General features: G+C 68.9%; 82 protein-coding genes and 1 pseudogene. 39 read left to right on the top strand and 44 right to left on the bottom strand.

Annotated features, from left to right (window positions below; genetic code table 11):
* The 6 genes from ACF8LI_RS03840 to ACF8LI_RS03815 form a co-directional block, all read right to left on the bottom strand.
* Window positions 1-1,400, bottom strand: a 1,400-nt coding sequence (locus ACF8LI_RS03840; protein ID WP_392412107.1) for a PAS domain-containing protein, incomplete at its 3' end; no start/stop codon positions are given.
* A 24-nt stretch (window positions 1,401-1,424) separates the two neighbouring features.
* Window positions 1,425-2,264 carry an ABC transporter substrate-binding protein gene (locus ACF8LI_RS03835; RefSeq protein WP_016450588.1) on the bottom strand — a complete coding sequence of 280 codons (840 nt, stop codon included), beginning with the start codon at window positions 2,262-2,264 and terminating at the stop codon, window positions 1,425-1,427.
* Between the two features lie 9 nt (window positions 2,265-2,273).
* The gene (locus tag ACF8LI_RS03830) at window positions 2,274-3,038 is read right to left on the bottom strand and encodes an HD-GYP domain-containing protein (RefSeq protein ID WP_016450587.1); all 765 of its coding nucleotides are present in this window, start codon (window positions 3,036-3,038) and stop codon (window positions 2,274-2,276) included.
* The gene (locus ACF8LI_RS03825; protein ID WP_034348076.1) at window positions 3,038-3,409 is read right to left on the bottom strand and encodes a response regulator transcription factor; all 372 of its coding nucleotides are present in this window, start codon (window positions 3,407-3,409) and stop codon (window positions 3,038-3,040) included. Before ACF8LI_RS03825 ends, ACF8LI_RS03830 begins: the two co-directional genes overlap by 1 nt.
* Window positions 3,410-3,620: 211 nt before the next feature.
* Window positions 3,621-4,871 carry an HD-GYP domain-containing protein gene (locus ACF8LI_RS03820; RefSeq protein ID WP_392412105.1) on the bottom strand — a complete coding sequence of 417 codons (1,251 nt, stop codon included), beginning with the start codon at window positions 4,869-4,871 and terminating at the stop codon, window positions 3,621-3,623.
* Window positions 4,872-4,945: 74 nt separating this feature from the next.
* Entirely contained in the window at window positions 4,946-6,643 is a 1,698-nt protein-coding gene (locus tag ACF8LI_RS03815) for a methyl-accepting chemotaxis protein (protein WP_392412103.1), read from the bottom strand.
* A gap of 333 nt (window positions 6,644-6,976) precedes the next feature.
* On the opposite strand from ACF8LI_RS03815, the gene ACF8LI_RS03810 reads away from it, so the two are divergent.
* The 8 genes from ACF8LI_RS03810 (at window position 6,977) to ACF8LI_RS03775 (ending at window position 15,205) form a co-directional block, all read left to right on the top strand.
* Complete coding sequence (locus ACF8LI_RS03810) at window positions 6,977-7,453, top strand: chemotaxis protein CheW (RefSeq protein WP_392412101.1); 477 nt, start codon at window positions 6,977-6,979, stop codon at window positions 7,451-7,453.
* Window positions 7,454-7,522: 69 nt separating this feature from the next.
* On the top strand, window positions 7,523-9,277 hold the full coding sequence (locus ACF8LI_RS03805) for a methyl-accepting chemotaxis protein (RefSeq protein WP_392412099.1): 1,755 nt from the start codon (window positions 7,523-7,525) through the stop codon (window positions 9,275-9,277).
* 152 nt (window positions 9,278-9,429) lie between these two features.
* Window positions 9,430-10,107, top strand: a complete 678-nt coding sequence (locus tag ACF8LI_RS03800) for a phosphoglycolate phosphatase (protein WP_034348084.1) — start codon at window positions 9,430-9,432, stop codon at window positions 10,105-10,107.
* Window positions 10,108-10,253: 146 nt separating this feature from the next.
* Window positions 10,254-11,549, top strand: a complete 1,296-nt coding sequence (speE, locus tag ACF8LI_RS03795) for a polyamine aminopropyltransferase (RefSeq protein WP_267178995.1) — start codon at window positions 10,254-10,256, stop codon at window positions 11,547-11,549.
* A 244-nt stretch (window positions 11,550-11,793) separates the two neighbouring features.
* Window positions 11,794-12,486, top strand: a complete 693-nt coding sequence (locus ACF8LI_RS03790; protein WP_016450790.1) for a hypothetical protein — start codon at window positions 11,794-11,796, stop codon at window positions 12,484-12,486.
* Window positions 12,487-12,656: 170 nt separating this feature from the next.
* Window positions 12,657-13,157: a hypothetical protein gene (locus tag ACF8LI_RS03785; RefSeq protein ID WP_126311078.1), complete on the top strand. Its 501-nt coding sequence runs from the start codon at window positions 12,657-12,659 to the stop codon at window positions 13,155-13,157.
* Window positions 13,135-13,821, top strand: a complete 687-nt coding sequence (locus ACF8LI_RS03780) for a response regulator transcription factor (RefSeq protein ID WP_013804692.1) — start codon at window positions 13,135-13,137, stop codon at window positions 13,819-13,821. The genes ACF8LI_RS03785 and ACF8LI_RS03780 overlap by 23 nt, the downstream gene beginning before the upstream one ends.
* Window positions 13,790-15,205, top strand: coding sequence for a HAMP domain-containing sensor histidine kinase (locus ACF8LI_RS03775; protein WP_016450792.1), 1,416 nt, complete (start codon window positions 13,790-13,792; stop codon window positions 15,203-15,205). The genes ACF8LI_RS03780 and ACF8LI_RS03775 overlap by 32 nt, the downstream gene beginning before the upstream one ends.
* Here ACF8LI_RS03775 and ACF8LI_RS03770 read toward each other — a convergent pair.
* Window positions 15,180-15,776: a chalcone isomerase family protein gene (locus ACF8LI_RS03770; protein ID WP_013804690.1), complete on the bottom strand. Its 597-nt coding sequence runs from the start codon at window positions 15,774-15,776 to the stop codon at window positions 15,180-15,182. The two genes, ACF8LI_RS03775 and ACF8LI_RS03770, sit on opposite strands and share 26 nt — an antisense overlap.
* Before the next feature lie 983 nt (window positions 15,777-16,759).
* On the opposite strand from ACF8LI_RS03770, the gene ACF8LI_RS03765 reads away from it, so the two are divergent.
* Entirely contained in the window at window positions 16,760-17,074 is a 315-nt protein-coding gene (locus tag ACF8LI_RS03765; RefSeq protein WP_047219032.1) for a hypothetical protein, read from the top strand.
* Window positions 17,075-17,122: 48 nt separating this feature from the next.
* Here the strand turns inward: ACF8LI_RS03765 and ACF8LI_RS03760 are convergent, their stop codons facing one another.
* From ACF8LI_RS03760 to ACF8LI_RS03750, 3 genes are read right to left on the bottom strand one after another with little or no spacing between them, the layout of a single operon-like run.
* Complete coding sequence (locus ACF8LI_RS03760) at window positions 17,123-18,103, bottom strand: CBASS cGAMP-activated phospholipase (RefSeq protein ID WP_392412096.1); 981 nt, start codon at window positions 18,101-18,103, stop codon at window positions 17,123-17,125.
* Window positions 18,103-18,552 carry a hypothetical protein gene (locus ACF8LI_RS03755; protein WP_392412093.1) on the bottom strand — a complete coding sequence of 150 codons (450 nt, stop codon included), beginning with the start codon at window positions 18,550-18,552 and terminating at the stop codon, window positions 18,103-18,105. The genes ACF8LI_RS03760 and ACF8LI_RS03755 overlap by 1 nt, the downstream gene beginning before the upstream one ends.
* A complete protein-coding gene (locus ACF8LI_RS03750) occupies window positions 18,549-18,944 on the bottom strand; it encodes a hypothetical protein (RefSeq protein WP_063327577.1) in 396 nt (131 codons plus the stop codon). The genes ACF8LI_RS03755 and ACF8LI_RS03750 overlap by 4 nt, the downstream gene beginning before the upstream one ends.
* Before the next feature lie 356 nt (window positions 18,945-19,300).
* On the opposite strand from ACF8LI_RS03750, the gene trpE reads away from it, so the two are divergent.
* Entirely contained in the window at window positions 19,301-20,800 is a 1,500-nt protein-coding gene (trpE, locus tag ACF8LI_RS03745) for an anthranilate synthase component I (RefSeq protein WP_392412090.1), read from the top strand.
* Window positions 20,797-21,147: a chorismate mutase gene (locus tag ACF8LI_RS03740; protein ID WP_016449526.1), complete on the top strand. Its 351-nt coding sequence runs from the start codon at window positions 20,797-20,799 to the stop codon at window positions 21,145-21,147. The genes trpE and ACF8LI_RS03740 overlap by 4 nt, the downstream gene beginning before the upstream one ends.
* A gap of 13 nt (window positions 21,148-21,160) precedes the next feature.
* On the opposite strand, the gene ACF8LI_RS03735 is transcribed toward ACF8LI_RS03740, so the two are convergent.
* The 10 genes from ACF8LI_RS03735 to ACF8LI_RS03690 all read right to left on the bottom strand — a co-directional run bounded on the left by ACF8LI_RS03735 (window position 21,161) and on the right by ACF8LI_RS03690 (window position 34,325).
* Window positions 21,161-22,408 (bottom strand): acetate/propionate family kinase, encoded by a 1,248-nt coding sequence (locus tag ACF8LI_RS03735; RefSeq protein WP_392412088.1) that lies wholly within the window; start codon window positions 22,406-22,408, stop codon window positions 21,161-21,163.
* Entirely contained in the window at window positions 22,405-23,865 is a 1,461-nt protein-coding gene (locus tag ACF8LI_RS03730) for a bifunctional enoyl-CoA hydratase/phosphate acetyltransferase (RefSeq protein ID WP_392412086.1), read from the bottom strand. Before ACF8LI_RS03730 ends, ACF8LI_RS03735 begins: the two co-directional genes overlap by 4 nt.
* Window positions 23,862-26,171 (bottom strand): DUF3141 domain-containing protein, encoded by a 2,310-nt coding sequence (locus tag ACF8LI_RS03725; protein ID WP_047472286.1) that lies wholly within the window; start codon window positions 26,169-26,171, stop codon window positions 23,862-23,864. Before ACF8LI_RS03725 ends, ACF8LI_RS03730 begins: the two co-directional genes overlap by 4 nt.
* A 116-nt stretch (window positions 26,172-26,287) precedes the next feature.
* On the bottom strand, window positions 26,288-26,821 hold the full coding sequence (locus ACF8LI_RS03720) for a hypothetical protein (RefSeq protein ID WP_016453976.1): 534 nt from the start codon (window positions 26,819-26,821) through the stop codon (window positions 26,288-26,290).
* 53 nt (window positions 26,822-26,874) lie between these two features.
* The gene (locus ACF8LI_RS03715) at window positions 26,875-28,005 is read right to left on the bottom strand and encodes an ABC transporter permease (RefSeq protein ID WP_017405871.1); all 1,131 of its coding nucleotides are present in this window, start codon (window positions 28,003-28,005) and stop codon (window positions 26,875-26,877) included.
* A gap of 1 nt (window position 28,006) precedes the next feature.
* Window positions 28,007-30,763 carry a ribosome-associated ATPase/putative transporter RbbA gene (gene rbbA / locus ACF8LI_RS03710; RefSeq protein WP_392412084.1) on the bottom strand — a complete coding sequence of 919 codons (2,757 nt, stop codon included), beginning with the start codon at window positions 30,761-30,763 and terminating at the stop codon, window positions 28,007-28,009.
* Entirely contained in the window at window positions 30,760-31,851 is a 1,092-nt protein-coding gene (locus tag ACF8LI_RS03705) for an HlyD family secretion protein (protein WP_012202692.1), read from the bottom strand. Before ACF8LI_RS03705 ends, rbbA begins: the two co-directional genes overlap by 4 nt.
* Before the next feature lie 17 nt (window positions 31,852-31,868).
* Complete coding sequence (locus ACF8LI_RS03700; protein ID WP_392412082.1) at window positions 31,869-33,344, bottom strand: efflux transporter outer membrane subunit; 1,476 nt, start codon at window positions 33,342-33,344, stop codon at window positions 31,869-31,871.
* Window positions 33,345-33,377: 33 nt separating this feature from the next.
* On the bottom strand, window positions 33,378-34,145 hold the full coding sequence (gene fabI, locus ACF8LI_RS03695) for an enoyl-ACP reductase FabI (protein WP_016449534.1): 768 nt from the start codon (window positions 34,143-34,145) through the stop codon (window positions 33,378-33,380).
* A 15-nt stretch (window positions 34,146-34,160) separates the two neighbouring features.
* A complete protein-coding gene (locus ACF8LI_RS03690; protein WP_155294163.1) occupies window positions 34,161-34,325 on the bottom strand; it encodes a hypothetical protein in 165 nt (54 codons plus the stop codon).
* A 380-nt stretch (window positions 34,326-34,705) separates the two neighbouring features.
* Here ACF8LI_RS03690 and ACF8LI_RS03685 point away from each other — a divergent pair, with 380 nt between their 5' ends.
* From ACF8LI_RS03685 to ACF8LI_RS03635, 11 genes are all read left to right on the top strand, one after another.
* The gene (locus ACF8LI_RS03685; RefSeq protein ID WP_392412080.1) at window positions 34,706-36,202 is read left to right on the top strand and encodes a hypothetical protein; all 1,497 of its coding nucleotides are present in this window, start codon (window positions 34,706-34,708) and stop codon (window positions 36,200-36,202) included.
* 153 nt (window positions 36,203-36,355) lie between these two features.
* Window positions 36,356-37,468: a hypothetical protein gene (locus ACF8LI_RS03680; RefSeq protein ID WP_016453982.1), complete on the top strand. Its 1,113-nt coding sequence runs from the start codon at window positions 36,356-36,358 to the stop codon at window positions 37,466-37,468.
* A gap of 22 nt (window positions 37,469-37,490) precedes the next feature.
* Window positions 37,491-38,723 carry a toxic anion resistance protein gene (locus tag ACF8LI_RS03675; protein ID WP_016453983.1) on the top strand — a complete coding sequence of 411 codons (1,233 nt, stop codon included), beginning with the start codon at window positions 37,491-37,493 and terminating at the stop codon, window positions 38,721-38,723.
* A 2-nt stretch (window positions 38,724-38,725) separates the two neighbouring features.
* A complete protein-coding gene (locus ACF8LI_RS03670) occupies window positions 38,726-40,336 on the top strand; it encodes a substrate-binding domain-containing protein (protein WP_392412078.1) in 1,611 nt (536 codons plus the stop codon).
* A 28-nt stretch (window positions 40,337-40,364) separates the two neighbouring features.
* Window positions 40,365-40,988: a hypothetical protein gene (locus ACF8LI_RS03665; protein WP_034366387.1), complete on the top strand. Its 624-nt coding sequence runs from the start codon at window positions 40,365-40,367 to the stop codon at window positions 40,986-40,988.
* A gap of 398 nt (window positions 40,989-41,386) precedes the next feature.
* The gene (locus ACF8LI_RS03660; RefSeq protein WP_012202700.1) at window positions 41,387-41,974 is read left to right on the top strand and encodes an aminodeoxychorismate/anthranilate synthase component II; all 588 of its coding nucleotides are present in this window, start codon (window positions 41,387-41,389) and stop codon (window positions 41,972-41,974) included.
* A 29-nt stretch (window positions 41,975-42,003) separates the two neighbouring features.
* A complete protein-coding gene (gene trpD / locus ACF8LI_RS03655) occupies window positions 42,004-43,038 on the top strand; it encodes an anthranilate phosphoribosyltransferase (RefSeq protein WP_013804671.1) in 1,035 nt (344 codons plus the stop codon).
* A gap of 50 nt (window positions 43,039-43,088) precedes the next feature.
* Window positions 43,089-43,892: an indole-3-glycerol phosphate synthase TrpC gene (trpC, locus tag ACF8LI_RS03650; protein ID WP_012202702.1), complete on the top strand. Its 804-nt coding sequence runs from the start codon at window positions 43,089-43,091 to the stop codon at window positions 43,890-43,892.
* A 184-nt stretch (window positions 43,893-44,076) separates the two neighbouring features.
* Complete coding sequence (locus ACF8LI_RS03645; protein WP_392429732.1) at window positions 44,077-44,823, top strand: hypothetical protein; 747 nt, start codon at window positions 44,077-44,079, stop codon at window positions 44,821-44,823.
* 18 nt (window positions 44,824-44,841) lie between these two features.
* On the top strand, window positions 44,842-46,335 hold the full coding sequence (locus ACF8LI_RS03640; protein ID WP_392412075.1) for a fibronectin type III domain-containing protein: 1,494 nt from the start codon (window positions 44,842-44,844) through the stop codon (window positions 46,333-46,335).
* A 155-nt stretch (window positions 46,336-46,490) separates the two neighbouring features.
* Window positions 46,491-47,222 carry a uracil-DNA glycosylase gene (locus ACF8LI_RS03635; RefSeq protein WP_017405881.1) on the top strand — a complete coding sequence of 244 codons (732 nt, stop codon included), beginning with the start codon at window positions 46,491-46,493 and terminating at the stop codon, window positions 47,220-47,222.
* Here ACF8LI_RS03635 and ACF8LI_RS03630 read toward each other — a convergent pair.
* Entirely contained in the window at window positions 47,216-49,246 is a 2,031-nt protein-coding gene (locus tag ACF8LI_RS03630) for an alkyl/aryl-sulfatase (protein ID WP_392412073.1), read from the bottom strand. The two genes, ACF8LI_RS03635 and ACF8LI_RS03630, sit on opposite strands and share 7 nt — an antisense overlap.
* An 89-nt stretch (window positions 49,247-49,335) precedes the next feature.
* Between ACF8LI_RS03630 and ACF8LI_RS03625 the strand changes: the two genes are divergently transcribed.
* Window positions 49,336-50,049: a Crp/Fnr family transcriptional regulator gene (locus tag ACF8LI_RS03625; protein WP_392412071.1), complete on the top strand. Its 714-nt coding sequence runs from the start codon at window positions 49,336-49,338 to the stop codon at window positions 50,047-50,049.
* 27 nt (window positions 50,050-50,076) lie between these two features.
* On the opposite strand, the gene ACF8LI_RS03620 is transcribed toward ACF8LI_RS03625, so the two are convergent.
* The 5 genes from ACF8LI_RS03620 to ACF8LI_RS03600 all read right to left on the bottom strand — a co-directional run bounded on the left by ACF8LI_RS03620 (window position 50,077) and on the right by ACF8LI_RS03600 (window position 53,477).
* Window positions 50,077-50,436, bottom strand: a complete 360-nt coding sequence (locus tag ACF8LI_RS03620) for a hypothetical protein (RefSeq protein WP_016449546.1) — start codon at window positions 50,434-50,436, stop codon at window positions 50,077-50,079.
* Window positions 50,437-50,531: 95 nt separating this feature from the next.
* Window positions 50,532-50,915, bottom strand: coding sequence for a roadblock/LC7 domain-containing protein (locus ACF8LI_RS03615; protein ID WP_016449547.1), 384 nt, complete (start codon window positions 50,913-50,915; stop codon window positions 50,532-50,534).
* Complete coding sequence (locus ACF8LI_RS03610; RefSeq protein WP_047328009.1) at window positions 50,905-51,453, bottom strand: ATP/GTP-binding protein; 549 nt, start codon at window positions 51,451-51,453, stop codon at window positions 50,905-50,907. The genes ACF8LI_RS03615 and ACF8LI_RS03610 overlap by 11 nt, the downstream gene beginning before the upstream one ends.
* Window positions 51,450-52,118, bottom strand: coding sequence for a hypothetical protein (locus ACF8LI_RS03605; RefSeq protein ID WP_016449549.1), 669 nt, complete (start codon window positions 52,116-52,118; stop codon window positions 51,450-51,452). Before ACF8LI_RS03605 ends, ACF8LI_RS03610 begins: the two co-directional genes overlap by 4 nt.
* Before the next feature lie 438 nt (window positions 52,119-52,556).
* Entirely contained in the window at window positions 52,557-53,477 is a 921-nt protein-coding gene (locus tag ACF8LI_RS03600; protein ID WP_016449550.1) for a LysR family transcriptional regulator, read from the bottom strand.
* A 153-nt stretch (window positions 53,478-53,630) separates the two neighbouring features.
* Between ACF8LI_RS03600 and ACF8LI_RS03595 the strand changes: the two genes are divergently transcribed.
* Window positions 53,631-54,638, top strand: a complete 1,008-nt coding sequence (locus tag ACF8LI_RS03595; protein WP_392412067.1) for a Bug family tripartite tricarboxylate transporter substrate binding protein — start codon at window positions 53,631-53,633, stop codon at window positions 54,636-54,638.
* Between the two features lie 172 nt (window positions 54,639-54,810).
* Entirely contained in the window at window positions 54,811-56,412 is a 1,602-nt protein-coding gene (locus tag ACF8LI_RS03590; protein ID WP_392412064.1) for a gamma-glutamyltransferase family protein, read from the top strand.
* 22 nt (window positions 56,413-56,434) lie between these two features.
* Here the strand turns inward: ACF8LI_RS03590 and ACF8LI_RS03585 are convergent, their stop codons facing one another.
* From ACF8LI_RS03585 to ACF8LI_RS03560, 6 genes are read right to left on the bottom strand one after another with little or no spacing between them, the layout of a single operon-like run.
* Window positions 56,435-57,076, bottom strand: coding sequence for a nucleoside/nucleotide kinase family protein (locus ACF8LI_RS03585; protein ID WP_392412062.1), 642 nt, complete (start codon window positions 57,074-57,076; stop codon window positions 56,435-56,437).
* Window positions 57,073-57,942: a sugar phosphate isomerase/epimerase gene (locus ACF8LI_RS03580; protein WP_207444144.1), complete on the bottom strand. Its 870-nt coding sequence runs from the start codon at window positions 57,940-57,942 to the stop codon at window positions 57,073-57,075. Before ACF8LI_RS03580 ends, ACF8LI_RS03585 begins: the two co-directional genes overlap by 4 nt.
* Window positions 57,939-58,976, bottom strand: a complete 1,038-nt coding sequence (locus ACF8LI_RS03575; protein ID WP_207444145.1) for an ABC transporter permease — start codon at window positions 58,974-58,976, stop codon at window positions 57,939-57,941. Before ACF8LI_RS03575 ends, ACF8LI_RS03580 begins: the two co-directional genes overlap by 4 nt.
* Window positions 58,973-60,007, bottom strand: a complete 1,035-nt coding sequence (locus ACF8LI_RS03570) for an ABC transporter permease (protein WP_392412060.1) — start codon at window positions 60,005-60,007, stop codon at window positions 58,973-58,975. Before ACF8LI_RS03570 ends, ACF8LI_RS03575 begins: the two co-directional genes overlap by 4 nt.
* Window positions 60,000-61,499 (bottom strand): sugar ABC transporter ATP-binding protein, encoded by a 1,500-nt coding sequence (locus ACF8LI_RS03565; protein ID WP_313284237.1) that lies wholly within the window; start codon window positions 61,497-61,499, stop codon window positions 60,000-60,002. The genes ACF8LI_RS03570 and ACF8LI_RS03565 overlap by 8 nt, the downstream gene beginning before the upstream one ends.
* A 13-nt stretch (window positions 61,500-61,512) precedes the next feature.
* Entirely contained in the window at window positions 61,513-62,502 is a 990-nt protein-coding gene (locus ACF8LI_RS03560) for a substrate-binding domain-containing protein (RefSeq protein ID WP_313284236.1), read from the bottom strand.
* Window positions 62,503-62,679: 177 nt separating this feature from the next.
* On the opposite strand from ACF8LI_RS03560, the gene ACF8LI_RS03555 reads away from it, so the two are divergent.
* The gene (locus ACF8LI_RS03555) at window positions 62,680-63,711 is read left to right on the top strand and encodes a LacI family DNA-binding transcriptional regulator (protein ID WP_392412057.1); all 1,032 of its coding nucleotides are present in this window, start codon (window positions 62,680-62,682) and stop codon (window positions 63,709-63,711) included.
* A gap of 19 nt (window positions 63,712-63,730) precedes the next feature.
* On the opposite strand, the gene ACF8LI_RS03550 is transcribed toward ACF8LI_RS03555, so the two are convergent.
* From ACF8LI_RS03550 to ACF8LI_RS03540, 3 genes are all read right to left on the bottom strand, one after another.
* A complete protein-coding gene (locus tag ACF8LI_RS03550; protein WP_034366420.1) occupies window positions 63,731-64,492 on the bottom strand; it encodes a DUF1828 domain-containing protein in 762 nt (253 codons plus the stop codon).
* On the bottom strand, window positions 64,489-64,953 hold the full coding sequence (locus ACF8LI_RS03545) for a hypothetical protein (protein WP_016454004.1): 465 nt from the start codon (window positions 64,951-64,953) through the stop codon (window positions 64,489-64,491). The genes ACF8LI_RS03550 and ACF8LI_RS03545 overlap by 4 nt, the downstream gene beginning before the upstream one ends.
* A 178-nt stretch (window positions 64,954-65,131) precedes the next feature.
* Window positions 65,132-66,049, bottom strand: a complete 918-nt coding sequence (locus tag ACF8LI_RS03540; protein WP_013804650.1) for a LysR family transcriptional regulator — start codon at window positions 66,047-66,049, stop codon at window positions 65,132-65,134.
* A gap of 111 nt (window positions 66,050-66,160) precedes the next feature.
* Here ACF8LI_RS03540 and ACF8LI_RS03535 point away from each other — a divergent pair, with 111 nt between their 5' ends.
* From ACF8LI_RS03535 to ACF8LI_RS03525, 3 genes are all read left to right on the top strand, one after another.
* Window positions 66,161-67,396, top strand: coding sequence for an alpha-hydroxy acid oxidase (locus ACF8LI_RS03535; protein WP_016454005.1), 1,236 nt, complete (start codon window positions 66,161-66,163; stop codon window positions 67,394-67,396).
* A gap of 51 nt (window positions 67,397-67,447) precedes the next feature.
* The gene (locus ACF8LI_RS03530; RefSeq protein ID WP_047328022.1) at window positions 67,448-68,434 is read left to right on the top strand and encodes a tripartite tricarboxylate transporter substrate binding protein BugE; all 987 of its coding nucleotides are present in this window, start codon (window positions 67,448-67,450) and stop codon (window positions 68,432-68,434) included.
* A 138-nt stretch (window positions 68,435-68,572) separates the two neighbouring features.
* Window positions 68,573-69,076: a carboxymuconolactone decarboxylase family protein gene (locus tag ACF8LI_RS03525; protein ID WP_026062516.1), complete on the top strand. Its 504-nt coding sequence runs from the start codon at window positions 68,573-68,575 to the stop codon at window positions 69,074-69,076.
* A 15-nt stretch (window positions 69,077-69,091) separates the two neighbouring features.
* Here the strand turns inward: ACF8LI_RS03525 and ACF8LI_RS03520 are convergent, their stop codons facing one another.
* From ACF8LI_RS03520 to ACF8LI_RS03500, 5 genes are all read right to left on the bottom strand, one after another.
* Window positions 69,092-70,072, bottom strand: coding sequence for a tripartite tricarboxylate transporter substrate binding protein (locus tag ACF8LI_RS03520; protein WP_193726181.1), 981 nt, complete (start codon window positions 70,070-70,072; stop codon window positions 69,092-69,094).
* 42 nt (window positions 70,073-70,114) lie between these two features.
* Window positions 70,115-71,320 carry a tricarballylate utilization 4Fe-4S protein TcuB gene (tcuB, locus tag ACF8LI_RS03515; RefSeq protein ID WP_392412054.1) on the bottom strand — a complete coding sequence of 402 codons (1,206 nt, stop codon included), beginning with the start codon at window positions 71,318-71,320 and terminating at the stop codon, window positions 70,115-70,117.
* A gap of 141 nt (window positions 71,321-71,461) precedes the next feature.
* Entirely contained in the window at window positions 71,462-72,877 is a 1,416-nt protein-coding gene (gene tcuA / locus ACF8LI_RS03510) for an FAD-dependent tricarballylate dehydrogenase TcuA (RefSeq protein WP_016449567.1), read from the bottom strand.
* A gap of 87 nt (window positions 72,878-72,964) precedes the next feature.
* A complete protein-coding gene (locus ACF8LI_RS03505) occupies window positions 72,965-73,927 on the bottom strand; it encodes a LysR substrate-binding domain-containing protein (RefSeq protein WP_012202727.1) in 963 nt (320 codons plus the stop codon).
* Between the two features lie 56 nt (window positions 73,928-73,983).
* Window positions 73,984-74,790, bottom strand: coding sequence for an IclR family transcriptional regulator (locus ACF8LI_RS03500; protein WP_013804645.1), 807 nt, complete (start codon window positions 74,788-74,790; stop codon window positions 73,984-73,986).
* A 153-nt stretch (window positions 74,791-74,943) separates the two neighbouring features.
* Here ACF8LI_RS03500 and ACF8LI_RS03495 point away from each other — a divergent pair, with 153 nt between their 5' ends.
* Genes ACF8LI_RS03495 through ACF8LI_RS03470 form a run of 6 tightly spaced genes read left to right on the top strand, consistent with a single transcriptional unit; the run spans window position 74,944 to window position 81,401 of the window.
* Window positions 74,944-75,981: a tripartite tricarboxylate transporter substrate binding protein gene (locus tag ACF8LI_RS03495; RefSeq protein WP_016449569.1), complete on the top strand. Its 1,038-nt coding sequence runs from the start codon at window positions 74,944-74,946 to the stop codon at window positions 75,979-75,981.
* A 56-nt stretch (window positions 75,982-76,037) separates the two neighbouring features.
* Window positions 76,038-77,537 carry a class I adenylate-forming enzyme family protein gene (locus ACF8LI_RS03490; protein ID WP_392412050.1) on the top strand — a complete coding sequence of 500 codons (1,500 nt, stop codon included), beginning with the start codon at window positions 76,038-76,040 and terminating at the stop codon, window positions 77,535-77,537.
* Between the two features lie 31 nt (window positions 77,538-77,568).
* Window positions 77,569-78,354 (top strand): citryl-CoA lyase, encoded by a 786-nt coding sequence (locus ACF8LI_RS03485; RefSeq protein ID WP_016449571.1) that lies wholly within the window; start codon window positions 77,569-77,571, stop codon window positions 78,352-78,354.
* Window positions 78,355-78,402: 48 nt separating this feature from the next.
* Window positions 78,403-79,569 (top strand): CaiB/BaiF CoA transferase family protein, encoded by a 1,167-nt coding sequence (locus tag ACF8LI_RS03480; RefSeq protein ID WP_392412048.1) that lies wholly within the window; start codon window positions 78,403-78,405, stop codon window positions 79,567-79,569.
* Window positions 79,570-79,605: 36 nt separating this feature from the next.
* Window positions 79,606-80,619, top strand: coding sequence for a Bug family tripartite tricarboxylate transporter substrate binding protein (locus tag ACF8LI_RS03475; protein ID WP_392412045.1), 1,014 nt, complete (start codon window positions 79,606-79,608; stop codon window positions 80,617-80,619).
* A gap of 11 nt (window positions 80,620-80,630) precedes the next feature.
* On the top strand, window positions 80,631-81,401 hold the full coding sequence (locus tag ACF8LI_RS03470) for an enoyl-CoA hydratase (RefSeq protein WP_392412043.1): 771 nt from the start codon (window positions 80,631-80,633) through the stop codon (window positions 81,399-81,401).
* Window positions 81,402-81,418: 17 nt separating this feature from the next.
* Here the strand turns inward: ACF8LI_RS03470 and ACF8LI_RS03465 are convergent, their stop codons facing one another.
* Window positions 81,419-82,345, bottom strand: coding sequence for a LysR substrate-binding domain-containing protein (locus ACF8LI_RS03465; protein ID WP_392412041.1), 927 nt, complete (start codon window positions 82,343-82,345; stop codon window positions 81,419-81,421).
* Between the two features lie 102 nt (window positions 82,346-82,447).
* Here ACF8LI_RS03465 and mnmA point away from each other — a divergent pair, with 102 nt between their 5' ends.
* Both mnmA and ACF8LI_RS03455 read left to right on the top strand, forming a co-directional pair.
* Window positions 82,448-83,566 (top strand): tRNA 2-thiouridine(34) synthase MnmA, encoded by a 1,119-nt coding sequence (mnmA, locus tag ACF8LI_RS03460; RefSeq protein ID WP_026062033.1) that lies wholly within the window; start codon window positions 82,448-82,450, stop codon window positions 83,564-83,566.
* Between the two features lie 142 nt (window positions 83,567-83,708).
* Window positions 83,709-85,268: a serine hydrolase gene (locus ACF8LI_RS03455; RefSeq protein WP_016449576.1), complete on the top strand. Its 1,560-nt coding sequence runs from the start codon at window positions 83,709-83,711 to the stop codon at window positions 85,266-85,268.
* Here ACF8LI_RS03455 and ACF8LI_RS03450 read toward each other — a convergent pair.
* Together ACF8LI_RS03450 and ACF8LI_RS03445 are read right to left on the bottom strand one after the other, a co-directional pair.
* Entirely contained in the window at window positions 85,237-87,195 is a 1,959-nt protein-coding gene (locus ACF8LI_RS03450; RefSeq protein ID WP_392412038.1) for a 7TM diverse intracellular signaling domain-containing protein, read from the bottom strand. The genes ACF8LI_RS03455 and ACF8LI_RS03450 overlap by 32 nt on opposite strands.
* A gap of 5 nt (window positions 87,196-87,200) precedes the next feature.
* Window positions 87,201-87,884 carry a response regulator transcription factor gene (locus ACF8LI_RS03445; RefSeq protein ID WP_013804635.1) on the bottom strand — a complete coding sequence of 228 codons (684 nt, stop codon included), beginning with the start codon at window positions 87,882-87,884 and terminating at the stop codon, window positions 87,201-87,203.
* A 191-nt stretch (window positions 87,885-88,075) separates the two neighbouring features.
* Between ACF8LI_RS03445 and ACF8LI_RS03440 the strand changes: the two genes are divergently transcribed.
* Window positions 88,076-88,711 carry a TetR/AcrR family transcriptional regulator gene (locus ACF8LI_RS03440; RefSeq protein WP_034389704.1) on the top strand — a complete coding sequence of 212 codons (636 nt, stop codon included), beginning with the start codon at window positions 88,076-88,078 and terminating at the stop codon, window positions 88,709-88,711.
* 15 nt (window positions 88,712-88,726) lie between these two features.
* Here the strand turns inward: ACF8LI_RS03440 and paaN are convergent, their stop codons facing one another.
* On the bottom strand, window positions 88,727-90,385 hold the full coding sequence (paaN, locus tag ACF8LI_RS03435) for a phenylacetic acid degradation protein PaaN (RefSeq protein ID WP_392412035.1): 1,659 nt from the start codon (window positions 90,383-90,385) through the stop codon (window positions 88,727-88,729).
* Between the two features lie 148 nt (window positions 90,386-90,533).
* Here paaN and ACF8LI_RS03430 point away from each other — a divergent pair.
* Window positions 90,534-91,021 (top strand): annotated as a pseudogene (locus tag ACF8LI_RS03430) (phenylacetate--CoA ligase); the annotation flags it as partial.

Raw genomic sequence — 91,021 nt, 5'->3', positions numbered from 1 at the left:
TCCTGCTGCGCCTTCCAGCGGGCCGTCACGTCCACGGCGCTGCCCGCGAAGCCCACGAGCCGGCCGTCGCGCAGCAGGGGGACGACGGCGATGTCGCAGAGTATTTCCCGGTGGCCCGGCAGCTGGAACATGGCCTGGCAGTTGCGCAGGGCCAGCTTGGCCTGGGGGTCGAGCAGGGCATGGATCTGCGGCCTGCAGGCTTCGCGCGCGATGCCTTCCAGCGGCTGCCCCAGCGCCTCGACGCTGGGCTGCCCGGTCCATTGCTCCCAGCGTGCGTTCACGAAGGTCAGCCGGCCCTGGATGTCGGTGCGAAAGATCAGCTCCTGCACGCTGCGCATGAGCACGGCCATCTCATGCTCGCTGCGGGCCAGGCGCGCCTGGGCCTTTTCCATGGACTGCTGGGACGACTTCTGGACCCTGCGGGTCTTGAGCACCGACCCGCTCAGGCCCAGCACCAGGGCAAGAAGCGCAAGGCCGGCAACGAAGAAGGCGAATGCCTTGTCGCGCCAGCGCGCGACCACCTCCGAGTAGGGCTCCTCCACCACCAGCAGCAGAGGCCAGTTGCGCACGGTGCGAAAGGACACGACCTCATGGGAGCCGAGCATGCCCGCGCCGACGTAGGAGCCGAATTCGCTGTGCGGCAGCCATTGCCGGAACAGCGGTGTCTGCAGCACGGCGGTCGCCTGCACGCCGGTGCCCGCATTCGTGCTGGCCAGCGTCTGGCCGTCGTAGCTCAGCAGCATGGCCTCGTAGCTGAGGGACTCCAGCGTGGACTGGTAGAAGTTGGCCAAGGCATCAGGATTGATCAGGGCCACCAGCACGGCTGGTGCGCCGTTGTCGCGCTTGAATGCGAGGATCTGGGGCAGGTAGCGGACGCCCCGCGGTGTCGCATGCGGGACCGCTGCCAGGGAGGAGAGGCTGCGGCCGGTGACCAGGCGTCCCAGCTGGACCTTGCCCGGGACCGGAGCCGATGCCCTGTCAGGCAGCAGCTTGTGCAGCTCGATCTGCAGGCCGGCCTCGCCCGCTTGCGTGCTCGCCAGGATGCGTCCTTTGCCATCGAGCAGCGCCATGCTGCGCAGAACCGGCAACTGGCCGACCACTTGCGCCAAGGCCGCCTCGCGCGCTGCGCCGGGGCTGTCGGCGGACAGGATGACCGGGTTGTTGGCCAGGCTTGCCAGGGCGACCTCGCCGGTCTCGAAGGTCTTGTTCGTCTGATCCTGCAGCACACGGGCCAGCAACGCCGCCTGGGCCTTGCTCTGCTCGGCCTCGGCATGCAGCTGGCTCCAGACGAACAGCACCAGCCCGGCAAGCACGCACAGGGCAAAGGTCAGCACCAATGCCTTGAGGTGGGCGCTGCGCCTGGCCCCCAGAAAATGATGCGTGCCGGCTCGGCCAGACATGATGAAGGCGCTCCATCGGAGGGTTCAAGGCGCGACGATGGCGCTCAGCCCGTGGTTGCGCGCTGCCCGGGCCAGGCGGCCGTCTCGCCGGATGTCGGAGACGAACTGGTCCAGGCGCGCCAGCCACTGGGCGTCGGCAGGACTGGTTGCATAGCCGTAGGGAAGCACGTGGAACGGCTTGGGCGGTGCGATCAACCGGGCCCAGTCGGAGCTGTCGAGCAGCCGGCGGCTGTAGGGGTAGTCGGTCATGAACACATCCACGCGCCCTGCCATGAGCTCCTTCTCGCGGGTCTGGGGCGGCTCGATGGACACGATCTGCGCATGCTTGAGCGTCTCGCGCATCACGGGCTCCATGAAGGTGCCGCGCTGCACGGCGACCTGCACGCCGGGCTGGTCGATGTCCGCCCAGGACTGCACGGCCTGATTGCTCTTGGTGGTGACGCCGTAGATGTCGCTGTTCAGATAGGGCTGCGTGAAGCGCAGCTGCTTTTGCCGCTGGGGGAGTATGCCCACGGCGAACATGGCGACATCGCAGCGCGACTCCAGCAGGTCAGGTATCAGCCTGGGAAAGGAGGAATCCACATACTGCAGCCGTACGCCCAGCTCCCTGGCCAGCTCCGCCGACAGCTCTGCATCCACGCCCGTCAGCCGGCCCGTGCGTGGGTCGCGGAAGGTGATGCCGTAGTAGTCGGGCCATATGCACACACGCAGGGCGCCCGTGGATGCAATCCGCTCCAGCACCTCGCCAGCTGCGGCAGAGCCGGACCATGGCACCAGACACAGCAGCAATCCGGCAACGGCTGCCAGGCGTGCCAGCACGCGCCTTGGGGACGGTGCGCCGAAACATGTCGATGATGGATGCATGGCGGGCTTTCAGGGTGTGTCGATCAGATCGGTGAAGGACGGGGACTGCCGGGTCAGCGCCAGGCGCAGCGCATCCAGCTCTTCGATGTTGTCCATGAACGCGTCGACGATGCCGGGATCCAGGGCCTTGCCCCGTTCCGCCGCGATCATCTCCAGGGCCCGTGCTCGCCCGAACGCCGGCCGGTACACCCGGTCCATGGTGAGCGCGTCGAAGATATCGACGATGGAGGTGATGCGCGCCGACAGCGGGATGTCCTCGCCTGCCAATCCCTGCGGGTAGCCCTTGCCGTCGAAGCGTTCGTGGTGGCTGGCGGCGATTTCGGCCGCCATCTGGAACACCGGGATGCGCGACTGGCCCAGCAGATGCGCGCCGATCTCGGCATGCCGGTTCATGACCAGGCGCTCCTGCGCATCCAGCGGGCCCTGCTTCTTGAGGATGGTGTCCGGAATGCCGACCTTGCCGATGTCATGCATCGGGGCCGCCTTGCGCAGCAGGCTGGCGAATTCGATGCGGCAGCCCAGGCGCAGGGCCAAGGCCTCCGACAGGTAGCCGATGCGGATGATGTGCGAGCCGGTGTCGTCGTCCTTGAACTCGGCGGCCATGGCCAGGCGCAGCAGGGTCTCGTGGTGCGCGCGTGTCACTTCCTTGAGCAGATCGTTGCGCTCGCGGTACATGCGGCCGAAGTCCTGGATGAGCTGCTCCATCTGCTCCACGGCCGCAGGATCGAAACGTCGCGATGGCTCCCGGGGGGAGGCGGTCTGGTACTGGGCCATCAGTCGATCCTCTCGAGCTTTTCGATCGTCTCCAGCAGCTTCAGGGTGCTGAAGGGCTTGACCAGGTATTCGTCGGCTCCGGCCTGCAGGCCCGCCTTGCGGTCCTCGGCGCTGCCCCGGGCCGTCAGCAGGATGACCTGCGTATGCAGCAGCTCGTAGGAGCGCTTGATGCGGCTGCACACCTCCAGGCCGTCGAGCGTGCCCGGCATCATGATGTCGAGCAGGACGATGTCGGGCCTGAGCCTCTCGGCCATCGCCCAGGCCTCGTCGCCATCGCAAGCCTCTATGACGTCAAAGTCGCTGAATTCCAGTGTCATGCGCAGCAGCTTGCGGATGTCGGCATGGTCCTCGGCGATCAGTATCTTTTGCATGGGGAGATCTTTCATGCCGCAACAAAGGTGTGGGCCGGCATGTGAATCATAAATATCAATTCAATCAAATTTTATTGAATTTATCTATCAAATCTGTTGCCAGGCCTGCACGCCCGTGGGCGCCGGATGCTGCCGCCCGCAGCGGGGCGGGTTCCTGCCCCAGGCCGGGAACAGGTCTTTTCCCCCTGTGCGGGAGCCGGCAGCCCCGCCTTTATGTGGCCCGTTCCCAGGCCGGGTCTTTCCACAGGGCATCGAGGTCGGTGAAGCCCCATTTCGCGGGGTCTTCCCGGCTGGCTATCTTCTCCTGGCACCCGGGCCGGGCCAGGTCAACGGTCTCCGGTGCCATCCGCATGCCGCTGGCCGTGGAATAGAACACCTTGACCTGCGGACAGGTCAGGGACTGGCGGCCAGGGTCCACGACCACCCCCAGCCTGCCCGTTGTCAGCCGCACCAAAGAGCCCACCGGGTAGATGCCTATGCTTTTGACGAAGGCCTGGAATACGGTCTTGTCGAAGTGCCCGGCGCTCCATTCGGCCATCTTGTGCACCGCCTCGGCAGGTTCCCAGCCACGCTTGTAGGGGCGGTCCGAGGTGATGGCGTCGTAGACATCGCAGACCGCGCCCATCTTCGCGAACAGGCTGATGTCCTCGCCGCGCAGCCCGTGGGGGTAGCCTGTGCCATCCACCTTCTCATGATGGTGAAGGCAGACGTCCAGCACCACCGGATCATCGACGCCGCCGGCCAGGAGCAGCTCCAGGCCTCGCGCCGGATGCTCGCGGACCTCGGCAAACTCCCTGTCGGTCAGGCGCCCCGGCTTGTTCAGGATGGGGGCGGGGATCGCCATCTTTCCAATATCGTGCAGCAGCCCCGCATAGCCCGCCTGGCGCACCTGCTGCGGTGGCAGGTCGAGCTGGCGTGCCAGCACGATCATCAGGGCGCAGACCGCCACCGAGTGCATGTAGGTGTAGTCGTCGCTGCTCTTGAGCCGGGCGATGCTGACCAAGGCGCACGGATTGCGGATGATCGACTCGGACACCTCGGCGACCACGGAGCGGGCCTCGTCCTGGTTGATCTCCCTGCCCATGCGCGCCTCGCGGAACATGGCGGTGATCGCCTGCCTGGACTGGCGGCAGATCCGGGCGGCCCGCTTCACCTCCTCATCGAAGGCAACGGGCCGCAGCTCGCACTCCAACTCGGCCAGTTGCGAGATCTCGGACAGTTGGGCGTCGATCACGGTGTCCACCTGCTCGCGCGAGCAAGACGGCTCGTCTTGCGCGACATCCAGGCCCTTGGCGGTATCGATCCACACTTCCTGGATGGGGGCGTGCAGGATCCTCGCCAGGTCGGCAGGGTCTTCCAGCCTGAAGCGGCTGCGCCAGAACGGATGCTCCATCCAGCTGCCGCAAAAGCTCTCCAGAAACATGCCCAGCCGCAGCTGCCGCACACTGATGCGCTTGATCATGAACAAGGGCCCCGCAACGGTTCACATGAATACGTCATCTTGCCGCCATTTCCTTGCTTCTGTACGGATCCAGGTCAGAAGGCCGCCCATTCCTCCTCCTTGACCTGCGGTTGCCCACGGGCTGGCGATACGCGGGCCTGGATGGCCGGCAGCGCTTGCCTGGGGCCCATGGCCTGGACGGTGGCGGCACGCGGCGCGGCGGGGTGGCTTGCCCCATGCTCGGGATGCATCCTGAATGTGGAGACGATCTGCGCCAGAGAAGCGGCCTGCTGCTCCAGGCTGCCCGCAGCGGCCGAGCTTTGCTCGACCAGCGCCGCGTTCTGCTGCGTCATCTGGTCCAGCTGGCTCACCGCCTCGCCGACCTGCCGGATGCCTACCGCCTGCTCGGCCGATGCGCTGGAGATCTCGCCGATCATGGTGTCCACGCTGCGCACCTGCTCCACGATGCGGCCCATCTGCTCGCCAGCCCGGGTGGCCACCTGGGTGCCTTGCTCGACCTTTTCCAGGTTGGCACCGATCAGCTCCTTGATCTCGCGGGCCGCCGTGCCCGAGCGCTGGGCCAGCGCGCGCACCTCGCTGGCGACCACCGCGAAGCCCCGGCCCTGTTCGCCGGCCCGCGCGGCCTCCACGGCAGCGTTGAGCGCCAGGATATTGGTCTGGAAGGCAATGGCGTCGATGACGTTCGTGATCTCGGCGATCTTGCGCGAGGCCTGCGAGATGTCCTGCATGGTATGCACCACCAGGGCCACGGACTGGCCTCCCTCGGCAGCCGAGGCCGACGCGGCCGAAGCCACCTTGCTGGCCTGCTGGGCCGTGTCCGCATTCGTGCGCACCGTGGCCGTGAGCTCCTCCATCGATGCGGCCGTCTCCTCGAGGTTGCTGGCCTGCTGCTCGGTGCGCTGGCTCAGGTCCAGGCTGCCGGAGGCGATCTCGCTCGACCCCGTCGCAATGCTGTCGCTGCTGAGGCGAATGCTTGCCATGATCTCGCGAAGCTTGCCGTTCATGTCGCGCATCGCGCCCAGCAGCCGGGCGGGCTCATCCCGGCCCTGCACCACGATGCTGGCCGTGAGGTCGCCCCGCGCCACGGTGTCCGCCACCGAGACCGCCATGTGCAGGGGCTCGGTGATCGAGCGCGTGATGGCCCAGGCCAGCACGGCGCCCAGGGACACCGCCAGCGTGGCCAGCCCGCCGAGCAGGTACAGCGCCAGGTGGTAGTCCTTCTCGGCCTGCTCGGTGGCCTTGCGCCCGCCCTCCTGGTTCAGCGCGATGTCCTGGCCCACGACGTCCATGAGCTGGGCGAAGGCCTGAGCGGTCGCACCCGTGGCCAGTGCGCGCGCCTGGGCCACCTGTTCGGGGCCCCCGCTGGACAGCTCGACCATCTTTCGGTCAGCGGCTCGGGCCGCGTCCCACAGCACCAGCATCCTTTCATACAGCTGCCGCTCCTCTGGCGAGGACACCAGCTTTTCATAGACGGCCAGGTCCGACTGCAGTGACTTCTGGGCCTGCAGCAGCAGGTCCTCCTGGGCGCGCTTCCTTTGCGCGTCCTCCTCGATCACGTGGCGCAGCCCGGCGCGGCGTGCCGCGTTGGCCGTGGCGCGGATCGAGGCCAGCACATTGGTGGAAGGCAGCCAGTTGGTGCCCAGGTCGTTGGCATGGAACTGGACCCGGGCGATCTGCAGTGAGCCGATGGCCGCGACCGTGCTCAGCAGCAGCAGGAGCAGGGTGAATGCAGCGATGAGCCGTGTGCGGATGGACAGAAGGCGAAGGAACATGGTGGTGGGGCTCCCTAGAAGTGGCTAGGAATTTTGATCAATATGATTCAATTGATAATTTACCAAGCTTGAGTTCATCTCGGGGGATTGAATTTATCAATTCAGTCTCGCCAAGCCATTGCTCCGGGATCTGCTGCGCCGAGCCGCCACGCAGTCCTCTACCTCCTTGGACAAGCCGTCGCCACAGCCCGGCAGCGCTTGGCGACGCGTTCCGCCTGGCTCACGTGTCGAAGCATCAACACCCCAAAAAATGTAACAACCGGTTGTGCTGTTCTTTTCTCTCTGTTAAATTTTTATCAAATTCATCAAATAAATTTGATTGGAGTGATGAAGATGCCACCTACACTGACAACCGACACCGCCAGGCAATGGCTTTCCTTCCTTGTGGACGATGAGGAGTTCGGCATCGACCTGCTGCAAGTGCAGGAGATCCGGTCCTACGAGTCGCCCATGCGCATTGCCAATGGCCCCGCCTACTTCAACGGCGTGCTGGAACTGCGCGGGGAGGTCATTCCCGTCATCGATCTGCGGCTTAGGCTGGGGCTTGCGGCCAAGCCGTACGACGCCTGCACCGTGACCATCATGCTGCGCCTGCCTGGCGGAGTGACGGGCATGGTGGTGGAGGGTGTCACCGACGTGGTGACGCTCATGCCGCAGGACCTGCGCGCCGTGCCCGCCATGGGCGGGGGCCTGGTCAATGACTGCCTGCTGGCCATGGGCGTGCTCGAGGAGCGTTCGCTGCTGCTCATCGATGCCGACAAGCTCCTGGCGGCGGCCACGGCAGCCCTGCCGGACTGCGCTGTGAGCTGAGCCATTTGCTCCGGCACACCTCTTTCCCGCCTCTACGCCGCAATTTGCCAACCCAACTGGAGACGCGCCATGAATCCCCGCTTCTGGACGGTCAAGACCAAACTTTCCGTGGCTTTCACCTGCCTGGCACTTCTCACCGTAGTGGTGTCCCTGCTGGCATTGCAGGCGCTGCGCGAGGCGAACCTGAATCTCGTGCACTTCGTCGAAGGCATCAACGCCCGTGCACACCTGGCAGAGAGGGTTCGCACAGCCGTGGACCGCAGGGCGATCGCGGCGCGCAACCTGGTGCTGGTGACCTCGCCTGCAGACCTGGCGGCGGAGAAGGATGCCGTGACCTCCGCGCACACCGACGTCAACACCTCGCTGGCCGAACTCCAGGCCAAGATGGCTTTGAAGGATGTTGCGGCCGATGCACGCGATCTGGTTGCCAAGATTGTGGGCGTGGAGCAGCGCTATGGACCGGTTGCGACCGATATCGTGGCCCTGGCTCTGCAAAACCAGAAGGAGGCAGCGATCCGCAAGATGAACGAAGAGTGCCGGCCCTTGCTGGCGCAGCTGATCGAGGCCACCCGCCAGTACAGTGAACTGACCCGCATCCGTTCACAGCAGATGATCGAGGAGGCCGCGCAGGCCTACGCGCACCGCAGAAACATGCTGATCGCCGCCAGCGTCACGGCCTTTGTCCTGGCCGTGCTGATGGGGCAGCTGATAGCACGCGGCCTGACGCGCTCCCTGGGCGCAGAGCCGGCGCAACTGGGCGATGTCGCCCGGCAGATCGCCCAAGGCAATCTCAGCCCTGAACTGCTGCGCCACCAGGCCCCCGAAGGCAGCGTCCAGGCATCGCTCAATGCCATGCTCCAGAGCCTGGCCTCGGTCGTGCAGGACGTGCGCAGCAATGCCGACGGGGTGGCGGGCGGCAGCACGGAGATCGCCAACGGCAATGCCGACTTGAGCCAGCGCACGGAACAGCAGGCCAGCGCCTTGCAGGAGACTGCAGCGTCGATGGAGCAGCTGTCGACCACCGTCAAGCAAAACGCGGACAACGCCAGGCAGGTCAATCAACTCGCCCTGGGCGCAAGCCAGGTGGCCACCAAGGGCGGCGGCTCCGTGCAGGAGGTCGTCAACGCGATGCAGGACATCAGCGAAAGCTCGCGCCAGATCGGCGAAATCGTGGGCGTGATCGACGGCATCGCGTTCCAGACCAACATCCTGGCGCTCAATGCCGCAGTCGAGGCTGCGCGCGCAGGCGAGCAGGGCAAGGGCTTTGCCGTGGTGGCCGGTGAGGTGCGCAACCTGGCGCAGCGCAGCGCGCAGGCCGCCCGGGAAATCAAGCAGCTCATCGCCACCAGCACCACACGGGTCAAGCAGGGCACCGAGCTGGCCGACCAGGCTGGCGCCACCATGGCGCAGGTGCTGCAGTCCATCCAGCGCGTGACCGACCTCATGGGGGAGATCAGCAGTGCCAGCGATGAGCAAAGCGCGGGGGTGGCGCAGGTCGGCAAGGCCGTCAGCCAGATGGACCAGGTCACGCAGCAGAATGCGGCGCTGGTGGAGGAAAGCGCGGCAGCGGCGGCCAGCCTCAGAACGCAGGCACAGCAGCTGGTTCAGGCCGTGTCGATCTTCCAGCTGGGCGGCCAGGCGGCACAGCCTGCCTCGACACCGCCGCTGTCGCAGCCGACGGTGCAGGCGCGCAATCCGGCACCCGCGAAAGCGGCGCTCCCCGCCCGCCAGGCTGCCCGGCCCGTGCTGCGCTCCGTGAGCCCGGTGAGCCCTGCGCACAAGCAGGCGCAAGCGCAGGAGCAGGACGACTGGGTGTCGTTCTGATCAACGGCCCCTTGCGAGTGCCAGGGTGCGGGGCCGCCGCCATGCCGGGTCTGCCAGGAGCCGCAGGGCCCAAGTCCAGGGCCCGTGCAAGTTCTGATATTTTCAGCGCTGTTCCTGCGCAGGCAGCCCCCGGTTATCGATACTCCATGGCCATGATTGCAAACCTTATTCCGTTGAACCCCACGCACCTGGATGCCGCCATCGTCGATCTCGACGGCACCATGGTCAACACCCTGGGCGACTTCGCCGAAGCCCTCAACCGCATGCTGGCGGACCTGCAACTGCCGGCCATCGCCCCGCAGGCCATCGAGAACATGGTGGGCAAGGGCTCGGAGCACCTGATCCGATCGGTGCTGGCCCATGTGGGCGCGGCCGACGTGGACGCCGCCTATGACCAGGCCTGGACACGCTACGAACACCATTACCTGCAGCTCAACGGCCAGTTCGCCGATGTCTACCCGGGCGTGCTCGAAGGCCTGCAGGCATTGCGCGCACGCGGCCTGCGGCTGGCCTGCCTGACCAACAAGCCGCTGTCCTTCGCCCGGCCGCTGCTGGAGCAAAAAGGCCTGGCACCGCTGTTCGAACAGGTCTTCGGCGGCGATTCCTTCGAGCGCAAGAAGCCCGACCCGCTGCCCCTGCTCAAGACCTGCGAGGCCCTGGGCACCTCCCCCGCGCGCACACTGATGCTGGGCGACTCCAGCAACGACGCCCAGGCCGCGCGCGCCGCGGGCTGCCCCGTGGTGCTGGTCAGCTACGGCTACAACCACGGCCAGCCCGTGCGCCAGGTCGATGCCGATGGCTTCGTCGATGCGCTGACCGAACTGGCCTGATTTGCACAGTTCCAGGTTTTTTGGAAAAAGAATGGGATTTGGCGATGGTTAACGCACTTTGACGGTGCGATTTATGTTTTTGCTAGAGTCGTCTGCTTTGCCATCCTGGCCGCGATCCGGCCACAGACAAGGAGGAAGCACGCGACATGCACGGACTGCACCTGACCGCCGATCTCTACCAATGCCAGGGCGACGAGCGCCATATGCTCGACGCCGATGCCATCGCCGCCCTGTGCCGCGCACAGACCGCGCAGGCCGGCCTGACCCTGGTGGAGGACCGCTGGGTCAAGTTCCCTGACTACCAGGGGCAGCCCGGCGGCGTCACCGGCACCGTGCTGCTGGCCGAATCGCACCTGGCCATACACACCTGGCCCGAGACCGGATGCGTCACCGTCGATGTCTATGTCTGCAACTTCTCCGCCGACAACTCGGGCAAGGCCCGCGCGCTGATGGAGGGCGTGATCGCCGCCTACGCGCCGGGCCGCGTGGTGCGCCAGCATCTGATGCGCGGCGACATCGGTCCCGGCGCCCAGGCCACGGCGGCGGCCGATGAGGGCGATTGGGCGCTGGAGGCGCTCACGCCCCATGCGCGCTTTGGCTGGCGCGCCACGCGGCGCGAAACCGTGCAGACGCCCCATCAGGAGCTGGAGCTGCTGCACACGCCGCAGTTCGGCAAGGTGCTGCGACTGGATGGCCGCTTCATGACCTCCGAAGGCGAGGAATTCTTCTACCACGAGGCCCTGGTCCACCCCGCTGCCCTGGCCCACCCGGCGCCGCGCAAGGCGCTGATCCTGGGCGGCGGCGATGGCGGCGCAGCCGAGGAACTGCTCAAGCACCCGTCCATGGAGCAGGTGGTGGTGGCCGAGCTGGACGAGGCCGTGGTCCAGGCCGCGCGCACGCACCTGCTGCAGGTGCATCGGGGCGTGTTCGATGACCCGCGCCTGCAGCTGCGCATAGGCGACGGCATGGCCATGGTGGAGCGCACCGAGGAGCGTTTCGACCTCGCCCTCATGGACCTCACCGACCCCGACACGCCTGCTAGCGCGCTGTACTCCGACCAGGCCCTGGCGCGCATGAAGCGCGTGCTGGCGCCGGGCGGCGCCCTGGTGCTGCACCTGGGCAGCCCCGTCTTCCATGGCGAGCAGGTGGCGCGGCTGGTGGCCAGCCTGCGCGAGCGCTTTGCCATCGTGCGCTGCTACGGCCTCTACATCCCCCTGTACGGCGCCTACTGGGGCCTGGCCGTGGCCTCCGACACGCTGGATGCGGCGGCGCTGCCCCCCGCCCAGCTGCGCCAGCGCCTGGCCGAGCGCCGCCTGCCCGACCTGCGCTACTACAACGCCGAAGTGCACCCCGCACTGTTCGCGCTGCCCAACTATTACCGCGACCTGGTGCAGCCCGCGCCCCTGGCGGCGCTGCCCCCGCGCGCGGTCCGCGTCGCCTGAGCCCAGCCCGTTCTGGCAACGGGCCGAGCCCGGCCCGCCCTGGCCGGGCTGCGGTGGCAACTGCGCGCCCGGCAGGGCAAATTTGACACAGTGCTGCAATCTGGTGGCAAGTCTGCTGTAATGAAAAACGGCGGGAAGGCCCGTGCGCCCGCCATTTTTCCGGCTTCCTGGTAAGTATTTCCGGGATATTGCGTGCTTGCAAAAACCATATCAACAGATAAAGCGCCAGACGCCCTGTATCAAAATGACTGCTTCCCTTTCAAAAACAAGAATATCCGCGTCCAAATACCATGATGATTCCTTGCTGCGGCTTTGGAATTGGGCTTTGTTGGCGGGACTGGTATTGAGCTTTCCCCTGAGCTTTGTATTGCCGCAAAGCCTGAGCTGGGAAAATGGATTCCTGGAGAATATCCAGGCCGTGACCCTGCTGCTGGGCATGGTGGCGGCCCTGGTTGCGGCGCGGCGGCAAAAAGGCTCCTTTGCAGCGCCACTGTGGTGGATAGCCTCCCTGTTCTGGCTGGCTTTTCTGGGGCGTGAACTGGCCTGGGGCGCAGCTTTCCTGCCCAGCCTGGAGGCTGGCAAGTGGGGGCCGGTGATCAGCTCCCAGGTGCTGTGGTACCGGCCCGCCGTCAAATGGGTGGTGGGCGCCATGCTGCTGCTGTGCTGCTATTGGTTTGTGCGCCACGGTGTCTGGAACAAGGTCATCAAGCGCCTGGTGCGCGAGAAGGCGCTGCCGATATTCAGCCTGGCGACATTTGTCGCGGCCATGGTGATATCCACCAATGCGGAAGGTCATGGCTTCATTGTCCTGCAGCAATGGTTTGATTATCAGGTGATCGTGCTGGAGGAGCTGGTGGAGACATTTGGATATATGGCACTGTGGCTGGCACAGTGGGCGCTGGTCAGGTATGTTGCTGGCTGGCAGGAAGATATTTGAGCCAATATTGATCAAACCGGCCGCCTGCATATTCCCGGTGTAATGGGGCGGATTCAGGGGCCGGTAAGTCGCCAGTAAGACGCAATCGGGGAGCATGGCCGTTTTCCCCGCAGGTTTGCCGCTCTCGCGGCGGACCGACGGAGCCTGAAACGACAGAACGTGCCATCGCAATGCAAGCCTCCATCTACCAGGACGTGATAGGTATCCAGGCGGCGGGCCAGGCGTATTCCCTGGGTTCGCGCTTCCAAGAATGCAGCCAGCACCGTGCCGTGCGGCTGGAGACGATCTTCGAGTTGCTTATCCTCAAGTTCCGCGAGGACCTGCTGCAGGCGCTGGCCGAGGAGCCTCCAGGCCCCGCACGCCACCTGCGCGCCTATATCCGCTGCGTCTGCGACCATGCCCTGTCCCGCCAGCGCGGCCAGAAGACAGCCGCACAGTTGCTGACCCGCGCAAGATTCCAGAACATATGGTTTGATTTCGTGGACGCGGCCTGCGCCGACGATCTGGTGTCCGAGGACATTGCCCTGCAATGCCGCGCCATGGTCGAGGACCTGTGGGTCATCCATGTGCTGGTCGAGCCCATGGCGCCGCAGCGCATCACCGGGATCAGGGAGCATTTGCTGTCCCTGTGCGGCAACGACGGAAACCATGAATCGCATCGCATTAATTGAGGACCATGCCAGGCTGGCCACGCTGGTCAGCCGCTCGCTGGCCAACTCCGGCATAGAGACCGATGTCTTCCACCAGATCTCCACGGCCTGGCTGGCCCTGCAGGACATCGACTACGGCGTCATCGTCATCGACCGCGGCCTGCCCGATGGCGACGGCCTGCAACTGGTGCAGCGCCTGCGCGCCGCGGGCCGCTCCACGCCCTGCCTGATGCTCACGGCCCGTGACGCGCTCAGCGACCGCGTGGGCGGCCTGGAAGCCGGTGCCGACGACTACCTGACCAAGCCCTTTCCCATGGAAGAGCTGATTGCCCGCGTGCGCGCCCTGCTGCGCCGGCCCGCGCTGGTGCAGGAGCTGGCGCCGCAGCTGGGCGACATCAGCATCAGCCCGCAGCAGGCCTGCATGCACTGCGCGGGCTCGGCCATCGCGCTGCCGCCGGCGGAGCTGCAGATCATGCTCAGCCTGGTGCGCAAGGCCGGCGCCACGGTGCGCCGCTCCACGCTGGAGGCGGCGGCCTGGGGCATGAGCAGCGTGGTCACGCCCAACGCCCTCGATGTGGCCCTGCACCGGCTGCGCCGCAAGCTGGCCGCGGCCGGCTCGTGCATGGAAATCGTCAACATCCGGGGTCAGGGCTATGCGCTTCGCGAACCTTTGCTGGCCCGGTAGCCTGCGCTCGCGGCTGCTGGCCGTCTATGGGTTGAGCATGGTGTTCAGCGCGCTGCTGGTCGGCGCGCTGGTGATTCTCGTCGCCAAGCCTTTCGACAGCTATGCGCTGCAGCGCGGCATGGGGCATGCGGCCGAGAAGCTGGCCGAGTGGGTGAGCTTCGATGCCAAGGGCGTGCCCCAGGGTTTCAGCGAGCGTGAACTCAAGGCCTGGATGCTGACCAGCCTGGGCGAGGAAATGCAGCTGCGCATCACCGACGCCCGCGGCCGCGTGGTCTTCGCCCCCAACGGCGAAATGCAGCCGCTGACGCAGACCGGCCGGGGCTTCGACCCCGAGCTCAAGGCCTTTGCCTACGAGCGCGGCGGCGTGGTCATGCGCGCGGGCACGGCCACGCTGGTCCACGACGGCACGACGTGGCACGTGCAGATAGCCGTCAGCGACCGCATGGTGGACTGGCTGCGCGAATCGGTGGGCCTGCCCGCGCTGTGGCGCGGCATGGTGGCCATCGGCGTGGTTTTCCTGGTCGTGTTCCTGTTCTCCACGCACCGCACGCTGCAGCGCATGCTCAGGCCGCTGGGCGTGGCCGCGCAGGATGCGCAGCGCATCACCCCGCAGACGCTGGGCACGCGCCTGCAGCCCAAGGACCTGCCGCGCGAGTTCGCGCCCCTGGTCGAGGCCTTCAACCACGTGCTGGACCGGCTGCAGGCCGGCTTCAGGAACCAGCAGGAATTCCTGTCCATGGCCGCGCATGAGCTCAAGACGCCGCTGGCCCTGATGCGCGTGCAGATCGAGCTGGAGCCCGAGGACCGGCGCAGCCCCGAGCTGCTCAAGGACGTGGACCACATGGCGCGCCAGGTCCAGCAGCTGCTGCACCTGGCCGAGGTTTGCGAACACCAGCGCTACCGCATGGAAGACATTGCGCCGGCCGACATCATTGGCGAGGTCTGCGACTTCATGGCCCGCGCCTCCGAAAAATGCGGCGTGCACATCCACTGCGAAGTCAAGGACGGCTCGCCTGCCTGGCGTGCCGACCGGGGCGCGCTCTTCGTGCTGCTCAAGAACCTGATCGAGAACGCCGTGCAGCACAGCCCGCAGGGCGCCACCGTCACCGTGAAGGCCTGCGGCCTGGGCTTTTCGGTGCTGGACCAGGGCCGTGGCGTGCCGCCCGAGGACCTGCCGCGCATCTTCGAGCGCTTTTGGCGCAGCAGCGAGCGGCGCGACCTGGGTGCGGGCCTGGGCCTGCCCATCTGCCTGGAGATTGCGCGCGCCCACGGCTGGACGCTCACGGCCCTGCCCGGTGCCACGGGGCTGGAGATCCAGGCGCGCTTTGCCGGGCCCGTGCAGGAGCCCGCGCAGCCGTTCAACCGCCCAGCAATGCCTTCTTGAGCTGATCGTCGGCCGGGTGCGGGCCCAGCCAGATGCCCAGCAGCGCCTGGAAGAACTCGGGCTCCTGGAAGGGCGCGCCCTGGGCCTGGCCCTTGACGAAGACCTGGGCGCCCTGGCCCGGCACCCAGTCCACCGAGAAGTTCTCGCCCGGCAGCAGCTTCTTGTGCTGCGTGAAGATGTCGCTCATGCGCAGCACGCCAGGCACCAGGCGCGAGAAGCGGGCGCGCTCCATGTTGTCCTCGATGCCGCGCGCGAACAGCTTGCCCAGCTCGGCCGAATCGATCTCGCGCAGCATGGTCACGCTCACGCGCTTGGGGCCGGGCAGGGCCGCGATCTCCTGCAGGCTGGCGGCCGGCTTTTCCAGGTACAGGCCGGCCGTGTAGACCTTGAAGATGGCCTTGTAGCGAATGCCCGCGCCATTGAGCTGCAGCGTCTGGCCGCCCACCCCCGCCTGGGCGGGATAGGCCACGCCCGCGACGGTGCGCGGCGGCTCCTGGGCAGTGGCGGCCAGCGGCATCGCCAGCGCCATGGCCAGGGCGGCTGTCTTCATCCAGCGGGGCAAGGCGGTCATGGTGTCTCCTGCGCGGGGGCTGTGGCCCGGTTGCGGTTTGTTACGTCCGGGCGACATGTTGTGGGGATCGGGTGGGGGTGGCAACAGGGTTTTCGCGGGCCGATGGAGGGTGGCTATCATCCTGCTCGGTCCGCTTTCTTGTCGTGGGTGTATGCCCACGTTCCTGCGGTTATGGACGGGATGGGGCTACCCGCGAGGGCGTCCGCACGGCTTTGCACGTGTTCTTAACATCCCGTCCACCTTGTCTGTGCGTTGCACCGCTGGCTCTCTTTGCAAGCCCCTGTCGGGGCGTTTCTTTTCGAGGCCGGGTTTCGGCCCGGCGGCCGACTCACTTTCTTGTCTCGCTACAAGAAAGTGAGCAAAGAAAAGCGCCCGGATGTCCGCGACCCCTTCGCTTCGCTGCGGGGCAACCTGCGCCGTGGCGGTTGCGGGGTTCGCCGTGAAACTCACTTCGCGCTGCGCGCTACGTTCAAACAATCACGGCGAGTCAGATGACGAAGCAGTCCTGTCCTTCGGCAGGACTGCAACCCCGCAACCACCACGGCGCAGGCGCTGACATACGGGGAGTTTGCCCGGGCCTTCGCTGCGCTCGGCTTGGGGCTTCGGGGCGCTTGCCGTCTTGAAAGCCTCTATCATTGCGGCGGCCCCCTGTTCAGGGGCTGGTGCGTAAGAACACTTGACTGTTGAGCGGTGCGGCCTCGCCGTTAAGGAGGCCTTGTCACGTCTGAATTGTCGGATCGTGGGTGCATGCCCACGTCCCTGCGGTTACGGGCGGGATGGGGCTACCCGCAAGGGCGTCCGCACGGCTCAGCACGTGTTCTTAACATCCCGTCCACCTGTTTGTGCGTAAGAACACAGACGGGTGGTTCCCGTCTCGCTGAGGAGTAAATCATGTACGTCATGTACGGCACTTCTTTTTCTGCCTTCCCCTCCACCCATCAAGCGCCCCACGCTGGCGCGTCTGCCGTGGGAGGGGTTGCGCCATGAGTACCGCTTCCCCAACCCTGACCCAGCCCACGCCGCAGCAGTTGAGCCATGCCGTGACCGAGATCGGCCGGCTGACGCTGCAAGGCAGCAGCGAGGTGTACTCGCTGGGCCAGCTGGCGCTGGCCTGGCTGGAGCGGCCCGAGGGCCATCGCAATCTGGAGGTGGTGGCCAATGCGCTGCAGGCCATTTGCGGGTCTGCGCAGCGGATGGAGGAGCTGGTGGAGGACGAGGTGAGCTACGTGCATTGCCTGCAGGAGGATCCGGCGTATCTGCGGCGGATGGCTGCGGCTTCGGCGGCGTTTGAGCGCTGATTCTCTTTGCAAGCCCTGTCGGGCCTTCGCTTCGCTTGGCCTGGGGCTTCAGCTCAGGACGTTCTTCAGCAGCGTCTTTTCCTGGTCCGTGAGGGCGGCGATGCACTCGTCGCCCAGGGCCTGCAGCAGCCGGGTGCTGTCGGCGTTGGCGATGTCCAGGCCCAGGCGCTTTTGCTGGGCTGGGGGCTGCGTGAAGTTCAGGCGCAGGTAGCTGCTGGTGCCTAGTTCCTGGCGGGCCGCCTTGACGGCCTGGACCTCCTGGGCGGCCATGACCAGGTCCAGCAGGGGCTTGACCAGGGTCAGCCCGCGCCGGGGCATGGCCACGGGGTCCTGGCCCTGCTGGGGGTTGGCGGTGCCTAGGCTGATCATCACGATGTCGGCGGCCGGCCCCCAGAGCTGGCGGGCGGCCTGCAGGGCCAGCAGGTCGGGCGCGTTGGCGGCGAGTCCGCCGTCCACGAAGACATGGCCTGCTGCGGCGTGCGCGGGAAAGTAGGTGGGGGCGGCCGATGAGGCCAGCATGGCGTCCATCAGCGTCAGGCCCAGCCGGTCCCTGTCGGGCAGGGCGCCGCTGGCCAGCAGGTGCAGCTGCGATGAATTCCAGTTCACGGCGGGCAGCAGCAGCGGCACCTGCAGTTGCCCCAGGGCGGACTGCTCCGCTTGCGGCATGGCCTCCTTGATCGCTGCGCGCAGCGGGGCGCTGTCATAGAGCGCCTTGCCCATGGCCTGGCGCAGGCCGGGCAGCCATTTGGAGGGAAAGATGGCGGGGCCGTGGTCCAGCAGCAGTTGCTTGATGCGCGCGGGCTGGCAGCCGCTGGCCAGGGCGGTGGCGATGATTGCGCCGATGGAGGTGCCGGCGAACAGGTCCACTTTCTCCAGCAGGTCGCCGTTGCCGAATTCGCGGTGGATGCGCTCCAGCACATGGGCGCTGAACAGGCCGCGATAGCCGCCGCCCGACAGGCTCAGGACGACCCGGCGCCGGCGCAGGCCCTGGCGCACCGCGCTGGACAGGGGCGGTACGTCGAAGTCCATCACAGCGCGTGCACGGTGACGCCCCGGGCGGAGGCCTGCGCCAGGTAGAGGTTGGCGGGCTCGGTGTAGCAGACCTTGAGCAGGTCGGCCGTGGCGATGAGCAGCCGCAGGTCCTGCGCCAGCGGCGCCGTGCCCCGCGGGCCCTGGCTGTCCAGCGGCGCGAAGTTGCGCCATTCGATGAAGCGCTCCAGCACCTTGTTGTCCACGCTGGTCAGCATGGAGGCGCCTTCGGCGCGCAGGTTGGCATACAGCGCATCGAGCAGGGAGAACCACTCGTTGCGGTCGCGCAGGTCGTGGAATGCCTCGGCCACGGCCGCCTTGGCGATGGCCATGGACAGGTCGCTGACGATGCAGTCCAGAGGCCGGATGGTGGAGAACCACTGCAGGGTCGCGGGCTCCTGGTTCGCCATCCACAGCAGGCAGCGGGGGCCCAGCAGGTAGCGGCTCATGGCGCGCGCCGGGCGGGTACGTCGATATCGCCGCGCGCCCCGGACATCTGTGCAGCGGACAGATCCATGGCTTGGCGCGGCAGTGGCAGCGATCTGCAGATGTCAGCCACCGTGCGGGGGGCGCGCTCGTTGGCGGACAGGGCCACCATGTGCTCCTCGCTGACGATCACGTAGCGCTTGCGGCCCTGGGAGATGAGGGCCACCCCGTCGTGATCGGCCTGTTTGAGCACCGCGCCGTACTGCGCCTTGAAGACCGAGATCGGCATGGGCGTGGTGTTGCGCGGCATGGCCGATCCGACCTGATGGCTCAGGTCCCGCAGGGCGCGGTTCAGCGGGTCGCGTTCGCCCTCGGGCAAGGCAGCGTCGGTGCGGGCGGAGAAATGGGACGGCATGGTCGACCTTTCTGGTCAGGTTGTGCTGCCATTGTTGGTCAGGCTGACCAGGGTGTCAATTGTGGCGCTGGCAGGCCCCTGCGGCGCCCCCGCAAGGCGCCGGTCCGCACTTGTACCCAGCCGCGTCTGCGCTACACTTGCCCGCTATGTTCATTCATCGCATGTTCATTGCAGGTTGTGGAGACCGGGGAGCCTGGCCCTGGCGCAAGCCTGTCCAACTGAACAGCTGAAGCACCCGGGGCGCGACCCGGCGTGCACCCGAGGCCCTACGGGCCAATCGAATGAATCGGCGCAATCCATGCGCAGCCCGCACCCACACCAGGTCTGCCAGCGCCACGCAATCCGGAGTCTTTCCCGTGATCACCGAACTCGAATTCAAGAGCCTTGCTGCGCAGGGCTACAACCGCATCCCTCTGATGGTCGAGGCGTTTGCGGATCTCGAAACCCCCCTGTCTCTCTACCTCAAGCTGGCCCATGCGGGCGGTGACGGCAAGCACAGCTTTTTGCTGGAGTCCGTGGTGGGCGGCGAGCGCTTCGGGCGCTACAGCTTCATCGGCCTGCCTGCACGCACGCTGCTGCGCGCCAGCGGCTTCGGCGAGGCGGCATGCACCGAGGTGGTGACCGATGGCCAGGTGGTGGAGACGGCCAAGGGCAATCCGCTGGATTTCATCGCTGCCTACCAAAAGCGCTTCAAGGTGGCGCTGCGCCCGGGGCTGCCGCGTTTTTGCGGCGGGCTGGCCGGCTACTTCGGCTACGACGCCGTGCGCTACATCGAGAAGAAGCTGGAAGATTCCTGCCCGCCCGATACGCTCAACTGCCCCGACATCCTGCTGCTGCAGTGCGAGGAAGTGGCGGTGATCGACAACCTGTCGGGCAAGCTGTACCTGATCGTCTATGCCAACCCCGGCGAGAGCGAGGCCTATACGCGCGGCAAGAAGCGGCTGCGCCAGCTGAAGGATTTGCTGCGCTACTCGGTCAGCGCGCCGCAGATCAAGGCCGGCGAGAGCCACCCGGCCCAGCGCAGCTTTGCCAAGGAAGACTACCTGGCGGCCGTGGAGAAGGCCAAGGAGCTGATCGCCGCGGGCGACTTCATGCAGGTGCAGGTGGGCCAGCGCATCCACAAGCGCTTCACGGCCAGCCCCTTGAGCCTGTACCGCGCGCTGCGATCGCTCAATCCCAGCCCCTACATGTACTACTACCACCTGGGCGATTTCCATGTGGTGGGCGCCAGCCCCGAGATCCTGGTGCGCCAGGAGAACACGGACGAGGGCCAGAAGGTCACCATCCGCCCGCTGGCCGGCACGCGCCCGCGCGGCGCCACGCCCGAGGCCGACAAGGCCACCGAAAAGGAGCTGGTGGCCGACCCCAAGGAACGCGCCGAGCACGTGATGCTGATCGACCTGGCGCGCAACGACATCGGCCGCATCGCCAAGACGGGCAGCGTGAAGGTGACCGAGGCCTTTGCCGTGGAACGCTACAGCCACGTGATGCACATCGTCAGCAACGTGGAGGGCATTCTGCGCGACGGCATGGACAACATGGATGTGTTCAAGGCCACCTTCCCGGCCGGCACGCTGACGGGCGCGCCCAAGGTGCATGCCATGGAGATCATCGATCAGCTGGAGCCGACCAAGCGCGGCATCTACGGCGGCGCCTGCGGCTACCTGAGCTTTGCGGGCGACATGGACCTGGCCATTGCCATCCGCACGGGCGTGATCAAGGACGGCACGCTCTACGTGCAGGCCGCCGCCGGCGTGGTGGCCGATTCCGTGCCCGAGATGGAATGGAAAGAGACCGAGCACAAGGCGCGCGCACTGATGCGCGCGGCCGAGCTGGTGGAGGAAGGACTGGAATGAGCACGGACCGCGCCAAGCAGGCCATCGACCTGGTGCAGCACTGCACCGACATGCTGGATGTGCGCCGCAATGTGGATGCGCTGGACGATGTGCTGGTGCCGCTGCTGGTCACGCGCATGGGCTACATGCAGCAGGCCGCGCGCATCAAGGCCGATGCGGCCCAGGTGCGCGACGAGGGCCGCATCGAGGCCATCGTGCGCCGCGTGCGCGAGCGCACGGCCGCCGAGGGCGGCCAGCCCGACATGATGGAGGCGGTGTACCGCCACCTCATGGAGGAATGCATTGCCTACGAGCACCGCGAGTTCGCGCGGCTGCGCGAAGGCGGTGCGCAGGACGATCGTTCCTAGGGCCTGTTCACACTCATGCGGGGATCGCGTTGCCCGGCAGCCAGCGCAGCGCATGGCGCGCTGCCACCCATTCCTCGTTCGTGGGCTCCACGCCCACGGTGACGGCGCTGCCGGTGGCCGAGATCACGGCCGCATCGCGCGCATTGGCCTCGGCGTCCAGCCGCAGGCCCAGAAAGCCCAGGCCCTCGCACACGCGCCGCCGTATCTCGGCGCTGTGCTCGCCCACGCCTGCGGTGAACACCAGCAGATCCAGGCCGCCCAGCACGGCGACCAGGGCGCCGATCTCGCGCACGATGCGCCGCACGTACAGGGCCAGCGCATCGCGGGCGAGCTCGGCCTGGGCATCGATGCCTGACTCCAGCGGCAGCAGCACGCGCGGCTCGGACGAGGTGCCCGAGACGCCCAGCAGGCCGGACTCGTGGTACAGGATGCGGCCCACTTCCTGCAGGCTGAGCTTTTCGATTTCCATCAGGTAGATCACGGCGCCGGGGTCCAGCGCGCCGGTGCGCGTGCCCATCATCAGGCCGTCCAGCGCAGAGAAGCCCATGGTGGTCGCCACGCTTTGCAGGCCCTGCATGGCGCACAGGCTGGCGCCGCTGCCCAGGTGGGCCACCAGGGTGCGCCCGCGCGCCAGGTCGCCATGGCGCTCGGGCAGGGCGGTGGCCATGTATTCGTAGGACAGGCCGTGGAAGCCGTAGCGGCGCAGCCCGCGTTCCCAGGCCGCATGCGGCAGGGGCAGCAGTTGCTCGACCTTGGGCAGCGTGTGGTGGAAGGCGGTGTCGAAGCAGGCCACCTGCACCAGTTCGGGCCGCTCGCGCAGCAGGATGTCCATGGCCTCCAGCGCAAAGGGCTGGTGCAGCGGCGCCAGCGGGATGAAGGCCTTGAGGTCGGCCAGCACGCCGGCATCGACGCGCACGGGCTCGAAGTAGCGGCTGCCGCCGTGCACCACGCGGTGGGCGATGGCGGCCACGCGTGCGCCGTCCAGCTGCGCCAGGCGTGCGGTGATGCGCTCGCGGATCAGCTGCAGCGCGGCGCGGTAGGGGTGGGCTGTGTCCAGGGTGATGGCAAAGGGCGGCACGCCGCTCTCGCCGAAGTCGGGCGCGGGCCCGCCGATGCCCTGGACCTTGCCGTTCCACAGCGGCTTGCGCGGCAGCGGGCGCTGTGCACCGTCGAAGACGGCGAACTTGATGCTGGACGAGCCGCAGTTGAGCACCACGACCAGTTCGCGGGCGGGGGAGGATGCGGTGTGGGCAGGGATCATGGCGGCGAGTTCCGGTAGCGGTGGGCCAGCAGCAGGGCGATGGCGCAGGAGGCGATGCGCGAGGCGCGGCTGTCGGCGCGGCTGGTCAGGATCACGGGCACCTTGGCGCCCATGACGATGCCGGCGCTGGCCGCCTCGCCCATGTACATGAGCTGCTTGGCCAGCATGTTGCCGCTTTCCAGGTCGGGCACGACCAGGATGTCGGCCTGGCCCGCCACGGGCGAATCGATGCCCTTGGTGCGCGCTGCGGCCATGGACACGGCGTTGTCGAAGGCCAGCGGCCCGTCGAGCACGCCGCCCGCGATCTGGCCCCGGTCGGCCATCTTGCACAGCGCGGCGGCGTCCAGCGTGGCCGGCATGTGCGGGCTCACGGTCTCCACGGCGGCCAGGATGGCGACCTTGGGCTCGGGCACGCCGATGGCATGGGCCAGGGCGATGGCGTTGCGCACGATGTCGGCCTTTTGCTGCAGGTCGGGTGCCAGGTTGATGGCCGCGTCGGTGACGATGAAGGGGCGCGGGTAGTGCGGCGTCTGCAGCACGAAGCAGTGGCTGACGCGGCGCTTGGTGCGCAGGCCGGCGGCGGCGGCCACGACCTCGGCCATGAGTTCGTCCGTGTGCAGGCTGCCTTTCATGATGGCCTCGACCTCGCCGCAGGCGGCCAGCTCGGCGCCACGCGTGGCGGCGGCGTGGCTGTGCGGCACGTCCTCGATGCGCAGGCCGCCCAGGTCCAGCCCGTGCTCGGCCGCCACGGCCTCCAGCCGTGCGCGCGGGGCCACCAGCACGGGGTCGATCAGGCCTTCGCGGCGCGCGTCCAGCGCGGCCGAGAGGCTGGTCTCGTCGCAGGGATGGACCACGGCCACGCGGATGGGCGGCAGGCCGGCCACATGGGCCAGCAGGCGCTGCAGGCCGTCGCGTCCACCGGCCTCCAGCCGGATCTCGGGCAGGCTGGTGCGCTGGCGCTCGATGTGGCGGGCCGGCGCATGCACGGTGGCCTGGCCCTCGATCACGGCGGCGCCATGCTGGTTGGTGCAGGCCACGGCCAGCGTGACCTGGCGCTGCTCGGCCTGCTTGGCCAGCACCTCCACGCGCACGGTCAGCCGGTCGCCTGCGGCCAGCGGCGCCAGAAAGCGCAGCGTCTGGCCGACCAGGGTGGTGCCGGGGCCGGGCAGGCGCGTGCCCAGCACCGAGGCCAGCAGCATGCCGCCCCACATGCCGTGGGCGATCAGGGCCGTGTCGTCATCGTCGGCGCCGGCAACCGTGCCAGCACCGGCACCGGCACCAGCGCCGTCGGCCACGGCCGCGCCCGACAGGGCGGCGAACAGGCGCAGGTCCTGGGTGCTCAGCGTGCGTTCCAGGCTGGCGCTGTCGCCCACGTCCAGCTCGTCGAAGCTGTGGTTGCGCAGCAGGGCCAGGTCTTCGGGCGGCAGGGCCGCATCGGAGGCAGTGGAGAGGTTCATCGCTTCTTTCGGGTACCTGTGTGCGCGCGGCTGGCCGGTGCGCGCGGGGTGGGCCTGGCGGCCGGGGCTTCGGGTGGGGCCGCTTCCTGGGGGGCCTCCCTGGCCTGCGCCACCTCCAGCGCCTGCACGAAATGCGCCATGGCCTGCAGCAGGCGCTGGTGCTCGGCATCGCTGAGGTTGCCTCCCTGGTTGGCCAGCTCGTCCACCGTGGTCATGCCCCAGCGGATGTCGGCCGCCGGCGAGGCGGCCAGCAACTGGGTGATGGCGGCCATGGCGGCGTCGGGCTCGCGCTGCATCAGCAGGGCCTGGCGGCGCACGATGCGGCGGAACTGCGCCATGTCGGGCGGCACGCCGCCCAGGTGATCCTGCAGCAGCCGCCAGGCGTGGCGGAAGTGGCGCTCATCGGCCTCGCCGCGTGCACGCAGCACATGGAACAGGGCGCGGATGACGGCCTCGTACAGCCCGCCCTGGGCCACGCTTTCGTGCAGCCGTGCCAGTTCCTGGCACATGTACTGGCAGTGCTCGGGCGATTCGCCCGGGTGCGGGCGCGGCGGGCCGTCGTCCTGGCGGCTTTGACCGGCCAGGGCCTGCACCAGGGGCGAGCCATAGATGGCGTGGAACAGCCGCGCCTGCATGGCGTCGCGCTGGTCGCGGTAGGTGTCCAGCATATGCACCACGGCCTGCGACATGGCCTGCTGCGCCTTCAGGAAAGGGTTGTCGGGCTCGACGGGGTGGCGGTCCTCGCGCGCCTGCTCGGCGGCCTGGGCCACGGCAGGGGCCAGCGGGTGGGAGTCCGACCAGTATTCGTAGCCCACGCGCAGCGGATGCATGGCCTGCAGCCAGCGCGCCGACAACGGCGTGGACAGGGCCTGCACCCAGGGCTGCACGGTGTTGCGGTACAGGGCGAGGTTGATTTCGGAGACGCGGGCGGCGGCGGCAAAGTGGCGCTCGCTTTCGGGGTCGGGCCGGACGATGTCGCGCACCTCGGCCAGGTCGCTGCGGCGGATCTTCATCAGGTAGGCCGCGTCGGTCAGTTCCTGCGGCGGCACGCCGGCCGGGCGGTCGGCGATCTCGGCGCGGTAGATGCCGGCGGGCAGCAGGTCGATGATGTCGATGTGCGCCGCGAACTCGCGGTGCTCCTTGCGGCCCACGGCGCCCGAGACAAAGATGCCCAGGTGGCCGATGCTGTCGTGCGTGGCGAAGACGATGGTCTGGTCGTGGGCGGCGATGTCCTCGTCATCACGGTACAGGTCGGTGATCCAGCCCAGGGCCTGGCCCGGCGGCGTGATGTTGTCGCCATGCGAGCAGAACACCACGATGGGCGAGCGGATGTTGCGCAGGTCGATGCGCACGCCGTCCGAGGTGGTCAGCTCGGCCGTGGCCAGCCGGTTGCCGATGAACAGGTTGTCCACGATGTACTGCATCTCGCGGCCTTCCAGGAAGACATGGCCGCCCCAGTACTTCTCGAAGCCCAGGTAGCGCGGCCCCTCGGTGTCCACGTCGGCATAGACCTGGTACTGCTTTTCCCACAGCGTGTTGGCGGGGTTGAGGTTCTCGAAGTTCTGCACCAGCCAGGCGCCGTCGAAGCGGCCCGCACCCAGGTCGCTGGTCAGTGCCGTCACCCAGCTGCCGCCCATGAGGCCGCCGCCGTAGCGCATGGGGTTGTCTCCGGCCCAGTACGACAGCGGCGCACCGGCCACGATGATGGGCCCGAACAGCTCGGGCCAGACGGCGGCCGTCATGAGGATCTGCCAGCCGGCCTGGCAGTTGCCGATGACGGCGGGCTTGCCCCGGCTCTCGGGGTGAAGCTCGGCGACCTTGCGCACGAATTCGGCCTCGGCGCGCATCACGTCCTCGACGGTCTGGCCGGGCACGGGATCGGGCAGGAAGCCCACGAAGTAGCAGGGATGGCCGGCCTTGAGGGCGGCGCCGATCTCGCTGTCGGGCTTGAAGCCGCCGATGCCAGGGCCGTGGCCCGCGCGCGGATCGACGACGATGAAGGGGCGCTTGGCCGGGTCGATGACCGTGCCCTCCATGGGCGCGATGCGTGCCAGCCCGTAGTTGACGGGACGCGGCAGCTCCAGGCCGGACATCACGATCTCGGCCTGGAAGCTCAGCACATTGGGCACTTCCTCGGCCAGGTGGGCGCGGTACTGGTTGCCGCGCTGGCGCCGGATGTCGGCATACAGCAGCGTGCGCTGCCAGGCATCGGTGGCGTACTGTGCAGCTGCCTGGGGCAGCTTCAGCGGATCGCCCCACAGTGCCCCCACGTCCACGGTGCCGTGGCTATCGAGGTGCTCGTTCATCTGGCCCACTCCTTTAACGGGCATGTCCTGCCCCCTGCTTGCAGATTGCGTGTGAATGGCCGCCAAACGGCCCCGCGCCTGCGGGACCGTGCGGCTTGTGTCAGCCCCTGGGCTCTTCAGCCGTGGGCGGCAGCGTCCCGGGCCGTTTCGGCGGCAGCCGCTGCAATGGGCTGCTGCGCCGCATGGTCGGGCGGGGTGACGGATGGGGTCACGGACTGGGCCATGGACTGCACGGCCGAGGTCCAGCGCGCCAGCAGGTCGCTCCAGGGCACGGCCGTGTCGGCCGCGCCCTGGGCGCCGCCGCTCAGCGTGGCTGCCACCTGCTGCTGCCAGTCGTGCACGGCCTGCTGCACGCCCTGGGCCAGGGTCATCTGGCTGGCCATGGCGGTCTGGGCCAGGGCCTGGGCATGGCCCATGCGCAGGTGGGCGTGGCGCCAGAAGGCCTGGGCGGGCAGGGTGGCCAGCTCCTGCCAGCTGCTGGTCTGCTGCACGCCCTCGATCTCGTTGCCGGTCTCGGCGATGCGCTCGGGGCCGTTGCGTGCGGCATGCTCCAGCCATTGCTGGCCGCTTTCCTGCAGCAGCCGGCTCAGGTGCAGCTGCAGTTCGAGCTGGGCCTTGAGCAGATGGAGGGGAATGGTCTGTGCGCTCATATGGAACTCCTTGCTGGTTGACGTGGAAAGATGCCTTGGCGGCGGAACGAAACTCAGGCCATCTGGCCGATGGTCTTGCGAAAGCGGGCGAGCGTGAGGGCGAACAGCACGGAGCCGATGGCGGCCAGTGCGAGAAAGGGCTTCCAGACCACGTCCAGCCCCGCTCCGCGGTAGAGGATGGCCTGCGACAGCTCGACAAAGTGGGTGGTCGGCGCGGCCAGCATGATGGTCTGCACCAGCTGCGGCATGCTTTCGCGCGGCGTCATGGCGCCCGACAGCAGCTGCAGCGGCAGCAGCACGAGCACCAGCAGCATGCCGAACTGTGGCATGTTGCGCGCCAGCGTGGCAAGGAAGATCCCCAGCGACGTTGTGGCGAACAGGCACAGCGCGGCCCCTGCCAGGAACAGCGGCTGAGAGCCTTCGATGGGAACGCCCAGGGCGCCGCGCACCACGAGGTTGAGCGAGGCAAATGCGGTGACCAGCACGACCAGTCCCATGGACCATATCTTGGCCAGCATGATCTCGGTCGGTGTCACCGGCATGACCAGCAGGTGCTCCACCGTGCCGTGCTCGCGCTCGCGGATCAGCGCCGCGCCCGTGAGGATGATGGACAGCATGGTCACGTTGTTGATGATCTGCATCAGCCCGCCGAACCAGACCTTGTCAAGCGCGGGATTGAAGCGCGCGCGCACCACCAGGTCCACGGGCAGGGCGGTGGCGCCCCGAAAGCGCCGCACGAACTCGCTGACCTCGGCCGAGACGATCTGCTGCACGTAGCTGTTGCCCGTGAAGGCCTGGCTCATGCGCGTGGCGTCCACGTTCAGCTGCAGCTCGGGCGCGCGGCCCGCCAGCACGTCGCGCTGGAAGTTGGGCGGGATGTTGAGCACGAAGGTGTAGGTGCCCGAGTCCATGCCCGGGTCCATCTGCGTGCGGTCGATCATGGCCGGCGGCGCGAACTGCGGCGGATAGAAGGCGCCCGCGATGCGCTGCGACAGCGGCGAGCCGTCCTCGTCCACGATGGCGATGGGCGCGTTGTGCAGGCTCTCGGGCATGGCCGTGGCCGCCGTGTAGATGGAGACCGTGAACACATAGGCGATGAGCACCAGCAGCACGGGGTCGCGCCACAGGCTCCACAGCTCCTTGACGCCCAGCCGGTAGATGTTGGAGAAAAGGCGGGTGCGCATGTCAGCTCTCCTGCTTTCTGGTCAGCGCAATGGCCAGGCCCAGGATCGCCGGCACGGACAGCAGCAGCGGCCCGAACGAGCCGGCCAGCTCCCGAAATCCCAGCGCCTTGCTGAACACGCCGCGGCTGATGGCGATCATGTGGCTGGCCGGATAGACCTCGCCGATGGCGCGGCCCACGCCCTCCAGCGAGGACACGGGGTCGACCAGGCCTGCGAACTGCGTGGTGGGGATCAGCGTGCCGATCAGCACCAGGAACATCGAGGCGATCTGGCTGCGCGTCAGCGTGGAGGCCAGCAGGCCGAAGCCCGTGGAGGCGCCGCTGAAGATCAGCGCCGCCAGGGCCAGCGTGGCAAAGCTGCCCGTCACGGGCACGCCGAACAGGGTGACGGCCATCAGGCACATCAGCAGGAAGTTCAGCATGGCCAGCACCACATAGGGCAGTTGCTTGCCCAGCAGGAATTCGGTGCGCGTGACCGGCGTGACGTAGAGGTTGGTGATGGAGCCGCTTTCCTTCTCGCGCACCACGGCCAGCGCCGTCAGCATGGCCGGCAAAAGCAGCAGCAGCAGGGGCATGACGGCCGGCACCATGGCCGGCAGGCTGCGCACGTCGGGGTTGTAGCGAAAGCGCGTCTGGATGTCGATGAGGCCGGCCGGCGCCACGCCCAGGCGCTCGCGCGCCTGCTCGGTCAGCCAGTGCTGGTGGATGCCCTGCAGGTAGCCGCGCACGGTCTCGGCGCGCGTGGGCATGGCGCCGTCGAACCAGGCGCCCACCTGCACGGAGCCGCCGCGCAGCACATCGCGCGCAAAGCCCGGGGGGATCTCGATGGCCAGGGTCAGCTCGCCGCTGCGCATGCGGCGGTCCAGTGCGTCGTAGTCGGTCAGCGGCGGCTGCTCGATGAAGTAGCGCGAGCCCGACAGGCTCATCGCATAGCTGCGGCTGATGGTGGTCTGGTCGCGGTCCAGCACGGCAAAGCGCAGGTCCTCCACGTCCAGGCTGATGCCGTAGCCCATCACGAACATCAGGATCAGCGAGCCCACCAGGGCCAGCGTGGCGCGCACCGGGTCGCGCTGCAGCTCCAGCGCTTCGCGCCAGACATAGCTGAGCATGCGCTGGGCGCTGAAATGGCGGCGGCGCGCAGTGTGCGTTTCCACGGCAGCGGGGGCGGCAGGCGCGGCCGGTTCCTCGGCGGCCGGGGCCTCGCCGCCACCGGCCTCGACCAGGTAGCCGATGAAGGCTTCCTCCAGCGTGGCCGCGCCGCGCTTGGCCACCAGGCGCGCGGGCGTGTCGCTGTCCAGCACCTTGCCCGCATGCATCATGGACATGCGGTCGCAGCGCTCGGCCTCGTTCATGAAGTGGGTGGAGATGAAGATGGTCACGCGGTCGCGCCGCGACAGCTCCACCAGCAGGCGCCAGAAGCCGTCGCGCGCCACGGGGTCCACGCCCGAGGTGGGCTCGTCCAGGATGAGCAGCTCGGGCTTGTGCACCATGGCCACGGCCAGCGACAGGCGCTGGCGCATGCCCAGCGGCAGGGCGGCCGGCAGGCTGTGCTGCGCGGCCTGCAGGTCAAAGCGCTGCAGCATCTCGGCCACGCGCGCGGGAATGTCCGCCTCGGGCACGCCGAACAGGCGCGCGTGCAGCACCAGGTTCTGGTGCACGGTCAGCTCGCCGTACAGCGAGAACGCCTGGGTCATGTAGCCCACGCGGCGGCGCGTGTCGATGTCGCGCGGGTCCACGGGCTGGCCGAACAGCCAGGCCTGGCCCTCGCTGGCCGGCAGCAGGCCGGTCAGCATCTTCATGGTGGTGCTCTTGCCGCAGCCGTTGGAGCCCAGGAAGCCGAAGATCTCGCCGCGGCGGATGCGGAAGGACACATGGTCCACGGCGACGAAGTCGCCAAATCGCATGGTCAGGTCCCTGGCCTCGATGGCGATGTCGTCCTCGCCGCCCTCGGGCAGGGGGGCGATGGTTACGGGCGCATGGCCGCGCTTTTTCTCTTCGGGCAGCAGGGCGATGAAGGCCTCTTCCAGCGAGCGGCTGGCCGTGCGCTGCAGCAGCTCGGCCGGCGTGCCCGTGGCCAGCACGCGGCCCTCGTCCATGGCCACCAGCCAGTCGAAGCGCTGGGCCTCGTCCATGTAGGCCGTGGCCACCAGCACGCTCATGCCGGGGCGCTGGCGGCGGATGCGCGCGATCAGGTCCCAGAACTGGGCGCGCGCCAGCGGGTCCACGCCCGTGGTGGGCTCATCAAGAATGAGCAGGTCGGGGTCGTGGATCAGCGCGCAGCACAGGCCCAGCTTCTGCTTCATGCCGCCCGACAGCTTGCCGGCCGGCCGCTCCAGGAATTTGCGCAGGCCCGTGGCCTGGGTGAGATCGTCGATGCGCCGGCGCCGCTCGGCCGCGTCATGGCCGAACAGGCGCGCGAAGAACTGCAGGTTCTCCTCCACCGACAGCGTGGGATAGAGGTTGCGCCCCAGGCCCTGCGGCATGTAGGCCACGCGCGGGCAGACGGCCTCGCGGTGCCGGCGCTGGGCCATGTCGCCGCCCAGCACCTCGACGCTGCCTTCCTGGATCTGGCGCGCCCCGGAGATCAGCGCCATGAGGCTGGACTTGCCCACGCCGTCCGGCCCGATCAGGCCGACCATGCGGCCTTCGGGAATGTCCAGGTCGATGCCCGCCAGCGCCTCGACCTGGCCATAGCGCTGGTGCACGCCCTTCAGGCGCACGACCCAGCCGCTGGCGTGGGGCGTCGTGCTCTCGCTCATTGCGCGGGCTGGGCTGGCAGCTTGATGGCCAGGTTGGCGGGCCACTCATGGCTGGCATCGGTACGCAGCCAGGCCATGCCGGGCACGCCGGTCTTGACCTGTTCCAGATGGCGGCGCAGCAGCTCCGGCGGGATCTGGGCGCGCACGCGGAACATCAGCTTCTGGCGCTCGCTGGCGGTCTCCACGGTCTTGGGCGTGAACTGGGCCTGGCTGGCGACGAAGGAGACGCGGGCCGGAATCACGTACTCGGGCGCGGCGTCCAGCACCAGACGCACCTCGCTGCCCAGGGCAATGCGCCCGGCGGCGGTCTCGGGCACGAAAAAGGTCATGTAGACATCGGACAGGTCCAGCAGGTTGAGCACGCGCCCGCCTGCGCCCAGTACCTCGCCGGGCTGGGCCACGCGCAGCTGCACGCGGCCGTCGCGCGGGGCCTTGAGCACGCCGTCGTCGATGTCGGCCTGCACGCGCGCCACCGTGGCCGTGGCCGCCTGCACCTGGGAGCGCACGCCGACCACCTGGGCCTCGGCCGCCTTCACGGCGGCCTGGGCAGCGGCGGCCTGGGCACGCGTGGCGGCCAGCGCCGCCTCGCTGCCGCGCACGCGGGCGCGGTCGTCATCGAGCTCCTGCACCGAGGAGGCACCCTCGCGCGCCAGCGTTTCCGAGCGCTTGAAGCGGCGTTGCGCGGCGTCCACCTCGGTCTCGCGCTGCACGATCAGGGCCTGGGCGGCGGCCAGGTCGCTGCGGCGCAGGGTGACCTGGGCCTCGGCCGCGGCCACGCTGTGCTCGGCCTGCTGGCGCATGGCGTCGGCTTCCTGGCGCTGGGCGCGCAGGGTGTCGATCTGCATGCGCGCCACGGGCTGGCCGGCCTGCACGAAGTCGCCCTCGCGCACCAGGATTTCCTCCACGCGGCCGGGCAGCTTGGTGGAGATGTCGATCTCGGTGGCCTCGACCCGGCCATTGCTGCCGACGAAGCCCTCGCCCGGGCCCTTGGGCGTGAAGGTCTTCCAGGCCCACCAGGCCACGAGGGCCAGGACCGCCACGGCGGCGATCGGCACGATCTTGTTCTTCAGAGAGGTGTTCTTGTCCATGGGCGGGTCCGGATGCTTCAGGAATTCGGGGGATCGGCAGGCGTGGCCGGCACGGTGGCGGGCAGCGCGGCAGGTTCCGCCCCGCTGCCGCCGCCCAGGGCGGCATACAGGCCCACCTGGCTGGACAGCAGGGCGCGCCGCGCCTGCACCAGCTGCTGGCGTGCGGCCAGCAGGTCGCGCTGGGCGTCCAGCACCTCCAGGTAGGCGGCCGAGCCGTTGTCGTAGCGCAGCTGCGCCAGCCGCGCGCGCTCGGCCTGGGCCTGCACGGCGGTGCGCTGCACGGTGATCTGTTCGGACAGCCAGCGGCGCGCGGCCAGGCCATCGGCCACCTCGCGGAAGGCGGTCTGTATGGCTTTCTCGTACTGGGCCACGGCCATGTCGCTGCGGATCTCGCCCAGCTCCAGGTTGGCGCGGCGCCGGCCGCCGTCGAAGATGGGCAGGGACACCGTGGGCACGAAGGCCCAGGCGCGGCTGCCGCCGTCGAACAGGCCGTCGAGTTCGGCGCTGGCCGTGCCCCAGCGGGCGGTGAGCGCAATGCGCGGGAAGAAGGCGGCGCGCGCCGCGCCGATCTGTGCCCGGGCCGCGCGCAGCTGGTGCTCGGCCGCGGCAATGTCGGGCCGCGCCGTGAGCAGTTCCGAGGGCAGGCCCGGCCGCAGCTCGGCCAGCACCAGGGCGTCGTCAAAGGGTGCGGCGGCGGGCAGCGGGCCCGGGTGGGCGCCGACCAGCTGCGCCAGTGCGTGCAGCTGCTGCGCGCGTGCCAGCTCCAGCTGGGCCAGCAGGGCCTGCGCCTGGGTCAGCAGGGTCTGGACCTGGGCCAGCTGCAGGCGCGAGCTGGCGCCCACGGCCTCGCGGCGCGTGAAGATGCGAAAGGATTCCTGGCGCGTGGCCAGCGTCTCGCGCGCAATGGCCACGCGCTCGTCCAGCTCGCGCAGGCCCAGGTAGCCGTCGGCCAACTGGGCGATCAGCGCGGTCTGCACGGCGTGGCGGCCCGCATCGCTGGCCAGCCAGGTCTGCAGGGCCGCGTCCTTGAGGCTGCGCACGCGGCCCCACAGGTCCAGCTCCCAGCTGCTGAAGCCGACCTCGGCGCGGTACTCGCCGCTGACCACGGAGCGGCCCGAGAGGTTGAGGTCGCCCGGCACGCGCGCCCGTGCGGCCTGGCCGCCCACGCCAATGGCCGGGAACAGCTCGGAGCGCTGGATCTGGAAGGCCGCGCGCGCCTCTTCGGCGCGCAGCGCGGCCACGCGCAGGTCGCGGTTGTGCTCCAGCGCGGTGGCGATCAGCTGGCGCAGCACGGGGTCGGTGAAGTACTCGCGCCAGGGCAGGCCGGCGGCGGCGACACCCTGGGCGCCCGCCTGCAGATGGGCAGGCCAGGCCTCGGGCGTGGGCAGGGGCGGCGGCTCGTGCGGCGGCGCCAGGGAGGCACATCCTGCCAGGGCTGCGGCCAGTGCGGCTGCCAGCGCGGCGGCGGCGGTTCGGGGGAGTGGGAGGGTCATCTGCAGTGCTGCGGGGCGCCGGTGCGGCAGCCGCTAGTTGAGGATGTGGTGGCCGCCATCGACATACAGCGTGCAGCCCGTGATGGCGCGCGCCCCGTCCGAGGCCAGGAAGGCGCACAGCGGCCCCACGTCGTCGGGCTGCAGTTCGCCGGCAATGGGCGAGCGGCGCACGCTGTCGGCCACGAGTTCATCGAACGCGGCAATGCCCGAGGCCGCGCGCGTGGCGATGGGCCCGGGCGAGACGGCATTGACGCGGATGCGCGAGGGGCCGAGCTCGGCCGCCAGGTAGCGCGTGGTGGACTCCAGCGCGGCCTTGACCGGGCCCATGATTCCGTAGTGCGGCATGACCTCGCTGGCGCCCAGGTAGCTCAGCGTCATGAGGCTGCCGCCGCTGGCCGCCATCAGCGGCTCGGCCAGGTGGGCCATGCGGATGAAGGAGTGGCAGGAGATGTCCATGGCCAGCGCAAAGCCCTCGCGGGAGCTGTCCACCACGCGGCCCTGCAGGTCCTTGCGCGGGGCGTAGGCCACGGCGTGCAGCACGAAGTCCAGCCGGCCCCAGCGCACGGCGGCGGCATCGAACAGCGCGCGCATCTGCTCGTCGTCGCCCACGTCCAGCGGCATGCGCAGCTCGGCACCGATCTCGTCGAGCAGGGGCTCCACATGCGCCCGGGCCTTGTCGTTCTGCCAGGTCGCGCCGATCTCGGCGCCCGCCGCATGCATGGCCCGGGCACAGGCCCAGGCAATGCTGTCGCGGTTGGCGATGCCGACGATCAGGCCTTTTTTGCCAGCCAATAGCGTCATCTCGAATGCTCCAGATCAGAAGGTCTGCCGGGAAACAGGCCGCCTTGGGGCGGCTTCGTCAGGAATCACGGGGCATGGCGCGGCATTGCCGACATATGCGCCACGGCGAATGTTTGTATTTCCTGTGACTACGAAGCTTTTGATAGCTTGTTTTGATGCATGCAAATCAAAGGTTTGCATGCCAATATCGTCTCCTGGTCTTTTTCATTCTATCTATGTTGCACTGCAGCGACCGATTTTGGCGATGCCGTTTCGTTATATCGATGCAGTTCACTCCATAGTCTTGACTCAGGTCAAAGAGGGCTGCCTCACGGGGAGAATGCCGCTTGCCGCCGGTTGCTGTGCCCAGTAGAGCAATGGTGTCTTTTTGCGCCAACAGCCGAGCATTCCCTGTATTGGCCGGATTTCAATGAATACAAGGTATTCACACCATATTGGTGCATGGGAGGTAAAGAAAACCGGAAATCTGCCGATGGTCCGTGGACAGAGAAAATCCCCGGCCTGCAAAGGCCTGGGGCCGCCATTCAGTCAAGACAAGACCGAAGGAAGACGATCAATCCATGACCAGCATTTCATCCACCGGCGCCAGCTTTGCCGCCAGCGCAGCGGGCATGCGGCCCACGGTGTCCGTGAGGTCGTCAGCGACCACGGCAGCTGCTGCACCCGCCGACCCGGGCACGCAGGTCACGCTGGGCCAGTCCGCAGGGTCCAGCGTCATCTATGCCAAACCGCAGCCCGTGGAACTGGGCCAGTTCAGGCTGACCCGGGCCTGGGCCTCGCAAGACAGGGACGACATCAGCACCCTGATGGCGCGCAACCTGGGCCTGGGCCCGTCGGCCAGCCTGGCCGACCGCTGGCGCGGCCTGGGCGGCGCCCTGCTGTCGCGCTTTGCGGCCACGCCGTCGGACTACCAGCAGACGGTTGCGGAGTACCAGGCGCCCACGGCGGCCGACTCCGTCGCAGGCAGCGCGGATGCGCAGGCCCTGGACAAGTCCGCACTGAGCGATGTGTCCGTGGGCGCTGCCACCGTGAGCCTGAAGATCCGCACGCAATCGGGCCAGACCGTGGAGCTGCGGATTGCCACGAACGACGGCAGCGAAGCGGGCAGCAGCAGCGGGCTGCGGGTCGAGGTCAAGAGTTCCGGCACCTTGAGCCAGGCCGAGAGCGCGGCCATTGCCCAGCTGGCCGACGGGCTGGACGAAGCGCTGGAAGGCCTGGGAAAGCCGGGCAAGCCCCAGCTGGAACTGGGCAAGCTGATGGACTTCGACCGCAGCGTGCTGTCCGGCCTGGACCTGGACATCAAGAACCCCAAGCCTTCGCAGCCCCTGTCCTCGTTCAGCCTGCATGTGGGCGCCGATGGCCGATCGGTGGCGATGAAGGGCGCGGCGGGCGAGCTGGCCGTCAACCTGCAGTCCGATGCCCCCGTGGGCGCCAGCGCTTCGCAGCGCCAGTCCGCGCTGGACCAGCATCTGAAGCGCTTCGATGTGGCCGCGCAGCGCGGGCGCGCGGACGCGAACCTGGTGGACCTGTTCAAGAGCGCCTTCACCCAACTGCACAGCGCGCAGCCCCCTGCGGCGCCGGCCCGGCTGGCTGCGCTGTCCGGGCTGGAGCGGGCCGTGCAGGCCACGCAAAGCGGCCTGGCCGATTTCCAGGCCAGCTTCAGCGGCGACTACGAAAAGACCAATGAGTTCGGCGCCGTGACCGAGGACGGCCGGGCCGCCTACCAGGTCGGCCAGAAGACCACCCGGCAGTCCAGGGGCTCGGCGGGCGAGTCCATCGCCCAGGTGGTGACCGAGTCCCTGAACGCCGAGTCCAAAAAGGCGCGCAACCGCAGCATGCTGGATTTGCAGTCGGGCAACTATGACCTGACCAAGGTGCAGGACAGCCGCACCATCACCACGCTGATCGAGACAGCCGGCAAGCAGGTCACCGGCGCGCTGCGCAAGACGCAAGAGCGCCAGATGCAGACGTGGGACCAGCTGGTGGAGCACCGCACCCAGCAGCACCGCGAAACGCCCGGTGGGCGCAGCTTCACTGAGCAACTCGCGCTGAGGTAGTCGCGCTGAGATAGTCGCGGCGCGGGCCGGGCCGCGTGTCGTCGTTGTGTCACAAAACTTCCGTATAAGAAGTTTTTTTGAACAGAACATGACAACGGCCCGCGCGTTCATGACCGAATTTCATCTTGCCGTCATCCAGGGCGGAGCCACTCAATGAACGCGCGCCGTGCTTTGGCGGCGGGGCTGGCGGCGCTGCTGCTGGCGGCCGTGGGCGGCGGCGTCTGGTACTCGCGCACGGCCCTGGTGCAGGACCGCCAGGCGCAGCGGGCGCAGCAGCAGTCCGTGACGGCACGCGGCCTGATCGGCTCCGAGAAGGAAGCCTTCTTCCAGGACGAGCGCGTGCGCGACGTGCTGGCGCGCCACGGCGTGACGGTGACCGTGCAAAAGGCCGGCTCGCGCAGCATTGCCAACAGCTACGACCCCAAGCAGTACGACTTCGGCTTTCCCTCGGGGGCGCCGGCTGCGGCCCAGCTCAAGGCGGCGGCCAGGGCCGGCACGGTCTACACGCCGTTCTACACGCCCATCGTGTTCGCCAGCTGGCGGCCCATTGCCGAGATCCTGATCGCCAACGGCGTTGCGCAAAAGCAGGGCGACTTCTTTTACGTGACCGATCTTCCCGCCCTGCTGGCCATGGCCGGCAAGGGCACGCGCTGGCGTGACCTGAAGGCCTCCGGCGCCTTTGCCACCGGCAAGGCCGTGCTGCCCGCCAGCACCGATGTGCGCAGCTCCAACAGCGCGGCCATGTACCTGGCGCTGGCCAGCTATGTGCTCAACGGCCAGCAGGTGGTGCAAAGCCCGGCCGACCTGGAGCGCGTGATGCCGCAGGTGGCGCCGCTGTTCCTGCGCCAGGGCTTCCAGGAAAGCTCGTCGGCCGGGCCGTTCGAGGACTACCTGGCCCTGGGCATGGGCAAGGCGCCGCTGCTGGTGGCCTATGAGTCGCAGCTGGTGGAGTTCCTGCTGCGTCACCCGCAGCGCAGGAGCGGCGAGATGGTGATGCTCTACCCGCAGCCCACGCTGTATTCCAAGCATGTGCTCGTGCCCTACACGCCGGCTGGCGAGCGCGTGGGCCAGCTGCTCGAATCCGACCCGCAGCTGCGCGCATTGGCGCAGGAATACGGCTTTCGCACCGGCGGCGACACGCACGGCCCCGAGCGCTGGGCCGGGCAGGGCGTGCAGGCGCCCGCGCAGCTGGTGGATGTGATCGAACCGCCCAGCCAGGAGTGGCTGGAGCGAATGATCGTGGACATGGAGCAGCGCTTCAAATGACTCAAGGACCCAGGAGCAACCGATGAGCAACACCCCCCAGGCCACCACTGCCGCCGTGCCTGCGCAGGAGCAGGATTTCGTGCTGGAGCCGCCCGCGCCCGCCCTGCCCGTGCCCATCGAGTCGGCCAGCGGCAAGGTCCGCCTCAAGGCCGAGGAAGTGCAGCAGCTGGACGCGCAGGTGGCGCAGTTCATCGACGACGTCACCGCCAACGACAGCCAGTCGCCCGCGTTCAAGGGCGCGGTCGAGCGCATCCACGGCATGGGCAACAAGGAGGTGCAGGCCGCTGCGGCCGTCTCCAACCGCATGCTGGAGCGCCCCGTCAAGACGCTGAACAACGGCCTGTTCGACCAGGGCAGCCAGATCGGCCAGGGCCTGATCGACCTGCGCCGCCAGGTGGAGGCGCTGGACCCCTCGCGCCAGGACGACCTGTTCAAGCCGCGCAAGCTGCTGGGCCTGATCCCCATGGGCAACAGGCTGGTGGACTACTTCGACAAGTTCCAGTCCAGCCAGAGCCACCTGAACGCCATCATCGACAGCCTCAAGCGCGGCAAGGACGAGCTGCTGCGCGACAACGCCGCCATTGAGCAGGAAAAGGCCAACCTGTGGGGCCTGATGGAGCGGCTGGAAAAATACATCCACATCGGCAAGAAGCTGGACGCGGCGCTGGAGGCCAAGGCGGCGCAGCTGGACGCCAGCGACCCTGAAAAGGCGCGCGTGGTGCGCGAGGACATGCTGTTCTACGCACGCCAGAAGGTCACCGACCTGCTCACCCAGATGGCGGTGAACGTGCAGGGCTACCTGGCGCTGGACCTGGTGCGCAAGAACAACCTCGAACTAGCCAAGGGCGTGGACCGCGCGACCACCACCACGGTCTCCGCCCTGCGCACGGCCGTCATCGTGGCGCAGGCGCTGGCCAACCAGAAGCTGGTGCTGGACCAGATCACGGCGCTGAACACCACCACGGGCAACCTGATCGCCGGCACCAGCGAGCTGCTGCGCGAGCAAAGCGGGAAGATCCACGAGCAGGCGGCCGGCAGCACCATCGACATCGCCAGGCTGCAGCAGGCCTTCGGCAACATCTACCAGACCATGGACGCCATGGCCGACTTCAAGGTCAAGGCCCTGGCCTCCATGCAAACCACGGTGGACACGCTGTCGCAGGAGGTGGACAAGTCCCGCGCCTATCTGGAAAAGAGCCGCCGCGAGGACGTGCGCGAGGCGCTGCAGGCGCCTGCCGGCGAGGTGGTGCTGTGAGCATGTTCCAGCGCCTGGCGGCCTGGTGGCTGCTGGGCCTTGCGCTGGTCCTGGCCGGCTGCGGCAAGTCGCCCGAACCCGCGCCGCAGGCCGCCGCCAAGGCCGATGCGCCCGCCGGTCCCCAGGGTGCATTCACCGTGCTGGCCGGCTCCGAACTCAAGGACGTGGCGCCCGCGCTGGAGCAGGCCGCCACGGCGGCGGGCGTGCCGCTCAAGCTCAGCTATGCGGGCACGCTGGAGATGGTCGAGCGCATCAATGCGGGCGAGCAGTACGACGCCATCCTGCCGCCCAATGGCGCCTATCCCGCGCTGGCGCTGGCGAACAAGCCGCTGGCGCGCGAAAAGCTTTTCTACTCGCGCGTGGCCCTGGGCGTGAAGGTCCCCGTGCTGCACAAGCTGGGCTGGGACAAGGCCCCGCCCACCTGGGCCGACATCGCACGCGCTGCCGCCCAGGGCCGGCTGCGCTACGGCATGACCAATCCGGCCAGTTCCAACACCGGCATGAGCGCACTGTTCGCCGTGGCCTCGGCCGTGGCCGGCAAGACCGAGGACCTGGACGCCAGGGAGGTCAATGCGAAGTTGCTCAAGGACTTCCTGTCGGGCCAGAAGCTCACCGCCGGCAGCTCCGGCTGGCTGGCCGAGGCCTTCGAGCGTGAGCCCGGCGCCGTCGATGCGCTGGTCAACTACGAGGCCGTGATCCTGCGCCTGAACGAGAAGCTGCCCGCCGCCGACCGGCTCACCCTGGTCTACCCGCGCGACGGCGTGATCTCGGCCGACTATCCGCTGATGCTGCTCAACGCTGCGCGGCGCGCAGACTATGACAAGCTGGTCGCCCAGTTCAAGGCCCCCGCCTTCCAGGGCCAGCCGCTGCGCCAGGCCCAGCTGCGCCCCGCCAGCCCCGAGGCGCAGGCCAGCCCGGCCCTGCCCACGGCGCCCGTGGTAGAGCTGAGCTTTCCGAACCGGCTGGAGGTGATCGATGCCGTGCTCTCGGCCTACCAGAGCGATCTGCGCCGCCCGGCCACCAGCATCTTCGTGCTGGACGTGAGCGGCTCCATGAAGGGTGCGCGGCTGGCGCAGATGAAGGAGGCGCTCAAGCTGCTGTCCGGCGCCGAGGCCTCGGCCGCCAGCCAGCGCTATGCCGCCTTCCAGGCGCGCGAGCGCGTGCTGCTGATTCCGTTCTCGGGCCTGGTCGGCCAGCCCGCGCGCGTGCAGTTCGCGGCGGGCGACCTGCAGGCCGCAAGCGCCCAGGTGCTGGCCTATGCCGACAGCCTGGTGGCCGACGGCGGCACGGCCATCTACGACGCGCTCACGCTGGCCCAGCAGCAGGCACGCCAGGAACTGCGGGCCGATCCCGAGCGCTTCGTCAGCATCGTGCTGCTGACCGATGGCGCCAACACGGCCGGCCGCGACTGGGCCGCATTCGAGCGCGAGCAGCGCATGGCGCGCGACGGCGGCGCGCCGCTGGTGCGCGTCTTTCCCATCATCTTTGGCGAGGCGCAGTCCGGCGAAATGCAGGCCCTGGCCGCGCTGACGGGCGGGCGCGCCTTCGATGCGCGCAACACCGGCAAGAGCGGACTGCCGCTGGTGTTCAAGGAAATCCGGGGCTACCAGTGACAGCGCCGCCAGCGATGGGACCTGCCTGATGCGCCGCCTGCAGCTTTTCTTCTACGGCAACGGCAACCTCGCCGGCCTGGCGCTGGCCCTGCTGGGGCCGGTGCTGCTGTTTGCCGGCGTGATCGGCGCCGGCTGGGGCTGGATCACGCTGGGACTGTACGTCGCGGGCCTGCTGCTGGGCTGGGCCCTGCAGCCCGCGGGCGCCAGCTTCGAGCGGGCGCTGCAGCAGCACTGGAGCGCCGAGGACATCCGCGAACGCATCGACGAACTGGTGCAAAAGGCCCGCCCGATGCTCACGCCCGAGATGCAAAAGCACCTGGACAGCGTGCGCGGCTCGGTGCACGAGGTGCTGCCCTCGCTGGCCGAGGCCGGCCCGGTCTTCAACGACGGCCTGTTCACCGTGCGCGAGACGGTGCTGCAGTACCTGCCCGCCACGCTGTCGCACTATGCGGCGCTGCCGCCGCTGTTCCGTGTCACCCAGCCCGTGCAGGACGGCAAGACGCCCAGGCAGCTGTTGACCGAGCAGCTGGCGCTGCTTGCCGGGCAGATGCAGCAGGTGGTGGCCCATGTGGCGGCCAGCGACGCGCAGGCGCTGCTGGCCAATGGCCGCTTCTTGAAGCAGAAGTTCGACCAGCCGGATTTCCTGAAGTGAGGCGCCTGCAGGGTCGTCCCGCCACGCTGCGCGGGCCCTGTGTTAGCATGCTCCGCCATGCAGCCTGCTGCATTCCCGTCTTCCAGACACCTGAACTCTCGATCCAAGACAGCCATGAACGGTACGCCCGTTTCGATCATCGTTGCACAGTGGTGGCGCTTCCAATAAGGAAGCGGCACGTCGTCGCGGTTGCGTACCGCACCTTGCCGCCGTGACGGCAGCAAGGCTCACTCAGCAGATGGCTCCCCGGCACGGCGGCTCCCAGAACCCAGGAGATTGCCCAGATGCCCTCAGATTCCCCCTTCCAGACCCAGGCAGCATTGCGCGCATTCCCGCGCCAGCCTTCGCTGCGGCATGCCCGCGCCACCCGTTTTTCCCTTTGAGACCCAGGAGCCGGTATGACCAGACTGCTGATGATCGACAACTACGACAGCTTCACCTACAACATCGTCCAGTACTTCGGCGAGCTGGGTGCCGATGTCACCGTGGTGCGCAATGACGAGGCCACGCTGGACGAGGTGATCGCCCTGGTCGAGCGCGAGAAGATCGACCGCCTGGTGATCTCGCCCGGCCCCTGCTCGCCGGCCGAGGCCGGCATTTCCGTGGCGGCCATACAGCACTTTGCAGGCCGCCTGCCCATCCTGGGCGTGTGTCTGGGCCACCAGAGCATTGGCGCGGCCTTCGGCGGCGACATCGTGCGCGCGGGCCAGCAGATGCATGGCAAGACCAGCGTCATCACCACCGACCGCAAGGGCGTGTTCGCCGACCTGCCCGAGCAGTTCACGGTCAACCGCTACCACTCGCTGGCCATCGCGCGCTCCAGCCTGCCCGAATGCCTGGAGATCACGGCCACCAGCGAGGACGGCGAGATCCAGGGCGTGCGCCACACCAGCCTGGCCATCGAGGGCGTGCAATTCCACCCCGAGAGCATCCTCACCGAGCATGGCCATGCCATGCTCAAGAATTTCCTGGAACAGAAGGCCTGAGCAGGCCGGCACCCAACCGAGACACCGCAATGACCCAGATCACCCCCCAGGAAGCGCTGCAGCGCACCATCGAGCACCGCGAAATCTTCCACGACGAGATGCTGCACCTGATGCGCCTGATCATGCGCGGCGAGCTGTCGCCCGTGATGACGGCGGCCATCGTCACCGGCCTGCGCGTGAAGAAGGAGACCATCGGCGAGATCACGGCCGCGGCCGAGGTCATGCGCGAGTTCTCCAACAAGGTCCATGTGGAGGACAAGCGCCACCTGGTGGACATCGTGGGCACGGGCGGCGATGGCGCCAACACCTTCAACATCTCCACCTGCTCCATCTTCGTGATCGCGGCGGCGGGCGGCAAGGTCAGCAAGCACGGCGGGCGCAGCGTCAGCAGCAAGAGCGGCAGCGCCGACGCCATGGAGGCGCTGGGCGTCAACATCCAGCTCAGCCCCGAGCAGATCGCGCGCAGCATCGCCGACGTGGGCATCGGCTTCATGTTCGCGCCCAACCACCACCCGGCCATGAAGAACGTGGCGCCCGTGCGCAAGGAGCTGGGCGTGCGCACCATCTTCAACATCCTGGGCCCGCTGACCAATCCGGCCAGCGCGCCCAACATCCTCATGGGCGTGTTCCACGAGGACCTGGTCGGCATCCAGGTGCGCGCGCTGCAGCGCCTGGGCGCCGAGCACGCCATCGTGGTCTATGGCCGCGACGGCCTGGACGAGATCAGCCTGGGCGCGGGCACCCTGGTGGGCGAGCTCAAGGACGGCGTGGTGCGCGAGTACGAGATCCATCCCGAGGACTTCGGCCTGCGCATGGTGGGCACGCGCGCCTTCAAGGTGGACAATCCCGAGGAATCCAAGGCCATGCTGCTGGGCGTGCTCCATGGCGAAAAGAGTGCCGCGCGCGACATCGTCTGCCTGAACGCGGGTGCTGCCCTGTATGCGGCCAACGTGGCCTCCAGCATCGAGGACGGCATGGCCCGCGCCCAGGCGGCGCTGGACAGCGGCGCGGCCCTGGCCAAGCTCAACGAACTCGTGGCCTACACGGCCCGGCTGACGGCCTGAGCCGCGCAGCCCCCATCGACCACCGAATACAAGAAACCAAGGAAAGCAACGTGTCCGACATCCTCAAGCAAATCTGCGACGTGAAAGTGCAGGAAGTGGCCGCCGCCCAGAAGCGCATGCCCTTCGCGGACATGCGCCGCGACGCCGAAAGCCGCGTGCTCACGCGCGACTTCGTGGGCGCGCTGCGCGCCAAGATCGCCGCCGGCCAGGCCGGCGTGATCGCCGAGATCAAGAAGGCCAGCCCCAGCAAGGGCGTGATCCGCGAGGACTTCATCCCCGCCGACATCGCGCAAAGCTATGCCGATGGCGACGGCAAGGGCGTCAGCGCCGCCTGCCTCTCGGTGCTGACCGACAAGCAGTTCTTCCAGGGCAGCGTGGACTATCTCAAGCAGGCGCGCGCCAGCTGCCACCTGCCCGTGCTGCGCAAGGACTTCATGGTCGATCCCTACCAGATCTACGAATCGCGGGCCATGGGCGCCGACTGCGTGCTGCTGATCGCCGCCTGCCTGGACGACGCGCAGATGGCCGAGATGGAACAGATCGCCCACAGCCTGGACATGGCCGTGCTGGTCGAGGTGCACGACGGCGCCGAGCTGGACCGCGCCCTGCGGCTCAAGACGCCGCTGGTGGGCATCAACAACCGCAACCTGCGCAGCTTCGAGGTCAGCATCCAGACCACGCTGGACCTGCAAAAGAACGTGCCCGCCGACCGCCTGCTGGTCACCGAGTCGGGCATCGGCAGCCGCGAGGACGTCAAGGCCATGCGCGATGCCGGCATCCACAGCTTCCTGGTGGGCGAGGCCTTCATGCGCGCCAAGGAGCCGGGAGAGGCGCTGGCCAAGCTGTTTGCCTGAAGCCAAGACCGGATCGGTCCCTCGGTGGTGCGCCACCGAAGCAGCCCGCCGCAGCCATGCGTGCGGGCTTTTTTTGTGCAAATAGTGTTTCTAAAAGTTTTTCGTTTGCATGATAATTATTGACAATGCGCATGAAATGCCGATCCGGCAACATGGCCGCAGCCCATCGCCTACGGAGACTTCGATGTCGTTCATGCCCCGTGCCCCTTTCCTGTCCAGCCGCGGCTGGGCTGCCCTCATCGTTTGCGCATCTGCCGCGCTGGCATCGTCCGGCGCCTGGGCACAGGCCACGCGCACCTGGGTCTCGGGCGTGGGCGATGACGTCAACCCCTGCAGCCGCACGGCTCCCTGCAAGACGTTTGCGGGGGCCATCTCCAAGACGGCCGCCAAGGGTGAGATCAATGTGCTGGACCCGGGCGGATTCGGTGCGATCACCATCACCAAGTCCATCACCATTGACGGCAGCGGCGGTGCCATCGCCGGCGTGCTGGTGTCTGGCACGAACGGCATCACTGTCTCTGCAAACCCTTCGGATACCGTGGTGCTCAGGAGCCTGGACATCAACGGCGTTGACCAGGGCCTGTCCGGAGTGAACATCCTGCAGGCCGGCAAGGTGGTGGTGGAGAACGTCAAGATCCAGGGCTTCGCGCAGGCGGCGGTCAGGGTGGACGCTGCAGCCACCAACACCTCTGTGCTCGTGCAAGGCTCGCAACTGCTGGGCAATGTGCAGCCCGTCCAGGGCGATGCAGCCCGCGCCGCCATCAGTGTCCAGAGCACGACCGCCCAGGTCTACCTGTCCAACACCACGGTGTTCGGCAATGACAAGGCGTTCAACGCTGTGGCTGGCGGGAAGATCACCTCGTTCAACAACAACCGGGTCATGGGCAACACCCAGGACAGCGCGCCCACCGAAACCGTCTACGAACGCTGATCGGCGCAAGGCAGCATCATGCACAGCGTAAAAGGCGTTGCCCGCAAGTCCTGTCTGGGGCTTGCGGTGTTTGCGGCCCTGGGCCCGGCGCAAGCCGCCGAACTGCTGGCCAACGGCAGTTTCGAGCAGAACTCCGGTCCGGGTTCCCTGGTTTTCACGGGCTGGCAATCCGTGTCCCAGGCCGGCTCCAAGGGCGGCTTCGCCGCCCAGCAAGGCGCCAGGGGCGCCATCACGCCCGTGGCCGTGCCTGCACCTCCCGACGGGGCATTTGCCCTCATGAGCGACCAGCCCGGCCCCGGCAGCCATGTGCTCTACCAGGACGTTGCCATTCCGGCGGGCAGCCCGGCCACGCTGAGCGCCCGCGTCTATGTCCAGAATGCGGCCAAGGTCGCTGCGGCGCCGGCCACGCTTGACTACACGGTGGCTGCGCCCAACCAGCAGGTGCGCATCGACGTCATGAACCCCGCCGCCGCGCCCGACAGCCTGGGCGCCGGTGTGCTGGCCAACGTCTTCCAGTGGCCGCCGGCCACGGCGCCCGGTCCTTCGGCCAGCGGCAGCGGCTACCAGTCGCTGCAGTTCGACCTGTCGGCCTACGCGGGCCAGACCGTGCGGCTGCGCATTGCCGAGGTGGACAACCGGCAAAGCCTGTTCTTCGGCGTGGATGCGATGAGCGTCTGGTCCGGCAGCGTTCCGGGCGCACTGCAGCCACCTGCCGATACGGGCTTTTTCGCGCAGGGCACGGCCGTGCAGCTGACCTTCGATCCGGTGGCCTCCATCCCCGGCCAGACGGTCACGGGCTATGTGGCGCAATGCGTCCCGCAAGGCGGCGGCGCGGTGCTGACGGGCACGTCCAGCACTCCGACGGTGGCGGTCAACGGCCTGACGCCCGGCGTGGCCTACAACTGCAGCGTGGCGGCACAGTCCAGCAGCGGCGCGGGGCCCGCCTCGCAGCCCCTGACGGTCAACGCCCCTGTCGCTGGCGCCACCACCATCTCGACCCTGCAAGGCGGCAGCGCGACGCTGACCGTCAGCAATCCGGCCAGCGGCTGCAGCCTGCAATCGGCATCGCTGGTGCGCGCGCAAAGCCTGCCTGCTGCACCACCCCAGGGTGCAGCGGCCTATCCGCTGGGTGTGCTGGACCTGCGCTCGTCGGGCTGCAACTCAGGCGCGACGCTGAAGCTCAGCGTCACCATGCCGCAGGCACTGCCTGCGGGGGCCCAGTACTGGAAGTACGGCCCCACGGCGGCCAACCCGGCACCGCACTGGTATGCCTTCAACGATGGCTTCAAGGTGACCTCGGCCAATACCTACACCCTGGAAGTCCAGGACGGCGGCCTGGGCGACGATGACCTGCAGGCCAATGGCGTGGTGGTCGATCCGGGCGGTCTGATGGTGATGGCGGCGACCTCTCCTGCCGCCATTCCCGTGTGGAACCTTGCAGGCCTTGCCGCCACATCGGCCAGCGTGCTGCTGGCCATGGCCGCGCTGCGCCGGCGCCGCCGGCCGCGCTGAAACCTTCAGGCACAACGCACACGCCGGGCGGCTGTGCGACTGCGGGTATCCTCAGGACATCAATGCACCGGCCGCGCGCCGGTGCATTCCCGTTTCTTTCGTACCTTCGAGGAACCACCATCGCGCGCCATGCGTGTGCTGGTGCCCCATCCGCCATGGCCCTTCAAGACGACGCAATCGCCCCGGCGCAAGCCGACCAACTCCAATCCGCCGATCCCGCCGACTGGCCCGTTGCGCCCGACTGGCAGCCCCTGGTCGAGGACTTCTTCGCGGGTGCCACGGGCCAGCAGCTGCTGACCTTTCTGCACCAGCGCCTGGAAGCCGGCGCCGTGATCTTTCCGCCCCAGCCGCTGCGCGCGCTGGAGCTGACACCGCCCGATGAGGTGCGCGTGGTCATCCTGGGGCAGGACCCCTACCACGGCCGGGGGCAGGCCGAAGGCCTGTCGTTCTCGGTGGCGCCGGGCGTGCGCATGCCGCCCTCGCTGCAGAACATCTTCAAGGAGATGCAGCGTGACCTGGGCGTGCCCTTCCCGCCGTTCCCCAACCCGGGCGGCAGCCTGGTCAAGTGGGCCAGGAACGGCGTGCTGCTGCTCAACACCTGTCTCACGGTGGAGGAAGGCCAGGCGGCCAGCCACTCGGGCAAGGGCTGGGAGCTGCTGACCGATGCGGTGATCCGACACATCGCCCAGGGCACGCGCCCCGTGGTCTTCATGCTCTGGGGCAGCCATGCGCAGTCCAAGCGCGCCTTCATTCCGGCCGACCGGGGCCATCTGGTGCTGACCAGCAACCATCCCTCGCCTCTGTCGGCGCTGCGCCCGCCCGTGCCCTTCATCGGCAACGGGCACTTCGGCAAGGCGCGCGACTTCCGCGCCCAGCACGGCTACTGAGCGGCCCGCTCGGGGCGTGGCTCCACGATGGGGAACACGCTGTCGAAGCGGTCCAGCATGGACATGAGCGCCGCTACCTTGGAGGCGTCGCCCTCGATGCGCAGCTGGCCGCTCTTGATGGCCTCGGCCATCGTGGTCTCCTGGCCTGCAATGGCGTCCAGCGTGGCGCGCGTCAGGCGCAGGCTCGCGTGGGCGGCGGGCGCAAGGCCCGGGCTCTGGGTGAGGGCGCTGTTCTCCAGGTTCAGGCTGCGCTGCTCGCCGGTGTCGGTGAAGGTCCAGTTGAGCACGATGCGCTGGCCTGCGGCCTTGCCGGCGTCCAGCCGCACGCCCAGGTAGTCGAAGAACATCTCCAGCGGCAGGCTGCGCACCAGGTCGCGCGCGGCGCTGCCGGGCCTGGGCAGTTGGGGCACGCCCTGGCGCAGCTCCGCCGCGCCCTGCAGGAAGGCGTTGCGGGCCGTGGCCGATTCCATCTGGTAGCCCAGCTGTTCATAGGCATTGGCGGCCAGGCGGCGCGCGGCCTGGTTGGCCGGGTCGGCAAAGACCAGCTGCGAGGCGATCTGCGCCACCCAGCGGTATTCGCCGCGCTCGTAGTCGGCATGCGCACGGCGCAGCACGGCGTCGGCGCCACCCATGTATTCCACGGTCTTGCGCGCCGCGGGCACGGGCGGCAGCGCCTCCAGTTGGGCCGGGTTGCCTTCGTAGTAGCCCAGGTAGTGCTGGTAGATGGCGCGTATGTTGTGGCGCAGGTGGCCGTAGAAGGCATGTGTGGCGCCGTCGCGGGCCAGGGATTCGGGCATCTTCAGCATCTCGGCGATCTCCGAGCCCACGTAGCCGTGGTTCATGAGGCGCACGGTCTGGTCGTGCAGGTATTTGTAGGTGTCGCGCTGGCCGGCCAGCATGCGCTGCAGCCGGGGCTGGCCCCAGACCGGCCAGTGGTGCTGGGCGATCAGGATCTGTGCCTGGCCGCCATAGGCGTGCAGGGCGTCGTTCAGGTGGCGGGACCAGCCCAGCGCATCGCGCACCTGGGCGCCGCGCAGCGGCAGCAGGTTGTGCTGGGTGTGCACGGCGATCTCGGCCATGTTCAGCACCTTGAGCTGGGGGTAGTACATGATCATCTCGGCCGGCGCCTCGGCCCCGGGCGTGAGCGTGAATTCGATGTCCACGCCGTCGATGCGCAGGGTCTCGCGCGGCTTGTCGATCACACGCGTGGGCGCGATCAGCCCCATGGTGCCGGGCGCACCCGCCTTGCCCAGCCCTGCGTCCACCTGTCCCCTGGCATCGCGCGGCAGCAGCATGCCGAACTGGTAGAGCGCGCGCCGGCCCATGGCATGGCCGGCGATCACGTTCTCGCCCACGGCCTCGGCCATGAAGCCCGCCGGGGCGATGACCTGCACGCGGCCAGCATCCACCTCTTCCTGGCGCACCACGCCGCGCACGCCGCCGAAATGGTCCACATGGCTGTGCGAGTAGATGACGGCCACCACGGGCTTGCGCGGTCGGTGCTGGTAGTACAGGTCCATGGCGGCCTGGGCGGTCTCGGTGTACATCAGCGGATCGACCACGATCAGGCCGGTCTCGCCCTCGATGATGCTCATGTTCGACAGGTCCAGGCCGCGCACCTGGTAGAGCCTGTCCGTCACATGGAACAGGCCGCTGACGCGGTTGCGCTGTGCCTGGCGCCACAGCGCGGGGTGCACGGTGTCGGGCGCCTGGTCCTGCTGCAGGAATGCATAGGCCTGCATGCCCCAGATGGGCCGGCCCTGGGCATTGCGCACCACCAGCGCATCCGCCGAGGCGATCAGGCCGCGTTGCGCGTCCTCCATGGCCTGGGCGTCGTCCTGAGGCTGCTGCGCCAGCGCAGCCTGCTGGGCCGCGCGCGTGGCCGCGCTGGCTGCCTGTGGCCGGGCCATGTCGGAGACCGGCAGGCTGCTGCCTGCGCAGGCGCTCAGCAGGGCGGCGGCCAGGCAGGCCAGCAGGCGGCAAGGGCGCGCCAGCGCGCGGGGCAGGGGGTGTGAGGCTTGCATGGGAAGGTCTCCTGGCATGTGTTCGATGTCAGCGGCGAAAATACGCAGGCCCGCCGGCTGTGTCTGTCAGCCACCCGACATCCCTTTCCATGCAAGCTTCCCTCGCCTCTTCCTACCTGCCCACGCTGCGCGCCGGCCGCTGGTTCAGCGCATTGGCGCCGCAGTTTGCCGATTTGCTGCTGGCGCTGGCGCAGCAGCGCAGCCTGGAGACGGGCGAGGCCCTGTTCCTGCGCGGCGATGCGCTGGAGGGCGGGCTGTTCGCCGTGGTCCGGGGCAGCATCGGTTTTTCCGGGGTGGGTGGGCAGAGCGAGCATGCGCGCGAGGCGCTGCTCACGCGCATGGGACCAGCCACCTGGTTTGGCGAGATCGCGCTGTTCGACGGTTCGCCGCGCACCCATGATGCCCACGCCATGGAGCCCAGCGAGGTGCTGCAGGTGCCGCGCCAGCCGCTGCTGGACTGGCTGCAGCAGCATCCCGCGCACTGGCATGACCTGGGCGTGCTGATGTCGGGGCGCATGCGCGCGGCCTTCGCGGCGCTGGAGGACCTGGCCCTGATGCCCGCACCCCAGCGGCTGGCGCGCCGCCTGGTGGCCATGGCGCGCGGCTACGGCGAGCGGCTGGACGATGTGCCGGCCCGGCCGCGCCTGGATATCACGCAGGAGCAGCTGGCGCGCATGCTGTCGATCTCGCGCCAGACCACCAACGTGCTGCTGCAGGGCCTGCAGGCGCGGGGCCTCATCCGTGTGCAGCGCGGCGAGATCGAGATCCTGCAATGGCAGGCGCTGTGCGCCGAGCGGTTCTGAGCGGCGCAGCCAGTCAAGGGCTGTTGTTCAGACCACCAGCGCATTCTCCACGTCCTGCACCTTGCGGCGCGCCAGCGCGAGATTGGCCTTGGCCTTGTCGAGCACCAGGTACAGGAACAGGCCCTCGTGGTGGGTGGAGGGGCGCAGGATGTGGTACTGCCTGCTCAGCGTGATGAGGATGTCCTCGATGGTGTCTTCCAGGCCCAGCGAGCGCATGGTTTTGAGTTTGGCGCGCACCAGTTCGGTGTTGCCGGCGGCAGCCAGCTCCAGGTCCACGCCCGAGCCGTCCTGCCCCAGGATCATGCCGCTGTTGTAGTCCACCAGTGCAGCGCACATGGCGCCGTCGCAGCGCATCAGTTCATCCATGGTTTGCTTGATATTGGCCATTGTTTTCCTAACTCCCTTGTGTTGCGAAAATGTCCTGCACCTTCGCGGTGCCTTCTTGCCGGATGCATAGGAGCAGCCCTTGCCTGCCTTTGCCATCACGCTTGTTCCAGCGTCCGCACGGCCTCGCGCGAGACATAGAGAACCTGGCCCAGAACGGCCTCGCGCGAGGCCACCACGCTGATGACCAGCGTCAGGCCCGGGCGCTGTGCCTGCAGCATGACGATGAAGCCCTCGGCCGCCTCGACCACCACGTTGGCGCAATGCCCGAGCTGGTTCTCCTCGCCGGCGATCATGCCCAGCGCCGCCATCGAGCTGGCCATGGCCGACAGCCGCGCCGTGCTGCCCTGGCCTTGCGCACGGGCGGCCACCTCGAAGCCGTCCTCGGTGCTGACCACGCAGCCACGCACGCCGTGCAACCTGCTCATCAGCGACTGCACCGCCGCCTGGGCTGCAGCCTTCAAGGCAGCGTCATTCTTCATGGGACTTCTCCTGGGCAAGGGCTTCGATCTGCAGCAGCAACAGCTCGATCAGGGCCACCACCTGCTGGGGGTTGCGCACATCGGCCGGCACCACGGGGCACAGCAGGCCGCGCGATTGCAGGTGCACGGCAAAGCTGTCCAGATCAGGCGCTGTGTACTCCTGCATGCGGCATACCGCCACCACGCATGCCGTGCTGCGCAAGACATCGGACAGGCCCTGGACATAGGTATCCAGGTCGGCCAGCGGATCGGAGCGGCTGTTGTCGATCAGCAAGATCACGCCCAGCGCGCCGCGCGAGAGGATGCGCCACATGAAGTCAAAGCGCTCCTGCCCGGGCGTGCCGTAGAGGTACAGCTTCTCGCCGTTGTCCAGGGTCAGCTCGCCATAGTCCATGCCGGCCGTCGTCAGCGCCTTGTCCAGGGTGTCATCGGTGTTGCGCACGTCGGTGCTCACGGGGGCGATCTCGCTGACGCAGCGGATGGCCGTGGTCTTGCCTGCGCCTGGAGGGCCGGAAATCAGGATCTTGAGTTCGCTCATGGGCGCGCTCCTGCAAACCGGGCCAGGCGAAGGCGTATGCGTTCGAGCACACCCCTGTCCGGCGCAGGGTTGCCGGGGTGCGGTGCAGCGGGCGGGCGGGCCGAGGCCCAGCGCAGCAGGCCGGCGGCGTCCAGCTCGTTCAGAAAACCGGCGCAGATCTCGGGCGGCAGGCCCGAACGCTGGCACAGGGTCTGCATCGTCGTGGGCTGGCCTGTCAGCAAGGTGGCCAGGCGGATATGGTGGGATCTCGTCAGCAGTTGCGGCGACGGCCAGCGCCGCAGCTGCAGCAGCATCAGCTGATGCTGCGTGTGCAGGCCGCTGGCGTGTGCCTTGGCGCTGGCCGGTTTGCCGTGCACCGACAGGATGCGTGCGCCCATGGTGTTGAGGCATTCCTCCAGCGCCTCGGCGCGCAGGGGCATGCCCAGGTGGCCACCCGCAGGGAAGGCTCCCCTGGGTGGCCCTCCCACGCGCAGCGTCAGCGCGGGCGGGGCGGCAGGCGCTTGGGCCAGTTCGCCATGCACCACCGTCATGTCCGCCTGGGATTCACGCCACGTCCAGCGGTGCCGTGTGCGGTGATTCACCATCAGCACATAGGAGCGGAACAGCTTGGCGTCGCGGTCCGGCAGGCCATGCAGCATGAAGGTCAGTTCGGTTCGCTCATCCATGCTGTGCCTCCCGCTGCAATTGCCGCCTGCGCCCTCCGGTCTGGTTCGTGTACATGCCTTGCCTCTTCTTTGTAGGTCCGGCGATGGCCGGGTTGTCCATGAATCCATTCAGGAACGGGAGTCCAGGAATCCCGCAAGGGGAAGCCCGACGACAGAGCTGCGGATGATAGGAATGGCGCCGGCGGCTGGCTGTCCGGTCGCGCTGGAGAATCAGAATCGGCTGGGTCAGAATCAGAGTTGTCCTATCCGATTCGTGCCCAATCCGCTCCCAGCCTGAGCGGATCGAGCAAGGGCGATGGATGAATCGCGGGTCTGCAGGGCCGTAAAAATCGGAGCTTTCCGAGTTTTGTCCCTGCATCCCTGGTCGGACTGTGGTCTCTTTTCTGGCCGGCCTTGTGTGGGTGGTGCCTGGCGGGTGCTGCCCGCCGTGTCCTCTGGTTACCAGGGACCGGGCAACCGCAGCTGCAGCATCTCCAGGAAGGACTGCGCCGCATGCGGCAGCGTGCGGCCGGCCAGGGTCTGCACCTCGATGTCGCGCAGGTCCATGCCCCGGTCGCTGAGCGCCACGGCCACCAGCGCGCCCGTGGCCACCATGTGGCGCGCGGCGATCTCGCTGGCCACGGCCACGGCGGCGCCCTGGGCTGCAAAGTTCAGCAGGGTCTTGCCGTGGTTGCTCTCCATCACCGGCATCAGCATCAGGCCCTGGCGGCTGCAGGCGGCGTCCAGCAGCTGGCGCACGGCCGTGTCGGCCGGCGTGAGCGCCAGCGGATGGCGCACCAGCTGGGCCAGCGACAGGCGCCGCGCCTGCGCCAGCGCATGGCCGGGGGCGACCAGGGCCACCAGCGGCGCGGCCACGCGGCAGGCCACGGCAATGCCTTTTTCGGGCGCGCGGCTGAAGCACAGGCCGATGTCGGCCGTGCCGCTGCGCACGGCCTCGGGCACGGCGGGCGTGGGCAGCACCATGACCTCGAAGACGATGCCGGCGTGCTCGCGCTGGAAGGCCGCGCACAGGCGCGGCAGGAACTCGTTGGCAAAGGCGTCGGAGCTTGCGATGCGCACGCGGCCGCTGCGCAGCCCCTGCAGGGCCTCGATCTCGCCCAGCGCGCGCTCGGCATCCAGGCCGGCGCGGCGCACATGGTCGGCCAGGATCTCGCCGGCCGCATTGAGCACCATGCCGCGCGGGTGGCGTTCGAACAGCGGCGTGCCCAGCAGCCCCTCCAGCGCCGCGATCTGGCGGCTGATGGCCGAGGCCGCCACATGCAGCCGCGCCGATGCCTCGGTCAGCGATCCGCATTGCGCCACTTCATGGAAGTAGCGCAGCGCGGTGTCCTGCAGGAGAAGGTGGCGGGCGTCGGGCATGTCGCCCCGATTGTCATCAATTTGCCGCAGAGGCAACGCAGGTTTGCAAATTTGCTGATGGCGGCAAAGGGGCGAGGGTTCTACGATGGCCTGTTGCGGCGTTGCAGGGAGCAGCGGCTGCAGCTGTCCAACCCTCTGACCAGGAGTGTGCCCATGAAGGCATTGCCCAGCGTTTTACTTCCACGCCGCGCCCTCGTGGCTGCGGCCTGTGCCCTGGCTGGCGCCATGGCCCTGCCCGCCGTGGCACAGGGCCAGGCGTCCTGGCCCTCGCACCCGGTGCGCCTGGTCGTGCCCTTTCCGGCCAGCGGCGCCACCGACCTCGTGGCGCGCGTGGTGGCGCAGCGCATGTCCCAGGACCTGGGCCAGCAGCTGGTCATCGACAACCGCCCCGGCGCGGGCGGCACCATCGGCACGGGCGAGGCCGCCAAGGCCTCGCCGGACGGCTACACGCTGCTGTTCACCACCAGCAGCACGCATGCCATCTCGCCGCACCTGATGACCCGTCTGGCCTACAAGGCCGACAAGGATTTCACGCCCATTGCCGAGATCGGCGGCGCGGCCAGCATCCTGCTGGTCACGCCCTCGCTGCCCGTGCGCAACGTGCAGGAGCTGATCGCCTATGCCAAGGCCCATCCGGGCGCCCTCAACTACGCCAGCAGCGGCAACGGCACCATCGTCCACCTGAACGCTGCGGCCTTCGCGGCGCGCGCGGGCCTGCAGCTGACCCATGTGCCCTACAAGGGCACGGCGCAGTCCATCACCGACCTGTCCGCAGGCCAGGTGCACCTGCTGTTCGACTCCATTCCCACCGGCATGCCCCATGTGGCCAGCGGCCGCCTGCGTGCCCTGGCCGTGACCGGCGACAAGCGCAGCGCGCTGGCGCCCGACCTGCCCACGGTGGCCGAGTCCGGCCTGCCCGGCTATTCTTCGGTCACCTGGTTCGGCGTCTATGGCCCGGCCGGCATGAAGCCCGAACTGGTGGCGCGGATCAATCAGGCCTTCAACAAGGCCATCCAGAATCCCGAGGTGGTGGCCAGCCTGGCCAGGCAGGGCGTGGAAGCCGCATCGCCCCGCACGCCCGCGCAGTTCGCTGCCATGGTGCAAGCCGACAGCGCGCGCTGGGCGCAGGTCATCAAAGACAACAAAATCACATTGGATTGAGTGAAGCACCCCCTGAGCGGCTTTGCCGCTTCCCCCTCTCCTGCGGGAGGGGGACGACGCCCTTGCTGCGGGGTGGCGCGGCCGGCGTAGGCCCTTGCTTGGCGTCCCTGAGCTGGGCCGTGCCTGCGGTTCCTCAAGCTATCGGTGGCGCGTTGGCGCTATGGAAATTGATATGACAAGCACTGTTACGGACTGGACACTTCCCTACGCCTCGCACCGCTCTTCGGTGCTGGGCCGCAACATGGTCTCCACCTCGCAGCCGCTGGCCGCGCAGGCCGGCCTGTCCATGCTGCTGGCCGGCGGCAATGCGGTGGATGCGGCCATTGCCACGGCCATGGCGCTGACCGTGGTCGAGCCCACGGGCTGCGGCCTGGGCAGCGATGCCTTCTGCATCCTGTGGGATGGCAAGGAATTGCACGGCCTCAATGCCTCGGGCCGCTCGCCCGAAGCCTGGACGCCCGAGTACTTCGCCGCGCTGGGCGGCATTCCCGAGAAGGGCTGGAACGCTGTCACGGTGCCCGGCGCCGTCTCGGCCTGGGTGGAGCTGTCGCGCCGCTTCGGCAAGCTGCCGTTCGAGCAACTGGCCCAGCCCGCCATCCGCTATGCGCGCGACGGCTTTGCGGTCTCGCCCACCATCGCCACGCTGTGGGCGCTGGGCGGCGCCAAGCTCGGCGACCAGCCCGGTTTTGCCGAGTGCTTCCTGCCCGATGGCAAGGCCCCCAAGGCGGGCGAGGTCTTCCGCAGCGAAGCCCATGCGCGCACGCTGGAGGAGATCGCCGCCACCCGGGGCGAGTCCTTCTACAGAGGCGCACTGGCGCGCTCGATGGCCGAGCACGCCAAGGCCTGCGGCGGCGCCATGACCGAGGCCGACCTGGCCGCCCACCAGGCCGACTGGGTCGGCACGGTGTCGCAGACCTTTGGCGATTCGGTGATCCACGAGATCCCGCCCAACGGCCAGGGCATTGCCGCGCTGATGGCGCTGGGCATGCTGGACGCGCTGGGCGTGGGCGCCGAGCCGCTGGACGGCGTGGAGTCCGTGCACCTGCAGGTCGAGGCCATGAAGCTGGCCCTGGCCGACCTGCACGAATACAACGCCGACGGCGACCACATGCGCGTCGAATCCGCCCATCTGCTGGACGCCGGCTACCTGCGCGAACGCGCGGCGCTCATTGACCGCGAGCGCGCCAGCGCGCCCACCTACGGCGCACCGCGCCCGGGCGGCACGGTCTACCTGGCGGCGGCCGATGCCAGCGGCATGATGGTCTCGTTCATCCAGTCCAACTACATGGGCTTCGGCTCGGGCGTGGTCGTGCCGGGCACCGGCATCAGCCTGCAAAACCGCGGCCACGGCTTCACCACGCAAGCCGGCCATGCCAACGAGGTCGCGCCACGCAAGCGCCCCTCGCACACCATCATCCCGGCCTTTGCGATGAACGCCGACGGCACGCCCCAGATGGCCTTCGGCGTGATGGGCGGCCCCATGCAGAGCCAGGGCCACCTGCAGATGGCCCTGCGCGTGCTGCGCTACGGCCAGAACCCCCAGGCCGCCGCCGACGCACCGCGCTGGCGCGTGACGGGCGGCAAGGGCGTGGCCGTGGAACCCGCCTTCGACGCCGAGGTCGTCGCCGCCCTGCGCGCACGCGGCCATGAGGTCACGGTGGAGGAAGGCCATGGCGTCTTCGCCTTCGGCGGCGCGCAGCTGGTGCTGCGCGACGGCGACCACTACATCGGCGGATCGGACCCGCGCAAGGACGGGGGCGTGGTGGCGTTCTGAGCGGGGGCTGTGTTCTGCAGCCTCACCCCCAGCGCAACACCCAATCCGCCCGCCCCCGCGTTGCCGCAATGCGGCGCGCATTGGGCTCGTCCACCTGCGCCACCCAGTCGCGTGCGGCCTGGGGGCTGCGGCCGTGGAGTTCGTGGCGGCGGGTCAGGCGGCCGATGCGAAGGCGGTCGTCCATGTCCACGTACCAGACCTCGTCCAGCAGCGCGCGCACGGCATGCCAGTGTGTGCCTGGCGCATCCTGTTCCTCCATCAGCAGGTAGTTGCCTTCGGTGATGACCAGGGGCACGCCGGGCGCGATGGCGATGGCGCCTGCAATGGGCTCCTCGATGGCGCGCCGGAATTCGGGGGCGTAGACCGTTTCACCGGCCACGGGCGCGCGCAGGCGGCGCAGCAGGGCCACGTAGCCGGCCGAGTCGAAGGTGTCGGGCGCGCCCTTGCGCTGCGCGCGGCCCAGGCGCTGCAGCGCGGACTGCGCCAGGTGGAAGCCGTCCATGGGCACGGCCGCCGCCAGCGGGCCCAGCGCCTGCAGCAGGGCGGCGCAGACCGTGCTCTTGCCTGCGCCGGGCGGGCCCGCCAGGCCCAGCAGGCGGCGGGGGCCGGAGCGTGCCAGCGCAAATGCACGCGCCAGGGCTTCGGGCGGCAGGATGGCCGTCATGCGCGTGCCTGCTGCGCGCTGGCCAGCCCGTCGGCCATGAAGCCGCGTGCGTGCAGGGCCAGGTCCATGCCGTCTTCCCACATCGGGCGCCAGATGGCCAGCGCGTTCGACAGCTGCTCGTTGACGATGGCCGACGAGAAGCTCTCGAAGGTGACGGTGCCCTGGTAGCCGATCTGCGCGAGTGCGCCGAAGAACTGCGCGAAGTCGATGTGGCCCGCGCCCAGGTAGCCACGATGGTTCTCGCCGATGTGCACATAGCCCAGCCGCTGTCCGCAGGCCAGCACGGGCGCGGCGAGGTCGGCTTCCTCGATGTTCATGTGGTAGGTGTCCAGGTGCACGCAGACATGGGGCTGGCCGACTTCGTCGATGAACTCCAGCGCCTGCGTGGCCGTGTTCAGCAGATTGCTTTCGTAGCGGTTGACCACCTCCAGGCCCAGCGTGACGCCGCGCTCGCCCGCGAAGTCTGCAATGCGCCGCACGGCCTCGATCGCGTTGCGCCGGCCCTGCGGCGTGCAGGGGTGGCCGTATTTCGCCATGGCGCCGTAGAGGATGCCGCCAAAGTAGCGCCCGCCCAGGCGCGCCGTGATGTCCACGCCCTCTTGCAGCAGCGCCAGGCCGCGCGCGACCACGGCGGGGTCTTCGCTGGAGACATCGGCCTCGAAGGTCAGCCCGCGCGAGCAGCCTACGCCCAGGCCATGCTCCTGCAGCAGATCTCGCGTGAGCGCCAGGTCCATGAGCCGGGGGCCGTGCAGGGACAGCTCGACCAGGTCGTAACCGGCCTGGCGCGTCTGCTCGATCACATGGCGGGTGGAGGCCGGCGACAGGTCGCCGGCCCAGACAAGGGCGTGGATGCCGAGGGGGTTCATAGGGGCTCCGGGTGGACTCTGCGAGAGAGTGAAGGGGAGGGTTCGGCGGGTGCCCGGGCACGGCCCCGCCAGCGCGCGAGCAGGTGGCGCGCGGCCACGGCGGCGATCATGGTGGCGCCCCACAGGGCCTGCGTGAGCTGGGCATTGGCGCCCAGCAGGTTCACTCCGCTGGACAGCACCTGCAGGATGAGCAGGGCGACGAACAGCCCCGACACCCGGCCGAAGCCGCCCATGGGATCGGTGCCGCCCAGGATGGCCGCAAGCACCGTGACCAGCAGGTAGGACTGGGCGTAGCCCGCACTGGCCGAGTTGAAGCGCGCCATCATCAGCACGGCCGCGATCCAGCACAGCAGCGTGGACAGGGTGTAGACGCCGATCAGCACGCGGCGCGTGTCGATGCCCGCATGGCGCGTGGCCTCGGCATTGGAGCCGACCATGCAGATGGCCAGCCCGTGGCGTGTGCTGCCCAGGTACAGGCCCACCAGCAGGCACACGGCCGCGAAGATCCAGAACGGCAGCGGCAGGCCCAGCCACTGGGCGGAGCCCAGGGCCAGAAAGGTCTCGGGAAAGCCTGCAATGGGCTTGCCGCGCGTGAGCCAGACGCACAGGCCGTTGATCAGCGACATGGTGCCCAGCGTGACGAGGATGGGATGGGCATGGACGCGCGCCACCAGCCAGCCGCTGGCCAGCCCCACCAGCAGGCTGGCGAGGGCGCCCACGGTCAGTGCCGCGGCGATGAGCAGGCCCTCATGGCCCGACAGATCCAGGCCCAGCGCCGACAGGCCTCCCACCAGCACCCAGGCCATGGCCAGGCCCGCCATGTTGGCGCTGGCGACCACGGCCAGGTTGATGCCGCCACTGACCAGCGGCAGCATCTGCGCCAGTGCCAGCAGGCCCAGCTCGGGGATCTGAAGCAGCACCGATTGCAGCGTGCCCAGGGTGGCGAAGCTGCCGGGCAGCAGCAGCGTGAACACGGCGCACAGCAGTGCCAGCAGCGCGATCAGGCCCAGCGGCGCGCCAGGGCTGCGGTTCATGGCGCAGCCCCCGCCAAAGGCGCTGCAGGAGTGGCGTCAGCGCTGCGCTGCTGGTTGCGCCGCTGCGTGCGCCGCAGTCCCGTTGCGGCGGCGCAGGCCAGCACCACGGCGCCCAGCAGCACCTGGAAGAAATACGGCGACACGCCCAGCAGGTTCAGCCCGTTGCGCAGCACGGCCAGCAGCAGCACGCCCATCAGCACGCCGCCCACGCTGCCCGTGCCGCCGAACAGGCTGGCGCCGCCCAGCACGGCGGCCGCGAGCACGAACAGCTCCGTGCCGACCAGGGCGTTGGGCACCGACTCGCCCACGCGGTGCGCCTGCACCAGGCCTGCGATGGCCGCCATCATGCCGAGCCAGCCATAGGCCACGCCCTGGATGGCGCCCAGCCAGATGCCCATGCGGTGGGCGGCCTCGGGGTTGCCGCCGAAGGCGTACAGGCGCCGCCCCAGCGCGCTGTGGCCCAGCAGCAGCGCGGTCAGCAGGGCGGCCGCAGCGGCCACGGCGATGGGCAGGGTCAGGCGCACGGGGTCTGCGCCGTCGGCGCTTGCGAAGCGGGCCAGCACCACGGAATCGCTCCACCACGACGGCAGGTCGTAGATGGACCGGCCGCCCGTGCCATGCATCAGCAGCGCGAAGTACAGGTTCAGCGTGGAGATGGTGATGATGATGGAGGTGGCGCGCAGGCGGTGGATGAGCAGGGCGTTGAATGCGCCCAGCGCCAGTCCCGTGGCCAGGCCCAGCGCGATGCTGGCCGCCGGTGGCCAGCCCAGGCGTGTGGTCGCGAGGGCCGCAAGGTACTGCGCCACCGTGGCCGTGGCGGCAAAGGAGATGTCGATGCCGCCCGCGACCAGTACCACCAGCAGGCCCACGGCCATGATGGCGGTGACCGATGCGCCCTCGGCCACGTCCATCCAGTTGCCCAGCGTCCAGAAGCCCGGCGCCAGGGCGCCGAACAGCAGGGCCATGGCGGCAATGGCCAGGCCCAGCCGGGCCACGGGGTGGTGCAGCAGCGCGTGTGCGTGTTCAGGCATGGACGGCCTCCTCGATCTGGCTTTCGGAATGCACCCCCGGCACGAACTCGCCGGCCATGCGCCCGCCGCGCATGTGCAGCACGCGGTCGCAGTGGGCATGGACCTCGGCCACTTCGTCCGAGATGACGATCACCGCCATGCCCTGTGCGGCGAGCCCGTGCACGATCTCGAAGATGCCCTGGCGGTTGCCGATGTCCACGCCCACGGTGGGCGAGTCGAGGATCAACAGGCGTGGCGCGGTCGCCAGCCAGCGGGCCAGCACCACGCGCTGGGCATTGCCGCCGGACAGCTGGTGCACGGGCGCGTCCAGCGCGGGCAGGCGCATGTGCAGGCGGTCGCGCCACTGGGCCGCAGTGGCGGCGCGGCGGCTGGCGGGCAGCCAGCCCAGCGGGCCGGACAGGCGCGGCAGCATGGCCAGCACCAGGTTGTCCTGCACGGACTGGCGCAGGTTCAGGCCGAGGGACTGGCGGTCCTCCGGCACATAGGCAATGCCCGCCGCCATGGCGTCGCGGTTGCTGCGCAGCACCAACGTGCGGCCGCCCAGGCGGATGCTGCCGCGGTCGGGCCTGCGCATGCCGAACAGGCCCAGGGCCAGCTCGGTGCGGCCCGCGCCCAGCAGCCCGGTCAGGCCCAGGATCTCGCCCTCGCGCACATCGAAGCTCACGTCCTCGTAGTCGCCGTCGCGGCCCAGGCCGCGCACTTCCAGCAGCGCGGGCGCGGCGGACATGTCGCGCGCATGCAGTCGCTCATCCACTTCCTGCCCGCTCATCAGCGTGGCCAGTTGCCTGCCCGACAGTTGCGCGGCGGGCCAAGTGCCCAGCTTGCGCCCGTCGCGCAGCACGGTGACGCGGTCGGCGATCTCCATGACCTCGTCCAGCTTGTGGCTCACGAAGACGATGGCCATGCCACCGGCCTGGAGCCGGCGCACCACGGCCAGCAGCGCATCGACCTCGGCGCGCGTGAGCGAGGCCGTGGGCTCGTCCATGAACAGCAGCCTGGCCCGGGCCGCCATGCCCCGGCAGATGGCCACGAGCTGGCGGCCCGCAATGGGCAGGTCGCCCACCCGCGCATCCAGCGGCAGCGCAATGCCCAGGCGCCGCATCACGGCCTGGGCCGCCTCGCGCTGGCGCCTGCGGCGCACGGGCGCCCACCAGCGGCCCATGGCCTGGTCGAAGGCAATGTTCTCGGCCACGCTCAGGTTGGGAAACAGCGACAGGTCCTGGTAGATCACCTGGATGCCCAGGGACTTGGCCAGCGCCGGGTCCAGCCGCTGCACGGGTTGTCCGCCGATGTCGATGCGCGCGCCCGGCTGCGGCGCGTGCACGCCGCTGAGCACCTTGATCGCCGTGCTCTTGCCGCTGCCGTTGCTGCCCATCAGGCAGTGCACCTCGCCGGGCATCACGTCCCAGTCCAGCGCATGCAGCGCAGTGGCTTCGCCAAAGCGCACGGTGACCGCCTGCATGCGGACCAGCGCCGTTGTGGTGGCATCCATGGCAGCGCGCGGCTCACAGGCCCAGGCCGACCAGCCGGTCTATGGTCTGCCGGTTGATCGGCTCCAGCCTCTGGCCCTGGATGTTGCGGCGCTCGCGGTCCACCTGCACCTTGCCCAGGCCCGGTATCTGCATGCCGTCCGTGGGCTCGCGGCCGTCGATCAGCATCTTGCCCACATGCACGATCACCTCGCCGGCCAGCGCAGGGTTCCAGATGAAGCCCTCGCGGATCACGCCGTCGCGCACCAGCTTTGCGCCCTGGCCCGGCGAGAACGAGCCCACTACGGCAATGCGGTCGGCTTTGCGCGCATCGGCCACCGCGCGGCCCGCGCCAATGGGGCCCTGGCTGCCGAAGGCCAGAAAGCCCTTGAGGTCGGGATGGGCGCGCATCAGGTCCTGGGCGCTGCGGTAGGAGTCGTCCAGGCTCTCGGCCACGCCGAAGCGCTCGGACACCAGCTGCATCTTCGGCCACTGCTTTTTCTGGTGGGCGATGGCCGCATCGGCCCAGGCGTTGTGCAGCGGCACGGTCAGCGAGCCCACGAAGACCACGTACTTGCCCTCGCCACCCATGGCCTTGCCCAGGCTGTCCATGTGGCGCTCGCCAAATCCCGCGACGCTGCTCAGCTCGATGTTCCAGTCGGCGCCTTTCTGGTCGGGCGACTCGTGCGTGAGCACCTTGATGCCTGCGCTGCGTGCGCGCCGGAACACGGGCTCCAGCGCCCTGGCATCGTTGGGCACCACGGCGATGACCTTGCTGCGGCGCGCGATCAGGTCCTCGACCGCGCGCACCTGCTGGGCCGCATCGGCCTCGGTGGGGCCGACCATGCCGCTGGAGATGCCCAGCTCGCGGCCTGCCTTGCGGATGCCGGTCTCCATGGCGTTGAACCACGGAATGCCCCCGACCTTGGCCACCACCGACACATCCTCGGCACCGGCCGCGCCTGCCAGCACCGTCAGGGTGCAGGCCAACAGTGCCCTCGAGAACCGGCTGAATCCATGGAACATGGCGCTCCTCCCTCTGTTTTGCACAATCGATTGTGCAAACTATAGACAGATGGACTTCCATTGCCGATGCGGGATTTCCCGGGCCGCTGCTGCGTGCCGGCTCCGGTCCGCCCGAATCGCTGCCGCAGCGGCTACGATGGCCGCCGAGCGCTCCCGTCCCAACCCCTGCAGAGCACCGTGAACCGCCCCCGAACCTCCACCATCTACGACCTGGCCGAACTGGCCGGCACCTCGGCCTCGACGGTCAGCGCCATCCTCAACGGCAGCTGGCAGTCGCGGCGCATCAGCGAGGAGACCGCGCGCCGCGTGCAGCAGCTCGCCCAGGAACACAGCTTTGCCGTGAACCGCCAGGCCAGCGGCCTGCGCCGCCAGCGCTCGGGGCTGATCGGCATGGTGATTCCCACGCACGAGGACCGCTTCTTCGGCGCGCTGTCCCAGGCCTTCGAGCGCATGGCCCACGCGCGCGGCCTGTGCCCGCTGGTGGTCAGCACGCTGCGCGACGGCGCGCTGGAGGTGGAGACCGTGCGCTCGCTGATCGCCTTTCGCGTGGAGCACCTCATCGTCACGGGCGCCACCCGGCCCGACGCCATCAGCGCCGAATGCCGCCAGGCCGGCGTGCGCCATGTCAACGTGGATCTGCCCGGGAAAAAGGCGCCCTCCGTCACCAGCGACAACCGCTGGGGTGCGGCCGAACTCACGCGCCTGCTGCTGGCGCGCTCCAGGCCCCCGGCAGGTGCGCCGCAGGACGCCGTCTGCTTTCTGGGCGGCGTCCGCAAGGAGTACGCCACCGAGCAGCGCCTGGCCGGCTTTCGCGAAGCCCTGGCGCCCCACACGCCGGTGGCGGACGAGCACATCGTCTGCTGCGGCTACGACCCCGAAGCGGCCCGCCTTGCCATGGCAGCGCTCTACCAGCGCCTGGGCGGCCTGCCGCGCGCCCTGCTGTTCTCATCGGGCATCACGCTGCAAGGCGCCATCCGTTTCCTGCGTGGACTGCCCGATGCGGAACTGGCGCAATGCAGCTTTGGCAGCTACGACTGGGATCCCTATGCCGAATGCCTGCGCTTTCCGGTGCACATGGTGCGCCAGAACGTCGAAGGCCTGATGGCCGAGGCCTTCCGCGCCATCGACGGCGAAGGCCTGCGCGCGGGTCAGGTGGTGCAGGTGCGGCCGCAGTTGGTGGAGTGGGGGATTTTGAGTCCCCCGCCATAGGTTCAGGGCTTTTGCCTGCTCAGTGCACGATCGCAGCGCTTGCAGGGTCTGCAGGGACAAGCTTGCTGAAGTGGATCACGTCGCTGACGATGCTTCTGAAGACTTGCTGGGTGTTTTTGGCGGCCTGTTTGTCGAATCTGTCATCGATCACGACCACGATGTTTTCGCCGTCATTGGTTTGCCGGTTGGTGATGTCCACCAGCTTGTAGAGGGCGGGAGCCGCAGACTGCTGCGTTGGCTTGACGGCCAGATACCCAGAGCCTTCCATCTTGAAGTCCAACTCATGCCGCTTGCCCGAGCTTCCAAGGTATTCGGGCCTAAGTTGCAGCTCCTTGCCGGGGTACCTTTGGAGCAGGGCTTGTGCTACCTCCGTGGCAAAGGCCGATCCATCGGCGTCCACGCCCTGGTGCTCCATCTCCCAATGGGTGATGGCTACAAGGCAGGAGATGTACCGTGCAAAGGCGTCGGCGGACGACGAGTCCGTTGACAGGATCTCTATGACGCCCTTGGCATTGAGTGAGGCCCCGTGTTTGCTCGCCAGGTTGCTGAGGAACCTCAGCTTGTGCCCTGACGAGAAATTCATCCCTCTGCCAATGAAGTGCAGGACGGTCTGGCCATCGTCGAAAAACCGATGTACGTCGTTATCGAAACTCTGCACATACACAGGCACGGGGTCGCCATCGGCAAAACAGAAGGGCGTGTTGATCCTTGCAAGCGTGCCTTGCTCGTTGATGGGCTGGCACGCAAACCCGGTCAGGTTGAGAAGGTTCTGGCAGATCATGGTTGGAGCCTCAGCTGTTCTGGATCCTCAAGTGCGGGCCTGAATTCGATGTTGGTGCGTTGACAGAAAAATGCGAAAACATCATGGAAAGTCCGCCATGACTTCCACTCTGGAACAGGGTTTCGTGCATCTCCCAGATGCTCATGCGCCTGATCGTGCCAATTGTCGGGGTTGTAGCTTTTCGTCGTGATCTGCAATTGGTAAACCCTTGCCTTGGGCTGCTTCTTCATGTGACGGAACACACTCATCTTCAGGGTGATGAGCCCAGTATCCGAAGAGCGATAGAAGTTCAACTGGACCACAAGGCCTGTCCCCTTGCCGCTGTCCGTTACCAAGCCCTGTTCAAAGTTGAACGCTCCCTGTGGCTTATCCAGTAACTTCCAATCGTCGGCCTCGGCGTCGTCGCAATAGTGACGTTCTGACAGTATCTGGCGAGCCTCCGCCTCGTCAAGACTATCCACCCTCTCCTCCTTTCATGTTGTTTGTGCAGGAGTTGCCGACAGCCAGCGCAGTGGCGCTGCTCACCCCCTGCCCTTGGTCACAACCGCGCTCGCCCTTTGATTCTGGAGTGCGCCGACCTTGACGCATGTTGTATCGCATCAACGCGATCAAGGGTATTGCGTCTGGATCCATTGGCCTTCATCGCCCTGCACCCACCAACCCCGGCATCACCGTGAAATCGACCTGCGCCTGCGCCAGTTGCTGCATGGCCGGGATCAGGGCGCGGGCGTCGCCGCGCCGCCATTGGAAGGCGTAGTGGAGGGGAGCGAGGGCAGCCTTGGGATGGGCGCCCCCGACGGCGCGCAGGCCCAGGGCGGCGATCCAGCCGGTGGGCAGGAAGCCCACGCCCAGGCCGGCGCGCAGCATGCCGGCCACGGCGCCCCAGCTGTTGCACAGGATGCGCTCGCGCACGCTGGCGCCCTGGGCCAGCAGCCAGTCGTCCAGCAGGCGCGTGGTGCCGGCCTGCGGGGGCAGGGTGACCAGCGCATGGCGCTGCAGCAGGGCCGTGGCGCCCAGGCGGCCCGCGCCTGCCAGGCCGGGGGCCACGGCCCAGGCAAAGCGCGCGGCGCCCACGGGGCGGGACAGCAGGCTGCTGCGCGAGGAGCGGCCCGCGATGACGGCAAAGTCCAGCTCGCCGTCGTCCAGGCGCTGCTCCAGCACGCCGCCCACGTCCACATGGGGCTCCAGCACCAGTTGCGGATGGGCCTGGCGCGCGGCGGCCACGAAGGCCGGCAGCCAGGTCAGCGCCGACAGGTCGCCCACGCCGAAGCGGCAATGGCCGGCCAGCGCCTCGCGCGTGTCCAGGGCCTGGCCCAGCGCGGCCATGGCGTTGAGCACCTCCAGCGCGGCGGGCAGCAGGCGCTGGCCGGCATCGGTGAGCACGGCGCGGTGGCCGCTGCGGTCGAACAGCGGCTGGCCCAGCGCGGACTCCAGTTCCGTGATGCGCTTGGACAGCGAGGACACGGACAGGTGCACGCGCTGCGCGGCCGTGGCGAAGTTGCTGCAGGTGGCGGCCCACCAGAAGGCTTCGAGCTGCTTGACCGAGGGTGTGGACATGGGCTTGTCATTGGCAAAAAGCGAACAAGTGCATTCTAAATAATCCACTTTCATTCAATGGATGCGCGGCCTACAGTGGCGCCGGTTCCTGAACATTCCGAGGTCCGCACCATGGCCGCCATCGCTTCCTCCTCTGCCTCTGCCTCCACGCCTTCGGCACCCGCCCTGCCAGCGCCGCGCGCCCCGGCCGTGCTGCGCCGCATGCTGTCGCTGCATGATTTCGAGGAGGCCGCGCGCCGCAGGCTGCCCCGGCCCATCTTCGGCTACATCGCCGGGGCGGCAGAGGACAACGCCTCGCTGCGCGACAACCGCGAGGTGTTCGGCGAATGGGGCCTGACCACGCGCGTGCTGGCCGATGTGTCGCAGCGCTCGCAGGCCGTGGAGCTGTTCGGCGAGCGCTATGCCAGCCCCTTCGGCATTGCGCCCATGGGCATCAATGCGCTGTCCACCTACCGGGGCGACCTGGTGCTGGCCCGCGCGGCCCAGCGCGCGGGCATTGTGTCGGTGATGAGCGGCACTTCGCTGATCCCCATGGAGGAGGTGGCGCGCGAGAGCCCGGCCACCTGGTTCCAGGCCTATATCCCCGGGGACCAGGCCCGCATCGACGCGCTGATCGACCGCGTGGAGCGCGCAGGCTTTCGCACCCTGGTGGTGACGGTGGACATACCGATCTCCGCCAACCGCGAGAACAACATCCGCACCGGGTTTTCCACGCCGCTCAAGCCCAGCCTGCGCCTGGCCTGGGACGGCATGGTGCGCCCGGGCTGGGTGGCGGGCACCTTCCTGCGCACGCTGCTGCGCCACGGCATGCCGCATTTCGAGAACTCGTTTGCCACGCGCGGTGCGCCCATCATGTCGTCCAGCGTGATGCGCGATTTTTCGGCACGCGACCACCTGAGCTGGCACCACATCGAGGCCATCCGCCGCCGCTGGAAGGGGCCGCTGGTCATCAAGGGCGTGCTCAGCGTGGAGGACGCGCTGCAGGCCCGGCGCGTGGGGGCCGACGGCATCGTGCTGTCCAACCATGGCGGGCGGCAGCTCGACGGCGCGGTGTCGGCCATGCGCATTCTTGAGGACGTGGTGGCGGCCCTGGGGCCGGACTATCCCGTGCTGATCGACGGGGGCTTCAGGCGCGGCTCCGATGTGCTCAAGGCCGTTGCGCTGGGCGCGCGCATGGTGCTGGTGGGCCGGCCCTTCAACTATGCCGCCGCCGTGGGCGGCGAGGCCGGCGTGCTGCACGCCATCGGCCTGCTGCGCGACGAGGTGGACCGCAACCTGGCCATGCTGGGCGCCTCCTCCTGCGGCGCGCTGGACCGCTCGCACATCGTGCGCCGCGCATCGGCCTGACAGAAACCTCCACCGTCCATTCAAAACACAGCCATTCCCAGGAGACATCCCATGAACCACTTCACTTCACGCCGCAGCCTGTGCGCCCTGCTGCTGGCCGCAGGCGCCGCACCGGGCGCCATGGCGGCCGATGCCGGCGCCTATCCCACGCGCCCGGTGCGCCTGATCGTGCCGTTTGCGGCCGGCGGCACCACCGACATCGTGGCGCGCGCGATCGCGCCGCGCATGGCCGAGGCCCTGGGCCAGCCGCTGGTGGTGGACAACAAGGGCGGCGGCGGAGGCGCCATCGGCGCGCACGAGGCCGCGCGTGCCCAGCCCGACGGCTACACGCTGGGCGTGGCCACCGTGTCCACCACGGCCACCAATGCGGCCATCAACCCGCGCCTGCCCTACAACCCGCTCACCGATTTCACGCCCATCACCAACATTGCGGCCACGCCCAATGTGCTGGCCGTGCATCCGGGCTTCAAGGCGCAGAGCTTTGCGGCCTTCGTGGAGGAGGTGAAGAAGAACCCCGGCAAGCATGCCTACGGCACGGCGGGCACGGGCTCCATAGGCCACATGCTGATGGAGCTGATGTCCAGCCGCTCGGGGCTGTCGCTCACGCATGTGCCCTACCGGGGCTCGGGCCCGGCGCTCAACGATGCGGTGGCGGGCCAGGTGCCCATCGTCTTCGACAACTTGCCCTCGGCCCTGCCCTTCATCAAGGCGGGCCGGCTCACCGCGCTGGCGGTGGCCGCGCCCGAGCGCCTGGCCCAGCTGCCCCAGGTGCCCACCTTCAAGGAGCTGGGGCTGGAGCCGGTCAACCGCAGCGCCTTCTATGGCATCTACGGCCCCAAGGGGCTGTCGCCCGAGATCGTGGCGCGCCTGCATGCGGCCGCCCAGCGCGCGCTGGCCAGCCCCGAGGTGCGCCGCCAGATCGAGGACACGGGCTCGCGCGTGATCGGCAACCGCCCCGAGGAGTTCGCACGCGAGATCGCGGCCGAGAACGCCCTGTACCGCAAGATCGCCACGGAGCGGCGCATCGTGGCGGATTGAGGGGCAGCCGGCGAAAGGGAGGATAGGGGCTGCGAAAGAATTTTCACCCACGCTGTCACAACGCGCACGCCCCGCGCGTCTTGAAGGTATGGGCCAGCCATTCCGGCCGGCTGCTACATCCCTTAAGGAGTGTTTTCCATGACCGCTTCGTCTTCCGCTGCCACCGGCGCCCGTCCTCTTGCCGCCCCCACGCCGCGCCTGAACTTCCAGGCCGTCGCCCCCGAGCTGTACAAGGCCCAGGCCGGCATCAACGCGCTGCTGCACGAGTCCAGCCTGGGCATCCAGCTGCTGGAGCTGGTGTTCCTGCGCGTCTCGCAGATCAACGGCTGCGCCTTCTGCGTGGACATGCACACGCGCGAACTGCTGTCCCGGGGCGAGGACCTGCAGCGCATCAACAGCATCGTCACCTGGCCCGAGGTGGATTTCTACGACGGGCGCGAGCGCGCCGCCCTGAACTGGGCCGAGCGCTGCACGCGACTGAGCCAGGCCCATCCCGAGCAGCAGGACTTCGAGGCGCTGCGCGCGCATTTCAGCGAGCGCGAGATGGTGGAGCTGACCTATGCCATCGGCAGCATCAATGTCTGGAACCGCCTGTGCGCGGGCTTTGCAGCGCCCGTGGCACGCAAGCCGATCAAGCTCTGAACGCCTGCAAGCCACTCACTCCGCCGAGAGCTTTCGCTCCTTCACCAGCCTGCCCCACTGCTCGTACTCCTTCTTCATGAAGGCCGCGAACTCGGCGCGCGTGGTGGGCTGGGGGGTGAGGCCGTGCTTGTTCAGCGCGTCCTTGACGCCGGGGTCATTGAGTACCTTGACGATCTCGGTGTTCCAGCGGTCCAGCATCGGCTTGGGCGTCTTGCCCGGTGCCACGAAGGCATACCAGTTCAGTGCCTCGAAGCCGGGATAGCCGGCTTCGGCCACCGTGGGGATGTCGGGCATGTACGCCGGGCGCGTGAGGCCCGTGGTGGCCAGCGGGATCAGCTTGCCGGCCTCGATGTGGGGCAGGGCCGTGGGCGGCGCTGCGAAGTAGCTGGTCACGCGCTCGCCCAGCAGGTCCTGCAGCGCGGGCGCGCCGCCCTTGTAGGGCACGTGCACCATGTCGATGCCCGCGCGCTGGTTGAACAGCTCGCCTGCCAGGTGGGAGGCCGAGCCCGCGCCCGTCGAGGCGTAGTCCACCGTGCCCGGGTTCTTCCTGGCCTTGGCCACGAACTCGGCCAGGGTCTTCACGCCCGCGCCCTTGTGCACCACCAGCACGTTGGGAAAGTTCACGCCGCCCGAGATGGGCGCCAGGTCCTTGAAGGGGTCGTAGGGCAGCTTCATCAGGTGCGGCGCAATGGTCAGCGGCCCCACCGAGCCGAACAGCAGCACCGAGCCGTCGGCCGCCGCATTGGCCACCTGCTGGTGGGCGATGTTGCCGCCCGCGCCGCCCTTGTTCTCCACCACCACGCTCTGGCCGATGTTCTCGCCCAGCTTCTTGGCGATCAGGCGCGCGGCCGCATCGGCGGCGCCGCCGGCGGCGAAGCCCACGACCAGGGACACGGGCTTTTTGGGAGGAAAGTCCTGGGCCTGCGCACTGGCGGCCAGTGCGAGCAGGGAGGCGGCCAGGGCGCTGGCGTGCAGGAAGTTGCGCTTGTTCATCATGGGGTTGTCTCCGTCATTGGCTGGGAATCGGGGCGGATGCGGCTAGTCGGCACCCAGCCCGATGGGGCTGGGCTGGCGCTTTTCGGTGTTGTGGCGCAGCAGGGATGCCGTGCGGAACACGCCGTGCGCGAACTTGCCGTAGGGCAGGGTGGCGAACAGGGCGATCACCGCGCCCAGGTGCAGGCACAGCAGCAGGGCCAGGGCCGGCGTGCCGCGGCCCAGCCACAGCGCCATGCCGCTGGCCGCGACCAGGAACAGCAGGGCGATGAAGCCCAGGTCCATGGGTTTCTGGCGCGCGTCGCCATGCAGCGGGTGGCGCCTGCGGTTCAGGCGCCACAGGCCTGCGGTGCCCAGCATGAGGCTGGTGCCGCCCACGGCGCCCAGCAGCTTGGGCAGGCTGGGGAATTCGTAGGGCGCCGCCCAGCCGAACACGTAGTGGTAGACCGTGGCCAGCGCCGTGGCCGCAAAGCACAGCATGAATCCGTAGAAGGTCAGGTGGTGAAAACGCCTGCGGCTCAGGGTGTAGGCATCGTCCTCGTTGTGGCAGCCCTCGCCGTGGCCGCCGTCCAAGTATTTGAGGCTCAGCACGTCCTGCGCGGCCTCGGCCGCCGCCGGCGTGCCCACGTCCACGCCGCCGGTGGCGGGCTTGACGTCCTTCCAGAAGCGGCGCACGCCCATGGCCAGCGCCAGCACCACGAACAGGAATACGGGCGCGAAGATGCCCACCAGCAGGTTGTGCGGGAACAGGTTGTAGAAGTTGGCGCCCAGGTCGGCGCCCCACAGCCGGCCCGGGCCGCCCTGCAGGGCCACGGCCAGCACCAGGAACAGCGACAGGCCTGCGGCCAGGGCCAGCGACAGCGTGAGCCCGTTCCTCTGGTACAGGCGCCCCAGGGCGGGCGGCCAGGCGTAGTCGGCATAGGTCTGGCCGCGCACCTCGGCCATGGCCTTGGGGATGTTGATGGCGAATTCATGCGGCGGCGCGTACTGGCAGGCATGCAGGCAGGCGCCGCAGTTGTGGCACAGGTTGGCCAGGTAGTGCACATCGGCCTTGCCGAACTCCAGGCGCCGCGTCATGGCCGGGAAGACCGCGCAAAAGCCTTCGCAGTAGCGGCAGGCGTTGCAGATCTGCAGGGCACGCGCCACCTCGCCTTCGGCGGCCGTTTCGGTGGAGACCGGCAGGATGGGAATGACCCGGCCGGCGGCCAGGTCCTGGGCTTCTTGGGCCAGGGCGCTAATTGTGTTTTGCATATGTGTCGTCCATGGGGTTGGCTTGCCGCCCGCAGCGCTTGAAGTAGGCCTGCTCCTGACCAGGGACAGCGAGCAAGGGCCGCCCCGCAGCGAGGCTGTCGTCCCCCTTGGGGGATGGCGCGCAGCGACTCAGGGGGGTCTTCATCTCACTGCGCCGCGCACGGCGGGTTGTCCGGCGGCGGCAAGGGCCGCGTTGCGGCCCGCGATGCGGCCGAAGGCCGTGCCGATGGACATGCCCACGCCGGCCGTATAGCCCTTGCCCAGCACGTTGCCGGCCATCATTTCGCCGGCCACGAACAGGTTGGTGCTGGGCTGGCCGGCAAAGCGCACGGCCGCCGTGTCGTCGGTCTCCAGGCCCAGGTAGGTGAAGGTCACGCCGGGGCGCAGCTGGTAGCCGTAGAAGGGCGCCGTGTCGATGGGGCGGGCCCAGTGGGTCTTGGCGGGGGCCAGGCCCTCGGTATGGCAGTCGTCCAGCGCCGTGTGGTCGAAGTGGCCGACGCGGCAGGCGCCGTTGTAGGCATCCAGGGTCTGCATGAAGCGGTTTTCGTCCAGGCCCAGCTTGCGTGCCAGCTCGGGCAGGGAGTCGGCGCGCACGCCCGGGAAGACCGGCGGCATGAAGCGGCCTATGGCCTTGGCGTCGATGACGGACCAGGCGGTCTGGCCCGGCTGCTGGGCCACCAGGCGGCCCCAGATGGCATAGCGCTTGGGCCAGAAGTCCTCGCCCTCGTCATAGAAGCGCTCGGCCTCGCGGTTGACCACCACGCCCAGCGAGACGCAGTCGATGCGCGTGCAGATGCCGCCGTCGTACAGCGGCGCGCGCGCATCGATGGCCACCATGTGGGCCTGGGTGGGGTCGCCGATGCGGTCGGCGCCATGGTCTTCGAGCAGGTGGCGCAGCAGCACGCCGCGGTTGAAGGCCGTGCCGCGGATCAGGAAGTTGTCGGACGGCCATTCGCCGCGCGCGTTCTGCCCCCAGGCCTCGCGCAGCCACTCGCGGTTGGACTCGAAGCCGCCCGCCGCCAGCACGCAGGTCTTTGCGGTGATGCGCTGCGCGCCCACCCAGGCGGCCTTGAACTCGCCGCCCTCGATCTCAAGCCGGTCCACGGGCGACGCGTAGCGCACCTGCACGCCCAGCCGTTCGGCGCTGCGGTAGTAGGCATTGACCAGGGCCTTGCCGCCGCCCATGAAGAAGGCATTGGTGCGCGCCACGTGCAAAGCGCCCGACAGCGGCGGCTGGAAATGCACGCCGTGGCGGCGCATCCAGTCGCGGCAGGTGGAGGAGGCGCGGATCACCATGCGCGCCAGGTGCTCGTTGGTGATGCCGCCCGTGACCTTGAGCAGGTCCTGCCAGAACTCCTCCTCGGGGTAGGCCTCGACCAGCACGTCCTGGGGCGCGTCGTGCATGCAGCGCAGGTTGCGCGTGTGGCCGGAATTGCCGCCGCGCCAGTCGCGCGGCGCCGCCTCCAGCAGCAGCACGCTGCGGCCTGCCTCGCGCGCCATCAGGGCCGCGCACAGGGCGGCATTGCCGCCGCCTATGACCAGGACATCGGGGTCCATGGAGTTCTCCTTGCATTCGCCATCGTGGGGATTGCGAATGTAGGGAGAACGCAGCGCGGCGGGCAGGGGCCCGCCGGCATGGGGGTATCAGTCTTCGTGATGGATGAGGGCCGTGCCGGCCCAGGCGCCGCCGCGCAGCAGCTGGCGCACGCAGTCGATCAGCACCACGCGCGCGGCCAGGGCGGCGGGCGACAGCTCATCCTCGGACAGGCTGCACAGCAGGTTGGTGCGCAGGGCATCTTTGTCCGTGATACGCGACCACTCGAAGCGCTGCGCGGCATCGGCATAGCGGCCCATGGAGGCCCAGGGCTGCACCGTGCTGCCCAGGCCCGCATCCACGGCCGCCATGACCATGGACAGCGAATCCACCTCCAGCACCAGATGCGGCGTGAAGCGCGCCTGCGAGAAGGCCGTGTCCAGCGTGCTGCGCAGGCCGTGCAGGCCCGTGGGCAGGATCAGCGATTCGCCGGCCAGGTCGGCCAGCGCCATCTGCGGCGGCAGCGGCTCGGGGTGGTGGCCGCGCGCGCGGATCAGGAACAGCTCCTCCTCGATCAGCGGGTGCACCTGCCAGCGCCGCCCGCCTGCGCGGGCCTGACCGCCGTGCAGGCGGGCGTCGAACAGCACGGCCATGTCCAGCGCGCGCGCATTGAGCATGTCGGTCAGGTGGCCGGACATGCCCTCCACCATGTGCAGGCGCACATCGGGGTAGCGCGCGCGCATGGCCTGCATCATGGGCAGGCCCAGCATGGCCGAGGTGGTGGGCGCCAGGCCCACGCTGACCGAGCCCGACAGCCGCGCCTGCTGCGCGCTGCGCACGGCCTGCTCGGCATGGCGCAGCGTGAGCTGGGCCTCGCGGAAGAAGGCCACGCCCGCCTCGGTGGGCACCACGCCGCGCGGCGTGCGCTGCAGCAGCCGGGTGGACAGCTCGCTTTCCAGGCGGCTGACCTGCTGGCTCAGCGCGGACTGGACCATGTCCAGGTCCAGGGCGGCGCGGCTCATGGAGCCCAGTTCGACGATGCGGACGAAGTAGCGGAGTTGTCTCAGTTCCATGGGGGCGGCGCTTGTGGATGGCAGCGGCGATTGTCGGTGCAGACCGGGGCTTGGCCTCAGATGCCGCGCGGCAGCAGGGCCGCCAGGGCCTCGCCTATCGAGCGCGCAATCAGCTTCTGGCGCTCGCCGGGCATGCGCTCCAGCGTGGAGGCCACGCTGACGGCGGCCACAGGCTCGCCTTCGGCATTGCGCACCGCCATGCCCACGGCCAGCACGCCGCGCGTGGCATGGTTGCCGATGACGGACCAGCCGCGCTGGCGCGTGGCCTTCACCAGCAGGGCCATGCGCTCGGGCGTCATGCCGCCGTACTGCTCCAGCACGGGCGCGTTGGCCGCCATCGCGGCCTGCACCTCGGCATCGGGCAGGGCGGCCAGCAGGGCCAGTCCCGCCGCTCCCACGCCCAGCGGCTGGCGCGTACCCACCTGGATCACCAGGATCTGCACCGGATGCGTGCCCACATGGCGGGCGATGCAGTGCGATGCCGCACCTTCGCGCACGATGGCAAAGGCCGCGTCCGCGCAGCCCGCGCTCACGCGCTCCAGCACGGGCTGCAGCCGCACGGCCATGTTGGGCTGGCCTGCGCTGGCGGCCGTGGCCGCCAGCCGGTGGCCGGCCGCATAGCCGAAGCGCCCCCTGTGCGCCACATAGCCGCTGTCCACCAGGGTGGACAGCAGGCGGTACACCGTGGCGCGCTCCAGCCCCGTGGCGCGGCACAGGTCGGCGACGCGCAGGCCCTCGCGGCCAGCGGCCAGCACGGCGTCCAGCACCTGCAGGCCACGGCGCAGGGTGCGGCTGCCGGCATCGTCGGCGGAGACTGGAATGTCCGCTGGCCGGACGTTTGGATTGGTGCTGCGCGAAGGCATGGAAAAGAATTTCCCGGTGATTGCAGGCAGGGCAGAAAAGGGCCTGCGTGCAGCGCGCAGTGTGCCGCAGGCCGTCGAAAGCCCACACAGGCAGACATGAGCAGACATCAGCGGACATCAGCGGACATCAGAACGATCACCTGGAGACAAGACATGACAACCCCTGCCCGTTTCAATCCGTGGGCGCGCCGGCGCCTGCTGGCCTGTTCCTTCACCTGCGCACTGGCCGGCATGGCCGCCGCGACCGTCGCGACCGTGGCGTTGGCGCCCGCGCCCGTGCTGGCGCAGCCGGCGGCCTGGCCGGCCCGGCCCGTGCGGCTGGTGGTGGGCTATGCGGCCGGTGGCGCCACCGACGTGATCGCACGCCTGGTGGCCGCCAGGATGGGCGAGCAGCTGGGCCAGAGTGTGGTGGTGGACAACCGCACGGGCGCCAACAGCAATGTGGGCGCCGAAGCCGTGGCGCGGGCGCCTGCGGACGGCTACACGCTGTATGTCTACACCATTGCCAACACCATCAATGCCTCGCTCTACCCCCGGCTCGGCTATGACCCGGTCAAGGACTTCGAGCCCATCGGCCTGATCGCCAAGATTCCCAACATCCTCGTGGTCAACCCGCGCCTGCCCATACAGAACGTGGCCGACTATGTGCGCCATGCCCGGCAGAGTGCGCAGGGCATCAGCTTCGCCTCGTCGGGCAGCGGCTCGTCGATCCACCTGTCGGGCGAGATGTTCCGTCAGCTGTCGGGCCTGCGCATGCTGCACGTGCCCTACCGGGGCAGCGCACCGGCCATCACCGACCTGCTGGGTGGGCAGGTGGATTCCATGTTCGACAACGCGCCCTCGGCCCTGCCCCATGTGCAGGCCGGCAAGCTGCGCGCGATCGCCATCACCAGCGCCCGGCGCTCGGCGCTGCTGCCCGATGTGCCCACGCTGGCGGAGTCGGGCTATGCGGGCTTCGACGTGCAGTCGTGGTTCGGCCTGGCCGCCCCTGCGGGCACGCCGCCCGCCGTGATCGAGCGCCTGAACCATGCCCTGAACACCGCCCTGGCCGCACCCGAGCTGCGCCAGCGCCTGGGCGAGATGGCCGCCACGCCCGAGCCCGGCACCCCGGCGCAGATGCGCAGCTTTGCGGCGTCGGAGATCAAGCGCTGGCGCGAGGTGGTCAAGGCCTCGGGCGCCACCGCCCAGTAGTTCGGCACACGTTCGGCAAAAGCTCAACACAACCGCCCCACAAGGAGACGACCCCCATGCAACCCATTGATTTTTTCTGGCGCGCGGCCGAACGCTGGCCGCAGCGCATCGCCATCGACGCACCGGGCGGCTGCATCCGCTATGACGCGCTGGCCCGCAAGGTGGCCGCGCTGGCGGCCGGCCTGCAGGCGCTGGAGCCCGCCGTGCAAAGCCGCGTGGGCATCTGCGCGGGCAACAGCGCAGACCATATCGCCGCCCTGCTGGCGGTGATGGCCAGCGGCAAGGTCTGGGTGCCGCTCAATCCCAAGAGCACGCAGTCCGAGGTGCGCCGCATCATCGATGCCACCGAGCCTTCCATCGTGCTGTGCGATGTGGGCGGCGCTGCACTGGTGCAAGGGGCGCCGGGCATCCACCTGGTGCTGGGCGAGGGCACGGCGGCGCTGGAGCAGGCGCAAAGTGGCGCCGTTCCCGTGGTGCCCGACCTGCCCGCCGATGCCATCCAGGCCATCAAGTTCACGGGCGGCACCACGGGCCTGCCCAAGGGCGTGATGCAGCCCTGCCGCGCCTGGATGGCCGGCATTGCCAACCAGATCCAGGCCTGGGGGTTCGATGAGCATGACCGCTACGTCATGGCCGCGCCCATCACGCATGGCACGTCCACCTACCTGCTGCCCATCCTGGCGCAGGGCGGCTGCCATGTGCTGCTCGACGGTGCGGGTGCCGAGGCCGTGCGCAGCGCCTTTGCCCTGCGCGGCGGCACCGTGTGCTTCATGCCGCCCACCCTGATCTACATGCTGATGGCGCTGCCGGGCGCCAGCCGTGCGGACTTCCCCGCCCTGCGCCGCCTCATCTACGGCGGCGCCGCCATGCCGCCCGAGAAAATCCGCCAGGTGCGCGCATTCTTCGGCCCCGTGCTGGCCACCACCTATGGCCAGACCGAGGCGCCGCAGATCCTCACGGCCATGCGGCCCGAGGACTTCGAGGACGAAGGCCTGTGGACCTCCGTGGGCCGGACCACCTGGTTCAGCGACCTGGCCATCATGGCGCCCGACGGCCGCCTGCTGCCCCGGGGCGAGGTGGGCGAGGTCGTGGCGCGCGGCGATCTGCTGATGAGCGGCTACTGGCGCCTGCCCGGCAAGACGGCCGAGACCCTGGTGAACGGCTGGCTGCACACGGGGGACCGGGGCCTGATCGATGCGCAGGGCTACCTGCACCTCAAGGACCGCCTGAAGGACCTGGTCATCACGGGCGGCTTCAACGTCTATCCCGTGGATGTGGAAAACGCCCTGGGCCAGCACCCGGCCGTGCATGAGTGCGTGGTCTTCGGCATCCCCGACGACCATTGGGGCGAGGCCGTGCAGGCCGCCGTGCAATTGCGCGCCGAACTGCGCCCCGACCAGCGGCCGGACGAGGCCGAGCTGATCGCCTTCGTGCGCCAGCGCCTGGGCCCCGTGCAGACACCCAAGCGCATCCACTTTCACGCCAGCCTGCCGCGCTCGCCCGTGGGCAAGCTGCTCAAGACGGCCGTGCGCGAGCTTGCGCTAGCACCCCGCTGATCCCGAACACCATCACAAGGAGACCCTGGCCATGGCCACGCACCAACCCCCCGTCACCCGCCTGTGCACCCACACCCTCACCAGCCTGCATTACCGCGATGCCGACCTGGTCGAGGACCTGATGGGCAAGAAGACCTTCACCGAGGTGATGCTGATGCAGATCCTGGGCCGCACGCCGCGCCCCGTGGACCTGCGCATCGCCGATGTGGTGCTCATCGTGCTCATGGAGCATGGCCTCACGCCCAGCGCCATCGCCACGCGCCTCATCTACATGAGCGCGCCCGAGAACCTGCAGGGCGCCGTCTCGGCCGGCCTGCTGGCCGTGGGCAGCTCCTTCGTGGGCACCATGGAGAACTGCGCCGCGCTGCTCGACCGCATCGCCGCCGCCGCCGACCCCGAGGCCGAGGCCCGCGCCATCGCCCGGCACCACAAGGCGTTGAAAAGCCCCGTGCCCGGCTTTGGCCACCACCTGCACAAGCCCGTGGACCCGCGCGCCTACAAGCTGCTGGACATGGGCCGCGCCGAACCCGAACTGGCGGGCAGCAGAATCCGCGCGCTCGAAACCCTGTCCGCCGCCGTGGACGCCGCGGCGGGCCGGCCCATCACCATCAATGCCACGGGGGCCGTGGCCGCCCTGCTGGGCGAGATCGGCGTGCCCACGGCCGTGATGCGCGGCTTTGCCGTCATCTCGCGGGCGGCCGGGCTGGTGGCGCATGTGGTGGAGGAGCAGCAAAGCCCGTCGGGCCGGTTCATCTGGGAAACGGTGGAGGAGGCCATCCCCTACGCGGGGCATGCAGTTTCCGCGAACGCTGCGTGAAGCAATGACCGATGGACCACCGCGCGCCATGCCGCGAGCATGGAGTCCATGCAACAAACCCATGGATTGTCCGGCGCCCTCGACGGCCTGCGCGTGGTGGACCTGTCCCGCATCCTGGCGGGACCCTGGTGCACCCAGAACCTTGCCGACCTGGGCGCATCGGTACTCAAGATCGAGCGTCCCGGCACGGGCGACGACACGCGCGCCTGGGGCCCGCCCTTCGTGCAGGCGCCCGGTGGCGAGGCCGTGTCGGCCTACTTCCTGTCCTGCAACCGCGGCAAGCATTCGGTGGCGCTGGACTTCACCGAGCCGGCCTCGCATGCCTGGCTGCTGCGCCAGATCCGCGATGCCGACGTGCTGGTGGAAAACTACAAGGCCGGCGCGCTGGCGCGCCACGGGCTGGACTACGCGGCGCTGGCCGCCATCAACCCCGGGCTGATCTACCTGTCGATCACGGGCTTCGGCCAGAGCGGCCCGTTTGCGCACAAGCCCGGCTACGACTATGTGTTCCAGGGGCTGGGCGGCCTCATGGGCTACACGGGCGTGGCCGATGGCGAGGAGGGCGCGGGCCCGCTGCGCACGGGCGTGGCCGTGGTGGACCTGATGACGGGCATGTATGCCACCAGCGCCGTGCTGGCGGCCGTGGTGCAGCGCCAGCGCACGGGGCGCGGCCAGCACATCGACCTGGCCCTGCTGGACGTGGCCGTGGCCATGAATGCCAACCAGGCGGCCAACTACCTGGTCAGCGGCGAGAACCCGCGCCGCACGGGCAACGCCCATCCCAATTGCGCGCCCTACGAGGTGTTTGCCTGCGCAGACGGGCATTTCATCCTGGCCATCGGCAATGACGGGCAGTTCGCCGCCCTGTGCTCCGTGCTGGGCACGGACTGGCACCTGGACGCGCGCTTTGCCACCAATGCCGCGCGCCTGACCGGCATGGCGCAGCTGCGCCCGCTGCTGCGCGCGGCGCTGGGCCGCTGGCCGCTGCAGGCCCTGACCGATGCGCTGGACACCGCCCAGGTGCCCTGGGGCTGCATCAACACCATGGAGCAGGTCTTCGCCCATCCGCAGGTCCGGCACCGCCAGATGCTGCAGACGGTGGAGCACCCGCAGCTGGGCACGCTGAAGCTGGTGCGCAACCCCATGGTGCCGGCCGGCGGCGGCGCCCAGGTGCCGCCGCCGCCCGTGCTCGGTGCGGCGCCGCAGGACCTCTGAATCCCTAGACATCGACAAGCCAAGAAGGAGACAAGGATGACGAAACGCATGAAAGCACTGAAGGCCGCCGTGGCAGCCGCCGCGTTGGCGGGGATGCCGCTGGCGTATGCAGCGGGGGCGGCAGGGGCGGCCGGGGCGGCAGGGGCAGGAAGCTATCCCGACCGGCCCGTACGCCTGGTAGTGCCCTATGCGGTGGGCGGCGCCACCGATGTGATCGCGCGCGTGGCGGCCCGCTATCTGGGCGAGACGCTGGGCCAGCCCGTGGTGGTGGAAAACCGCCCCGGCGCGGGCGGCAGCACGGGCTCGGCCTATGCGGCCAAGCAGCCGGCCGACGGCTACACCCTGGTGATGATGGTGGAGAGCTCGCATGCGGTGAACCCCAACGTCTACGCCAAGCCCGCGTATGACCCGGTGAAGGACTTCACCCCCATCACCAACATCGCCAATGTGCCGGGCGTGATGGTGGTCAGCGCAGGCTCGGCCTACAAGAGCGCCAGGGATGTGAGCGACGCGGCGCGCGCCGCGCCGGGCCGGCTTAACTACGGCTCCTCGGGCAATGGCGGGCTCAGCCACCTGAGCGGTGCGCTGTTCGGCAGCACCACGGGCACCACCCTCACCCATGTGCCCTACAAGGGCCTGGGGCCGGCGCTCAACGACCTGATGGCGGGGCAGCTCGATGTGGTGTTCGACAACATGCCGTCCTCTGGCGCGCTGATCGCAGGCGGCCAGCTGCGTGCGCTGGCCGTGTCCAGCCCCGTGCGCCTGCCGGCCCTGCCCGGCGTGCCCACCTATGCCGAGGCCGGGCTCAAGCCCATGAACGACATGTCCTGGTACGGCCTGGGCGCGCCTGCCAGGCTCGATCCCGCCATTCTTGCCAGGCTCAGCGAAGCCATGCGCAAGACCTTGCAAAAGCCCGAGCTGATCAAGACCATCGAGCAGCAGGGCGCCGTCGTGGACTTCCAGGAGCCTGCGCAGTTCAGGCAGACGGTGGAGCGCTCCAACCGCGCCTGGTCCCAGCTGATCCGCGACATCGGATTCGAGAAACTTTGAGGAGATCTGCCGTGCATGCACAAGTGACCTTTCCCACCCCGCAGACCGCCGTGCTCACCATCACCGGCGGCGGGCCGCTGAACATCCTGGGCACGCCCGTGATCCGCGCGCTGACCGCGCAATTGGCCGAGCTGGCCGAGCACCCCGATCTGCACTGCCTGGTGCTGCGCGGATCGGGCACGCGCGCCTTCGTGGCGGGGGCCGACATCCGCGAGATGGCGTCGCTCAACGCCGCCTCGGCACGCGCCTTCATCAGCGGGCTGCGCGACCTGTGCAACGCGGTGCGGCATTTCCCCGTGCCCGTGATCGCCCGGCTGCAGGGCCATACGCTGGGCGGCGGGCTGGAGCTGGCCATGGCGGCCGACCTGCGCATCGCGGCCGATGATGCCGTGGTGGGCATGCCCGAGGTCAAGGTCGGCATTCCCTCGGTGATCCACGCGGCCATGATGCCCGCGCAGATCGGCGGCACGCGCGCCAGCTGGCTGCTGCTCACGGGCGAGAACATCGGCGCCCTGCAGGCCGAGCGCTGGGGCCTGCTCAACGAATGCGTGCCCGGCGACCAGCTCGATGCGCGCATCGCGCAGATTGCCGAGGGGCTGGGCGGGATCGGCATCGAGGCGCTGCGCCAGCAAAAGCGCCTGCTGCGCCGCTGGGAAGGCATGGGCGTGGACTCGGCCATCACCGACAGCGTGGCCGAGTTCGGCGCGGCCTTCAACACGGGCGAGCCGCAGCACCACATGAATGCCTTCCTGGAGCGCAAGCAGGCCAAGGCCCAGCACTGAACCCAGGCCGGGCCGGGCTAGGCCTTGTCGGCCAGCCCTTTCAGAAAGCTGCGCAGCCGCTGCGCGGTGGGCGTCAGCGGCCGTTCGCTGGAGCGCACCAGCTGCAGCGGGCGCCGTGCCCAGGTTTCCTCCAGCGGCAGGCAGGCCACCGCATGCGCGGTGCCGAGCCTGCGGTAGATGCTGTGCGGAATGATGGCCAGGCCCACGCCCTGCGAGACCAGCCGCACGATGGAGGTGAAATCGTCCACGTGGATGCGGCAGCGCAGCGGCCGGCCATGGCGCTTGGCCAGCTCGCGCAGAAAGGCGTAGTTGCTGCTGGTCAGCGCCATGCCCACGAAGGCATGGGCCAGGGTGTCGAAGAAGCGGCAGGAAGGGCCTTCGCCGTCCTCTGGCCTCTCGCCCGGCTGGGGCACCAGCGGATGGCCGGGCGGGGCGATCACCACCAGGCGGTCCTGTGCAAAGGTCTCGCAGGCCACGGCGCCCGCCATGGGCTCGCCCGCGTAGACGCCCAGGTCGGCCTCGCCCTCGGCCACTCTGGCGGCAATCGTCTCGCTGGTCTGCTCCACCAGGGTGAGGTTCACCTCGGGAAAGGCGGTCAGGAACTCGCCGATGTGCGGGCCGATGAAGCCGTGCAGCGAGGAGCTGTTGGCCGCCAGCGTTGCCTTGCCCTGCAGGCTGCTGCCCAGCAGGGCGGCCTCGGCCTCCATGCCGTCGATGGCGGCGAACACGCCGCGCGCATGCTCGAGCATGGCGTGGCCTTCCTCGGTCAGCCGCATGCCCTTGTGCTCGCGCGTGAACAGCTGGCAGCCCAGGGCCTGCTCCAGATTGCGCAGACGCTGGCTGGCGGCCGAGGGCGTCAGGTGCCGCGCCTGGCTGGCACGCGAGAGATTGCCGGCCTGGGCGATGGCCATGAACAGCTTGAGATCGGTCAGGTCGTAGCGCATGCGGGCGTTTCCTAGGGGGCAGGAGGGCCATTATTCCTGCTGGCGCAGGGCTGCAAAGCCCGTGGCGCGCAGCCTTTGAAGGGCGCTGGGATAATCGCTGCCATGACTAAACACCGCGTCGTGGTGGGCCTGTCGGGCGGTGTGGACTCCGCTGTCACGGCCCATCTCCTCAAGCAACAGGGCCATGAAGTGGTCGGCATCTTCATGAAGAACTGGGAAGATGACGACGACAGCGAATACTGCTCGTCCAATGTCGATTTCGTCGATGCCGCCGCCGTGGCCGACGTGGTCGGCATCGAGATCGAGCATGTGAACTTCGCCTCCGAGTACAAGGACCGCGTCTTCGCCGAGTTCCTGCGCGAGTACCAGGCCGGCCGCACGCCCAACCCCGATGTGCTGTGCAATGCCGAGATCAAGTTCAAGGCCTTCCTGGACCACGCCATGCGCCTGGGCGCCGAGAAGATCGCCACGGGCCACTACGCCCGCGTGCGCCAGAACCCCGACACGCAGCTGTTCGAGCTGCTCAAGGGGCTGGACCCGGCCAAGGACCAGAGCTACTTCCTGCACCGCCTCAACCAGGCCCAGCTGTCCAGGTCCATGTTCCCCGTGGGCGAGCTGAAGAAGACCGAGGTGCGCCGCATTGCCGAGGAGATCGGCCTGCCCAACGCGAAGAAGAAGGACTCCACGGGCATCTGCTTCATCGGAGAGCGGCCGTTCCGCGACTTCCTGAACCGCTACATCAGCAAGGAGCCCGGCAACATCCTCGACGACCGCAACCGCAAGCTGGGCAAGCATGTGGGCCTGTCGTTCTACACGCTGGGCCAGCGCTCGGGCCTGGGCATCGGCGGCGTCAAGGAAAAGGGCGCGCCGCGCGGCGGCGGCGACCATGAGCCCTGGTTCGTGGCGCGCAAGGAGCTGGACACCAACACGCTGCGCGTGGTGCAGGGCCATGACCATCCCTGGCTGCTGTCGCAGTCGCTGCTGGCCGACCAGGTCAGCTGGGTGGCCGGCCACGCGCCCGCCGAGGGCAAGGCCTACGGCTCCAAGACGCGCTACCGCCAGCCCGACTCGCCGGCCCTGATCTCGGGCGCCACGCCCGAGGGCTTCCGGCTGGATTTTCCCGAGCCGCAATGGGCCGTCACGCCCGGCCAGTCGGCCGTGCTCTACGACGGCGACGTGTGCCTGGGCGGCGGCATCATCGCGGCGGTGGATCCGCAGTGATGCAGCACTGACGCGGCACTGATGCGGCATTGATGCCGGGCAGGATTCGGCCCGTCGCGTTTTGCTATCGTCACGGGGGGCGGCACAACCGCCCCTTTTTCTTTTTCCTTTTGTTCTTCACGACAGCACCACAGGAGACCCCATGGCTTCATCGATTCTTGCGCGCCGGCATTTTCTGGGAGCGGCCCTGGGCGCCGTGGCCACGGCCGGATGCAACGGCGAGGTGTCCTGGGGCGATCCCATCGATCCGCCCGTGACGGACCGCGTCAAGCGTGCGCTCGATCAACTCGACGGCCAGGTGCGCGCGCAGATGCGGCGCACGGGCGTGCCCGGCGTGGCCGTGGCGGTGGTGCATGAAGGGCGCCTGGTCTATGCCCAGGGCATGGGCGTGCGCCGTCTGGGCTCGTCGCTGGCCGTGGATGCGGACACGGTGTTCCAGCTCGCCTCCGTCTCCAAGTCCGTGGGCGCCACCGTGGTGGCGCAGCAGGTGGGCCAGCGCCGCGTGTCCTGGGACACGCGCGTGCAGCAGGGCCTGCCCTGGTGGACGCTGGAGGATGCCGATGCCGCCCAGCGCATCACCGTGGGCGACATGTATGCCCACCGCTCGGGCCTGCCCGGCCAGGCCGGCGATGCGCTGGAGGAGCTGGGCTACAGCCAGCGCCAGATCCTGGAGCGCCTGCGCTACCTGCCGCTGCGGCCCGTGGGCACCCAGTACGCCTACAGCAACTTCGGCCTGACCACGGGTGCCGAGGCGGTGGCCGCCATCGCAGGCCAGTCCTGGGCGGCGCTATCGCAGCAGGCCGTCTACGGCCCGCTGGGCATGACGCAGACCAGCTCGCTGTTTGCCGATTTCGAGGCGCGCGCCAACCGCGCGGCCGGCCACCTGCGCGTCAATGGCGTGTGGCAGACGGGGCCGGTGCGCCGGCCCGATGCGCAGTCGGCCGCCGGCGGCGTCAGCTCCACGGTGCGCGACATGGCGCGCTGGATGACCATGCTGCTGGACGAGGGCCGCTTCGAGGGCCGCCAGGTGGTCGATGCGCAGGCGCTGCGCACGGCGCTGTCGCCGCAGATGCTGCAGTCGCCGGCCGGCAACGGCGAGCCCGCCCGCTACTACGGCTTCGGCTTCAACGTGGGCGTGTCCGAGGCGGGGCGCACCACCTACAGCCACTCGGGTGCCTTCGGCACGGGCAGCGCGACCAGCTTCACCGTCATGCCCGAGCTCAAGCTGGGCATCGTGGTGCTGACCAACGGCATGCCCATCGGCGTGCCCGAGATCGTGGTCTCGCAGTTCCTGGACCAGGTCGAATGGGGCCGCCAGCGCCAGGACTGGGAGAGCATCTGGACCAAGCGGCTGGCGCCCATCATGCAGCCGCATGGCGAGCTGGCAGGCAAGACCCGGCCCCCTTTCCCCCGACCGCCCCGGCCGCTGGGCGCCTATGTGGGCAGCTACGCCAACCGCTTCTACGGGCCGGCCCAGGTCAGCCTGCAGACGGGTGGCGGTGGACTGCAGGTCAGCCTGGGTTCGCAGCGCATGCTGCTCAGCCACTGGGATGGCGAGGTCTTCAGCTTCGTGCCCGAGGGCGATTCGCCGGGCAGCCTGTCCAAGGCCACGTTCGACGGCAACCAGCTCACGCTGGAGTATTTCGACGATGTGCTGACCCCGGCCGGCGTCAGTGCGGGGATAGGGCGCTTTTCCCGCTGAGGGTGTCCTGCTCCGTGCCGTTGTGCAGGTGATCGCCGGGCACGGGCAGCCAGGCGGCCAGCACGGTGGCGCTGGGCTCTGAATCCATGTCCAGATGGCCGCCCAGGCGCTGCAGGCGCGCCTGCATGCTGCGCAGGCCCACGCCCATGCCGGCCTGCTGCACGGCGGCCACGTCAAAGCCTGCGCCGTCGTCGGTGATGCGCAGCATCAGCCAATGCGGCTCGGGCCACTGCAACTGCACCTGCACGCACTGGGCGCGGCTGTGCTTGATCACATTGGCCAGCGCTTCCTCCAGCACGCGCGTCAGCGCCAGGCACTGCAGCGCACCGGGCGGCTGCGGCCAGGCGGCCGGCACCTGCCAGTCGGACTGCATGTCCAGCGCGTCGAACAGGCTGGCAAAGCGGTGGCGCAGCGGCGCGATCCAGGCCTGGGGCGTGTCCGGCACGGTGACGGAGACGCTGGTGCCGCTGTCGATCATCTGGCGCAGGTCGTCGCGCAGCAGCTTGAGCACGGACAGGAACTGGCGGTTGTGCATGGGGCCGCCCGCCTGCTCCACCATGGCGATGGAGCGCACCAGGGAGCCGCCCAGGCTGTCGTGCAGGTCGTGCGCCAGCTGCATCCGTTCCTGCAGCCGCGAGTGGCTGAGCGCCAGCGCATGCTCGCGCGCCAGCGTGCCGCCGAGCTCGTCGCAGGCACGCGCCACGCTGTCGGTCAGCTCCTGGTTGAACTGCTCGATGCGGCGCATGCTGAGCACGAACCGCCGGCCCAGCACCATGGACAGGGCCAGCATGGTCAGCGGCGCGGTATAGGGCATCCAGGGCGTGGCGGGGCCAATCACCTTCTTGAGCGCCAGCATGTCGTGCAGGCCCGCGCACAGGAAGACCAGCAGGCAGGCCGCGTAGACCAGGTGGCCCGGCTCGCGCGTGCGCCAGGCGTGCAGCGGAAAGTGCAGCGACACGGCCACGCAGATGCCGAAGTACACCAGGCCGATGTGCAGCACGCCGTCCACCAGCCACCAGGGCGCGAAGATGGCGGCGGCCATGCCGGCCAGCGTCAGCGCCCACAGCAGCTTTTCCAGCCGGGGCAGATGCAGTTTTCCGAAGCGCCAGGTGAACAGGCAAAAGCTCTGGCTGAACAGCAAAAAGACCAGCAAATTGCCGCGTGCCACGGCCAGGGTGTCGGGGAAGGGCCAGGCCTCGGTGGCCAGGATATTGGCCAGGAACAGCGCCCAGCAGAAGGCATTGAGCGCGTACCAGCCAAAGGCCTTGCTGGCGCGCCGCTGCAGCCAGGCAAAGGCGAACAGCACGCCCAGCACCAGCGAGACCACGATGTTCATGGCAAACAGCGTGCGCTGGTTCCACCAGGTCTGCTCGTGCCACTGGCGCAGCGCCTCGGGCTCGCCCAGGCGCACCTCGCCCAGGCCCGGCGTCTGCTCGGCCAGGCCGTGCACGCGTATCCACACGCTGTTGGTGCCCGCATGCAGGGCGGATTCGGGCAGCAGCCAAAAGCGCGGCATGTTCCAGCTGCGCGACAGGGGCTCGACCAGGTGCCGGTCGCGCCACAGCAGGTCGCCGTTCACGAAGACCTCGCCGGCCATGACCATGGAGTGCAGGGCCAGCGCCACGGGATCGGCGGCAGCGGGGTGAGCGCAGCCGCGTTGCCAGTCGATGCGGTACCAGACGGCGCCGCTGTAGCCGGGCCAGCGGTCCAGCCAGTGGTCGGGCAGGGTCACGTTGTGCCAGTCGCGTACCGCGCTGGCGATGGGCGGCGGTCCCTGGCCTGCGGCCTTGGCGGACTGGATGGACAGGATCTGCGGCAGGCAGGCCTGGGCCAAGGCGCAGGTACTGCACAGGAGAAACGCAAGGCTCAGGGCGAGGCCCAGGGCGAAGTGCCGCACCGGGCCGAACCACCGGCGCCACCCGCCCATGGCCGTCAGCCCAGCAATCCGCGCACGCGTGCCGTGTTGACGGCGCGCGTGCGCGAGGACACGGCCAGCTTGCGGTAGATGTGCTTGATGTGGCATTCCACCGTGTAGCGCGACAGGTGCAGCTGCTCGGCGATCTCGCGGTTGGTCAGGCCATCGGCCACCAGGCGCAGGATCTGGCTTTCGCGCGCGCTCAGCGTGGACTCGGTGCCGCTGCTCTCCGGCGTGGCCGGTGCCGCGCCCTGCAGCTCGGCGATCACGCGGCGCGCGATGAAGGGGTCGATGGGCGCGCCGCCGCGCAGCACGCTGCGGATGGACAGCGACACTTCCAGGTCGTCGCGCTCCTTGAGCACATAGCCGGTGGCGCCTGCGCGCAGCGCCGCGAGGATGGCATCCTCCGTGCTCCAGGCCGAGATCACCAGGATGCCCACGGCCGGGTCTGCGCTGCGCATCTCGGCGATCAGGTCGATGCCGCTGCCGTCGGGCAGGCCCAGGTCCACCAGGGCCAGGGCCACGGGCTCGGCCAGGCAGGCGCGGGCCTGGGCCAGGGAGCCTGCGAACAGCAGGGCATCGGGCGTGTAGCCCAGCTGGCCCAGCACGGACTGCAGCCGCTGGCGGATCAGCGGCTCGTCCTCCACCACCAGCACCGGGGCCGGAAGCGTGGACTCTGGGACAAGCAGGTGGGCGGGCATGGAAAAGGCGTGCGCAGCGGCGGGCGTAAAAAGGGGCAGGATGGCCGCCCGACTGTGGGCGAAGCCCGCATCTTTGCATATCCCTGAAAACTGGTAATCGTGGGGGCGCGCGCCGCTGCGCCGTCCATAATTCCGGCCCGGGCCGCACGGGCGGACCCTGGCAACGACACCTACCGAAAGGACGCCGCCGCATGGCACGCGTACGTGACCCTGCTGGCTACGATGGCCAGCGTGAAATGATCCTCTCCCACGCCGCCCAGCTGTTCGCGCAGCGCGGCTATGCGGGCACCTCCATGAACGAGGTGGCTGCGGCCTGCGGCGTCTCCAAGGCCACGCTCTACCACTATGTGATCGACAAGCACGACCTGGCCGTGCGCATTGCCGAAGAGCATGTGCTGCGCCTCGAAGCCCTGGTCAACGACACCCTGCAGGCCCATGCCGATCCCGAGCAGCGCCTGCATGCGCTGATCCGCGGCTTCGGCCAGGAGTACGCCCAGGCCCAGAATGCCCACCGCGTGCTGACCGAGGACGTGCGCTTCCTGCGCGAGGAAGACCAGCAGCGCATCCTGGACGTGGAGCGCCGCGTGGTCGCGGCCTTTGCGCAGACCATTGCCCAGGTGCGCGGCGAGCCCGCCGACAGCGCCCTGGGCAAGCCCCTGGCCATGCTGCTGTTCGGCATGATCAACTGGACCTTCACCTGGCTCAAGCCGGGCGGCACGCTGGACCATGACGCCATTGGCACCATGGTGTCCCAGCTGTTCTTCGGCGGCGTGCGCGCGGTCAGCGTGCCGGATGGCAAGAAGCCGCGCAAGGCCCGCCAGGCCTAGGCTCGGCCCGGTCCCTTACCACCGGCGCTGCACGACCACGAAGCGGTCGGCCACGAAGGCCAGCGTGGTGTAGCTGGCATTGGCCGCGGGATTGCCGCCCGTGGCATGGAAGTCCGAGAAGCCTGCCGACTGGTTGACCATCACGCCCTGCGTGAGATTGATGGACAGGGCCACGCGCGAGCGCAGCGCCGAGGCCGCCACGGCATCGACAAAGGCCGCATCCGTGGAGTACAGGCCCAGGGTCATCGCGCCATGCGCGCGCACGCTGCGCTCGGCCAGCTCGCGCGCGGCCTGGGCCGAGGGCACGGCCACCAGGTAGGAGACCGGGCCGAAGCATTCGCGCTCGTAGATGGCGGCGTCCGCCACGTCCAGCGCGCGCAGCGCGGGCGTGCGCACCTCGGCCTGCGGGTACTCGGGATGGGTGAGCTTTTGCGAGGCGCGCACGGCGCGGCCCACGGTGGCCGCCTGTTCCACGCGCTCCACGGTCTGCGCAGAGCCTATGGCGCCCAGCACGGTGAAGGCCACCTTGGGATCGGCCAGCAACTGGTCGATGGCGGCGGCCAGATCGGCGCCGACCTGCTCGAAGCTCTTGTGGCCCTGGTCAGTCTCTATGCCGCCGGCCGGAACCAGCAGGTTCTGCGTGGTGGTGCACATCTGGCCGCTGTACAGCGACAGTGACAGGGCCAGATTGCGCAGCATGCCTGCGTAGGCATCGGTGGACTCGATCACCACCAGGTTCACGCCGGCCATCTCGGCATACAGGCGTGCCTGCGGCGCGTTGGACTGCAGCCACTGGCCGAAGGCATTGCCGCCGGTGAAGTCGATGGAGGCCACGGCGGCGTGCGTGGCCAGGGCCTGGGTCAATTCGGGCTTGTCGCTCACGGCCAGGGTCACGAGGTTGGGGTCCAGGCCCTGCTCGGTCAGCACATCGCGCAGCACGCTCACGGTGAGCGCGGCCGGCAGCACGGCGTTGGGGTGGGGCTTGACGATCACGGGGTTGCCCGTGGCCAGCGCGGCGAACAGGCCCGGGTAGGTGTTCCAGGTCGGGAAGGTGGCGCAGCCGATGACCAGGGCCACGCCACGCCCCACGATCTCGAAGCGCTTGTGCAGCACGGCGGGCGCATGCTTGCCCTGGGGCTTTTCCCAGACGGCCTCGGCAGGCACGTCGGCCATGGCCTTCCAGGCCACGGCAATGGCTTCCAGGGCGCGGTCCTGGGCATGGGGGCCGCCGGCCTGGAAGGCCATCATCGCGCCCTGGCCCGTGGTCAGCATCACCGCATGCGCGATCTCGAAGCTGCGCTGGTGGATGCGCGTCAGCGCCTCCAGCAGCACGCCGGTGCGGCCCTGGGGTCCGAGCGCCTGCCATGCGGGCTCGGCCGCCTGGGCGGCATCCACCAGCGCCTGGGCATCGCACTCGGGGTAGCGGATGTCCAGGGCCACGCCATAGGGCGATTGCTCGGTGGCCACGCGGGCGCGTTCACCGGGCTGGCGCAGCGGATAGTCCTTGCCGAACAGCGCCTGCACGGCGGCGTGGCCCTGGGCCTGCGCGGTCTCGCCATACACCTTGGGCGAGGGCGCTTCGGGGAAGGGCGACCAGTGGCCCCGGCGGGACAGGGCCTGCAGCGCGTCGTTGAGCAGAGGGCGGTGGCGTTCGTAGAGGGCGTGGGCGGGCATGGGATGTCTCCTGGTTTGGAATGTGGCGTCGCTATCAGGGTTAGTACCGGACAACAAGCCTTGTTGCTCAAGAAAGCTGCATCTTATAATCCTACCGTCCGGTCGGTCAATTATTCTGAACCCCTTGCCTCACGACGCCAGAACCCCGATGAACAAAGACCTGCGCCCCGCCCCCGGCGAACTCGATCCCATCGAAACTGCCAGCCGCGACGAGATCGCCTCGCTGCAGCTGCAGCGCCTGCGCTGGTCGCTGCAGCATGCCTACGACAACGTGCCGCACTACCGCCGCGCCTTCGACGAAAAGGGCGTGCATCCGTCCGACCTGCGCACGCTGTCCGACCTGGCCCGCTTTCCCTTCACCACCAAGAAGGACCTGCGCGAGAACTACCCGTTCGGCATGTTCGCCGTGCCGCGCCAGAAGGTGGCGCGCGTGCATGCCTCCTCGGGCACCACGGGCAAGCCCACGGTCGTGGGCTACACGTTGAATGACATAGACAACTGGGCCAACCTGGTGGCGCGCTCCATCCGCGCGGCGGGCGGGCGGCCTGGCGACATGGTGCATGTGGCCTACGGCTACGGCCTGTTCACGGGCGGCTTGGGCGCGCACTACGGTGCCGAGCGTGCGGGCTGCACCGT

Origin of the sequence: Delftia sp. WSY_12 (assembly GCF_043104645.1) — a bacterium.
GTDB classification, from domain to species: Bacteria; Pseudomonadota; Gammaproteobacteria; order Burkholderiales; family Burkholderiaceae_C; genus Comamonas; species Comamonas tsuruhatensis.
The sequence above is the reverse complement of the archived record's forward strand: the minus strand, read 5'-3'. Positions and strand labels throughout refer to the sequence as shown.

Coding starts and splice junctions, on each gene's coding strand:
- ACF8LI_RS03835 (WP_016450588.1), bottom strand. CDS start 2,264: ATGCATCCATCATCGACATGTTTCGGCGCACCGTCCCCAAGGCGCGTG.
- ACF8LI_RS03830 (WP_016450587.1), bottom strand. CDS start 3,038: ATGGCCCAGTACCAGACCGCCTCCCCCCGGGAGCCATCGCGACGTTTC.
- ACF8LI_RS03825 (WP_034348076.1), bottom strand. CDS start 3,409: ATGCAAAAGATACTGATCGCCGAGGACCATGCCGACATCCGCAAGCTG.
- ACF8LI_RS03820 (WP_392412105.1), bottom strand. CDS start 4,871: ATGATCAAGCGCATCAGTGTGCGGCAGCTGCGGCTGGGCATGTTTCTG.
- ACF8LI_RS03815 (WP_392412103.1), bottom strand. CDS start 6,643: ATGTTCCTTCGCCTTCTGTCCATCCGCACACGGCTCATCGCTGCATTC.
- ACF8LI_RS03810 (WP_392412101.1), top strand. CDS start 6,977: ATGCCACCTACACTGACAACCGACACCGCCAGGCAATGGCTTTCCTTC.
- ACF8LI_RS03805 (WP_392412099.1), top strand. CDS start 7,523: ATGAATCCCCGCTTCTGGACGGTCAAGACCAAACTTTCCGTGGCTTTC.
- ACF8LI_RS03800 (WP_034348084.1), top strand. CDS start 9,430: ATGATTGCAAACCTTATTCCGTTGAACCCCACGCACCTGGATGCCGCC.
- speE (WP_267178995.1), top strand. CDS start 10,254: ATGCACGGACTGCACCTGACCGCCGATCTCTACCAATGCCAGGGCGAC.
- ACF8LI_RS03790 (WP_016450790.1), top strand. CDS start 11,794: ATGACTGCTTCCCTTTCAAAAACAAGAATATCCGCGTCCAAATACCAT.
- ACF8LI_RS03785 (WP_126311078.1), top strand. CDS start 12,657: ATGCAAGCCTCCATCTACCAGGACGTGATAGGTATCCAGGCGGCGGGC.
- ACF8LI_RS03780 (WP_013804692.1), top strand. CDS start 13,135: ATGAATCGCATCGCATTAATTGAGGACCATGCCAGGCTGGCCACGCTG.
- ACF8LI_RS03775 (WP_016450792.1), top strand. CDS start 13,790: ATGCGCTTCGCGAACCTTTGCTGGCCCGGTAGCCTGCGCTCGCGGCTG.
- ACF8LI_RS03770 (WP_013804690.1), bottom strand. CDS start 15,776: ATGACCGCCTTGCCCCGCTGGATGAAGACAGCCGCCCTGGCCATGGCG.
- ACF8LI_RS03765 (WP_047219032.1), top strand. CDS start 16,760: ATGAGTACCGCTTCCCCAACCCTGACCCAGCCCACGCCGCAGCAGTTG.
- ACF8LI_RS03760 (WP_392412096.1), bottom strand. CDS start 18,103: ATGGACTTCGACGTACCGCCCCTGTCCAGCGCGGTGCGCCAGGGCCTG.
- ACF8LI_RS03755 (WP_392412093.1), bottom strand. CDS start 18,552: ATGAGCCGCTACCTGCTGGGCCCCCGCTGCCTGCTGTGGATGGCGAAC.
- ACF8LI_RS03750 (WP_063327577.1), bottom strand. CDS start 18,944: ATGCCGTCCCATTTCTCCGCCCGCACCGACGCTGCCTTGCCCGAGGGC.
- ACF8LI_RS03740 (WP_016449526.1), top strand. CDS start 20,797: ATGAGCACGGACCGCGCCAAGCAGGCCATCGACCTGGTGCAGCACTGC.
- ACF8LI_RS03735 (WP_392412088.1), bottom strand. CDS start 22,408: ATGATCCCTGCCCACACCGCATCCTCCCCCGCCCGCGAACTGGTCGTG.
- ACF8LI_RS03730 (WP_392412086.1), bottom strand. CDS start 23,865: ATGAACCTCTCCACTGCCTCCGATGCGGCCCTGCCGCCCGAAGACCTG.
- ACF8LI_RS03725 (WP_047472286.1), bottom strand. CDS start 26,171: ATGAACGAGCACCTCGATAGCCACGGCACCGTGGACGTGGGGGCACTG.
- ACF8LI_RS03720 (WP_016453976.1), bottom strand. CDS start 26,821: ATGAGCGCACAGACCATTCCCCTCCATCTGCTCAAGGCCCAGCTCGAA.
- ACF8LI_RS03715 (WP_017405871.1), bottom strand. CDS start 28,005: ATGCGCACCCGCCTTTTCTCCAACATCTACCGGCTGGGCGTCAAGGAG.
- rbbA (WP_392412084.1), bottom strand. CDS start 30,763: ATGAGCGAGAGCACGACGCCCCACGCCAGCGGCTGGGTCGTGCGCCTG.
- ACF8LI_RS03705 (WP_012202692.1), bottom strand. CDS start 31,851: ATGGACAAGAACACCTCTCTGAAGAACAAGATCGTGCCGATCGCCGCC.
- ACF8LI_RS03700 (WP_392412082.1), bottom strand. CDS start 33,344: ATGACCCTCCCACTCCCCCGAACCGCCGCCGCCGCGCTGGCAGCCGCA.
- fabI (WP_016449534.1), bottom strand. CDS start 34,145: ATGACGCTATTGGCTGGCAAAAAAGGCCTGATCGTCGGCATCGCCAAC.
- ACF8LI_RS03690 (WP_155294163.1), bottom strand. CDS start 34,325: ATGCAAACCTTTGATTTGCATGCATCAAAACAAGCTATCAAAAGCTTC.
- ACF8LI_RS03685 (WP_392412080.1), top strand. CDS start 34,706: ATGACCAGCATTTCATCCACCGGCGCCAGCTTTGCCGCCAGCGCAGCG.
- ACF8LI_RS03680 (WP_016453982.1), top strand. CDS start 36,356: ATGAACGCGCGCCGTGCTTTGGCGGCGGGGCTGGCGGCGCTGCTGCTG.
- ACF8LI_RS03675 (WP_016453983.1), top strand. CDS start 37,491: ATGAGCAACACCCCCCAGGCCACCACTGCCGCCGTGCCTGCGCAGGAG.
- ACF8LI_RS03670 (WP_392412078.1), top strand. CDS start 38,726: ATGTTCCAGCGCCTGGCGGCCTGGTGGCTGCTGGGCCTTGCGCTGGTC.
- ACF8LI_RS03665 (WP_034366387.1), top strand. CDS start 40,365: ATGCGCCGCCTGCAGCTTTTCTTCTACGGCAACGGCAACCTCGCCGGC.
- ACF8LI_RS03660 (WP_012202700.1), top strand. CDS start 41,387: ATGACCAGACTGCTGATGATCGACAACTACGACAGCTTCACCTACAAC.
- trpD (WP_013804671.1), top strand. CDS start 42,004: ATGACCCAGATCACCCCCCAGGAAGCGCTGCAGCGCACCATCGAGCAC.
- ACF8LI_RS03645 (WP_392429732.1), top strand. CDS start 44,077: ATGTCGTTCATGCCCCGTGCCCCTTTCCTGTCCAGCCGCGGCTGGGCT.
- ACF8LI_RS03640 (WP_392412075.1), top strand. CDS start 44,842: ATGCACAGCGTAAAAGGCGTTGCCCGCAAGTCCTGTCTGGGGCTTGCG.
- ACF8LI_RS03635 (WP_017405881.1), top strand. CDS start 46,491: ATGGCCCTTCAAGACGACGCAATCGCCCCGGCGCAAGCCGACCAACTC.
- ACF8LI_RS03630 (WP_392412073.1), bottom strand. CDS start 49,246: ATGCAAGCCTCACACCCCCTGCCCCGCGCGCTGGCGCGCCCTTGCCGC.
- ACF8LI_RS03625 (WP_392412071.1), top strand. CDS start 49,336: ATGCAAGCTTCCCTCGCCTCTTCCTACCTGCCCACGCTGCGCGCCGGC.
- ACF8LI_RS03620 (WP_016449546.1), bottom strand. CDS start 50,436: ATGGCCAATATCAAGCAAACCATGGATGAACTGATGCGCTGCGACGGC.
- ACF8LI_RS03615 (WP_016449547.1), bottom strand. CDS start 50,915: ATGAAGAATGACGCTGCCTTGAAGGCTGCAGCCCAGGCGGCGGTGCAG.
- ACF8LI_RS03610 (WP_047328009.1), bottom strand. CDS start 51,453: ATGAGCGAACTCAAGATCCTGATTTCCGGCCCTCCAGGCGCAGGCAAG.
- ACF8LI_RS03605 (WP_016449549.1), bottom strand. CDS start 52,118: ATGGATGAGCGAACCGAACTGACCTTCATGCTGCATGGCCTGCCGGAC.
- ACF8LI_RS03600 (WP_016449550.1), bottom strand. CDS start 53,477: ATGCCCGACGCCCGCCACCTTCTCCTGCAGGACACCGCGCTGCGCTAC.
- ACF8LI_RS03595 (WP_392412067.1), top strand. CDS start 53,631: ATGAAGGCATTGCCCAGCGTTTTACTTCCACGCCGCGCCCTCGTGGCT.
- ACF8LI_RS03590 (WP_392412064.1), top strand. CDS start 54,811: ATGACAAGCACTGTTACGGACTGGACACTTCCCTACGCCTCGCACCGC.
- ACF8LI_RS03585 (WP_392412062.1), bottom strand. CDS start 57,076: ATGACGGCCATCCTGCCGCCCGAAGCCCTGGCGCGTGCATTTGCGCTG.
- ACF8LI_RS03580 (WP_207444144.1), bottom strand. CDS start 57,942: ATGAACCCCCTCGGCATCCACGCCCTTGTCTGGGCCGGCGACCTGTCG.
- ACF8LI_RS03575 (WP_207444145.1), bottom strand. CDS start 58,976: ATGAACCGCAGCCCTGGCGCGCCGCTGGGCCTGATCGCGCTGCTGGCA.
- ACF8LI_RS03570 (WP_392412060.1), bottom strand. CDS start 60,007: ATGCCTGAACACGCACACGCGCTGCTGCACCACCCCGTGGCCCGGCTG.
- ACF8LI_RS03565 (WP_313284237.1), bottom strand. CDS start 61,499: ATGGATGCCACCACAACGGCGCTGGTCCGCATGCAGGCGGTCACCGTG.
- ACF8LI_RS03560 (WP_313284236.1), bottom strand. CDS start 62,502: ATGTTCCATGGATTCAGCCGGTTCTCGAGGGCACTGTTGGCCTGCACC.
- ACF8LI_RS03550 (WP_034366420.1), bottom strand. CDS start 64,492: ATGATCTGCCAGAACCTTCTCAACCTGACCGGGTTTGCGTGCCAGCCC.
- ACF8LI_RS03540 (WP_013804650.1), bottom strand. CDS start 66,049: ATGTCCACACCCTCGGTCAAGCAGCTCGAAGCCTTCTGGTGGGCCGCC.
- ACF8LI_RS03535 (WP_016454005.1), top strand. CDS start 66,161: ATGGCCGCCATCGCTTCCTCCTCTGCCTCTGCCTCCACGCCTTCGGCA.
- ACF8LI_RS03530 (WP_047328022.1), top strand. CDS start 67,448: ATGAACCACTTCACTTCACGCCGCAGCCTGTGCGCCCTGCTGCTGGCC.
- ACF8LI_RS03525 (WP_026062516.1), top strand. CDS start 68,573: ATGACCGCTTCGTCTTCCGCTGCCACCGGCGCCCGTCCTCTTGCCGCC.
- ACF8LI_RS03520 (WP_193726181.1), bottom strand. CDS start 70,072: ATGATGAACAAGCGCAACTTCCTGCACGCCAGCGCCCTGGCCGCCTCC.
- tcuB (WP_392412054.1), bottom strand. CDS start 71,320: ATGCAAAACACAATTAGCGCCCTGGCCCAAGAAGCCCAGGACCTGGCC.
- tcuA (WP_016449567.1), bottom strand. CDS start 72,877: ATGGACCCCGATGTCCTGGTCATAGGCGGCGGCAATGCCGCCCTGTGC.
- ACF8LI_RS03505 (WP_012202727.1), bottom strand. CDS start 73,927: ATGGAACTGAGACAACTCCGCTACTTCGTCCGCATCGTCGAACTGGGC.
- ACF8LI_RS03500 (WP_013804645.1), bottom strand. CDS start 74,790: ATGCCTTCGCGCAGCACCAATCCAAACGTCCGGCCAGCGGACATTCCA.
- ACF8LI_RS03495 (WP_016449569.1), top strand. CDS start 74,944: ATGACAACCCCTGCCCGTTTCAATCCGTGGGCGCGCCGGCGCCTGCTG.
- ACF8LI_RS03490 (WP_392412050.1), top strand. CDS start 76,038: ATGCAACCCATTGATTTTTTCTGGCGCGCGGCCGAACGCTGGCCGCAG.
- ACF8LI_RS03485 (WP_016449571.1), top strand. CDS start 77,569: ATGGCCACGCACCAACCCCCCGTCACCCGCCTGTGCACCCACACCCTC.
- ACF8LI_RS03480 (WP_392412048.1), top strand. CDS start 78,403: ATGCAACAAACCCATGGATTGTCCGGCGCCCTCGACGGCCTGCGCGTG.
- ACF8LI_RS03475 (WP_392412045.1), top strand. CDS start 79,606: ATGACGAAACGCATGAAAGCACTGAAGGCCGCCGTGGCAGCCGCCGCG.
- ACF8LI_RS03465 (WP_392412041.1), bottom strand. CDS start 82,345: ATGCGCTACGACCTGACCGATCTCAAGCTGTTCATGGCCATCGCCCAG.
- mnmA (WP_026062033.1), top strand. CDS start 82,448: ATGACTAAACACCGCGTCGTGGTGGGCCTGTCGGGCGGTGTGGACTCC.
- ACF8LI_RS03455 (WP_016449576.1), top strand. CDS start 83,709: ATGGCTTCATCGATTCTTGCGCGCCGGCATTTTCTGGGAGCGGCCCTG.
- ACF8LI_RS03450 (WP_392412038.1), bottom strand. CDS start 87,195: ATGGGCGGGTGGCGCCGGTGGTTCGGCCCGGTGCGGCACTTCGCCCTG.
- ACF8LI_RS03445 (WP_013804635.1), bottom strand. CDS start 87,884: ATGCCCGCCCACCTGCTTGTCCCAGAGTCCACGCTTCCGGCCCCGGTG.
- ACF8LI_RS03440 (WP_034389704.1), top strand. CDS start 88,076: ATGGCACGCGTACGTGACCCTGCTGGCTACGATGGCCAGCGTGAAATG.
- paaN (WP_392412035.1), bottom strand. CDS start 90,385: ATGCCCGCCCACGCCCTCTACGAACGCCACCGCCCTCTGCTCAACGAC.